86 protein-coding genes, 1 other RNA gene, 1 pseudogene and 1 riboswitch (1 of these 89 only partly in view) are annotated in these 106,508 nt (G+C 67.2%); of the genes and pseudogenes, 37 read left to right on the forward strand and 51 right to left on the reverse strand.

Translation table 11 applies throughout. The annotated features are described in order from the left end of the window. The 3 genes from ABD115_RS13950 to ABD115_RS13960 all read left to right on the forward strand — a co-directional run. Window positions 1-953, forward strand: the 3' portion of a protein-coding gene (locus tag ABD115_RS13950; protein WP_343961886.1) for a hypothetical protein. Its footprint begins 109 nt before the window's first position; the window shows 953 of its 1,062 coding nt (coding positions 110-1,062); its start codon lies off the left edge, out of view; its stop codon occupies window positions 951-953. Window positions 954-1,351: 398 nt separating this feature from the next. Continuing rightward, complete coding sequence (locus tag ABD115_RS13955) at window positions 1,352-1,597, forward strand: hypothetical protein (RefSeq protein ID WP_343961888.1); 246 nt, start codon at window positions 1,352-1,354, stop codon at window positions 1,595-1,597. Between the two features lie 6 nt (window positions 1,598-1,603). Then, entirely contained in the window at window positions 1,604-1,759 is a 156-nt protein-coding gene (locus tag ABD115_RS13960) for a hypothetical protein (RefSeq protein WP_343961890.1), read from the forward strand. 64 nt (window positions 1,760-1,823) lie between these two features. Here ABD115_RS13960 and ABD115_RS13965 read toward each other — a convergent pair whose 3' ends face one another. The 3 genes from ABD115_RS13965 to ABD115_RS13975 form a co-directional block, all read right to left on the reverse strand. After that, window positions 1,824-2,204: a hypothetical protein gene (locus ABD115_RS13965; protein ID WP_343961892.1), complete on the reverse strand. Its 381-nt coding sequence runs from the start codon at window positions 2,202-2,204 to the stop codon at window positions 1,824-1,826. A gap of 36 nt (window positions 2,205-2,240) precedes the next feature. Then, the gene (locus ABD115_RS13970; protein ID WP_343961894.1) at window positions 2,241-2,780 is read right to left on the reverse strand and encodes a hypothetical protein; all 540 of its coding nucleotides are present in this window, start codon (window positions 2,778-2,780) and stop codon (window positions 2,241-2,243) included. Between the two features lie 255 nt (window positions 2,781-3,035). Then, window positions 3,036-4,592, reverse strand: coding sequence for a recombinase family protein (locus ABD115_RS13975; RefSeq protein ID WP_343961896.1), 1,557 nt, complete (start codon window positions 4,590-4,592; stop codon window positions 3,036-3,038). A 50-nt stretch (window positions 4,593-4,642) separates the two neighbouring features. Here ABD115_RS13975 and ABD115_RS13980 point away from each other — a divergent pair. Continuing rightward, a pseudogene (locus ABD115_RS13980) lies at window positions 4,643-4,942 on the forward strand (AMP-binding enzyme); the annotation flags it as partial. 80 nt (window positions 4,943-5,022) lie between these two features. Here ABD115_RS13980 and ABD115_RS13985 read toward each other — a convergent pair. Further along, window positions 5,023-5,499: a RidA family protein gene (locus ABD115_RS13985; protein ID WP_343961898.1), complete on the reverse strand. Its 477-nt coding sequence runs from the start codon at window positions 5,497-5,499 to the stop codon at window positions 5,023-5,025. 1 nt (window position 5,500) lies between these two features. After that, window positions 5,501-5,668, reverse strand: coding sequence for a Sp36 family protein (gene sp36 / locus ABD115_RS13990; protein WP_343961900.1), 168 nt, complete (start codon window positions 5,666-5,668; stop codon window positions 5,501-5,503). Between the two features lie 128 nt (window positions 5,669-5,796). Here sp36 and ABD115_RS13995 point away from each other — a divergent pair, with 128 nt between their 5' ends. Both ABD115_RS13995 and ABD115_RS14000 read left to right on the forward strand, forming a co-directional pair. Next, window positions 5,797-8,388, forward strand: a complete 2,592-nt coding sequence (locus ABD115_RS13995) for a transglycosylase domain-containing protein (RefSeq protein ID WP_343961902.1) — start codon at window positions 5,797-5,799, stop codon at window positions 8,386-8,388. 2 nt (window positions 8,389-8,390) lie between these two features. Continuing rightward, entirely contained in the window at window positions 8,391-9,410 is a 1,020-nt protein-coding gene (locus ABD115_RS14000) for a metallophosphoesterase (RefSeq protein WP_343961904.1), read from the forward strand. A 178-nt stretch (window positions 9,411-9,588) separates the two neighbouring features. Here ABD115_RS14000 and ABD115_RS14005 read toward each other — a convergent pair whose 3' ends face one another. From ABD115_RS14005 to ABD115_RS14045, 9 genes are all read right to left on the reverse strand, one after another. After that, the gene (locus tag ABD115_RS14005) at window positions 9,589-10,809 is read right to left on the reverse strand and encodes an LL-diaminopimelate aminotransferase (protein ID WP_343961906.1); all 1,221 of its coding nucleotides are present in this window, start codon (window positions 10,807-10,809) and stop codon (window positions 9,589-9,591) included. A 26-nt stretch (window positions 10,810-10,835) separates the two neighbouring features. Then, window positions 10,836-11,903, reverse strand: coding sequence for an aspartate-semialdehyde dehydrogenase (locus ABD115_RS14010; protein WP_343961908.1), 1,068 nt, complete (start codon window positions 11,901-11,903; stop codon window positions 10,836-10,838). Window positions 11,904-12,019: 116 nt separating this feature from the next. Beyond that, window positions 12,020-13,297, reverse strand: a complete 1,278-nt coding sequence (locus ABD115_RS14015; protein WP_343961911.1) for an aspartate kinase — start codon at window positions 13,295-13,297, stop codon at window positions 12,020-12,022. Between the two features lie 116 nt (window positions 13,298-13,413). Beyond that, on the reverse strand, window positions 13,414-14,022 hold the full coding sequence (gene recR / locus ABD115_RS14020; RefSeq protein ID WP_343961914.1) for a recombination mediator RecR: 609 nt from the start codon (window positions 14,020-14,022) through the stop codon (window positions 13,414-13,416). A gap of 3 nt (window positions 14,023-14,025) precedes the next feature. Further along, window positions 14,026-17,217: a DNA polymerase III subunit gamma and tau gene (locus ABD115_RS14025; protein WP_425560056.1), complete on the reverse strand. Its 3,192-nt coding sequence runs from the start codon at window positions 17,215-17,217 to the stop codon at window positions 14,026-14,028. 62 nt (window positions 17,218-17,279) lie between these two features. Then, entirely contained in the window at window positions 17,280-18,107 is an 828-nt protein-coding gene (locus ABD115_RS14030) for a nitrilase-related carbon-nitrogen hydrolase (RefSeq protein ID WP_343961918.1), read from the reverse strand. Window positions 18,108-18,218: 111 nt separating this feature from the next. After that, the gene (locus ABD115_RS14035) at window positions 18,219-19,412 is read right to left on the reverse strand and encodes an acetate/propionate family kinase (RefSeq protein ID WP_343961920.1); all 1,194 of its coding nucleotides are present in this window, start codon (window positions 19,410-19,412) and stop codon (window positions 18,219-18,221) included. Continuing rightward, complete coding sequence (pta, locus tag ABD115_RS14040) at window positions 19,409-21,523, reverse strand: phosphate acetyltransferase (RefSeq protein ID WP_343961922.1); 2,115 nt, start codon at window positions 21,521-21,523, stop codon at window positions 19,409-19,411. The genes ABD115_RS14035 and pta overlap by 4 nt, the downstream gene beginning before the upstream one ends. 272 nt (window positions 21,524-21,795) lie before the next feature. Continuing rightward, window positions 21,796-22,722: a hypothetical protein gene (locus ABD115_RS14045; RefSeq protein ID WP_343961924.1), complete on the reverse strand. Its 927-nt coding sequence runs from the start codon at window positions 22,720-22,722 to the stop codon at window positions 21,796-21,798. Between the two features lie 138 nt (window positions 22,723-22,860). Here ABD115_RS14045 and ABD115_RS14050 point away from each other — a divergent pair, with 138 nt between their 5' ends. Beyond that, window positions 22,861-23,499, forward strand: coding sequence for a MarR family winged helix-turn-helix transcriptional regulator (locus tag ABD115_RS14050; RefSeq protein WP_343961926.1), 639 nt, complete (start codon window positions 22,861-22,863; stop codon window positions 23,497-23,499). Window positions 23,500-23,916: 417 nt separating this feature from the next. Here ABD115_RS14050 and ffs read toward each other — a convergent pair. From ffs to ABD115_RS14065, 3 genes are all read right to left on the reverse strand, one after another. After that, an RNA gene (gene ffs / locus ABD115_RS14055) (signal recognition particle sRNA small type) lies at window positions 23,917-24,013 on the reverse strand. Between the two features lie 202 nt (window positions 24,014-24,215). Further along, entirely contained in the window at window positions 24,216-26,396 is a 2,181-nt protein-coding gene (locus ABD115_RS14060; protein ID WP_343961928.1) for an ABC transporter ATP-binding protein, read from the reverse strand. Further along, on the reverse strand, window positions 26,396-28,132 hold the full coding sequence (locus tag ABD115_RS14065; RefSeq protein WP_343961930.1) for an ABC transporter ATP-binding protein: 1,737 nt from the start codon (window positions 28,130-28,132) through the stop codon (window positions 26,396-26,398). The genes ABD115_RS14060 and ABD115_RS14065 overlap by 1 nt, the downstream gene beginning before the upstream one ends. A gap of 562 nt (window positions 28,133-28,694) precedes the next feature. Here ABD115_RS14065 and ABD115_RS14070 point away from each other — a divergent pair. The 4 genes from ABD115_RS14070 (at window position 28,695) to ABD115_RS14085 (ending at window position 33,492) form a co-directional block, all read left to right on the forward strand. Next, window positions 28,695-30,452 carry a sodium:solute symporter family protein gene (locus tag ABD115_RS14070; protein WP_343961932.1) on the forward strand — a complete coding sequence of 586 codons (1,758 nt, stop codon included), beginning with the start codon at window positions 28,695-28,697 and terminating at the stop codon, window positions 30,450-30,452. A gap of 9 nt (window positions 30,453-30,461) precedes the next feature. Further along, entirely contained in the window at window positions 30,462-30,599 is a 138-nt protein-coding gene (locus tag ABD115_RS14075) for a putative transporter small subunit (RefSeq protein ID WP_343961934.1), read from the forward strand. Between the two features lie 86 nt (window positions 30,600-30,685). Beyond that, window positions 30,686-32,215 carry an amidohydrolase gene (locus tag ABD115_RS14080; RefSeq protein WP_343961936.1) on the forward strand — a complete coding sequence of 510 codons (1,530 nt, stop codon included), beginning with the start codon at window positions 30,686-30,688 and terminating at the stop codon, window positions 32,213-32,215. 167 nt (window positions 32,216-32,382) lie between these two features. Further along, window positions 32,383-33,492, forward strand: a complete 1,110-nt coding sequence (locus ABD115_RS14085) for a baeRF11 domain-containing protein (protein ID WP_343961938.1) — start codon at window positions 32,383-32,385, stop codon at window positions 33,490-33,492. A 99-nt stretch (window positions 33,493-33,591) separates the two neighbouring features. On the opposite strand, the gene ABD115_RS14090 is transcribed toward ABD115_RS14085, so the two are convergent. Continuing rightward, a complete protein-coding gene (locus tag ABD115_RS14090) occupies window positions 33,592-34,767 on the reverse strand; it encodes a serine hydrolase domain-containing protein (protein ID WP_343961940.1) in 1,176 nt (391 codons plus the stop codon). A 186-nt stretch (window positions 34,768-34,953) separates the two neighbouring features. Here ABD115_RS14090 and ABD115_RS14095 point away from each other — a divergent pair, with 186 nt between their 5' ends. Together ABD115_RS14095 and ABD115_RS14100 are read left to right on the forward strand one after the other, a co-directional pair. Further along, window positions 34,954-35,931 carry an alpha/beta hydrolase gene (locus tag ABD115_RS14095; RefSeq protein ID WP_343961942.1) on the forward strand — a complete coding sequence of 326 codons (978 nt, stop codon included), beginning with the start codon at window positions 34,954-34,956 and terminating at the stop codon, window positions 35,929-35,931. Between the two features lies 1 nt (window position 35,932). Beyond that, a complete protein-coding gene (locus tag ABD115_RS14100; protein WP_343961945.1) occupies window positions 35,933-36,970 on the forward strand; it encodes a helix-turn-helix domain-containing protein in 1,038 nt (345 codons plus the stop codon). Between the two features lie 110 nt (window positions 36,971-37,080). Here the strand turns inward: ABD115_RS14100 and rplL are convergent, their stop codons facing one another. The 3 genes from rplL to ABD115_RS14115 all read right to left on the reverse strand — a co-directional run bounded on the left by rplL (window position 37,081) and on the right by ABD115_RS14115 (window position 39,089). After that, entirely contained in the window at window positions 37,081-37,461 is a 381-nt protein-coding gene (gene rplL / locus ABD115_RS14105) for a 50S ribosomal protein L7/L12 (RefSeq protein ID WP_119281629.1), read from the reverse strand. A gap of 72 nt (window positions 37,462-37,533) precedes the next feature. Then, entirely contained in the window at window positions 37,534-38,043 is a 510-nt protein-coding gene (gene rplJ / locus ABD115_RS14110) for a 50S ribosomal protein L10 (protein ID WP_343961948.1), read from the reverse strand. Between the two features lie 323 nt (window positions 38,044-38,366). Then, complete coding sequence (locus ABD115_RS14115) at window positions 38,367-39,089, reverse strand: response regulator transcription factor (RefSeq protein ID WP_343961950.1); 723 nt, start codon at window positions 39,087-39,089, stop codon at window positions 38,367-38,369. 244 nt (window positions 39,090-39,333) lie between these two features. Between ABD115_RS14115 and ABD115_RS14120 the strand changes: the two genes are divergently transcribed. Beyond that, complete coding sequence (locus ABD115_RS14120) at window positions 39,334-39,855, forward strand: YqaJ viral recombinase family protein (protein WP_343962079.1); 522 nt, start codon at window positions 39,334-39,336, stop codon at window positions 39,853-39,855. Window positions 39,856-39,909: 54 nt separating this feature from the next. Here the strand turns inward: ABD115_RS14120 and ABD115_RS14125 are convergent, their stop codons facing one another. The 10 genes from ABD115_RS14125 to ABD115_RS14170 all read right to left on the reverse strand — a co-directional run bounded on the left by ABD115_RS14125 (window position 39,910) and on the right by ABD115_RS14170 (window position 53,117). Continuing rightward, the gene (locus ABD115_RS14125) at window positions 39,910-40,584 is read right to left on the reverse strand and encodes a PH domain-containing protein (RefSeq protein WP_343961952.1); all 675 of its coding nucleotides are present in this window, start codon (window positions 40,582-40,584) and stop codon (window positions 39,910-39,912) included. Between the two features lie 35 nt (window positions 40,585-40,619). Beyond that, window positions 40,620-42,209, reverse strand: coding sequence for a flotillin family protein (locus ABD115_RS14130; protein ID WP_343961954.1), 1,590 nt, complete (start codon window positions 42,207-42,209; stop codon window positions 40,620-40,622). 60 nt (window positions 42,210-42,269) lie between these two features. Continuing rightward, the gene (locus ABD115_RS14135; protein ID WP_343961956.1) at window positions 42,270-42,923 is read right to left on the reverse strand and encodes a hypothetical protein; all 654 of its coding nucleotides are present in this window, start codon (window positions 42,921-42,923) and stop codon (window positions 42,270-42,272) included. Between the two features lie 203 nt (window positions 42,924-43,126). Beyond that, the gene (locus tag ABD115_RS14140; protein ID WP_343961959.1) at window positions 43,127-43,543 is read right to left on the reverse strand and encodes a DUF779 domain-containing protein; all 417 of its coding nucleotides are present in this window, start codon (window positions 43,541-43,543) and stop codon (window positions 43,127-43,129) included. 85 nt (window positions 43,544-43,628) lie between these two features. Then, entirely contained in the window at window positions 43,629-44,648 is a 1,020-nt protein-coding gene (adhP, locus tag ABD115_RS14145) for an alcohol dehydrogenase AdhP (RefSeq protein WP_382389033.1), read from the reverse strand. Between the two features lie 61 nt (window positions 44,649-44,709). Then, window positions 44,710-46,233: an aldehyde dehydrogenase gene (gene adh, locus ABD115_RS14150; RefSeq protein ID WP_343961963.1), complete on the reverse strand. Its 1,524-nt coding sequence runs from the start codon at window positions 46,231-46,233 to the stop codon at window positions 44,710-44,712. A gap of 129 nt (window positions 46,234-46,362) precedes the next feature. Next, window positions 46,363-47,655 carry a transcriptional regulator gene (locus ABD115_RS14155; protein WP_343961965.1) on the reverse strand — a complete coding sequence of 431 codons (1,293 nt, stop codon included), beginning with the start codon at window positions 47,653-47,655 and terminating at the stop codon, window positions 46,363-46,365. A 129-nt stretch (window positions 47,656-47,784) separates the two neighbouring features. Beyond that, a complete protein-coding gene (locus ABD115_RS14160; protein WP_343961968.1) occupies window positions 47,785-50,466 on the reverse strand; it encodes an ATP-binding cassette domain-containing protein in 2,682 nt (893 codons plus the stop codon). Beyond that, window positions 50,463-51,458: an ABC transporter permease gene (locus tag ABD115_RS14165; protein ID WP_343961970.1), complete on the reverse strand. Its 996-nt coding sequence runs from the start codon at window positions 51,456-51,458 to the stop codon at window positions 50,463-50,465. Before ABD115_RS14165 ends, ABD115_RS14160 begins: the two co-directional genes overlap by 4 nt. Window positions 51,459-51,533: 75 nt before the next feature. Beyond that, on the reverse strand, window positions 51,534-53,117 hold the full coding sequence (locus tag ABD115_RS14170; RefSeq protein ID WP_343961971.1) for an ABC transporter substrate-binding protein: 1,584 nt from the start codon (window positions 53,115-53,117) through the stop codon (window positions 51,534-51,536). A 202-nt stretch (window positions 53,118-53,319) separates the two neighbouring features. On the opposite strand from ABD115_RS14170, the gene ABD115_RS14175 reads away from it, so the two are divergent. After that, window positions 53,320-53,688 (forward strand): DUF2568 domain-containing protein, encoded by a 369-nt coding sequence (locus ABD115_RS14175; RefSeq protein ID WP_343961973.1) that lies wholly within the window; start codon window positions 53,320-53,322, stop codon window positions 53,686-53,688. A gap of 227 nt (window positions 53,689-53,915) precedes the next feature. Further along, on the forward strand, window positions 53,916-54,983 hold the full coding sequence (locus ABD115_RS14180) for an LLM class flavin-dependent oxidoreductase (protein ID WP_343961975.1): 1,068 nt from the start codon (window positions 53,916-53,918) through the stop codon (window positions 54,981-54,983). Between the two features lie 354 nt (window positions 54,984-55,337). Here ABD115_RS14180 and ABD115_RS14185 read toward each other — a convergent pair whose 3' ends face one another. The 4 genes from ABD115_RS14185 to ABD115_RS14200 all read right to left on the reverse strand — a co-directional run bounded on the left by ABD115_RS14185 (window position 55,338) and on the right by ABD115_RS14200 (window position 60,439). Further along, the gene (locus tag ABD115_RS14185; RefSeq protein WP_343961977.1) at window positions 55,338-56,129 is read right to left on the reverse strand and encodes an enoyl-CoA hydratase/isomerase family protein; all 792 of its coding nucleotides are present in this window, start codon (window positions 56,127-56,129) and stop codon (window positions 55,338-55,340) included. Between the two features lie 319 nt (window positions 56,130-56,448). After that, window positions 56,449-58,515, reverse strand: a complete 2,067-nt coding sequence (locus ABD115_RS14190) for an iron ABC transporter permease (protein WP_343961979.1) — start codon at window positions 58,513-58,515, stop codon at window positions 56,449-56,451. Beyond that, entirely contained in the window at window positions 58,512-59,600 is a 1,089-nt protein-coding gene (locus tag ABD115_RS14195) for an iron-siderophore ABC transporter substrate-binding protein (RefSeq protein WP_343961981.1), read from the reverse strand. The genes ABD115_RS14190 and ABD115_RS14195 overlap by 4 nt, the downstream gene beginning before the upstream one ends. Continuing rightward, entirely contained in the window at window positions 59,597-60,439 is an 843-nt protein-coding gene (locus ABD115_RS14200; RefSeq protein ID WP_343961983.1) for an ABC transporter ATP-binding protein, read from the reverse strand. The genes ABD115_RS14195 and ABD115_RS14200 overlap by 4 nt, the downstream gene beginning before the upstream one ends. A 110-nt stretch (window positions 60,440-60,549) precedes the next feature. On the opposite strand from ABD115_RS14200, the gene ABD115_RS14205 reads away from it, so the two are divergent. Continuing rightward, a complete protein-coding gene (locus tag ABD115_RS14205; RefSeq protein ID WP_343961986.1) occupies window positions 60,550-61,521 on the forward strand; it encodes a siderophore-interacting protein in 972 nt (323 codons plus the stop codon). Between the two features lie 244 nt (window positions 61,522-61,765). On the opposite strand, the gene ABD115_RS14210 is transcribed toward ABD115_RS14205, so the two are convergent. From ABD115_RS14210 to ABD115_RS14240, 7 genes are all read right to left on the reverse strand, one after another. Continuing rightward, window positions 61,766-62,239 carry a hypothetical protein gene (locus ABD115_RS14210; protein ID WP_343961988.1) on the reverse strand — a complete coding sequence of 158 codons (474 nt, stop codon included), beginning with the start codon at window positions 62,237-62,239 and terminating at the stop codon, window positions 61,766-61,768. A gap of 9 nt (window positions 62,240-62,248) precedes the next feature. Beyond that, window positions 62,249-63,013, reverse strand: coding sequence for a response regulator (locus ABD115_RS14215; protein WP_343961990.1), 765 nt, complete (start codon window positions 63,011-63,013; stop codon window positions 62,249-62,251). Beyond that, a complete protein-coding gene (locus ABD115_RS14220; RefSeq protein WP_343961992.1) occupies window positions 63,010-63,978 on the reverse strand; it encodes a sensor histidine kinase in 969 nt (322 codons plus the stop codon). Before ABD115_RS14220 ends, ABD115_RS14215 begins: the two co-directional genes overlap by 4 nt. Window positions 63,979-64,098: 120 nt before the next feature. Next, window positions 64,099-64,998, reverse strand: a complete 900-nt coding sequence (locus ABD115_RS14225) for a class C sortase (RefSeq protein WP_343961994.1) — start codon at window positions 64,996-64,998, stop codon at window positions 64,099-64,101. Then, window positions 64,995-65,939: a class C sortase gene (locus ABD115_RS14230; protein ID WP_343961996.1), complete on the reverse strand. Its 945-nt coding sequence runs from the start codon at window positions 65,937-65,939 to the stop codon at window positions 64,995-64,997. Before ABD115_RS14230 ends, ABD115_RS14225 begins: the two co-directional genes overlap by 4 nt. Window positions 65,940-65,990: 51 nt before the next feature. Beyond that, on the reverse strand, window positions 65,991-67,562 hold the full coding sequence (locus ABD115_RS14235; RefSeq protein WP_343961998.1) for a SpaH/EbpB family LPXTG-anchored major pilin: 1,572 nt from the start codon (window positions 67,560-67,562) through the stop codon (window positions 65,991-65,993). Window positions 67,563-67,650: 88 nt separating this feature from the next. Next, window positions 67,651-71,058, reverse strand: a complete 3,408-nt coding sequence (locus tag ABD115_RS14240) for a DUF7927 domain-containing protein (RefSeq protein WP_343962002.1) — start codon at window positions 71,056-71,058, stop codon at window positions 67,651-67,653. Between the two features lie 566 nt (window positions 71,059-71,624). Between ABD115_RS14240 and ABD115_RS14245 the strand changes: the two genes are divergently transcribed. Further along, on the forward strand, window positions 71,625-73,154 hold the full coding sequence (locus ABD115_RS14245; protein ID WP_343962004.1) for a MalT transcriptional regulator family protein: 1,530 nt from the start codon (window positions 71,625-71,627) through the stop codon (window positions 73,152-73,154). A gap of 49 nt (window positions 73,155-73,203) precedes the next feature. Next, entirely contained in the window at window positions 73,204-74,196 is a 993-nt protein-coding gene (locus tag ABD115_RS14250; RefSeq protein WP_343962006.1) for a helix-turn-helix transcriptional regulator, read from the forward strand. Here ABD115_RS14250 and ABD115_RS14255 read toward each other — a convergent pair. Together ABD115_RS14255 and glyA are read right to left on the reverse strand one after the other, a co-directional pair. Then, window positions 74,193-75,074, reverse strand: coding sequence for a bifunctional methylenetetrahydrofolate dehydrogenase/methenyltetrahydrofolate cyclohydrolase (locus ABD115_RS14255; RefSeq protein ID WP_343962008.1), 882 nt, complete (start codon window positions 75,072-75,074; stop codon window positions 74,193-74,195). The genes ABD115_RS14250 and ABD115_RS14255 overlap by 4 nt on opposite strands. Before the next feature lie 108 nt (window positions 75,075-75,182). Further along, a complete protein-coding gene (gene glyA, locus ABD115_RS14260) occupies window positions 75,183-76,466 on the reverse strand; it encodes a serine hydroxymethyltransferase (protein ID WP_343962009.1) in 1,284 nt (427 codons plus the stop codon). A gap of 30 nt (window positions 76,467-76,496) precedes the next feature. Then, window positions 76,497-76,576, reverse strand: a riboswitch (ZMP/ZTP riboswitch). Between the two features lie 107 nt (window positions 76,577-76,683). Here glyA and purU point away from each other — a divergent pair. After that, window positions 76,684-77,568: a formyltetrahydrofolate deformylase gene (gene purU, locus ABD115_RS14265; protein ID WP_343962010.1), complete on the forward strand. Its 885-nt coding sequence runs from the start codon at window positions 76,684-76,686 to the stop codon at window positions 77,566-77,568. 223 nt (window positions 77,569-77,791) lie between these two features. Continuing rightward, on the forward strand, window positions 77,792-78,460 hold the full coding sequence (locus ABD115_RS14270) for a hypothetical protein (protein ID WP_343962012.1): 669 nt from the start codon (window positions 77,792-77,794) through the stop codon (window positions 78,458-78,460). 10 nt (window positions 78,461-78,470) lie between these two features. Here the strand turns inward: ABD115_RS14270 and ABD115_RS14275 are convergent, their stop codons facing one another. Beyond that, the gene (locus tag ABD115_RS14275; RefSeq protein WP_343962014.1) at window positions 78,471-79,151 is read right to left on the reverse strand and encodes a TetR/AcrR family transcriptional regulator; all 681 of its coding nucleotides are present in this window, start codon (window positions 79,149-79,151) and stop codon (window positions 78,471-78,473) included. A 210-nt stretch (window positions 79,152-79,361) separates the two neighbouring features. Between ABD115_RS14275 and ABD115_RS14280 the strand changes: the two genes are divergently transcribed. Beyond that, window positions 79,362-80,993 (forward strand): amidohydrolase, encoded by a 1,632-nt coding sequence (locus ABD115_RS14280; RefSeq protein ID WP_343962016.1) that lies wholly within the window; start codon window positions 79,362-79,364, stop codon window positions 80,991-80,993. Window positions 80,994-81,085: 92 nt separating this feature from the next. Continuing rightward, window positions 81,086-82,480, forward strand: coding sequence for an APC family permease (locus ABD115_RS14285; protein WP_343962081.1), 1,395 nt, complete (start codon window positions 81,086-81,088; stop codon window positions 82,478-82,480). Between the two features lie 316 nt (window positions 82,481-82,796). Here ABD115_RS14285 and ABD115_RS14290 read toward each other — a convergent pair whose 3' ends face one another. Further along, on the reverse strand, window positions 82,797-83,729 hold the full coding sequence (locus tag ABD115_RS14290) for a biotin--[acetyl-CoA-carboxylase] ligase (RefSeq protein ID WP_343962018.1): 933 nt from the start codon (window positions 83,727-83,729) through the stop codon (window positions 82,797-82,799). A 138-nt stretch (window positions 83,730-83,867) separates the two neighbouring features. Here ABD115_RS14290 and ABD115_RS14295 point away from each other — a divergent pair, with 138 nt between their 5' ends. The 3 genes from ABD115_RS14295 (at window position 83,868) to ABD115_RS14305 (ending at window position 86,723) form a co-directional block, all read left to right on the forward strand. Beyond that, window positions 83,868-85,472, forward strand: coding sequence for an acyl-CoA carboxylase subunit beta (locus ABD115_RS14295; RefSeq protein WP_343962020.1), 1,605 nt, complete (start codon window positions 83,868-83,870; stop codon window positions 85,470-85,472). Further along, complete coding sequence (locus ABD115_RS14300) at window positions 85,469-85,843, forward strand: hypothetical protein (protein ID WP_343962022.1); 375 nt, start codon at window positions 85,469-85,471, stop codon at window positions 85,841-85,843. The genes ABD115_RS14295 and ABD115_RS14300 overlap by 4 nt, the downstream gene beginning before the upstream one ends. Window positions 85,844-86,033: 190 nt before the next feature. Next, complete coding sequence (locus tag ABD115_RS14305; protein WP_343962024.1) at window positions 86,034-86,723, forward strand: NUDIX hydrolase; 690 nt, start codon at window positions 86,034-86,036, stop codon at window positions 86,721-86,723. Between the two features lie 9 nt (window positions 86,724-86,732). On the opposite strand, the gene ABD115_RS14310 is transcribed toward ABD115_RS14305, so the two are convergent. Next, window positions 86,733-88,325: a deoxyguanosinetriphosphate triphosphohydrolase family protein gene (locus ABD115_RS14310; protein WP_343962026.1), complete on the reverse strand. Its 1,593-nt coding sequence runs from the start codon at window positions 88,323-88,325 to the stop codon at window positions 86,733-86,735. A gap of 113 nt (window positions 88,326-88,438) precedes the next feature. On the opposite strand from ABD115_RS14310, the gene ABD115_RS14315 reads away from it, so the two are divergent. Together ABD115_RS14315 and ABD115_RS14320 are read left to right on the forward strand one after the other, a co-directional pair. After that, window positions 88,439-89,011, forward strand: coding sequence for a hypothetical protein (locus tag ABD115_RS14315; RefSeq protein WP_343962028.1), 573 nt, complete (start codon window positions 88,439-88,441; stop codon window positions 89,009-89,011). 115 nt (window positions 89,012-89,126) lie between these two features. Further along, entirely contained in the window at window positions 89,127-90,233 is a 1,107-nt protein-coding gene (locus ABD115_RS14320) for a diacylglycerol/lipid kinase family protein (protein WP_343962030.1), read from the forward strand. A 73-nt stretch (window positions 90,234-90,306) separates the two neighbouring features. Here ABD115_RS14320 and ABD115_RS14325 read toward each other — a convergent pair whose 3' ends face one another. Together ABD115_RS14325 and ABD115_RS14330 are read right to left on the reverse strand one after the other, a co-directional pair. Then, window positions 90,307-91,020: a response regulator gene (locus ABD115_RS14325; RefSeq protein WP_343962032.1), complete on the reverse strand. Its 714-nt coding sequence runs from the start codon at window positions 91,018-91,020 to the stop codon at window positions 90,307-90,309. Next, complete coding sequence (locus tag ABD115_RS14330) at window positions 91,020-92,318, reverse strand: sensor histidine kinase (RefSeq protein ID WP_343962034.1); 1,299 nt, start codon at window positions 92,316-92,318, stop codon at window positions 91,020-91,022. The genes ABD115_RS14325 and ABD115_RS14330 overlap by 1 nt, the downstream gene beginning before the upstream one ends. A 107-nt stretch (window positions 92,319-92,425) precedes the next feature. Between ABD115_RS14330 and ABD115_RS14335 the strand changes: the two genes are divergently transcribed. Beyond that, window positions 92,426-93,007 (forward strand): hypothetical protein, encoded by a 582-nt coding sequence (locus ABD115_RS14335; protein WP_343962037.1) that lies wholly within the window; start codon window positions 92,426-92,428, stop codon window positions 93,005-93,007. A gap of 105 nt (window positions 93,008-93,112) precedes the next feature. Then, on the forward strand, window positions 93,113-93,823 hold the full coding sequence (locus ABD115_RS14340; protein ID WP_343962039.1) for a YceI family protein: 711 nt from the start codon (window positions 93,113-93,115) through the stop codon (window positions 93,821-93,823). A gap of 68 nt (window positions 93,824-93,891) precedes the next feature. Here ABD115_RS14340 and ABD115_RS14345 read toward each other — a convergent pair whose 3' ends face one another. Then, on the reverse strand, window positions 93,892-95,088 hold the full coding sequence (locus ABD115_RS14345) for a RimK family alpha-L-glutamate ligase (RefSeq protein ID WP_343962041.1): 1,197 nt from the start codon (window positions 95,086-95,088) through the stop codon (window positions 93,892-93,894). A gap of 26 nt (window positions 95,089-95,114) precedes the next feature. Here ABD115_RS14345 and ABD115_RS14350 point away from each other — a divergent pair, with 26 nt between their 5' ends. Both ABD115_RS14350 and ABD115_RS14355 read left to right on the forward strand, forming a co-directional pair. Beyond that, window positions 95,115-95,591 (forward strand): ATP-dependent zinc protease family protein, encoded by a 477-nt coding sequence (locus ABD115_RS14350; protein ID WP_343962044.1) that lies wholly within the window; start codon window positions 95,115-95,117, stop codon window positions 95,589-95,591. Window positions 95,592-95,758: 167 nt separating this feature from the next. Then, a complete protein-coding gene (locus ABD115_RS14355) occupies window positions 95,759-96,859 on the forward strand; it encodes an N-formylglutamate amidohydrolase (RefSeq protein WP_343962046.1) in 1,101 nt (366 codons plus the stop codon). A gap of 81 nt (window positions 96,860-96,940) precedes the next feature. Here ABD115_RS14355 and ABD115_RS14360 read toward each other — a convergent pair whose 3' ends face one another. Then, window positions 96,941-98,290, reverse strand: a complete 1,350-nt coding sequence (locus ABD115_RS14360; RefSeq protein WP_343962049.1) for an anaerobic C4-dicarboxylate transporter — start codon at window positions 98,288-98,290, stop codon at window positions 96,941-96,943. A gap of 274 nt (window positions 98,291-98,564) precedes the next feature. Here ABD115_RS14360 and ABD115_RS14365 point away from each other — a divergent pair, with 274 nt between their 5' ends. The 5 genes from ABD115_RS14365 to ABD115_RS14385 all read left to right on the forward strand — a co-directional run bounded on the left by ABD115_RS14365 (window position 98,565) and on the right by ABD115_RS14385 (window position 106,420). Further along, the gene (locus tag ABD115_RS14365) at window positions 98,565-100,202 is read left to right on the forward strand and encodes a SulP family inorganic anion transporter (RefSeq protein WP_343962051.1); all 1,638 of its coding nucleotides are present in this window, start codon (window positions 98,565-98,567) and stop codon (window positions 100,200-100,202) included. Window positions 100,203-100,548: 346 nt separating this feature from the next. Continuing rightward, window positions 100,549-101,820: a heparan-alpha-glucosaminide N-acetyltransferase domain-containing protein gene (locus tag ABD115_RS14370; protein ID WP_343962053.1), complete on the forward strand. Its 1,272-nt coding sequence runs from the start codon at window positions 100,549-100,551 to the stop codon at window positions 101,818-101,820. A 278-nt stretch (window positions 101,821-102,098) separates the two neighbouring features. Beyond that, window positions 102,099-103,568, forward strand: coding sequence for a MalY/PatB family protein (locus ABD115_RS14375; RefSeq protein WP_343962056.1), 1,470 nt, complete (start codon window positions 102,099-102,101; stop codon window positions 103,566-103,568). After that, a complete protein-coding gene (locus tag ABD115_RS14380) occupies window positions 103,565-105,007 on the forward strand; it encodes an O-acetylhomoserine aminocarboxypropyltransferase/cysteine synthase family protein (RefSeq protein ID WP_343962058.1) in 1,443 nt (480 codons plus the stop codon). Before ABD115_RS14375 ends, ABD115_RS14380 begins: the two co-directional genes overlap by 4 nt. Window positions 105,008-105,208: 201 nt before the next feature. After that, entirely contained in the window at window positions 105,209-106,420 is a 1,212-nt protein-coding gene (locus tag ABD115_RS14385; RefSeq protein WP_343962060.1) for an MFS transporter, read from the forward strand. Window positions 106,421-106,508 lie beyond the last annotated feature (88 nt).

Here is a 106,508-nt window from a genome sequence, read left to right on the forward strand (position 1 = left end):
GCGTTCAAGCAGTGAATGTGAAAGAGCCAAAATTCAAAAGCAAGGGTGATCTAGGAAATTGTGATGACTTCCTCAAGACAGTCACCCCTCCTACTGATCCGAATCCACCAGTAACTACACCACCAGAACAAGAAGAGAATGAAGATGATGTGGATGAAAGCCTCAAGACCATGAGAGAGACACATAGCCTTCTTGTCTACTTAGAAGGTGAAGGCATGAATAGCTCAACGAAAACTTCTGTCCGTGTCTTTGATGAAGCGGGGAAACTGTTAGGTGAGAAGAACGTTGTGGGGGATACTGTAGCGGCACGTGACTTCGGAATCAATATTGCAACAAAAGACGTTCAGCCGAGAGATTATGTGAAACTTGATCGCCGTGACTGGACTGTAGAGATTGAACGCAATGGTTTGACAAAGAAGGTTGTCCTCGGACCTGAGCATGCCGGTGGCAGAATTGGAGATGCCATGCTTGGAAAGATCAAGTTCATTTCCAACGAATTTCGTGGTGTAGTTTTCCGCCAAGGTGAGATAGTAATCGGAAAAGCAAAGCAATGGCATAAATACTCTGAGTTCGGACTAAAGACCCCTAATTCTGCCGTGCATGACTTCTATCTAGCTATTGACTCTCAGGATCAGCTCATTGGTGATTACACAATGAAGATAACTAACCTAAAGAGTGGTCAGGCATATGACATCTCAGGTACTAAAGATTTCACTTCACGAGGTGAGCGAGTACGAATCTATGATTCATCTGCCAAGCATGATGAGCAAGTTCCTTACCGTGTAGAGATTTCGATGCATGGGAAAACTGTCTTCAAAGAGTTCGCCTCCTCTAGCAAATCGGTTTATCCAAGAATGCTCAACGGCAAATTGCAGTGGTCATATGCTGGAGTTGCAATGGATCGTTATTTCAAGGCTAGATGGGATACTACAGATATTCTTCCAGTGGTCTAAATCGTCTCTTTCTCTTTACTAATCAAAGGCCCCGCACCATTAAGTGCGGGGCCTTTTTGCTGGGTCTATAGCTAACGCTTTGTGTACGGAAGACGCTTTGTCGATGCTTTGGCTAGTGGCTATCTCGCTCAATGAAGCATTGCTTCCTTATGACTCCACACAAAGTGCACTAGTGGAAAAAGGTTGCTGAAATGCTGCTTTTCCCTGCTGTGGCTCGTTGCTAGCATTGGCCTCTCAGAGCGCTGTAGAAAGAAGCCTTTTGAGCTAATTCTCCTAGTGATTGAAAAGCCATATCTATGGCTCAAATAGTTTGCTTAGCCGGTTGACAAGCTTAGTGAGCCTGTCATTGTAGCTACATCACCGCTTACAGCAAACACTCACGATAGGAACTGATCAACATGGCTACTGCAAACACTGCCCCCGCAACCACCGCAGCCGTCGATTCGATTGCAGAGATTGATCGAAGCGAAATCACCCGTACTCTCAATCTGGTAAAGCATGAGGTTGGGGAGCTTTTCGCTGATGCAAAGCGCAAGCGTCCTTTCTTCGCTGCCTCGAAGCCTGAAGCTGCTGCAAAGCTCGCCGCATCGCTCAAGGCTCTTCAGGAATTCGCGGATCACCTCGATTCGATCAAGAAGCGCTAATCTTCGATGCCTACATTTCCTGTAGCCGAAGCTGCCGCTCATGTCGCTCCTGAAAAGCTTAAAGAGTTCAATCAAACGCTTGAGGACGCTAAGAGCGAAGGCCGTGAAATCACTGATGTGATTATTGTCAATGGCATTCCGATTGTCTACGCCTCACGTTAGACTCCCCTGCTGAACTAACAAACCCCCGCAGCAAAATATCTTGTGCGGGGGTTTGTTGTTGGTTTCAGAATGTGAGTGCACGATCATTGCTATAGCCACGCTTTTCGCGCTCGTGAGTCGTAAGCTGGCGATTCACTTTGGGATGAAGCATCTCATCACGTATCTCTATGAGCCATGCTTCGAAGGATTCCCATTCCTCCACCATGTGCTGATGCTCACGTGCCCATTTATTAGCTTCGTCTTCCGATTCGTACTGGTCAGGATACTCATCGTAAGCCGGTGGGGGAGCATCTGGCGATTGTGGCATTGCTAGTAGAGCAATTGATTCCCATGCTGCAAATGCATTCTCTACTTCGGTACTCGCGCCAGTTTGGTACGGCTCCCCAAAATTTGCATCTGTGTAATTTTGGAGTTCACGGCGTAGCCTCTCTTCGGCTTGCCGCATTTCTGACGTTGTACGAAGTCGCCTAATTTCTGCTCTTCATTCGCTCTTCATCGCTTCCTCCTTCTTCGCACCGTCAGCCGCAGCTCGTGCTTCAATCTCCTTGCGGATTTCTTCATATCCCTCAAGAGTGCCGATCTCCTTACCAGCTTCATCTCTATCGGCTAGTTGCTTTGCGAGGTTTGTGTAAGAAATTCCAAGAGCAAGCTTGATCGCATCAATGAGATCAACCTTTTCCTTCTTCTTACGACCAGCGAATTCCTGCTTCTTTGCTTCTTCAAGTCCGACTGAAAGCTCGCTGATCACTAGTGCCTTACGTGCAACTTCAGTTGGAGTCGTTCGCTTCGACTGTGCCTTAAGGAATTCCGTCATGGCAGCAATGCTTTCCACGCCAGAAACTTTCTTAGCCTCGCTAGTCTGGTTGTTCCACAGCTCGATCTGAATGTCTCGCGCTTCCTTTGCGAGCAACTCCCATGTAGCTCCGAATTTCTTAATGCGCTCTTCAACGCTTTCGGTTCCATCCGTAATGGAGTAGTAGCTTTCCGAGGGGCTTTCGGGGTTTACGAGATATACAGCCATGCTGATTCCTTTCATCTATGAGTAGACCTTGAGTCTTCCTCGTATCCTAGTGAGAACGCTTCGCGGTGTCTCGTCTTGCTAACGCTTTGTGTACGGAATGCGTATGGTTCAAAGACGTGAAGCCTTTCGTTTCATTCCCGTGTCTCGCAGAGTATTTCTCTCACCCTTAAGACGCAGTGCTAGACGATCTAAGCGATCTATTCCACGCTCACGTGTATTTGTATGCACTTCGTGAGGGCGCGCTTAGATAGCGTTCTACGTCTCCTCTAGAGTGAAGAGCTTCCAGAGTTGTTCTTTAGTTTCTGGCGGGGTGTTCTCATTCACCATCAGTGAAGCCCACTCTTCATCAGTCAGGCGTTCAACTTCATAGTGTGGCTGCTTCCAAACGATTTCAATCCGCTTCAGGAAAGCCTCATCTGTCCTCGAAGCGTAACCCCTTGTCGCTTTCGCAATGATTACGGTCTCTACCTCTGCTCTGATCGCTATTTGCTGATCTTCAAAGAGAGAGTTTGAGGTCGCTAACGGGAGTGCACTAGTCCAGACGGCTTCCATGTGTGTCTTCGGCTGTGCATTATTAGCGTGGAAGTCCCTACGCTCACGCCGCAACTCGTTTCGCTGGTCTTCAAGCTTTTGGATCTGTGGAAAGACAACTTCGCTTGTGAGTATTTTGCTCGCGTGAGCATCCATGAGTTCACTGATGCGCTCAGAGATTTCTTCAAGCTCTTGCTCTCTAGCCCACGTTTTCGGCTCAAGACTCTGCTCTGTGAAGCCTCTGAAGGTGAGCGCTGAAAGGTACTCGAAGACTTCCCTGCTCACATGGTCTTCCAGTCGCTTTGCATTGATCGCTAAATGATTAGCTGTCTTGCCGCTGTTGCATGAATAGCTACTGCGTTCATGCTGATCAAGCCGCTGCCCGTAGAGTTTCCCTCCACAAACGCCACAGCGTAGAAGATCAGAGAGCAGCCATTTACCTTCTTTCACTCCCCTACGGCTTCGGCGCTCCATCATGGCGAGTCCCGCTGATCGCTCTTCTAGAGTGATGATGGGTTCCCAATTTCCCATCACTAGCTTTCCTGAAGCGTCATAAAGCGGCTCCTCATTGAGGCTTCTGACACCTGCTGTCTTCCACCCGAAGAGCACTCGCTTAACTGGAGCCCAACCCCATGAGGCTTTCCCATCAGTGGTGAGGATTCCTTCTGCTTCCCACTTCTTGATAATGGAAGTAATGGACGCTCCCGAAATAATGTCAGCGACTGCATTGCGAATGGCTTGTGCTTCGTCAGGGCGATGATTGATTGCATCTGCTTCAAAACCAAAGCGCCTTCTGTGCTGGATCGCTGGTTCGCCGCTCATAGCTCGTTGGAGATTCTTACGCTTGATGCGTTCAGAGATACGCTCTGCCTCTGCCGCATCCCACGTTGCTAATGTCAGCGCTACGGCTCGTCCATCAGCAGTGGCGAGATTGTGGTCTCCTGAAACAACTGTCCGAATCTCGACTTTGTGCTCTCTATAGAGGTCAATCAGGTCGAGATATTCTCGAACTCGACGGGTCAAGCGAGAATTCGAGTAGGCGAGGATAAAGCTGAAGCGTCCTTTGCGAGCATCCTCAAGCATGCGGTTGTATTGCTCCCGCGTCTTGTTTGTCTTATCGCTTGCCCCAATGTCATTGTCCGCATAGACAGCAATGACTTCAAAACCTAAACGTTCTGCAAGAGCACGGCAATCTGTCTCCTGCCGCTCGATGCCCAAACCTTCACCTTCACGATCATCACTGATGCGTGCATAGATCACTGCCTTTTGGGATTTCGTCATGCCACCCTCTTCGCCTTTGAGTTGATGCTATTGTGACACATACTTAAACAACCACGCGTCAGGCGGTTGTGGCCTTCGTGATTCTCAAGTCACAGCAGCACCTGCTCACCGAGGAGCAGGCCGAGCAGGAGCTGCGCGCGCACGTCGCGTCGCACATCGGCGCGATCGCGAGGCCGCGCAGCGTCTACGTCGTGAACGAGCTGCCGAAGACGCGCTCGGGCAAGATCATGCGGCGCCTGTTGAAGGATGCGGCCGAAGGCCGCAAGATCGGTGATACGACGACGCTGGCCGACACGATGGTGATGCAGCTCATCTCAGACCGGGTCGTCGCGGAGCGCGGCGCGAAGTAGCGGGAGCGCGACGCCCGCAATTGCGAAAGAGGCGGCGGATCCGCATGGATGCACCGCCTCTTTCTTGTGCCGGGCGAAACCTAGTCGCGCACGCGGAAGATGAACTCCACCTCGACGGGGGCGTCGAGCGGCAACACCGCGACGCCGACCGCGGAACGCGCGTGGATGCCCTGATCGGCGAACACCTTGCCGAGGAACACCGATGCGCCGTTCGCCACCGCTGGCTGGCCCGTGAAGTTCGGGTCAGACGCCACGAACGCCGTGACCTTCACGACCTGCTCGACCTTGTCGAGCGAGCCGACAACGCCGCGCACCGCGGCAAGCGCGTTGAGGGCGCACACCTGCGCGAGCTCCTCCGCCGTCGCCGGGGAAACGAGCCCCTCGCCCTCGCCGACCTTGCCGGTGGCGACGAGCGAGCCGTTCGCGATGGGCAGCTGGCCCGCCGTGTACACGTAGTCGCCATCGCGCACCGCCGGCACGTAGGCTGCAACCGCTGGGACGATCTCGGGAATCTCGAGCCCCAGCTCGTGAATGCGATCCTCAATAACTGATGACATCTCAGGCCTTTCTCTTGAGATACGCGACGTTTCCACCGGCGGGGCCCTCGATGATTTGCACGAGTTCCCAGCCCTGGGACCCCCAGTTGTTCAGGATCTGAGCTTCGTTGTGCAGCAGCAGCGGAGTGACAAAGTACTCCCAACGCGGTGCTTCGGTAGCTTCACTCACGTGAGACTCCTTCTTGAAAATAGCGGGTGAAAACGCCTAGTTTTGGCGCGAGCGGCGCTGATTGCCAGCTTTTATCGCCTACCCTTGAGTCTATGACCCCAAAGGCCTCTAAGTCTTCGCGCGTGCCCATGGCAAAGCCCCGTTCAGCCGGCGGCGTTCTCGGCGGCATCCTCGGAGCGGTGGCAATGAGCGCCATCGCCGGCATTCTTGTCACCGCTGCCGTCACTCCCGTCGTCGCGCTCTCGGGCGCCGCGGCGACCTCTGCGGTAAGCATTTTCGAGAACCTTCCGAGCAACCTGAAGCCGGGCCAGCTCGCAGAGCCGAGCACGATCTGGGCGAAGAACGGCGACGAGAACGTCAAGATCGCCGAATTCTACGACCAGGATCGCGTGCCCGTCGGCTGGGACGACATTTCGCCGTATGTGAAAGACGCGCTCGTCGCGATTGAGGACCCGCGGTTCTACACCCACGGCGGCGTCGACGCGCTCGCGGCCTCGCGCGCGGTGCTGCAGAACGTCGCGGGCGGCGACGGCATCTCTGGCGCCTCGACCATCACGATGCAGTACGTGCGCAACGTGCTCGTGCAGGAGTCGACTGCTATTCCAGACCCGGAGGAGCAGGAGAAGGCCTACAAAGACGCCATGGAACAGTCCATGGACCGCAAGCTCAAAGAGATGAAGCTCGCGATCGGCGTCGAAAAGAAGTTCACCAAAGACGAGATCATGACGGGCTACCTGAACATCGCGCTGTTTGGTCGCACGGTCTATGGCATCGAGTCTGCCGCTCACTACTACTTCGGCACGACCGCGAAAGAGCTCACGCTGCCCCAGGCCGCGAGCCTCATCGCCATCGTGAACCGGCCGACGGCCTATCAGCTCGACATCGCAGAGAACCTCGAGGCGAACGAGAAGCGCCGCAACCTCATTCTCGACAACATGCTTACGCAGGGCAAGATCACGCCGGCGCAGCACGACGAGGCGAAGGCCACCCCGGTCGAGCCGAACATCACCCCCCGCGTGCAGGGGTGCACGGTCGCCGAAGATGCTTACGGGCTCGGCCACTTCTGCGACTACGTGCAGAACCAGATGAAGAAGGACTCGGAGTTCGGCCCCGACGCCATGACCCGCGAGTTCAACATGCGCCGCGGCGGCTACGACATCTACACGACGATCGATCTCGACATGCAGCGCGCGGCGGTCGAGGCGATGCGCGAGAACGTGCCGCAGGTGATGGAGGGCATCGACGTTGGCGGCGCAACCGTCAGCCAAGAGGTAGATACCGGCCGTGTGCTCGCGATGGCGCAAAACCGCCCCTACAGCAACGACCCGGAGCTCGCGCCGCAGGGCTTCACGGCAATCAACTACAGCACCGACAAGAGCGACGGCGGCTCCAACGGGTTCCAGGTCGGCTCGACGTTCAAGGCCGTCACCCTTGCCGAGTGGATTCGCACGGGCCACTCGGTCAACGACCGCGTGAACGTGAACGGCCGAAACGTGCAGCTGCAGAGCTTCAGGGCCCGCTGCATGCCAGAGGGCGTCTACGGCTACGGCAACTGGCAGTTCAACAACGACAACATGGGCGTGCGCGGCAACCAGACCGTGCTGACAACCATGGGACAGTCGCTCAACGGCGGCGTGATCTCGATGCAACAGCAGATGGATCTCTGCGACACCTTCGACATGGCGAAGAAGCTCGGCATTCACCGCGCCTCGCCCGCCGCCGCTGAAGACCAACCGAACTTCGGCACGCTCGATCTCACGATGGTGCCGTCGAACACCTTCGGTGGCACCGACGAAATTGCACCGCTCACCATGGCCACGGCGTTTAGCGCTTTTGCGGGCCAGGGCAAGCTCTGCTCCCCGATCGCGATCGACGCGATCACCGGGCCAAATGGCGAGCCCGTGCCGTTCACGAAGAGCTCGTGCTCCGAGGCCATCTCGCCAGAGGTCGCGGCGGGCGTCGCCTACGCCCTGCAGTACACGATCACGAACGGCATCGCGCGCCACGCGGCCTCGGCCTTCGGCACGCCGCACCTCGCGAAGACCGGCACCACCGACGAGTACAAAGACAACTGGACTGTCGGCGCCTCGAGCAAGGTCTCGACAGCGACCTGGGTGGGTAACGTCGGCCCGAACCCGCAGTGTCTCGGGCAGCCGGGCTGTGAGCGCGTCGACACCCGAAACTTCGGCGGCTACCAGGGCCTCACCGCAGCCGACAGCCGCATCTGGCCGGCCGTGATGTACGTCGCCGACCAGAAGTACGGCGGCGAGGGCTTCGGTGACCCCACGCAGACCGCGCTCAAGCAGACCACCGTCGCCGTGCCCGATGTGGCTGGCAAGTCGTTCGACGAGGCCTCGTCGATTCTCACGAACGCAAAGTTCTCCGTGCGCGACGGCGGCGAGGTCGACTCGTCACAGCCGAAGGGCATGATCGCCCGCACCGACCCCGGGGCAGGCGCAGCGGCGGCGCTCGGCGCCGAGATCACGCTCTACCGCTCGCTCGGCAACTCGGGCAAGATTCCCGACGGGCTGACCGACGCGACCGCGCGCGACGCCGAGAACGCGCTGAAGAGCGCAGGCTTCACCTCTGTCAACGCGGTGTGTTCGGGTGACGGCGATGATCTCGACGCTGGCAAACACAAGGTCACCTCGGTCTCACCCGCATCGGGCGAGGAGGCGCGCCTGAACGCGCAGGTCACGCTCACCGTGAACTGCAGCTAGCGATGCAGCGTAAACCCGGCGCACGCGCCGCTGCGGCCCTTGGGTGGGCCGCAGCGGGAGTGCTCGTATGGTCGACCGTTATCGAGCGGCGACTGTTCACGGTGCGCCGTCACGAGATTCCCCTGCTCCCCGCGGGCGCCGCCCCGGTGCGCGTGCTGCAGCTCTCAGACCTGCACCTCGCCCCGTGGCAGACCAACAAGATCAACTGGGTGCGCTCGCTTCGCGCCCTCAACCCCGATCTCGTGGTGCTGACGGGCGACCTCATGGGGCACACCGGCGCCCGCCCTGCGCTGCTGCACACGCTCGAGGCGTTCGCCGACACCCCGACCCTGTTCGTGCACGGGTCGAACGACTACTACGGGCCGAAGTTCAAGAACCCGATGCGCTACCTGCGCGAGCCGAGCCGGCTGAGCACGCGCGCGCAAGACATCGACAACGCCACGCTCACCACCGGGCTCACTGATCTCGGGTTTCTCGACCTCAACAACTCGGCCGCCGCTCTGTCGCTTCGCGGCACCTCGTTCGAGTTCATCGGGCTGAACGACCCGCACATTCGACTGCACAACGCCGACGCGATGCGCGCCGCGATGGGCGAGCAGGGGTTTGCGCTGCCCGACGCGGCCGTTGTCGCCGAGGTCGGAGCGAGCAAGGTCAGCCCGGGTGAAGCGGGCGCGGCTACGGGGGCAGTCACTGACGACCTCGAAACTGGCCGCGGCGTGCGCGTAGGGCTCGTGCACGCGCCCTACCAGGCAGCCCTCGGCGAGCTGCTGTCGTCGGGCTCCGAGCTCATTCTCGCCGGCCACACGCACGGCGGGCAGGTGCGGGTTCCCGGAGTCGGGGCGCTTACCTCAAACAGCGACCTGCCCAACGACCAGGCCCGCGGCCTGAGCGTCTGGTACGACGCGCACCGGGCGGCCTATCTGAATGTGAGCGCAGGGCTCGGCAATTCCATCTACGCGCCCGTGCGGTTTGCCTGCCGCCCCGAGGCGAGCCTGATCACGCTCACCGCGCCTGGCCGGTAGGGGCCGCCCCTGCCGGCCCCGGGCTGCGGTAGCCAGGCGATCTACACACCCCGGGCCCAAACACCGGCCCCGAGACCTATCTACGGCAGATCGCCCCCGGTTCTGCAGGCGCAGCCGCGCCACACGCCCGCCTGCGCGCCCGCCACACGCCCGCCTGCGCGCCCGAGACCGGCACACCCTACACGAGCTCTGGGAGCAACCTAGCGAGCCGTTGTGCGGCCTCATGGGTGGCCTCTGCCGTATTGAATGCACTCAGCCTGAAATGGCCAGCACCGGTCGGCCCGAAGCCAACACCGGGCGTGCCGACGAGCTGCGCCCGCTCAAGCAGCACGTCGAAGAACTCCCACGAGTCCATGCCGCCGGGGCAGCGGAACCACACGTAGGGCGAGTGTTCCCCGCCAACCGCGGCGACGCCAGCACGCTCGAGGGTCTCGCGAATGAGCCGTGCGTTCGCCAGGTAGTAGTCAATGTCGGCCTGCACCTGCGCGCGCCCCTCCGGGCTGTACACTGCCTCGGCCGCGCGCTGCACAATGTACGGGGTGCCGTTGAACTTCGTCGACTGGCGCCTGAGCCACATCGCGTTGAGCGAGACGCCGTCGCGTTGCAGCGCGTGCGGCACCACCGCCCACGAGCAGCGCAACCCAGTGAAGCCGGCGGTCTTCGAGAACGACCCGAGCTCGATCGCGACCTCGTTAGCGCCTGGGATCTCGTAGATCGAGCGCGGCACATCGTCGCCCGTGATGAAGGCGCGGTAGGCAACATCGTAAAGAATCACGGCGCCGGTCTCGCGGGCATAGGAGACCCAGCCCTCGAGGTCTGACCGCGACATCACGGTCCCTGTCGGGTTGTTCGGCGAGCAGAGGTAGATGAGTTCCACAGGCGTTGCCGGGAGCGCCGGCCGGTAGCCGTTCATGTCGTCGCACGGTAGGTAGCTCAGCTTCGTCCATCGCTCCCCGTCGAAGGTGCCGAGCCGGCCGGCCATCGCGTTCGAGTCGACGTAGACCGGGTAGACGGGGTCGGTCACCGCGACGCGGGCGGTATCGGCGAACAGCTCCTGCACGTTCGCCGAATCTTGCTTCGACCCGTCGCCGACGAAGATCTCGTCGGCGGCGACGTCGACACCAATCGCCGCGTACTCCCCCGCCGCGATCGCCTCGCGCAGAAACGCGTAGCCGGCCTCGGGCCCATAGCCCTGAAACGAGCTCGCCACGGCCTGCTCATCGACCGCGCGGTGCAGCGCTTCGATCACTGCTGGTGCGAGCGGGCGGGTGACGTCGCCGATCCCGAGCCGCAGTACCTCGGCTCCCGGGTTCGCAGCCGAAAAGGTGCGCACCCGCTCTGCGACCTCGCTGAAAAGATACGACGGGGGAATCTCCCCGAAGTGCTGGTTGGTGATCATCGGGGAGATCCTGTTCGTTCCGTTGGTTAGTCGGTGAGCTTGGCTGCGACGACCTCGGCGAGCTGCACAGTGTTCAGTGCGGCGCCCTTGCGCAGGTTGTCGTTCGAGACGAAGAACACGAGCCCGCGCCCCTCGGGGGCCGACTGGTCAGCGCGAATGCGGCCGACGTAGCTCGGGTCGTTGCCCGCCGCCTCAAGCGGGGTGGGCACGTCGCTGAGTTCGACGCCGGGGGCCGCGGCGAGCACCTCGCGGGCGCGGTCTGCGCTGATGGGGTTCGCGAACTCGGCGTGGATCGCGAGCGAGTGCCCGGTGAAGACGGGAACGCGCACGCAGGTGCCGGCGACGAGCAGCCCGGGCAGGCCGAGAATCTTGCGGCTCTCGTTGCGCAGCTTCTTCTCTTCGTCGGTTTCGCCCTCGCCGTCTTCGACGATCGACCCGGCGAGCGGGATCACGTCGAACGCGATCGTCTTCTGGTACACCGCGGGCTCGACGAAGTCGATGGCCCGGCCGTCGTGCACGAGCTCTTCGATCTTGCCGGTCTCGACGGCAGCCGTGACCTGGCCGGCGAGCTCGGCGACACCGGCGAGGCCCGACCCCGAGACTGCCTGGAAGGTGGTGACCTTCATGCGTTCGAGACCAGCCTCGGCGTCGAGCGCCTTCATCACGGGCATCGCGGCCATGGTCGTGCAGTTCGGGTTCGCGACAATGCCCTTGCGCGCGGCGACGACCTCGTCGAGCGCCTCGGGGTTGACCTCGCTGACCACGAGTGGAACGTTCGGGTCCATGCGCCAGGCGCTCGAGTTGTCGATGACGATCGCGCCCGCCTCGGCAAACGCCGGCGCGTACTGCTTCGACGGGGTGCCACCGGCCGAGAACAGCGCGATATCGATGCCGCTCTTGTCGCCGGTCGCAACGTCTTCGACGACGATGTCTTCGCCGCGGAACGGCAGCGTGGTGCCGGCCGAGCGGGCGCTCGAGAAAAAGCGAATCGCCTTGATCGGGAAGTCGCGCTCGTCGAGGAGACGGCGCATTACCTTGCCGACCTGGCCGGTGGCGCCGACAACGGCGACTGTGAGTCCCTGCTGTTCAGTCATGTGTTCAATCCTGTTCTTCGTACGCTGTGCGTGTGTGGCGGCCGTGGCCGCGAAATCTGTTGTGGCGGATCCGCGGGCGGTGCCTGCCACAGCTCCCGCCGGGAATTGGGGCCTTGCTAGCGGCCGGTGCCCGCGTATACCGTCGCGGTCTCGTCGGCGTCGAGGCCGAATGCGGTGTGCAGCACGCGAACCGCCTTCTCCATGAGGTCGGCGCGGGTCACGACCGAGATGCGAATCTCTGAGGTTGAGATCATCTCAATATTGATGCCCGCCTCGTAGAGCGCGCGGAACAGCTGCGCGGAGACTCCCGAGCTCGTGCGCATGCCGGCCCCGACGACCGCGATCTTCGCGATCTGGTCGTCGTAGAGCAGCGTCTCGTAGCCGAGCGACTCGCGGGCGGCCTCGAGGGCCTCGGTTACCTTGCGGCCCTCGCCCATCGGCACCGTGAACGAGATGTCGGTGCGGTTCGTGTCTGCAGCGGAGATGTTCTGCACGATGATGTCGATGTTCGCGTCGGTCTTTGCGACGACCTCGAAGATCTGCGCGGCCTTGCCTGGAATATCGGGGACGCCGCCGACCGTAATCTTCGCTTCGCTTGCCTCAGCTGCGACGCCAGTGATGACCGAGTCTTCCACAAGATCTCCCTTCGGGTGCCCTGTCTTGGGCGTGTACACAACAGTTCCTGGTTCGCCGGAGAACGACGATCGCACGTGCAGCTCGACGCCGTGCCTGCGCGCGTACTCGACGGCGCGCAGGTGCAGCACCTTCGCGCCGGAGGCGGCGAGTTCGAGCATCTCTTCCGAGGAGATCGCGTCGATCTTCTTCGCGAGCGGCGCGACGCGGGGGTCGGTCGTGAAGACCCCGTCGACGTCGGTGTAGATCTCGCAGCGGTCTGCGTTGAGCGCGGCAGCGAGCGCGACGGCGGTGGTGTCTGAGCCGCCGCGACCGAGCGTGGTGATGTCGCGGGAGTCGCGGCTGAAGCCCTGGAAGCCGGCGACGATAGCCACCGCGCCCTCGTCGAGCGCCTCGCGCACGCGGCCGGGAGTCACGTCGACGATTTTCGCCGAGCCGTGGTCTGGGGTCGTGATCATGCCTGCCTGGCTGCCGGTGAACGACAGCGCCTCAACTCCCATGCCCTTGATAGTCATCGCGAGCAGCGCCATCGAGATGCGTTCGCCGGCGGTGAGCAGCATGTCGAGCTCGCGCGGTGCCGGGATCGGGGTGCAATCAGCCGCGAGATCCATCAGCTCATCGGTCGTGTCGCCCATCGCGCTCACCACAACAACGACCTCGTTGCCGGTGCGACGGGTCTCGACAATGCGCTTGGCGACGCGCTTAATGCTCTCCGCGTCGGCGACAGACGACCCCCCGAATTTCTGCACGATCAATGCCACGAGGGTCCTCCTTGGTTCTGGGCCAGCTTTCATTCTAGCGGTCGGCGCATGCCCGAGCCCGCTTGACCCCCGAAGCGTGACACGGTGTGACGCGGCGCTTCGTCGCGCGGCGCCTGCTACTCGACGACGCGGCGGCCCTCGAACGCACGCCCAAGGGTGACCTCGTCGGCGAACTCGAGGTCGCCGCCGACCGGCAGGCCGGAGGCGAGGCGCGAGACCGGCACGTCGATGCTCGTGAGCAGCCGCGACAGGTAGGCCGCGGTCGCCTCGCCCTCGAGGTTTGGGTCGGTGGCAATAATAACCTCGCGAACCCGGTCGTCACCCGTCGCCTCCCCGAGCCGGCGCATGAGCGCTGGGATGCTCAGGTCGTCTGGGCCGATGCCATCGATCGGGCTGATCGCGCCACCGAGTACGTGGTACAGCCCACGGAACTGGCGGGTGCGCTCGATTGCGACGACGTCTTTGGGCTCCTCGACCACGCAGATGAGCGTGTGGTCGCGGCGCGGGTCGGAGCAGATGCTGCAGCGCGTCTGCTCGGTAATGTTGCCGCACACCTCGCAGAAGCGCACGCGCTCGCGCACCTCGGTGAGCAGCTCCGCGAGCTTAGACACGTCGAAGCTCTGCGTCTGCAGAATGTGGAACGCGATTCGCTGCGCAGACTTGGGCCCGATACCGGGGAGCCTGCCGAATTCGTCGATCAGGTCTTGCACGATTCCGTCGTACATCGACTACCTCCTGGGCTCTGGGAGCGGGCGCTCCTCAACAAATACGGCACCGAGCACCTCGCGCACGACCGCCTCGCCGTAGCGCGTGAACTTCGGGGCCGTCTTTGCCGCGGGCGCTCCGTCGTCTGTCGCGTCTTCACCCGTGCCTGCGCTAGCCGGAGCTCCTCCGCCCTGACTCGCGGGAGCCGGGGCGCCGCCGCTCTGGCTCGGAGTGGCCGCTGGAGCGACGGCCGGTGCAGCGGCGCTGGTCGCGGGAGCCGGAGCCGTTTCCGGAGCCGTTGCCGTTGCCGTTGCCGTTGCCGGCACAGTCTGCGCTGTCGGCGGGGTCGGCGGGGTCGGTGCTGCTGGCTCCGGTGCTACCTGCGTGCGCGTCGCCGCCGGCACGCCACCGCGCGCATACGGGTCACTATCGGGGTACCCGTACTCGTCGTCGCTGTAGCTCGGCCCGTCACCGTAGGGCGAGTTCTCGCCGTAGCCGTCGTCGGCGGGGCCCGGCTGCGGTGCGCCGGTGCGTGAGAGTGCCGCTGGGGCGGGGGCCGAACGTGCGGGCTCCGCAGCTGGATGGGGTGCTTCGGCCCGGGCGCCCGCGGGCGCATGTGAAGCCGACACAGCGGCGGGCGCGGGCCCTTCAGCCGCGTCCGCAGACGCCGCAGGCGTTGCGGGCGCGTCGGCGCTCCCGTCGTCATGACTCTCCATGCCGGTGCTTGCCCCGCCGGTGTTTGGTGCCTCTGGAATAGCGCCGGCCCACGCCGGGGCGGCGAGCTTCGGCCCGAGCGAGTTCAGCCGAGCGGCGGCGCGCTCCGCGAGGTCATCTACGGGTGGCTGTGCCGGGTGCTCGGGTGGCGGGCCCGCTCGGTGGGGCTCCTCAGAGTCGGCGGAACCGGCATTGGGCTTTGGTTGCGGCTGCTCCTGGGCCTCCCGCGGCGCGGCAACCTGGCGCGGGGCATAGCGCACCCTGATGCCGGTAGCCTCGAGAATGGTCTCTCGCAGCGGGCCTGCACCGGCCGACTTGAACGCTTCGAGGTCGGAGCGATTTGCGACGCCCACCAGCAGCAGGTCGCCCTCGAGGCCGAGCGGCTCGACCGGCCGCACGGCGTTCCACGCATCGCGGTTCGACTCGAGCAGCTCCTCGAGCAGGTCGGGCCACATCTCGCGCAGGTCGTCAAAGCCGGGTAGGGCGTCGACGGCCGACTCTTCCGACGAGTCGGCGGCCCCCGGAGCATCGCTGCCGGGCGACTGCGGGTTCGGGGCCTGCTGTGCCGCAAGTGCCGCAGGTGCCGCAGGTGCCGCAGGCTCGGGTGCTGGTGCCCCGGCCGCCGATGCTGCTGCTGCTGATGCTGCTGATGCTGCTGTCGACGATGCTGTGGCCGACGCCTCTGGCGCCGACGATGCAGCGGGTGTCGGCTCGGCTTGGGCAGCACCGGCCGGCGCGGGCGAAGCCGCCGGCTGCGCCGGAGCCTCGGCCATAGGCTCCGTGCCAATCGAAGCGATCTGCGAAGCGCTCAGCACATCAGAGATCGGCCGGCCGAACCCGGCCGCGCCCTCGTTCGGGTGGGTGGGGCGTGCGGTGGCATCGGGCTGCCCCTGACCGGCTGCGGCGGAGGCCGCCGGGTGGGGCTCACCAACCGGCGCGGCCGGAGCGTCGCCGGTCTGAGCAGCACCAGCCGAAGCAGCGCCCGCCTGGGCGGCACCGGTCTGAGCAGCACCAGCCGAAGCAGCGCCCGCCGAAGCAGCACCACCCGGAGTAGCCGCTGCGCCGGCGCTGTCGCTGCGCAAGAATTCTCGAATCGACGCCGCGGTCTCTGCGGCATTCGCCACCCGCTCGGGCTGGGGCGCGGCGGCTGGCGCCGCGGAGCCGGGTGCGGGCTGGGCCGGGAGGCTCGGCTGCGCTGGCTGCTGGCCCGGCTGGCCCTGCGCGGGCACCGACTGCGCCGCTTGCTGGCCAGGCTGGCCCTGCGGCTGCCGATCAGCCTGGGCTGGGGAGTGACCGCGCCCAGCGGCCTGCGGCTGCGGCAGCGGGCGCTCCGCCAGCGCAGGTGCGCCTGCGGGCTGCGCGGCCCCCGCTACGCTCGTCTCGGCCTCGGCGCCGCCGGAGAGCTCTACGAGCGCCCGCGCAATCATGAGTTCGAGGTGCAGCCGTGGCGGCGTCGCGCCCGTCATCTGGTCGAGGGCGCCACTCACCGTGTCGGCGGTGCGCGAAAGCTCCTTCGCGCCAAATGCGCGCGCCTGCTCGAACATGCGATCGAGCTGATCTTGCGGCACGCCGCGCAGCACCGCCGCGGCGCCCTCGATCGACGTCGCGTTCACAATGATGAGATCGCGCAGCCGCTCGAGTAGGTCTTCGACAAAGCGGCGCGGGTCTTGCCCCGTCTGAATCACCCGATCGGTCGCTGCGAATGCGGCGGCCGGGTCGCCGGCGCCGAGCGCGGCAACGACGTCATCGAGCAGTTCGGTGTGCGTGAAGCCGAGCAGGCCGGCCGCACGATCTGCCGTGACGCTGTCGCCCTCGGAGCCCGCGATCAACTGGTCGAGAATTGAGAGCGTGTCGCGCGCCGACCCGCCGCCCGAGCGCACGACGAGCGGCAGCACGCCCGGCTCAACGTTCACGCCCTCGCTGTCGCACAGCTGCTGCACGTAGTCGATGAGCGCGGCCGGCGGGATGAGCCGGAAGGGGTAGTGGTGGGTGCGCGAGCGAATCGTGCCGATGACCTTCTCTGGCTCCGTCGTAGCGAAGATGAACTTCACGTGCGGCGGGGGCTCTTCGACGATCTTGAGCAGGGCGTTAAAGCCGCCCGCGGTGACCATGTGCGCCTCGTCAATGATGAAGATCTTGAACCGGTCGCGTGCCGGGGCGAATACCGCGCGCTCGCGCAGGTCGCGCGCGTCGTCGACACCGCCGTGGCTCGCGGCGTCGATCTCGACCACGTCGAGCGAGCCGCCGCCGGTGCGGCTGAGCTCGACGCAGCTCGGGCACGTGCCGCACGGGGTGTCGGTCGGCCCCTCGGCGCAGTTCAGGCAGCGCGCGAGAATGCGCGCGCTCGTCGTTTTGCCACAGCCGCGCGGGCCGCTGAACAGGTACGCGTGGCCGACGCGGCCGGTGCGGAGCGCCGTCATGAGCGGATCGGTCACCTGAGACTGCCCAATCATCTCGGAGAATGACTCTGGCCGATACCGCCGATACAGTGCTGCTACCACGACACCCATGTTACCCGCGGGCACCGACATTCACGTGGGCGTCTTCGCAGGCTGTGCAGAACTCAACTGAGGCGGTACCCGAGCGAGAAGCGCCGGTTCGCGAGCGCGGGCAGCACCTCGCGTGCCCGATCCACTGCCGCGGGGTCGACGTCTGCGATCGCGATGCCCTCGGCGCGCGGCCCGAGCCCGGCGACAACCTCGCCAAGCGGATCCACGATGCGACTCAGCCCGGTTGTCGCTGCCCCGCGCGATCCGCCTCCCACCGCGGCACTCGCAACCAGCCAGCTGACGTTCTCGAGCGCGCGAGCGCGCGTGAGCAGCGACCAGTGCTCCTCTTTGCCGGGGCCCGAGGCCCACGCGGCCACCACCACCAGCGTGTTTGCGCCGCGATCGATCAGGCTGCGAAACAGCTCTGGGAAACGAATGTCATAGCAGTTCGCAAGCCCGAGCCGAAGCGTCTCGCCCCCGCGAGTGACGTCGAATACCGGGGGCAGCTCGTCGCCCTGCCGTGTGTGCTCGAACTCGCTCTGCGAGAACGCCTTGTACAGGTGCAGCTTGCGATATCTGGCGAGCTCCGTGCCGTCTGGCGCGATCGCAATGACGGTGTTGTACGGCAGCCCATCTGGCGAGGGCTCGAACCCCGCGGCGACAACCACCGCATCGTGCTCCGCGGCGAGTTCGGCGGTGAGCGCGACAAAACGCGCCCACCACTCTGCGGCAATATCGGTCAGCGCATCGACGGTCACGGCCTGCAGCAACACCATGGTCTGCTCGGGAAACACGATCACCTCAGCGCCGCCTGCGGCGGCCTCAGCGGCCCGCGCACGCATCGCCGCGAGGTTTTCTGCGGGGTCGGTTGAGGGAGTCAGCTGTACCGCTGCGATCTTCACGTTGTCTCCTCGGTCTTCATCGGTGCAACATTCATCTGCACGGGGCCCATCGGTGCCGACCCCACAGGCGCTGTGCCCACCGCCGCCGCACGCAACAGCGGCACCTTCGCACTACCCGGACGCTACCAGCGCGATCGCCTGTTTGGCGATCTCCGCCTCCTCATCGGTCGGCACGACGAGCACCGTGATCTTCGAGTCGTCGGCGCTGATCACGCGCGCCCCGCGCTCGGCCGAGGCGTTCTTCGCCGCGTCGAGCCGCAGCCCGCACCACTCGAACCCCGCGCAGATGAGCGCACGCAAATCGGGCCCGTTCTCGCCGAGCCCCGCCGTGAAGACGACGGTGTCTGCGCCCTCGAGCACCGCGAGGTATGCCCCGAGGTAGTGCCTGGCGCGGTGCACGTAGACCTCAATTGCGAGCTGCGCGGCCTCGTCGCCCGCAGCCGCTGCCGCTCGCACATCGCGGAAGTCGTTTGAACCCGTCATTCCGAGGAAGCCGGCGCGCTTGTTCAGCTCGCGGTCGACCTCCTCGACGCTCACCCCGCGGCGGAGTAGATGGAAGATCGCGCCCGCGTCGATGTTGCCGGATCGCGTGCCCATGACGAGCCCCTCAAGCGGCGTGAGCCCCATTGAGGTATCGACCGAACGGCCGCCGTCGATCGCGCACATTGAAGCGCCGTTGCCGAGGTGCAGCACGATCTGCCTCAGCGATTCGAGCGGCCTGCCAAGGTGCGCAGCTGCCCGCCGCGACACGATCTGGTGCGAGATGCCGTGAAACCCGTAGCGCCTGATGCCGTGCTCGGCGGCGAGCTCGCGGTCGAGCGCGTAGGTATATGCCCGCTGCGGCATTGTCTGGTGGAATGCCGTGTCGAACACCGCAACGTGCGGCAGCTCGGGAAACACCGCGCGGGCCGCGACGATGGCCGCGAAGTGGCCGGGGTTGTGCAGCGGCGCGAGCTCTGCGAGCTCGAGGATGCGGTCGGCGACGGCGTCGTCGACGAGGGTCGGAGCGATAAAGTCGCTGCCGCCGTGCACGACGCGGTGCCCAACGGCGACAATGCCGAGCTCGTCGATCGGGGTGCCAGCTGCCCGGAACTCCTCGACGATCGCGGCGAACCCGGCCGAGTGGTCGGGAATATCCTGCTGCGTCTCTGATTCGCCCGCGCCGCCCCGGTGAATGACCTTGCCAGCGCCAGCCTCGCCGATGCGCTCAACGAGGCCCTGGGCGATTCGCTCACCCGAGGCCTCATCTATCACCTGATACTTGATCGAGGATGAACCGGAGTTCACCACCAGCACCGCGCTCATCGCTCCCCCACCTGCACCGCCGTAATCGCCACGGTGTTCAAAATATCCTGCACCGTCGCGCCCCGCGACAGATCGTTGACCGGCTTGTTCAGCCCCTGCAGCACAGGCCCGACCGCGATAGCGCCTGCCGAGCGCTGCACGGCCTTGTAGGTGTTATTGCCCGTATTCAGGTCGGGGAATATGAACACCGTCGCGTGGCCGGCAACCTGAGAACCAGGCAGCTTCGATGCCCCGGTCTCAGGGTCGATCGCCGCATCGTACTGCAGCGGCCCCTCGACGAGCAGCTCGGGGTGCGCAGCGCGCACGAGCGCCGTCGCCTCGCGCACCTTGTCAACCTCGGCGCCAGAGCCCGACTCCCCCGTCGAGTACGAGAGCATCGCGATTCGCGGATCCACCCCGAACTGCGTGGCAGTCTCGGCCGACGATGCTGCGATATCCGCGAGCTGCGCGGCGTTCGGGTCGGGGTTCACCGCGCAGTCGCCGTAGACGAGCACTCGGTCGGCGAGCGCCATGAAGAACACGCTCGAAACCACCGAAACGCCAGGCTTCGTCTTGATGAACTCGAGGCTCGGGCGAATGGTGTGGGCCGTCGTGTTCGCCGCGCCAGACACCATGCCGTCGGCGAGACCGAGGTGCACGAGCATCGTGCCGAAGTAGCTGACGTCGCGCATGCGGTCTCGGGCATCTTCGAGCGTGACGCCCTTGTGCGCGCGCAGCTTCGCGTACTCCGCAGCGAACTGCTCGAGCAGGGGCGACGTCGCCGGGTCGATCACCGTCGCGCCGTCGATCGCGAGCCCGAGCTCGGCCCCGCGCTTGCGAATCGCGCTCTCGTCGCCGAGCAGCGTGAGCTTCGCGATGCCGCGCGCGAGCAGCGTGCTCGTCGCCCGCAAGATGCGGTCGTCGCTCCCCTCGGGCAACACGATGTGCGCGCCGGCCTGCGCCGCCCGCGCGAACAGCTCATACGCAAACATCGCCGGGGTGCGCACGCTGCCGCGGTGCAGCCGGAGCCGCTCGCGCAGATCCGCCGTGTCGACGTGCTCGTGGAACAGCGCGAGCGCCGTATCGAACTTCACCGGCGACTCCTCGGTGAGCAGCCCGCGGGCGTGCGTGACGCGCTGCGCGGTCTCGAAGGTGCCGTGCGGGGTGCGGATCACGGGGAGCACAGCACCGATACCGTCGAGCAGTCGCTCAACGTCTGGGTGGATCGCAAAGTCGCCGTTCAGCACGACCGCTCCGAGCGTGGGGAAGCCCTCGGCCTCATGGGCCATCGAGACGGCGAGGAGGGTCTCCGCGCGATCCGCCGCGATCACAACGACCGCGCCCTCAATCAGCCGGGGCAACACATTCGGCATCGACATGCCGGCGATCACGATGCTGCTCACCTCGCGCCCGAGCAGCTCGGCGCTACCGCGCACGAGCTCGCCATCGACCGCGCGCATGATCTCGGCGACCGGCGGGGCGACGAGCAGGGGCTGCTCGGGGATCGCCCAGACCGGGGTACCCTCTGGCACAACGGCGGTGACGGCCGCCGTGATCTCTGCGAGCGCCTCGGTGTCGGCGCGGTTGACGAGCGTCGCGAGCAGGCTCGCGTGCTCCTCGTGCAGCTCGGCGACGCTGAGCTCAACAACCGTCGCGAGCTCGTCTGCCGCGCGGGCGCTCGACTGGCCAAGCACCTCCTGCTCGGCCATGTCGCGGCCGCCGACGACGAGTAGCACGGGCGAATCGAGGTTCGCCGCGATGCGCGCGTTCGTCGAGAGCTCGGTCGGTGCCGCGACATCGGTGTAATCGGAGCCGACGACCACGATCGCGTCGCACTGCGCCTGCAGCGAGCGGTAGGCGCTCACGATGCGCGCCATCGCCTCGTCTGCGTCGCGCGCGAGCTCCTCGTAGGTGACTCCGACGCAGTCGTCATAGGAGGGGCCGGGGGTCGCCTTGCCGCGGAGCATCTCGAGCACGCGATCGCGCTCGCCGCTCTCATCGCGGGAGCGGATCACCGGGCGAAACACCCCCACCCGCGGCACGTCGGCCTTCAGCGCGTCGAGCACGCCGAGCGCGACTGCGCTCTTACCCGTGCGACCTTCGGGGGACGTGAGATAGATGCTAGCTGCCACGCTCTCAGTGTATTCCTCACCTCCGTGGAATCGTCACAGCTGTCGCTCGACCTGCCGTTTCATCACCGAGCATCGGGGGAACGCGGTGCGGTGCGGGGCGGGGCGCGGGGCGGGGCGGGGCGCGGTGCGGGGCGCGGTGCGGTGGGGTGCGGTGCGGTGCGGTGGGGGGGCGGTGCGGTGCGGTGCGGTGCGGTGCGAATGCAGCGTGGCGCTTTGGGCTGGCACCCCGTGAGGTGCCGGCCCAAAGCGCTATCGACGGCTTGCTCGAGCGGTTACTCCTGGGGCCGCCCCGCGGCGAAGCCCGCAGCGAAGCCGCGCTCAAACGCAACGCTTCGTTCACCGCGGCCACCGCGATGGCCACCGTGGTCGCCACCGTGGTCGCCACCGTAGTAGCCAGAGTCAAACCCGCGGTTGGAGCCCCGGCCGTGGCCGCAGTCGCGCCACGCGCCGTGCTCCTGGGCAACACCGCGACCGCGGTCATAGGGGTGGGAATGGCCTTGGCCACGGGAGTAGCCGCGACCGCTGCAGTGCTCGCGCTCCTGGGGGTGGTCGTGGCCGTTATGGTAGCCCTGGCGGTGGTCGTGGCCGTGGTGGTGGCTCTGGTGGCGGTCGTGGCCGTGGCCGTGGCCGTGGCCGTGGCCGTTCTGGTAACCCTGGCGGCGGTGGCCGCTCCCGCGACCGCGACCGCTGCGTGGCAGCCGCATGCCCTCGGCCCACCCGAGCTCGCGCGCCATAGCTTCGAGGGAAGCCACTGTGGTTTCAAAGTCATCGGCCGTCACCGCTCCAGATACGCGGTCTCGCACCTCTTGCACGATCCGAGTGAGGTTCGCTTGTGCGAGCTCTCCGGCCTCTGTGAGCTTCCAGCCCATGCTGGCTGCGGTGTTGTCAGCTGCATCTGCACGCGCGATCCACCCGCGATCCGCCAGAGACCAGAGCCGCTTGCCGCCCCGCTCAAGCCGGGCGCTCAGTCGCTCTGGAATCTCGCGCTCGCTCGAGAGGAGGTTGAGAACCCGCAGGTCGCGGCGCGAAGCACCGGCCTCGGCGAACCGAGCCTGCACCTCACGAGCGGTCAGCGCGTCGACCGCACGGAGCCAGTAGCGCAGCGCGCGAACCGGGTCGCGGCCCGCGATGCCGTCGGTGTTGTCGGTGTTGTCGGTGTTGTCGGTGTTGTTCTTGTTGAAGTCTTGAGTGTTACTCATGAGTGAGTCCTTTCCTGCGGGCTGAACCCGCTTCGCATGCCTCGTTCGTGAACTGTGAGGTTTTCCATGTCATCTTGCATGCACATGTATAGTGACATGGAATAATAATCATGTCAAGTTACATGTAAACTTTTCTGCATGGAGTCTTCAGTCAACGCTCAGCAACCGACACCGGGGCACCCGACTCAACTCGAGGCAGACGCCCTCATCGACGCCCTCGGAAGGCTGCGTGGCCGCCGCGGTGGGCGTGGCGGGCGTGGCGGCCACCCGCACCCCGGGGGCGGGTACCCGCGGGGCGAGCGCGGTTGGGCCGGGCACCCCGGCGAGGAACGCACTGGCGGCTCGTGGGGGCCAGATTCCGCTGAGCACGGCGAACACGACGAACCCGGGCGGGGTGGCCGGCAGGCTGGTGGCCGCCGCGGGCGGCATGACCGCGGCGGCGGCCCGGCACTCTTGCGGCTACTCGGCACGCTCGCACACGCCGCCGAACCGCTGTCGATCAGCGAGCTCGCAGACCACATTGGCGTCGACCAGCCGCGAGCATCGCGCCTCGTGCAACAGGCTGTGGAGCACGGGCACGCCGTGCGCGAGGTAGACCCGAACGATGCACGCCGCACCCGAGTTCGCCTCACCGACTCCGGCTTGCAGCTTGTGCATGGCGTGCGCGGGCAGCAGCGCGATGAGGCGAGCGCTGCACTCGCTGCGCTGAGCGGGCCCGAACGCGCCGAGCTGCTGAGGCTGCTCGCGAAGCTTGCCGAGGCCTGGCCGCACCGCTAGGCCTCGAGTTATCGACGCGAGGGGCGGCGCTGGCACCGAGACCGGCTGGCGGGCCACCCGACGCTCCCCACCCAATCGGGGGCCCAGGCGGCGCAGTCTCAGCTCAGTCGGGGCCCAGCCTGGGCCCGCGCGGCGCCAAATCGGGGCCCTCCCCGCGTGATCCCTAGGCTTCCCTCCGAGATCGCCCGCTTACCCACGCAAACAAGAGGGTGGGCTCGGAGGCAAGTGCAGGGGTGGGCGGCCCGTAGACCCGGTAGCGCGGAGATAGGCCCGGGGAGGGGGCAAAGTGCCCCGAAGCGGCGCCAGGCGCAGCCGGGCAGGCGCAGCCGGCCAGGCGCAGCGAGGCGCAGCCGGGCAGGCGCAGCCGGGCAGACGCAGCCAGGCGCAGCCGGCCAGGCGCGGCCCGCCCCGCAAAAAAGAAAGCGCCCCTCACGCACCCGATAGAGCCCAGCTACCCTTGCTCCGTTTCCGGCCTGGGGGAGTTTACCGAGATATCGCCACGTGAGGGGCAGTGAATAGTCTAGCGGATCGCGGGCGCCGCAAAGTACACATTGGGCCACGACACAGGCCACGACACAGGCCACGACTCGGGCCACGACACCAACGACAGTTCCGCCCGCTAACGCGAAACGCATCGGGCCCCGCTCGTTCACGCAGAACGAGCGGGGCCCGATGGCCGCGTCAGTGAGCACTGCGACGCGATCACCGCGGCGGGGTTAGACGCCGGGGCCTCCAGCGGTCGGCGACGCACCCGGCGCCGCGCCGTCGCCCGGCGCCGCATCGGCGCCAGGCCCAGCACCCTCGCCCGGCGCCGCATCGGTGCCAGCAACCGCGGCCGCACCGACAACGGGCACCGCGCCGGTCGCGGCGACGGGCTCCCCGGTGAGCAGCTCCTCGGCGTGCTCCTCGTCGATCTCCCCGGCGAACTGCGACTGGTACAGCGCGTAGTACGCCCCACCGCGTGCGAGCAGCTCCTCGTGCGAGCCCTGTTCAACGATGCGGCCCGACTCCATCATGAGAATGGTGTCGGCGTCGCGAATCGTCGAGAGCCGGTGCGCAATCACGAACGAGGTGCGATCGCTCCGCAGCGCGCGCATCGCCTGCTGCACGAGCACCTCGGTGCGCGTGTCGACAGATGACGTCGCCTCATCGAGGATGAGCAGCGACGGGTTCGCAATGAAGGCGCGCGCGATGGTGAGCAGCTGCCGCTCGCCTGCAGACAGCGACGACGCGTTCTCCGCGAGCACGGTGTCGTAGCCGTCGGGCAGCTGCCGCACGAAGCGGTCGACCATGGTGGCCTCGGCGGCCGCAACAACCTCCTCGTCGGTCGCGTCGAGGCGGCCGTAGCGAATGTTCTCGCGAATCGTGCCGTCGAAGAGCCACGCGTCTTGCAGCACCATGCCGACGTGCGAGCGCAGGGCGGAGCGCGACAGCTCGGTGATATCGACGCCGTCGAGCAGGATCCGACCGCCGTCGAGTTCGTAGAACCGCATAATGAGGTTTACGAGCGTCGTCTTGCCCGCACCCGTGGGCCCAACGATCGCGATCGTGTGGCCGGGGCGTGCCTCGAGTGACAAATCTTCGATGAGCTTCGACTCTGGGTCGTAGCTGAACGACACGTTCTCGAACCGCACGTGGCCCTCGGTGCGCTCGGGCAGCGAGGCGGTCTCAGTCTCCTCGTCCTGCTCATCTGCGTCGAGCAGCTCGAAGGTGCGCTCGGCCGAAGCGACGCCAGACTGCAGCATGTTCGCCATGCTCGCCATCTCACCGACGGGCTGCGCGAACTCGCGCGAGTACTGGATAAACGCGGTGACGTCACCGAGCGTCATGGTGCCGCTAGTAACGCGCAGCGCGCCAGCGACGGCGATGAGCACGTAGATCAGCGACTGCACGAAGTTCATCGACGGCATGATCGCCCCCGACAGCGCCTGCGCCTTGAACGCGGCACCGAAGAGCCCCTCGTTACGGCGGTCGAACTCCTCGGTCATCTCCTTCTCGCGGTTGAAGATGCGCACGAGCTCATGGCCGGTGAACGACTCCTCGATGTGGCCGTTGAGCTCGCCCGTGTTCTTCCACTGCGCGGCGAAGAGCTTCTGCGCGCGCACGCCGACGACGCCGGCAATGATCGCCGACAGCGGCAGCGCGATGAGCGCGATGAGTGCGAGCTGCCACGACACAACGAACATCATCGCCATGATGCCGATGATCATCAGCGCCGACTGCACGAGCTGGGAGAAGGCCTGCTGCAGCGCCTGCTGAATGTTGTCGACATCGTTGGTGACGCGCGACAGCACGTCACCGCGCTGGCGGCCGTCGAAGTACGACAGCGGCAGGCGGTTAATCTTTGCCTCGATGTCAGCGCGCAGCTTGTACACAATGCGCATCACGACGCGGTTGAGAATAAAGCCCTGCAACCACATCAGCAGCGAAGAGACGAGGTAGAGCGCGAGCACGGCAAGAATCAGCCCGGCGAGCAGCCCGAAGTCGATGCCCTGGCCGGGAACGACGTTCGCGCCAACGAGCATGTCAGCGAACTTGTCGTTGCCCTGCTCCCTCAGCCCCTCAACGATTTGATCGAGGGGCACACCAGCGGGGAGGTCTTTGCCGAGCACGCCCGAGAAGATCACGTCGGTTGCGCGCCCGAGCACCTTCGGCGCGATCACGGCGAGCACGACCGAGCCAATCACGAGCAGTACGACGAGGGCAAACTTACCCTTTTCCTGCCCGAGCAGCCCCACGAGGCGCTTCGCCGACGGCCAGAAGTGCTTCGCCTTGCGGGGCGGGGTGCCCTCGCCAAACATGTCGCCGCCGTTGCCCGGCTCGAAGTTCTCCCAGTCCTCCTCGATCTCCTCGACCGGGGCGTTCTTGGCCTTTACTGTTTTGTCTCGCTTTGCCATTACGCGGCCTCCGCTTCTTCGAGCTGCGAACGGACGATTTCTTGGTACACGTCACTCGAGGCGAGAAGCTCGTCGTGGGTGCCGCGGCCGACAATCTCACCGGCCTCGATCACGAGAATCTGGTCTGCTTCGGTGATCGTCGAGACGCGCTGGGCGACGATGATGGTCGTCGCGCCCTGCGTCGCCTCAGGCAGCGCGGCCCGCAGCCGGGCGTCGGTTGCGACGTCGAGCGCCGAGAACGAGTCGTCGAACAGGTAGACCTTGGGCCGCGCGACGAGCAGGCGCGCGATCGAGAGGCGCTGCCGTTGGCCGCCCGAAACGCTCGTGCCGCCCTGCGAGACCGGCTCGTCGAGCCCGAGCTCCTTGGCTTTCACGAAGTCTTCGCCCTGGGCGACGCGCAGCGCCTCCCACAGCTCTTCCTCGGTCGCGCCCGAGCGCCCAAAGCGCAGGTTCGAGGCGATCGTGCCGGCAAACAGGTAGGGGCGCTGCGGCACCAGGCCGATGGCGTCGGCCAGCTGTTCGCGCGTGAGCTGCGACACGGGGGCTCCGTCGATCGTGATGGTGCCCTGCTGTGGGTCGTAGAGCCGAAGCATGAGGTTCAGCAGCACGGTCTTGCCCGCGCCGGTAGACCCGATGATCGCGGTAGTTTTGCCCGGCTCGACGACGAAGCTCGCGTCTTTCACGACGGGGGTCTCTGCGCCGGGAAAGCCGAAGGTGACCCCCGAGAACTCGATTCGGCCACGCTCTGGAGTGGGCACGGTCTCGGTCGCAGGGAACTCGAGCGTCGACTCGGTGTCGAGCAGTTCTTTGATGCGCTCGGCGCAGACCACTGCTCGCGGAATCATCATCGTCATGAACACGCCCATCATGACGGCCATGAGAATCTGCATGAGGTACTGGAGAAACGCGGTGAGCGAGCCGATCTGAATCTGCTCAGCGTCGACGCGGTGCCCACCGAACCAGAGCACGGCACCCGTGGCGAGGTGCAGCACCATCATGATGATCGGGAACATGAGCACGAAGATGTTGCCGACCTTCACCGAGACGTCGGTGATGTCACGGTTGGCAACGTCGTAGCGCTTGGCCTCGAACGGCTCGCGCACGAAGGCTCGAACGACGCGAATGCCCATGATCTGCTCGCGCAGCACTCCGTTGATCGCGTCGACCTTGTCTTGCATCACACGGAACAGTGGCAGCAGTCGCCACACGAGCAGGCTCACGATGACCGCGAGGATAGCGACGGAGACCCACACGAGCCAGGCGAGACCCGCGTCTTCACGCAGCGCCATGATCACGCCGCCGATCGCCATGATCGGGGCAGACACCATGAAGTTCAGCGTCATGAGCACGAGCATCTGAATCTGTTGCACGTCGTTCGTGCCGCGAGTGATGAGCGTCGCCGCACCAAACTTGGTCGCCTCGAGGGTCGAGAGCGTGTCGACCTTTCGGTAGACATCGCGGCGCAGGTCGCGCCCGATGCCCATCGCGGTGCGCGCCCCGGCGTACACGGCGATCACGGCAACAGCGAGCTGGCCGAGCGATGCGATGAGCATGATGCCGCCGGTTCGCCAGATGAAGCCGGTGTCGCCGAGGGCGATGCCCTTGTCGATAATCTGCGCGTTCAGGCTCGGCAACCACAGCGTTGCCATCGTCGAAAGCAACTGCATGATCAAGACGATCACGATAAACACCCAGTACGTTTTTGCGTGTCTAAGTGCCAGGGAAATTAGGGCCACAGGCTTCCTTCCGTCGCGGGTAAGCGAGCAAACTGACGGCTGACAGTTCGGCGCGATCGCGCCGAATCAGACGCATAAACATAGCAGGCAAATCGCTTCAGCGCCAGATTTGCCTATCATATTGCGCGGAAGTTCAGTAAGGCCGCTTGTGCATTACGTGTTCACGCGCTGGTAGCTGAGTGCGCAACTCGTCGCCCTGCGGCCACCGAGCTAGACGTTCACCGGGAACTGCTGTACTACTTGAATGGTCAGGTATTTTCGCATGCGCCGTTCTGAACGTACAGATCTGAGTGCTGCACTACGCCAGACGTTCGTCGTGAACCGAAGCTTCACCAGGCTTTGGGGCACCCGCGGTGGCCACCGTTCGCCCGCCGTGGCGACCCGAAAGGACTAGCCCTATCTCACCCATTCGAGTTATCTATCCGCCGCGCTGCCGCGAGCATTCCACAGACATCCACCAACCGCTGTCGCCGCCCCACACGGGCAGCTTCCCCACTTAGCTTCGTTTCCTTCTCTTCGGTCATTCGGCACCTGCCGACCCGCACTTTGAAAGGAAACACCCATGCAAGAGCAGCTCCAGCAGCTCTCGGGCCCCATCGTCGTCGCCCTCTTCCTCGCCTTCTTCGGGGCGAGCCTCATCATCTCCCTTCGCATCAGCAAGAAGCGTGAAAACGCCGACGGCTACATGACCGGCGGCGGCCGCGTCGGCTTCGGTATCTCGGCCGCGTCGATGACCGCCACGTGGATCTGGGCCGCGTCAATGTACGCTTCCGCCACCTCCGGCTACACCTACGGGCTCTCCGGCCCGATCCACTACGGGCTCTGGGGAGCCCTCATGATTCTGCTCATCTACCCCTTCGGGCGCAGAATTCGCCAGGTGGCGCCGCGCGCACACACCATCGCCGAGGTCATGTTTGCCCGCCATGGCCGCTCGAGCCAGCTCATGCTCGCGGGCTCGAACGTGCTCGGCTCGATCATCAGCCTGACGTCGAACCTCATCGCGGGCGGCGCGCTCATTGCGATGCTCTCGCCGTTCACCTTCGGCCAGGGCGTGCTCGCAATCGGCGCCGGTGTCCTGCTCTACACCCTGTGGTCTGGGTTCCGCGCTTCGGTGCTCACCGACTTCATGCAGGTATTGTTCATGCTTGGCGCAGTCATCATCATCATTCCGGTCGTGTTTTTCGCGGCAGGCGGACCCGACCTCTTCGTCACCGGCGCGAACAACCTCACTCCGCAGCAGTCCAACTTCTTCTCCTCCGACGCGTTCTTCAACCAGGGTGCGCCCTACATTGCGGCGGTGCTCGCCTACGCGATCGGTAACCAGACGATCGCGCAGCGCCTCTTTGCGGTGCGCGAGGATCTCATCAAGAAGACCTTCGTGACGGCCACCTTCGGCTACGGCGCGACGATCATCGGTATCGGTATGCTCGGCGTGATCGCACTCTACGCCGGCATCGAGCCGATGGGCGGCGACGTGAACAATCTCATCCCGCAGATGGCGGCGACGTACCTACCCCCGGCGTTGCTTGCGCTGTTCTTCATCATGATCATCGGGTCGCTGTCGTCGACTGCCGACGCCGACCTCACGGCGCTCTCATCGATCGTCATGGCCGACATCTACGGCCAGAACATCGCCAAGGGCAAGCCCAACCCGCGCACCATGGTGCTCGTTGGGCGCGTGACGATGATCGTTGCGATGACCGCCGGCATGTACTTCGCAGGTTCGCAGCTCAACATTCTCGACCTGCTCGTGTTTGTTGGCGCGCTCTGGGGCGCGCTCGTGTTCCCGGTCATCGCGAGCTTCTACTGGAACCGCGTCACGAATGCGGCGTTCAGCATCTCGGTGGTCGTCGCGCTCGCCGCGTTCATTCCGGTCCGCTTCGCGTGGATCAGCATGGATGGCTGGGTGGGTATCGTCTTCGACGTGCTCTCGACCATCGGCATCGGCGTCGTGCTCGGCCTCATGGCATTCGGGTTCTTCGGCAAGCGCGTCGCGCTCTGGGTCGGTAGCATCGCGATCGTCGCGGCGGCCCCGTTCGCGATCGGCTTCCTGCACACGTACCCCGTGCTCTCGGGGTCGCTCGTCGCGTACTCGGTCAGCACGATCCTCTGCACGCTCATCACGCTGCGCTCGAAACAGCGCTTCGACTTCGACCTCATCAGGGTGCGCACCGGCGACTTCGACCCTGTCGAAGACATCGTCGCGCGGGCCAAGACCGGCGAGATCTCTGTGCACTCCGGCGACACCGATGGGGTCGATGGCTCAGACGCCACGAGCCACCAGGCAGCAGCAGACGCGGCCCCGACCGCGCGAAAGTAAGGACACCACATGAACTGGGAAGCAATTCTTCTGACCGCCTACGTGCTCGTGTGGCCGGTCATTGTCGTTGGCGCACTCTTCGTGATCGTGCGCGCCTTCGTGAAGGACTGGCGCGAGGCGAAGCGGGAAGGGCGTCAGATCATCTAGCGCGCACGACCAGCACCGTGCCCGGCGGCGAGGTCGCCCACCGCGGGTAGCTGTAGGCGCGATGCGATTTCAGATACGGTGACGTCATGATCCAACTCATCGCGGGAGCAAGGCTGCCCGGCGGTCACGCGGCCGCTGATAGCGGTACAGGTGCGGGTGGCAGCGAACTCGTCGATGTGTGGATCGGCGCGAACGGCACCATCCGGGCCGTCACTCCGGCCGGCTCGCTCGCCGAGTTCGACGGAGTGCGCAAATCGGCGGCGACGACGCTCGGCGCCGAGGGGCGCGTGCTCACCTCCGGGCTGTGGGACGAACACGTGCACCTCGGTCAGTGGGCGCAGCAGTCAAGCAGGCCCGACTTTGTCGCAGCGAACTCGCCAGGCGAGGCGCTCACGCGGGTTGCCAAACTCCTCGCTCCCGACGTGCACGGCAACGCGCCGAGCGAGATCATTGGGATGCGGCTGCGCGGCGGCGACTGGGGTGGGCTGACGCGGGAACAACTCGACAGCGTGAGCTCCACCGTGCCAATCGTGCTTGTCGGGCTCGACCTGCACGGAGCCTGGCTCAACAGTGCGGCGCTCGCGCGCCACGGGTTTCTGCCAGACCACGATGCGCACGTCATCGAAGACGAGTGCTTCGCGCTCCTCGCCGATCTTGACCGTGTCACCGATGAGACCCTCGACGCTGCGATCGACCAGGCAGCCGCGCGGGCGGCAGCTCTCGGAGTGGTCGGAGTCGTCGACTTCGAGATTCGGTGGAGCTACGAAGACTGGCTTCGCCGCGAGCGCTCAGGTTTTAGCACACTGAGGGTCGAGAGCGCCGTCTACCCCGAGCATCTCGACCGCGCGATCGCGCTGGGCCTTCGATCGGGCTCGCCCATCGGAGACGGCGGTCGCATCTCGGTGGGCCCGCTGAAAGTCATCACAGACGGATCGCTCGGCACCCGCACTGCACTCTGCTGCGATCCGTACCCCGACGGCGGCCACGGTAGACAGCTCGTGCCCCCGGCCGAACTGACCGAGCTCCTGTCACGGGCGAGACACGCGGGGTTCACGGCTGCCGTGCACGCGATCGGTGACCGCGCAAATTCGCAGGCGCTCGACGCGTTCGAAGCGACGGGAATCGCCGGCAGAATCGAGCACGCGCAGCTCCTCCAGCGACGTGACCTGGCCCGGTTCGCGGCGCTTGGGGTGGCCGCGAGTGTGCAGCCCGCGCACCTCCTCGACGACGTTCCGAGCATGCGCGCAGTCTGGGCGGATCGGGCGGAGCGAGCCTTCCCGCTGGCTTCGCTTGACCGATCCGGCGCGAAGATCGTGCTCGGCTCTGACGCGCCTGTTGCACCGCTGGATCCGTGGCTCGCGATCTCCGCAGCCGTCGGCCGCCTACCCGCGGGCAGCGACGTGTGGGTCCCCTCCGAACGGTTGAGTGTCGCACGGGCGCTCCAGTCCTCGATGCGGGGCCCGCTGCGCCCCGCTGCGGGTGACCCCGCCGATCTCATGCTGCTCGACAGCGACCCTCTCGCGCCCCGCAAGGGCTCTGGCCCCGATGCGCCGCCGTTCGAACGCCCGAGCGTCGCGGCCACCCTCGTCGGCGGCACGCTCACCCACCTCGCGTAGTCGCCCTGCCTCGCGCGCGGGCGTACGTTGCATAGGCAAATCATTCCCTTTTTGAGCTGAATCGGGCAAGGTAGGGACAAGGGCCCCACGGGTTTCACTCTGCTGGGGTACCGCAGTAGTGGGGCGCGAACCCGCAGTCCCACATCAACGTCGAAGGGGGATCGCCCATGCACACCGATATTCCGCTCCGTTCAGAGATCGAGCAGCTCGCCGAAACCGAGCGCCCGAATCTCATTACCATCGTGCTGCGCACGTCGCCGGTCACCACCGAGGCAGAGGCGAACCGCATCGCCTTCGGCAATCTCGTGAGCGAAGCTGTCGCCGAGCACACCGCGCACGATGGCGACGCCGCGGAAATCGCTGCAACAGAGGCGGGGCTGCGCGCGCTTCTCGACGACACGCAGCTGTGGCGCTACCTGTCTCACAGCCTCGTCGTGTTCGCGAGCCCAGAGCGAACCATCACCTACCGGCTGCCCAACGAGCTCGAATCCGAGTATTTCTCTGGCAACCACTTCCGCGTCGTGCCGTTGCTTCGCACGATCACGTTTGCGCACGACGCGACCGTGCTCGCGCTCAGCCAGAATGATGTTCGACTCATCGCGATCGGCCCTGATCACCGCGGCAGCGAGCTGCCGGTGCCCGAGCTGCCGAGCGATCTGCTCGACACCTTTAATGTCGAGGACCCTGGGGTCGATTCACACCGACGCAGGCTGCACGGGCCCGAGGGGCACGACGCCAGGCTACTCGGCTTCGCGCGCGCGGTGGATCGGGCAACCGCGCCCGTGCTCCGCGGCACCCGCGGCCCACTAATTCTCGCCGCGGCCCAGCCGCTCGATAGCCTGTTCCGCTCGGTGACGCGCAACGCGAAGCTGCTCGACGATGGCATCAACGGCAACCCAGATAATCGCAGCACGACCGAACTCGATGCCGCGGCCCGCGAGATCCTCGACCGCTACTACGCGGCCGAGCTCGCTGAGCGACAGGAGCAGTTCGGCAGTCTGCAGGCGGCCGGCCGCGCCGTGACCGACCTCAGCGATATTGCACGCGCTGCCGTCGCCGGTGCGATCTCGACCCTCTATGTCGACATGGATGCGCACCCCGAGGGCACGCTCGATGAACAGGTGGGTGGCCTCGTAGCCGAGAGCACCGCCGGTTACAGTCTCGTGGATCAGCTCGCCTCGAAGGTGCTCGCGAGCGGCGGGCGCGTACTCGCGCTGCGCGCGGACGAGGTTCCTGGCGGCAACGGGATCGGCGCCGAGGTGCGCTTCAGCGTCTAGCAATAGGCTCTCGAAACGATTGCAGCCTGGGCCGCGAACTCACCGTTCGTGCCCAGGCTGCAATGGTTTGCCAGTGGAAACTGCGGTCGCAGTATCAGGCTAGGCCTTGGCGTAGATCGCACGCTCAAACGCTTGGAACATCGCCCAGGCACCATCGCTTTCAACGAACGGCAATGTGTTCGAATAGATTGAAGCGCACAGGCCAGATTCGCGGTCGATGAAGAAGTGAGTGTTGCACAGCCCCGACCATGCGCCCGAACCTGCGCGGCGGCCAATCGGGGAGTCGTGCTTGTTCACTAGCAGCCCAAAGCCCCACGTGTTCCCCGGCCCGATTCGAAGCGTGTCGCTTGCGCCGGGGTCCGTAGTCGGCAGCTCGGCGGGGAACTCGAGGTCGCCGATCTGCGGCTGGAATGCCTCGTTCACTGTCGATTCTGCGAGTATCCGAACGCCATCGAGTTCACCGCCACGAAGCAATGCCCGCTCGAACCGCGTGTAGTCGTTGGGGGTCGAGAACAACCCGTGCCCGCCTGCGAGCCAGTCGGGGTCTGGGCCGACGATATCGCCAACGCTCATCCATTTCCCGTTCTCGTCGCGCACGTGTGTGGTCACACTGTTGGCCTCGGCTGCTGCGCTTTTCTCGAAGCCCGTGTTCGCCATTCCAAGGGGCTTGGTAATTCGGCTGCGTACGATTTCGTCGAGAGGCTGCCCCGCTGCGGCCTCCATGACTCGTCCGAGCCAGTCCGTGTTGATGCCGTATTCAAGTACTTCACCTGGGTGATGCACGAGCGGGGCATGGAGCGCCTCTTGTTTTCCGGTAACCACGTTCGGCGTGCCAGTGAGCTGCTCGTAGCGGGCAATTTTCTCGTTCCAGAACCAGTACGAGAAGCCTGCGGTGTGGGTCACCAAATGATGCACGGTCGCCTCGGTATTCGGTTCGACAAGCACGGGCTCGTCGCCATCGAATCCGGTGAGCACGCGCTGGTTCGCAAACTCTGGCAGGTAGGAGCTCACTGGCGCAGCAAAGTCGAGGAGACCCTCATCGCGCATCGACAGCGCAGCTGCCGTCACAATCATCTTTGTCATAGACATGAGGCGGAACGTCGTATCGGGGGTGATTGGCCCCTCGTCGCCGCCAACGGTACGCACACCGAAACCGCCTTCGTACAGTACGCCGTCTGCGTCTGCGACGATGGCCGCGACGTGGGGCACCGCACCGGTAGCAACGGCGTTGGAGAGCAGCGCGTCAATTGCGTTGCGGTCAAGCTGATGTGTCATGGAAACTCCTCGTTGAGCCTCGAGCTCCGCCCAGCGCGGAACTGTTACTGTCCAAGCCTGCCAAGCAGTACGTCTTGCGGCAGCCGTCACCGCGACGCAGATGAGTCGCGCCACTCCGCCGTCTGGCGGAAGACCAGCGACCGCCCCGAGTACACTGAGAGGCCGCACTTCAAGGAGGAAGCCGCAATGACAGCTGCCCGGTTTGGCCCTGCCAGGCCCGAGTTTGACCCTGAGCTGCGTGCGAGTCTCGCCGTGGTTGGCGGAATGTTCCCGCCCACCATCACCCCCGAATTGATCGGGTTCATGCGCGCATCGTATGCTTCCCCGCCGATCGAGGCCACATTGGAACAGCGCGGGATCACCCGCACAGATCACACAGTCCCAGGCTACGGCGGTGATGACATCGCGGTGAGCGTGCTGACGGCTGACACGGGAGCACAGCTGCCCAGGGTGGGGGTGCTGTTCGCCCACTCTGGCGGCCTCATGTTTGGCGATCGTTTCAGTGGCATCGATTTGGTGCTGGATTGGGTCACCGACTTTGGCGCCGCGCTCGTCACTGTCGAGTATCGGCTCGCGCCTGAGTACCCAGACCCGGTTCCGCGCGAGGACGTGTTTGCGGCACTGTGCTGGGTACATGACCACGCTGCCGAACTCGGCATTCGGAGCGACGGAATCATGTTGGCCGGAGCGAGCGCCGGCGGTAATCTCATTGCCGGAGCCGCGCTGGCGGTACGGGATCGGGGCGGGCCGCCACTGATTGGACAGGTACTTGACTACCCCATGCTCGACGATCGCGGCGGCGGGTACTCGCTCGACCAGTTCGACGGTGTCGGCGTGTGGGATCGGGTCAGCAACGATACCGGCTGGCACGCGCTCCTCGGAGATGCACGGGGCGGGCCCGACGTCTCCCCATACGCGGCCCCGGCACGAGCAGAAGATCTCAGCGGGCTGCCGCCGACGTTTCTCACCGTGGGCTCGGCCGAGATCTTTCGGAATGAGACGGCCGACTTTGCGGAGCGAATGTGGCGAGCGGGCGGCAACGCCGAGCTGCATATTTGGCCTGGCGCGTTTCACGGGGCAGACATTTTTGCACCGCACACACGAGTCGGCCGGGCGATGATCCAGACCCGAAACGCGTGGGTCGAACATCTATTGGTGGGCTGAAATGCAAGAACTCCTCGGAAGTATCTCCCGTCTCGATCCCGGAGCAACGTTGGGGCTTCGAGTTATCGCGTGCTTTGACGAGCTGATTCTTGGCAACGTGAACACTCGCGCGTTGCTCGCTGCAGCAGCTGCCCTCGCGGGCTGCCCCGCGGGGGTCGTGCGCATCGGCAGTTCAGAGCCAACACTGGTGTCACCGCGCGGTGAGATGCTAGCGTGCACGCCGGCTGCGACGCCCAAACCCGATCGCAACACTGGGTACACCGTATGGCTCCAGCGCGCCGGAGCAGCCGGACCGAACGACGGGTTGATTCTCGAACGGCTATCGATCGCGCTCTGCGCCAAGAACAGTGCCGGCGACGAGCATCGCCGGCGAGGCCTCTCGGTCGTGCTTGACTCCGCCGCTTCGCAGCCACTTCGCGCGGCTGCCGCTGACGATCTCGGCCTGCGCAGCGGTGAAAAATATCGGGTAGTACTCGCGCCACTCTTCGCCGTCTGGGAGCGTCACCCCGCAGGCCCTGAAGACGTCATCGGGTCGCCGTTTGGACCGCTCCACGCAGCCCTCATCGCAGAACAGTTTGACCCTTTCCAAGCAAGTCCGTGCGGCATCGGATCTGCGCACCCGCCGGGAGCGCTGACTAAGTCGCTGCGGAGCGCACTCACTGCGCTTCGGCTGAGCGAATCGGGGGCAGCGCCCGTGTGCGCCGACGACTACGGTGGCTTGCTCGATGCACTCCTCGTTGACGAAGACGATGTGCCACACGACGATGTTGTGGCAGTCGCAAGAATTGCGGAACGCACCTGGGGCCTCGAGACGGTCTCCGCGCTCATCACGCACCAGACCGTGCGGGAGACTGCGCGAGCTCTCGGAGTGCATCACAGCACCCTGCAACATCGGCTCGCAACGGTACTCGAAGAACTCGGATTCCCCGCAACCGAGGGACTGGGGCGGGCGCGATTGGCCGCGGCCTATCTCACTCATCGCGTACGCACATCACGGGTGCTGGAGGCGCCTCCGCCCGCACAACAGGTGCAACGCTAGCTGAGCTTCCAAGAGCAGGCCTGCACCCGTCTCCGTCGAGGCGCTGACACATAACAAAAGTGGGCCGCCCCTTACGGGACGACCCACCTTCAGTTCGCTAGAGCGAGAACTTACGCAAGCTTTACGCCAGCGCCAGCTTCCTCGAGCTTAGCCTTTGCCTCTTCAGCTGCGTCCTTCTTTGCAGCCTCGAGAACGGTCTTCGGTGCTTCTTCAACGAGAGCCTTAGCCTCGCCGAGGCCCAGGCCGGTGAGCTCGCGCACAACCTTGATGACCTGGATCTTCTTGTCGCCAGCCGACTCGAGGACGACGTCGAACTCGTCCTTCTCCTCGACAGCCTCAGCTGCGCCAGCAGCCGGAGCAGCAGCAACTGCAACGGGAGCAGCAGCCGAAACGTCGAACTCTTCCTCGAACGCCTTAACGAACTCCGAGAGCTCGATGAGGGTCAGGCCCTTGAACTGCTCAAGCAGCTCTTCAGTCGAAAGCTTAGCCATGATGATTCTCCTTGATGTTTGCCCTGCACATCGCGCAGGAACAGATTGTTTGCGGTCGGCGGGTGCCGATCCTTAAGCGTTCTGCTTCTCCTGCAGCGCACCGAAGCCGCGAGCGGCCTTGGCGGGCAGAGCGTTGAACAGCTGTGCAGCACCGATCAGCGAAGCCTTCATTGCGCCGGCGGCCTTAGCCAACAGCACCTCGCGGCTCTCGAGATCGGCAAGCTTGCCTACCTCAGCGGCGGTCAAGGGCTTGCCATCGAAGTAGCCAGCCTTGATCACCAAAAGAGGGTTTGCCTTGGCGAAGTCACGCAGCGCCTTCGCGACGGCGACAGTGTCACCGTGCACGAACGCGAGTGCCGACGGGCCGGAAAGCTCGTCGTCAAACGCGGTGATTCCAGCCTTGTTGGCCGCAATCTTGGTCAGCGTGTTCTTCGCCACAGCGTACGTCGCGTGCTCGCGGATGCTCTTGCGGAGTTCCTGCAACTGAGCAACCGTGAGCCCGCGGTACTCAGTCAGCAGAACGGCGCCCGACTCTTCAAACTGCTTCTGAAGATCGGCGACCGTAGCGTCCTTCGTAGCCATGGCGCTCCCTTGGTTGTCGTAGCCGTGAGACGAATGCCTCACGGTGGCCGTGCCGCACGGAGCAACTCTTTCGAAACGAAAAAAGCTCCGGCGCGCACGCACGGAGCTTCAGGTTCATGGAACGGGGTTCGCATGTCAAGGAGTTCAGTACCTGCGCTGGTCATCGACATCCCATTGCTGGTCTGGCGATCGTTCCGGAGTTCTTGCGAACTCTACCGGCGGTCTTGGGCCAAAGAAGACAATACCACACCCCGGGGCGATCAGAAAACCGGCCGACCCAAAACGGGCCGGCCGGCGGTGAGATCAGTGAGCGTGCGGCGAAACTACTCGGCGGGCTTGAGCATGTAGCCCGCGCCGCGCACCGTGTGAATCATCGCGGGCCTCCCCGCGTCGATCTTGCGGCGCAGGTACGAAATGTACAGCTCGACGACCGTCGGCTTGCCATCAAAGTCATAGCTCCACACCCTGTCGAGAATCTGAGCCTTCGACAGCACGCGACCGGAGTTGCGCATGAGATAGCGCAGCAGCTCGAACTCGGTGTTGGTGAGCTGAATACCCTCACCCGAGCGCGACACCTCGTAGCTGTCTTCGTTCAGTTCAAGGTCACCCACCCGCAAAATCGGGTTCGGCTGCGAGGCGAGGCGCAACTGCGACCGGCGCACGAGCCCGCGGAGCCGCGCGAGCAGCTCCTCGAGACTGAACGGCTTCACCACGTAGTCGTCGCCACCGGCGGTGAGGCCAGCAACTCTCTCTTCTACAGAGTCGAGTGCGGTGAGAAAAAGCACGGGAAACAGTTCGCCCTGCGCGCGTACCTTCGAAAGCAGCTGCATGCCGTCGAAATCGGGGAGCATGATGTCAAACACCGCAACATCGGGCTGGAAGTCTGCGATCGCTTCGAGGGCCTCGGCCCCCGTCGCAGCGGAACGAACTTCCCATCCTTCATAACGAAGGGCCATGGCAATGAGTTGCGTTATCGACTCCTCGTCGTCCACGACGAGTGCGCGCACCATTGTTCCATCTTGTCTCGTGAGCGTCTCGGCAACCATGCATACATAGTGCCTGCCTCGTCTGGGCATGGGCTGGACACAAACTCTGCGAAACACGTGTACACTATTATCTTTGCGCTCGTTGCTGCGATGAGTTTCGATCGAAATCTCACTACGAAACCCCGGCGCAGCCTCCCGCCAACCAGCGGCCTCATGGGACAATAGCTCGGTGCCTATTCCCGTCGTGTTTTCCGGTGCGCTGCAGTCGCGCATCGTTACCGACGGCACCGACCACGCCGCGTGGATGAGGGCCAGGGCGCGCGGCATCACCGCGACCGATGTCGCGAAGCTCTCGACGCCGCGGTCGATCGAGACCGCCGCTCGCGAGAAGATGTACGGCAGCCGTTTCATGGGCAACGCCTACACCGAGCACGGCAAGGCCCGCGAGCCTGAGATCGCGTCGTGGGTGGAACGCGAGCACGGGATTCGCCCGAGCGCGGCGCTCTTTCACGCCGAAACCGACCTGCGTCACCTCGCCACCCCAGACGGCGTTGTCGAGCGTGCCGATGGCCGTCTCGAGCTCGCCGAGATCAAAACGACGAACAAGGAGTGGCGGGTCATTCCCCGCAACTACCTGCGCCAGATCTGGTGGCAGCAGTACGTGCTCGGCGCAGAGCGCACGCTCATGGTGTGGGAGCGCCACGAAAACTTCGTGCCCGTTGGCGAGCCAGAATTTCGCTGGGTCGAGCGCAACGAGTCAGAGATCGAGCGGCTCGTGAACCTCGCGGGCGAGCTCATCGACGTGCTCATCGCTCGCACCACGTAGCAGCCGCCGGCCGGCGGCAGGGCTACCGGCTGGCGGGGCTACCGGCTGGCAGTGCTACCGGCCCGCTCCGCCGCCGAAGCCGCCGCCGAAGCCGCTCGAGACACCCGTGCCAAGCCCACTGCCGAACCCGGTCGCGCGAACCTGTTCGTCGTAGCTGCGCGCCGCCAGCTCCTGCAACGCCGCCTGCAGCCCGTTGAGGCCGGGGGCGTCTGGAATGCGCGTCGCCTCGGCCCCGACAAACAGATCGATATCGCCCGACCCCCACATGCGCTGCACAGGGTTCTGCTTCGAACGCACCTCGCGCACCCGAGCGAGCGACACCTCGCTGCGGTGCCGCACGAAGAAGCCGTGGTGCACGATGACGCGGCGCGTGGTCACGACCGCGCGCCGGGCAAGCCAGCCGAGAATGGGGCCGATCGCCGCGAACACGAAGAGCAGCGCGGCCACCGCGAGCGCTGCCCAGTTCATCCACGCCTCGGGCAGGGATCCAATGAAGTAGCCGCCCGCGCCCGCGATGACAAACAGCATCGCCACCGGGAGTGTGAGGTGCCTGCCGTGCCGCCGAACCCGCACCACGATTTCTTCGGGGGCGAGCGGCGCAGCAGCCTGCGCGCTCAGCGATGCCGCACCGCCCCCCGGCCACACACGAGCCCCCGCCGCCGTGGCTACTCCATCGGCGGCGGGGGCTGGCAAGACCGTGGTCTCCTGAGTGTTTCGGGTGCGCCGCATACCCCTATTCTGCCCTGTCGGGCATGAACCCCGCGCTATTCGCCGTCGTTGACGAGCGTCTGGCGGGGCTCGGCCTGCTGCGCCTGGCCCGGCTCGGCTGCCGCGGCCTGAGCGTGCTGGGTGGTTTCGGCGGCCACCTCGTCTGCGCGATCAGCCCCCGCCTCGGGCTGCGATTCGGCCGAGGTCTCGGATCCGCCGCCGTGCGCAAGCTGCGCCGCCGGGTTCGCCGCGCGACCGGCCGCGGCTCCCGCGGCACTGCCCGTGACAACCCCGTTGAGCATGCCGACGAGATCGACGCCAACGGTCTCGCGCGCCATCTCAAGTAGGCCCTTGAGGTTGCCCATCGCATCGCCCGCGACGCGCGACGTCCCGTCGGCGGACACGACGGTCATGCTGTCGATACCGGCAATCGCCTGCGCGTACTCGCTCGCGATCTCGGGGAGGCGGTGGATGAGCTCCTGCGCGAGCACGGCCTGCGACTGGGTCTCGAGCGCCCGCGCGCGGGCCTCGACGGCGATGGCCTCTGCAGTACCCTTCGCCTGGATCGCCTCGGCCTCGGCACGGCCCTCGGCCGCGACCGCTTCCGATGCCGCGATACGAGCGGCACGGGCGGCGAGGCCCTCCCGCTCGACCGCCTGCGCGCGACCGTCGGCCGCCGACACCGCCGCCGCGGCCTCCGCCTTCGCGAGCGCCTCGACGCGGTATGCTTCAGCCTCGGCGACGGCGCGAACGTCTGCGTTGAGCTTCTCGGTGCGCAGCGCAACCTCCTTCTGCGCGGTGATCTGCTGCTGCTCGACGATCGCCTGCTGCTGGATCGCCTGCTCGAGCGGGTCTGCCGCCTGCGCCTGCGCGTTCGCCTTGTCGGTCTCGGCCTGAATCTCGGCCTGGCGCAGCTTCAGCTCGCGGTTGCGGTCGAGCAGCACCTTCTCGGCGCCGATCTTCGCCTCTTCAGACGCCTGGTAGGCGTTCGTCTCGGCGATGTCTGCGGCCTGGCGCACCTTCGCTGCCTCGGGGCGACCGATGTTCGCGATGTAGTCGGCGCCGTCGCGAATCTCTTGAATCTGCAGCGTATCGACGACGAGGCCCTGCTTCGTGAGCGCCTCCTCGGCGGCTTCGAGCACGCTCTGGGCGACGACCGCGCGGTCGCGAATGATCTGCAGCACTGTCAGGCCACCGATAATCGAACGCAGCGAGCCCGAGAGCACCTCTTGCGTCGACTCGTCGATCTCGTCGGAGTTCGAGAGGAAGCGCTGGGCGGCTGCGCGAATCATTTCTTGCGTGCCGCCAACCTTCACGACGGCGACGGCCTGCGCCTGCATGGTGATGCCGTCGGTCGTCTGCGCCTCGGTCGTGATCGAGAGCCTGCGCGAGCGCAGCGAGATAGTGAACGACTTCTGCACGAATGGCAGCACGAAGACGCCGCCGCCGGTCACGACCTTCTGGCCCGACATGTCACGCACGGTGCCGCCGTCGGCCGACTTCACTTCCTTGCCCTTGCCGCCGGTGACGATGATCGCCTCGTCGGGCTTCGCGATGCGGTAGCGCTTGATGATGACCAGCGCGATGAGCACGAGCGCGACAACCGCGCCGAACACACCGACGATGGCTGGGGTGATGAAGAACATGTTCCCTCCCGGGGAAATTCAGTTTTCATGGAAGCCGGCGCTCGCGCCGGCACGAACAGGCTAGGCGGGCTGCGCGCCGGGATCGACGGGCGTTGGATCGGCCGGGGCGGGATCGGCCGGGGCGGGATCGGCCGGCGCGGGATCGGCCGGCGCGGGATCGGTCTGCACGGGGTCGGTCTGCACCGGCTCAACGCGCACCGAGGTCGCAGTGATCGTCTGGGCGATGCGCACCTGGGCGCCGCGCGGAATCGCGGTATCGGCGGTCGCCGAGAGCGACACGCGCTCGCCGTGCCGCACGAGCGCAACCTCGCCGAGGCCGCCAGCTGGGATCGCGAGCACAACGCCGGCGATCGAGCCGACGAGTTCGTCGCCGCTCACCGCGGTCGAGGATTCTGCGCTGCGGATCACTTTGCTCAGCCACCAGGCGGCAGCACCGCCCAGCACCCCGGCAACGGCCCCGAGGAGCCCGGCGAGCGGTGTCGGCAGACCGGCGCCGACGAGCGCGAAGGCTGTGAACCCGAAGATCGCAGTGAACGCGGCGATCGTGGTGAGGCTCAGGGGCCCGTCGCCGAAATCGAAGGCGTCGAAGATGCCGTCAAGCACGAGCGAGAGCAGCAGCAGCACCCCGCCGACCACGCCAATGATCAAAAAGATGCCGCCGGCGATGAGCGACCCATCGAGCAGGCCGTTCAGCCAGTCCATGATCGCTCCCATAGCGCACCTCATTCAGTCATCAGCAGGGTCACTCCCAGCGTAGCAACTAGCGACCCGCTGCTGTGAAAACACTGCGGGTCGGGCATTGCTGGTGTTTGGCGTGCGCACAGTGCGCAGGAGCTCTCATCGATGACGCTGGTGCCGGTAACGGTGCAGGCGGGCGGGTAGCGGTACGGGCGGGCGTGCCGGCGCGGCGGCGTCGGTTACAGCAGCCGAGACCTGATGAGAAATCGCTGCCCCTCGGGCGCCTCGAGCGAGAACCCCGACCCCCTCCCCGGCACGGCGTCGATCGTCAGGTGCGTGTGCGCCCACACCTCGAACTGTTCGCGCGACATCCAGAACGCAATCTCGCGCGGCTCGGCCGACCCGCCCAGCCCCGGGAGCTCGAGCGTGCCGAGCTTTAGGTCTTGGCCCCCGGTCTTGAACTCGCCGGCCTGGTAGCACATGGGCGCGCTGCCGTCGCAGCAGCCGCCAGACTGGTGAAACATGAGCGGGCCGTGCATCGCCCAGAGTCGCTCGATGAGCTCAATGGCCGCCGGGGTAAACGCGAGCCTGCTCTCGCTTTCACCCGCGACCTCGGGCCGCGCGATGATGGCGCCCGGTGTCTTGCTGTCAGTCATGGTGATTCCCTCTCCGTTGTCTGGGGGTCGGGGGCGGCATGGCCGCTAGCGACGGGCCCGGGGAGCACTCCCCGGGCCCGTCGGGTCAGGCGTTCGCGAGCCTGAGCACCACGCGGCCGTCGATCTTTCCGGCGCGCATCTCGTCGAGCACCGCGTTCACGTCGTCGAGCGGTCGCTCGGCGACGGTCGGGTGAATCAGCCCGCGCGCGTAGAAGTCGAGCGCCTCGATCATGTCTTGTCGGGTACCAACAATCGACCCGCGAATCGTGAGGCCCTTCAGCACGATGTCGAAGATCGGTGCGGGGAAGTCCCCTGGCGGCAGCCCGTTGAACACGATCGTGCCGCCGCGCCTGGTCATGCCGATCGCCTGGCCGAAGGCCGAGGGGTGCACCGCGGTCACAAGCACGCCGTGCGACCCGCCCGTTTCGCGCTGGATCGCCTCGACCGGGTCTTCGTTCAGCGCGTTGACGGTCACCTCGGCTCCGTGCTTCTTCGCGAGCGCGAGCTTGTCGTCGGCGATATCGACCGCGGCGACGCGCATGCCCATCGCCACCGCGTACTGCACGGCGATGTGCCCGAGCCCGCCGATGCCCGAGATGACGACCCACTGCCCTGGCAGCACGCCCGTCATCTTCAGCCCCTTGTACACGGTCACCCCGGCGCACAACACCGGCGCGACCTCGACCGGGTCAGACCCGGCCGGTACGACCGCGGCATAGGTCGCGTCGACGAGCATGTACTCCGCGAACGAGCCGTCGACCGAGTAGCCGCCGTTCTGCTGCTGCTCGCACAGCGTCTCCCAGCCCGTGCGGCAGTACTCGCACTCGCCGCACGCCGACCACAGCCACGCGTTGCCGACGAGGTCGCCGACCGCGACATTCGTGACGCCCTCGCCGACAGCCTCGACGTAGCCGACGCCCTCGTGCCCGGGAATGAACGGCGGGCTCGGCTTCACCGGCCAGTCGCCCTCGACGGCGTGCAGGTCGGTGTGGCAGACGCCGGTTGTGAGCACGCGCACGAGCGCCTGGCCTGGGCCCGGGCTCGGAACGCTCTGCTCGCCAACCTCGAGTGGCTTGCCGAAGGCGGGCACTGATGCCGCGCGCATGGAGTTCGTTGTCATTTCTCGTGTTCCTTTCAGTGTGCTGCGACGGTGCAGCGGTATCGGTTTAGAAGAAGCCCTGGGCGTTCTGGCTGTAGCTCCACAGCAGGTTCTTCGTCTGCTGGTAGTGGTCGAGCATCATCAGGTGGTTCTCGCGCCCAATGCCGCTCGACTTGTAGCCGCCAAAGGCCGCGTGCGCCGGGTAGGCATGGTAGTTGTTCACCCAGACGCGGCCCGCCTGAATCGCGCGGCCCGCCCGGTACGCGGTGCTCCCGTCGCGGCTCCAGACGCCGGCGCCGAGGCCATAGAGGGTGTCGTTCGCGATGCGAATCGCGTCGTCGAAGTCGGTGAAGGTCGTCGCAGACACCACGGGCCCGAAGATCTCTTCTTGGAAGATGCGCATCGAGTTGTCGCCCCGGAAGATGGTCGGCTGAATGTAGTAGCCGCCCGCGAGCTCGCCGCCGAGGTCGTCGACGCCGCCGCCGGTGAGCACCTGCGCGCCCTCCTGCCTGCCGATGTCGAGGTACGACTTGATCTTCTCGAACTGATCGTTCGAGGCCTGCGCCCCCATCATCGTGTCGGTGTCAAGCGGGTTGCCGCGCGTGATGAGCTCGGTGCGGGCGACAACCTTATCGAGGAAGTCGTCGGCGAACGACTCCTGGATGAGCGCGCGCGACGGGCAGGTGCAGACCTCGCCCTGGTTCAGGGCGAACATGGTGAAGCCTTCTTGAGCCTTGTCCCAGAAGGCATCGTCCTTTGCCGCGACGTCGTCAAAGAAGATGTTCGGGCTCTTACCGCCGAGCTCGAGCGTCACCGGAATGATGTTCTCCGACGCGTACTGCATGATGAGTCGGCCGGTCGTCGTCTCGCCGGTGAACGCGATCTTGCGAATGCGCGGGTTCGAGGCGAGCGGCTTGCCCGCCTCCGCGCCGAAGCCGTTGACGATGTTCACGACGCCGGCGGGCAGCAGGTCACCGATGAGCTCGAACAGCACCATGATCGAGGCCGGGGTCTGTTCGGCCGGCTTCAGCACGACCGCGTTGCCTGCGGCGAGCGCCGGCGCGAGCTTCCACACGGCCATGAGAATCGGAAAGTTCCACGGGATAATCTGCCCGACGACGCCGAGCGGCTCGTGGAAGTGGTAGGCAACAGTGTCTTCGTCGATCTGTGAGAGGTTGCCCTCCTGCGCACGGATGGCCCCGGCGAAGTAGCGGAAGTGGTCGATCGCGAGCGGAATGTCGGCGTTGAGCGTCTCGCGCACCGCCTTGCCGTTGTCCCAGGTCTCTGCGACCGCGATCATCTCGAGGTTCGCCTCCATGCGGTCGGCGATCTTGTTGAGAATCAGGGCGCGCTCGGCAGGGCTCGTCTTGCCCCACGCTGGCGCGGCCTGGTGGGCGGCGTCGAGGGCCGCTTCAATGTCTTCCGCGGTGCCGCGGGCGACCTCGCAGAACGCCTGCCCGGTGACCGGGGTGATGTTCTCGAAATACTGGCCTTTGACGGGCGGAACCCACTCGCCGCCGATGTAGTGCTCGTACCGGCTCTTGAAGCTCACGAGCGAATCGGGCTGCCCTGGGAATGCGTAGACAGTCATGGTGCTACCTCTCTCTGACGTCGTTGTCGAAGTAACGAAGCGGGTGGTGCCCGGTCTTCGTGCTGTCAGAGTAGGCTCGCGAAGGTTGCATCTAGGTTGCGCGGCGGCCAGGGCCCGCGCAACGTCGCGTTAGCCCTCCGCGGCGAGCGTCTCGAGCCGCGCGACGACGCGGGTGCGCTTGGGCGAGAGCGGCGGCAGCGCCTGCAGCAGCGCCTCCCACACCTGCACATCGTCGACCGCCCAGTTCTGCGCGTACTCGAAGAGCAGCGGCGCGGCAGCCGTCTGCAGCATCGCCTCGCGCAGGGTCGAGTCGACCTCGTGGCGCAGTTGCTCGATGACGGGTGCGTCGGAGGGCGGGAGCACGGGGCCCTCATAGGCGGCGAGCGCGAGCCTGTGCGCTCCCCGCTCGAGCGCTTCGAGCGTCTCGTGCGCGTCGAGCCTAAGCGGGCCGCTCAACCTGTAGGGGCGAGAGAGCAGTTCGAGCCCGACGGCGTGCTGCGCGAGCCACTTGCGCAGCCGCACGACCTCGGGCCTGAGGCTCTGCTCGGCCCCCGGCTCGCCGTAGACCTGCTCCGCGAGCGCGGCAGCTGACAGCCCCCCGGTCGCCTCCGCGAGCGCGACGAGAATCTCGGCGTGCCGCCTGCTCACGCTCGAGAAGCCGCCCCCGTGTTCGAGCAGCGCCGGGTCTCGCCCGAGCAGCATGAGCCGCGGCGTCGCCTGCTTCAGCGGCTGCCTGCGCGACCCGCGAGCGGTGCTCGTGATGCTGCGCTGGCCGGTCATCTCGTGGCCGCGCTCGAGGGCGGCGCGCATCGCAACGAGTTTCAGCTCGGCCTCGACCGCGGCCCGCGTCGCCTCGACGAGCGGCAGAATGTGGGGCGAGGCCGCCGCGTCGTTGCCCGTGACGTCGATCACACCGATGATGGCGCCGCTCTCGGGCTCGTGCACGGGAACGGCGGTGCAGCTCCACTGGTGCACGGCGCGGTTGTAGTGCTCGGCGCCGAGCACCTGAATCGAATCGCCGAGCAGCAGCGCAGACCCCGGCGCCGAGGTGCCGACGGCGTTTTCAGACCAGTCAGCGCCCGCGGCAAACCCCATCTCCTCGGCCTCAGAGCGCAGCCGACTGTCGCCGTCGACCCACAGCAACCTGCCCGCGGCATCGCCGATCGCAACGACAAACCCCGCCTGCATCGCCTCGTCGAGCAGCAACCGGTTGACGACGGGGAGCACGCGCGCGATGGGGTGCAGGCGCTGCAGCTCTTCGAGCTCGTCGGCCGACAGCGGCCGCTCGCCCGGGGTGACGTTCGGGTCGACCTCGCGCTGCTTGGAGCGCACCCAGGAGTCGAGCACGACCGAGCGCAGATCGCTCTGAACGGCGAATGACTGGCGCGATTCTAGGTCGTTCGACAGCGACGGATCCGCCACGAATCTCTCGTGCGCACGCTCGAGCAGTAACCGACGCTTCCAGACCGATTCGCCGCGTTCAAGGGCATGCCGACTGTTGCGCACCCGGCACCTCCTTTGGCTCAGGTGATCTGAGGGTACCGCACCAGGCTACGCAGCTCCACTGGCCGCGTTCCCAGGGAGCCGAACGACCGCGTCGAGCAGCTCGCGGGTGTAGGCGGCGCTCGGGTGGGTGAGCACGCGCGGGCCCTGTTCGACGACGCGGCCGCCGCGCAGCACGACGACGTCGTCGCAGAGTTCGTTGACGACGGCGAGATCGTGCGAGATCACGATGAGCACCACCGCACGTTCGGCGCGGAGCCGCTTGAACAGCCCGAGAATCTCAGCCTGCACGGAGACGTCGAGCGCGCTCGTCGCCTCGTCTGCGATGAGGAGCTTCGGTGAGACGGCGAGCGCCCGCGCGATGGCGACGCGCTGACGCTGCCCGCCCGAGAGCTCGTGCGGGTAGGCGCTCGCATGCGCGGGGTCGAGGCCGACCTCGGTGAGCAGCTCCGCTACGCGGGCGTCGACGGCGGCACGGTCGCGCCCGGTCGACCCGCCAAGCCGGTCGTGCGCTCGGAGCACCTCCGCGAGCGCGGCGCCGACGCGACGGCGCGGGTTGAGCGACGACATCGGATCCTGCGGGACGAGCTGAATCGCCGCGCGCTGTGCGGCCGTGCGGCGGCGCGGTGCGGATCCGCGACCCGGTCGCACCGATCCGCGCCCCGTCGCAAGCGGGCTCGCCCCGAACTCGATCTGACCGGCCGCTGCCGGGAGCTCCCCGGCAATGGCGCGCGCGATTGTCGTCTTGCCCGACCCAGATTCTCCGACGAGGCCGAGCGCCCCCGTCACCGCGAACGAGACCCCGGTCACCGCGTCCTTACTGCCGTAGCTGCCGCCGTAGCCGCCGTCGTAGCGAACGGCGAGGTCGCGCACGGTGAGCACCGGCACCGCGGAGGGGCTCGGGCCTGCTTCCAGATCAGTGGTGTTCTTTGCCGGAGCCAAGGCCCGGTCTGGCCCCGCCGGGTTCGCGGGCGCCCGCGGCACCGCCGCCAACAGCTGCCGGGTGTAGGCGTGAGCGGGCCGCGCGAGCACCGCCGCGGTCTTCCCGGTCTCGACGATCTCTCCGCCCCGCATCACCGCGATGCGCTCGCACATCGATGCGACGACCGCGAGGTCGTGGCTGACGAGCAGCAGGGTGAGGCCGCGCTCGCGCCTGAGCGTGTCGAGCAACGTGAGCACCTCGCGCTGCACGGTCACATCGAGCGCCGTCGTCGGTTCGTCTGCAAGCAGCACGGCTGGGTCGCCGGCGAGCGCCATCGCGATGACGATGCGCTGCCGCTGCCCGCCCGAGAGCTGGTGCGGGTAGGAGCGGGCGATGCGTTCGGCCCCTCCGCGCTCGGAGTCGTCGAGACGCACAGCCTCGAGGAGTTCGCGCACGCGGGCTGTGGGGTCTGCCGCCCCTGCGGCCGCGCAGGCCTCCCGCAGCTGAGTGCCGACGCGGGTGAGCGGGTCGAGCGCCGAGAGCGGGTCTTGGAAGACCATGCCGAACGTGCCGCCGATCGCGATCGCGCCCGCCGTCTGCTCGGTGCCTGGCGGCAGCAGCCCCGCGATCGCGCGCAGGGTGAGGCTCTTGCCCGAACCCGACTCGCCGACGATGCCGAGCGCCTCCCCCGGCGCGACCTCGAAGGTCACGCCACCGGCCTGGCTCCCGACGGCGGCTCCGGCTCCGGCCCCGGCCCCGGCCCCGGCTCCGGCACCGGCCCCGCCAACCAATCCTCGATATGGCACTTGTTGTCGCTTCCCGGCCCGGGAGGCGACAACTGCTGCCATATCGGCGTTCAGCCCGCCGATCCGCAGGTCGCGGACGCTGAGCGCACCCGCGGCAATGCCGGGGGTCGCGGGCCGGGGGCCACGGGCGGCACGGGCGGCACGGGCGACACGGGCACCGCGCGCCCGGCGCCCGCCCCGGTCCCCCGTCACCCGTAGCGCATCGCCCACACCATCACCGAGCAGCGACAGCGCGATGCCGGTGATGACGACGGCGAGGCCCGGCAGCGCCGACAGCCACCAGTGCGAGGTCACGAACGCCTGCCCGTCGGCGATCATCGTGCCCCAGTCTGGCGTCGGCGGCTGGATGCCGAGCCCGAGGAAGCCGAGGGTCACGATCGCGACCATGATGAGCACGATCTCGGTGGCGAGAAGTACGACCGCCTGCGGCAGCACGTTCGGCAGCAGGTGCCTCACGAGGATGCGGGCGTGCGAGAGCCCGCCGCCGCGGGCGGCCCGCACCCAGCCCTGCTCCCGCATCGACGCGGTGAGCGCGCGGATCACGCGGGCGTAGCCGACCCAACCGACGAGCGCGAACGCGGCGATGATGCCGGGGGCGCCAGCGCCGACCGCGAACACGATCGCGATGACGAGCACGTAGAACGGGAAGGCTATGACGGTGTCGGTGATGCGCGAGATCACCCAGTCGGTGCGGCGGCCGAAGTAGCCCGAGATGAGGCCGAGGGCGACGCCGACGACGAACGGGGTGACGGCCGCGGTGACCGCGATGCCGAGGTCGGTGCGGGCGGCGAACAGCACCCGCGAGAACACGTCGCGGCCGAGCTGGTCGGTGCCGAATGGGTGGGCGATGGAGGGCGGGAGGAGGCCTGCGGAGAGATCCTGAACCGTCGGCGAGTGCGGGGCCAGCGCCGGGGCGAAGACCGCGACGAGCGCGATCGCGAGCGTGAGCGTCGCGCCGGCGACGAAGCTCGGCGACCTGAGCGCGCGCGCCCAGCCGGTCATTGCGCGCCCCGCAGCCGTGGATCGATGAGCGCCGACAGCACCTGCGCCGCGAGCGTGACGAGCACGACGAGAACGGCGCAGTACAGCGCGATCGCCTGCACGACCGGGAAGTCGCGGCTCGAGATCGACTGGAACAGCAGCGTGCCGAGGCCGTTGATTCCGAAGACCTTCTCGACGACGAGGGTGCCGCCGATGAGGTAGGCGAGGTTCACGCTCAGCAGGTTGAGGGTGGGAAGCGCGGCGCCGCGGAGCACGTGGCGCCAGCGGATGCGGCGCTCGGAGATGCGCGCGGCCCGCAGCGTCGTCACGAACTCCGCCTCGGTGACCTCGAGCAGCTGTGCGCGGAGCGATCGGATGAGCGGCGGCGCCATTCCGAGGGCGACCGCGAGGGCGGGCAGCGCGAGGGAGCGCAGCGGTTCGAGCGGGGCGGATCCCGGCGCCCCAACGCCACCGACAGGGAACCAGCCGAGGCCGACGGCGAAGACGATGATGAGGAGCAGCCCGATCCAGAACAGCGGCATGCCGAGCGTGATCGTCGGCACGATGCGCACGAGCTGGTCGACGAACCCGTTCGGGCGACTGGCCGCGGCGAGCGCGAGCGGCACTGCGATCGCGAGCACGATGAGGAGTGCGAGCGCGACGATGCCGAGGCTCACGGGCGCGCGCGACAGCACGAGCTCGGCGGTCGGTACGCCGGTGACGAGCGAGTCGCCCGTGTCGCCGCGGGTGATCACGCCGCGAAGAAAGTCGAGGTACTGCTGCCAGAGCGGCGCGTTCAAGCCGAGCTCGGCGCGAAGCGCTTGGAGCGCCTCGGGGGTGGCGCGGTCGCCGAGAATCATCACGGCGGGGTCGCCGGGCACGAGCCGCAGCAGGAAGAACACGGCGGTGACGACGCCGAGCATCACGGGGAGCACCGTGCCCGCGACTCGGAGCGCTGCGCGGATCGCCGTGCGCAGGGCGGCGCTTGCGGCGGATCCGGGGGCCTTTGACACGGGGCTTACTTTACCGGCCCGGGCCGCCATCGCTGTGGCGGCCCGGGCCGGTAAATGAGTGTGTTGTCGCGCCGGCTACTTGGCGTCGAGCCAGGCGTCTTGGAACCGGACGCTGCCGTTGGGCAGCGATTCGAGCCCGTGCACCTTCGCGGTCGTGCCGTGGAGGTTCGGCGAGTAGTAGACGGGGATGTAGGGGACGTCGCCGGCGAGGATCTGCTGGATCTCGAGGTAGATCTTCTCGCGCTCGGGCCCGTCTGGGGTGGTGCGACCCTCGTGCATGAGCTTCGTCACCTCGGGGTTCGTGTAGTGCGTCCAGTACGAGTTGCTGAACCCCTCGGGGTCGGCCTGGAAGGTGACGAGCCCGTTCGGGTCTGGCGCGTCTGACTGGCCCGAGTTGATCATGAAGTCGTAATCGAAGGCCTTGAAGCGTTCGCGGAACGAGGCAAGGTCGATCGATTCGATCTCGACCGTGATGCCGATCTCGGCGAGCGACTCCTGCACGATCTGCGCGATCTGGGCGCGGGCCGAGTTGCCGCTCGGAATGAGCATCGTCGCGGTGAAACCGTCGGGGTAGCCCGACTTCGCGAGCTCCTGCTTCGCGGCGGCGACGTCGTGGGCGAGCACGGGCTTCTCGTCGTGCGCGTCGGCAGCCGAGTACTCGATGGCCGGCGGGATGAGCGCGGAGGCGGCGCGGGCCGTGCCGAACGTGGTGGCCTTGGCGATTCCCGGCAGGTCGAGCGTCTGCGCGATCGCGCGGCGCACGTTCTTGTCCGCGAACTCAGGCTTTTGCGTGTTGAAGAAGATCTGTTCAATCGCCCACGAGTCGCTATTGAGGAGGGTCGTCGCCGATCCACCATCGACCGACTCGGCGTTCGCGGCCGGTACCTGCTCGATCGCGTCGATCTGACCGGCGTTCAGGCGCTGCAGCAGCTGGTTGTCGTCGGCGACGAAGACGTAGTCGAGGCCGTCGAGGAGCGGCTTGCCGTCTTGCCAGTAGTGCTCGTTCTTCACGTAGTTCAGGTCGCCGGCCGGGTCCCATGCGCTCACCGCGAAGGGGCCGGTGCCGATGGGAGCCTTGAGGTAGTCCTCCTCGGTCTTGCCGCCGAAATCGGTCGGCATGACGCCCGAGGCGAAGCTCGTGAGCTCGGAGAGGAACGGCGTGTAGGGCTCGTCGAGGGTGATGACGACGGTGCGGGCCGCGTCGTCGGTCGCGATGTTCGCGATCGGCGCGGTGAGCGTGAGCGGCCCGGCCTTTGCGAGGTTGCGCTCGAGCGAGAACTTCACGTCGGCCGCTTTGACGTCGCTGCCGTCCGAGTACTTGAGGCCATCGCGCAGGGTGAACGTGTAGGTGAGGCCGTCGGCCGAGATCTCGTGGCTATCGGCGAGCCAGTCGATGATCTTGCCGTGCTCATCGAACGAGACGAGGGTTTCGAAGATCTTGTCGATCGCGAACGCGTTGTTCGCGGTGATCTGCGTGTGCAGGTCGAGGTCGCTCGCGCTCGCGAGCCTGCCGTAGGTGAGGGTGCCGCCAGCGGTGGGGGTCTCGCCGCCGCCGCTGTCGTTGCCTGCGTTGCCGCCTGCCGCCGGGGCGCAGCCCGCGAGCGCGAGCGTTGCTGCGATGGCGAGCGCGACGATGGTGCGCTTGGGTGTCGGGGTCATGCGTTCCTCTCGGCAGTCGGCTGGGCCCGCGCTGAGTTGCCGCGCCCTCGCCCGACTGGTCTATGTGATCAGGCTACGACCACCGCACCGCATGAACCACATTGTGGAGTGCCGGGTGAACCACATTGTGGAGTGCCGGGTGAACCACAGGGCGTGCCGCAGGCGAGCTGGGGCACGCGTTTGGCCGGGTAGACTTGATCGAGTGACCAGTGCAACTCCCACCCCGAACAAGGCCCGCTCCCAGATGACCCAGCAGGCAGTGCGTGGGCTCTTCCACCTCACCGCGATCGTGACGATCACGGTGTGGGGCTTCACCGGCTGGGACATGCCGTTCCCCGGCATCCTCGTGGGCCTCGGGCTGCTCGCACTCAGCGTGCTCATCTGGGCGCTGTTCCTGTCGCCGAAGCCCGTGCTCGCGACCGACAAGTTTGGCCGCGCACTCATCGAGCTGCTGCTGCTCGCGGCCGGCGTCGCGTCGATGCTCGGCCTCGGCGTGAACTGGATGATTGCGGTCGCCTTCGGCGTCGTCGGCGCGACCCTCGGCTTCATCACCTCGATCCGCAGCAAGTAAGGCCCCGATTCGCGGCTCGGCTCCTTGCTCGGCCCGGTGCCCGGCCCGGCCCGGCCCGACCCGGCCCGGCCCACGATCTGCAAACTGCAGTAGCTATGCCAGATGCCCTCGGATCCTGCATATCTATCGCCGATCCCAGGGTGAACGCCGACGCTGCGACCCGCGGCGGTGCGCCCCATGAGACATAGCCGCGGAATAGCAGGGGCCGATCCTTCGTTGAGTGAGGCATGGAAACGACGCAGCCCTCTGGCCCGGCACCCAGCAAGCGAGTAGCCCTCGGCCTCGACACCTTCGGCGACATCACCCACCAGCCCGACGGCAGCCTCACGCACCCCGCGCAGGTGCTGCGCGACGTCGTCGAACAGGCGAAGCTCGCCGACTCCCTCGGCGTCGACGCGATCACGCTCGGGGAGCACCACCGCGACGACTTCGCGATCTCTTCGCCCGAGATCGTGCTTGCGGCGATCGCTGGCGCGACAGAGCGCATCCTGCTCGGCACGGGCGTCACGATCCTCTCGAGCGACGACCCGGTGCGCGTCTACGAGCGTTTCGCCACGCTCGACGGCGTGAGCGGCGGTCGGGCCGAGGTGATTCTCGGCCGCGGATCGTTCACCGAATCGTTCCCACTGTTCGGCTACGACCTCGCCGACTACGACTCGCTCTTCGCCGAGAAGCTCGACCTGTTCGCGAAGCTGCGCGAGGAGGGCCCGGTCACGTGGGCGGGTAAGCACCGCACCCCGCTCGTGAACCAGGAGATCTACCCGAAGACCGAGCACCCGGGCGGCGTGCCCGCGTGGATCGGTGTCGGCGGGAGCCCGCAGTCGGTCGTGCGCACCGTGCAGGTCGGCATTCCGATGATGCTCGCGATTATCGGCGGCGACCCCGCGCGCTTCCTGCCCTTCGCAGACCTCTACCGCAGCGCCCAGCAGGAGCTCGGCGTCGACCCGATGCCGCTCGGCGTGCACTCCCCCGGCCACGTTGCCGCGACCGACGAGCAGGCGCGCGAAGAGCTGTGGGAGCACTTCGCCGCGAACCGCAACCGCATCGGGCGCGAGCGCGGCTGGCCCGAGGCCTCACGCGCCGAGTTCGATAGCGAGGTCGCCTCGGGCTCCCTCTACGTCGGCTCGCCCGATACCGTCGCCCGGAAGATCGCGTCGACGGTCGGCACGCTTGGCGCAGACCGCTTCGACCTGAAGTACGCCAACGGCACGATGCCGCACGCCCAGCTCATGTCGAGCATCGAGCTCTACGGCCGCGAGGTCATTCCGCGGGTGCGCGAGCTGCTCGGGGAGTAGGGCTCGGGCCCGCCGTGCGTCGGGGTGCGTATCGGCGCGGCGTGGGCGTAGGGCCCGGCGCGGCCCGGGCGTAGGGCCCGGCGCGGGCGTAGGGCCGGGCGCGGCGTGCGTAGGGCCCGGCGCGGCCCGGGCGTAGGGCCCGGCGCGGCGTGGGCGTAGGGCCCGGCGCGGCCCGGGCGTAGGGCCCGGCGCGGGCGTAGGGCCGGGCCCCCGCTCCCGGTCCCGGGCCCGGTCCCGCGGCCAACCCTCGCGTTACCTCCGAGCCCTCTACATATTCCGCGGGCTAAGAGGGTGGCGTCGGTGGCAAGTGCAGGGTTGACGGCTGCGGGCAGCCAACTGGCGGGTCACCAGCCGCTACTTTCGGCTGGCGAGGAATCGGTCGACGAGCTTCAGCGTCGTGCCGTCTGAGAGCGCGCCCTCGGAAAGCTCGGGCTCGCTCACGAGAATGTCGCCGACGTTCACTGCCGCAGCGGCCTGGGCGATCCGCTTGGTGATGCGAAGCGATCGGAAGTCTTTCTGCCTGAGTTCGCTCACCTGCGCATAAGCGGTCTCCAAGACATCCTCGCGAGGCGCGACAGTATTGACGAGGCCGTGGCGCAGCGCATCGCTCGCCGTCATGTCGCGGGCGAACATCACGAACTCCTTCGCCGCACTCGCCCCCATCACGCCAACCAGCCGCGGTATCGCTCCGTACGTGAGGAACATACCGATGTTTGTCTCTGGCAAATTCAGCACCGCGTCGGCAGCCATGATGCGAAAGTCGGCGGTCAGCGCGATCGCGACGCCCGCGCCATAGGCAGATCCCTGCAGCACCGCAAATGAGATCTGCTCCAGCCCCTCGAGTTTGTGCATTGCCTCCTGCGCGAGCCGCTGCAGGGCCCGCACCGAGGCGCCAGCGCTCGCGCGGTCGGCGAGCTCGCCACGGGCCTCGCGCAGATCTTGACCGGCGGCGAAGATCGGGCCGGTGCTCGTGATGATGACGAAGCGGATCGCCGCGTTGCCGCTCAACCAATCGGCGAGGGCAATTAGATCTCTGAGCGTCTGCTGGCTGATTGCATTGGCTCGGGTCGGGCGGGCGAGTGTGGCTGTGAGCAGGTCGCCCTCGATTTCAAGTGCGAGGGTCTCATAGTCGGGGAGCTTGGTCATGGTGGGTGCCTTCCTCTCGCGTGGCAGCGTCGCTGCTGCCACGGTCGCCCATCAGGCTATGCAGCAACCCTCAGCACGTCAACAGATATGCCACACATGAAGCCCAGGGGTGCCGCGCCACCGCCGGGCCGGGCCCCGGCGGCCGGCGGCCGGCGGCGAGCCGGAGCGCGAGCCCTACACTTGCCTCCGAGGCGGATACTTGTTTCGCGACACAAGGGGGTGATCTCGGAGGCAACGCAAGGGTTGACCAGCATGCGCGCGGGCGTGGCCCGGAACACGGGCCCGGGCGCCAACGCGCGGGTTAGTGCCCAGGCCCGGGCTACGCGTCGCGGGTGCGCCAGAGCAGCCACACGAAGTACGGCGCCCCGAGCAGGGCGACGACGAGGCCGGCCGGCAGCTGAGCTGGCGCGATCACCGTGCGGCCGACGGCGTCGGCGACGCCGACGAGCACGGCCCCGAGGAGTGCCGCCGTAGGCAGGAACCTGGCAGACCGGGCCCCGACGAGCGCGCGGGCCGCGTGCGGGGCGAGCAGCCCGACGAAGCCGACGACGCCAACTGCTGTGACGCTCACGGCGGCGAGCACCGCCGCGAGCGCGAGCAGCCCGAGCCTTGAACGTTCGAGCCCGACGCCGAGCGCCCGCGGGGTGTCTTCGTCGAGGGCTATGAGGTCGATCTCGCGGCGCGCACCGAGCACGAGCGGCAGCGCGACGGCGAGCACGACGAGCACGGGCAGCAGTTGCGGGAACGTGCGCCCGTAGGTGGTGCCAGACAGCCAGGTGTAGATCGCCGGTGTGTTCCACGGGTCTGAGCGCAGCAGCAGGAAGGTCGTGAGCGCGACCGCGCCAGACGAGACGCCGATGCCGATGAGCACAAGCCGGTCGGCGCTGAGCCCCCCACGCCAGCTGAGCCCGTAGACGAGGGCGAAGACGAGCAGCGAGCCGACCGTCGCCGCGACGGCGATGCCCGCCGTGTTGCCGAAGCCCGCGGTGACCGCGATGACGGCGCCGAGCCCGCCACCGCCGGTGATGCCGAGGAGCCCGGGGTCCGCGAGCGGGTTGCGGCTCACTGACTGGGTGATGCCGCCCGCGAGCGCGAGCGCGGCGCCCGCGAGGATTGCGGCGAAGACGCGCGGCACCCGCTCGCCGAGCGCGAGCGCGATGGGAGGAGGCGCGGCACCCTGGATCCAGAGCGCGATGTCGCCGGTGAGCAGCCACCTGTTGCCTGCGAGCGCGCCGAGCAGCACGACGCCGACGAGGGCGGCGGCGAGCACGGCGAGGGTGACCCAGAACCGGCGAGCGGATCGGGCGGCCTCGCGCACGCGGGCGGCCCGGGCCGATCCACCGCGAAGCCCGCGGGCAAGCGCGACGAGCACGATCGCGCCGAGGATTGTCGTCGCGACGCCCGTCGGCACCGACACCGCGCCCGCCGCGCCGAGGATCGCGCGGAGGATCGCGTCTGCGCCGAGCACGAGGATCGCCCCGATGAGGCCGGCGGCGGGCAGCCTGAGCGCGTGTTTCTCGAATGCAGGCACCCAGCGGGCGGAGAGCCTGGCGAGCACGGGCGCGCAGAGCCCGACGAACCCGATGGGGCCCGCGAGCGCGACGGAGATTGCCGAGAGGGTGACGGCGAGCAGGATGCCGCCGACGCGGGTCCAGCCCAGCGGCACGCCGAGGCTGCGGGCGAGGTCGTCGCCAAGCATGAATACGTCGAGTCGGCTCGCAAGCAGCAGCGCGAGCAGGAGCGCGACCGCGATGAGCGGGAGCGCACGCATCGCCGCGTCGAGGTTCAGCTGCGACAGGCTGCCGCTGCCCCACGCGAACAGCCCCTTCGTCTCCTCCTGGAAGAGAATGAGCAGCGCCGAGGTGAGCGCTTGGAAGGCGAGCGCGAGCGCGGAGCCCGCGAGCACGAGGCGGGTGGTCGACGTGCCGGCGCCGCCCGCGAGGCCGAGCACGATACCAGCCGCGGCAAGCCCGCCGCCGAACGCGAGCAACCCCGACGCCCAGAGCGGCACCGCGATCCCAAACGCCGCTGCCGCGGTCACCGCGAGGTAGGCGCCGGCGGTCACACCAAGGGTGTCTGGAGACGCGAGGGGGTTCCGCGCGAGGGTCTGCAGCAGCACGCCCGCGACGCCGAGCGCGAGCCCAACCGCGACGCCCGCGGCGAGACGTGGCAGGCGCGACCCGAGCAGCACATCGCGGGCGTCGTCGGTGCCGTTTCCGGTGATCACTGCGAGCAGGTCGCCCGCGCCGACGCCCGAGGTGCCCTGCGAGAGGTGCCAGGCGGCGACCGCGGCGAGCAGGGCGGCGAGCACGGCGAGCGCGCCGCCTCCGCCAAACACGAGCGCCCGGCGGCTCGTTGCCACCGGGCGCTGGGCGGTCAGTGTCATTCGCCCGCTGCGGGGCCTGCGAGCACCGACACGTAGGCGTCGATGATCTGCTGCGCCGAGCGCGGGCCGCCGAACGTCCAGATGCCCGTCGGGAAGGAGAGCAGGCGGCCCTCAGTGACCGCTGGCAGCGCCGCCCAGACGGGGTTCGTCTCGAGCGCCTGCGCGAACTCGTCTTCAGACTTTTCCTCGGTGGCGGTGTGCAGCAGGGTCGCCTCGCCGACGGCCTTCATGCCCTCAATGTCGGTCTGGCCGAGGCCGTAGGCGGGGTCGACGTCGCCGGTCCACGCGTTCGTGAGGCCGAGCTCCTCGCCGATCTCGCCGACGAGCGAGCCCTGCCCGAAGGGGCGCAGCGCGACGTTGCCGCCGTCGATCCAGCCGTCGAAGTACACGAAGTCGGTGGTCTCGAGCCCCGCGTCTTTCAGGCTGCCCTTCGCCTCGGCGAGGTGCGCGTCGAACTCGTCGAGCACGACGCCGGCGCGCTCCTCGCGGCCGGTGGCCTCCGCGATAAGCGAGAAGGTGTCGCGCATGTTCGCGATCGGATCCTTCGCGTCTGCGCCCTTCGTCGCGAGCACGGGAACGCCGTACTTTTCGAGCTTGCCGATGATCTCGTCTTCGGCGGTGTACGCCTCGACAATCACGAGATCGGGATCGGTGCCGAACAGCGCATCGAGGTTCGGCTCCTGGCGGGACCCGACGTCGGTCGCGCCCTCGGGCAGCTCAACGGCGGTGTCCCAGGTCGTGAAGCCGTCGGCGTCGGCGACCGCGACGGGGGCGACGCAGAGCGTGATGACGTCTTCGATCTGCTGCCACTCGAGCACGGCGACGCGCTTCGCTGGCGCGTCGAGCGTTACCTCGCGGCCAAAGGCGTCGGTGAGGTCGACGGCGCCGGTGCTCGTTTTCGTGGTGTCGGCCTCGCAGCCGGCGATCTCCGCCGCGGCAGTCTCAGTCGAGTCTGCGCTGGGCGCGGCGGTTGTGCCGCAGCCCGACAGCAGCAGCGCGAGCGCGGCGGCGGGGGCCGCGATCGCTGCGAGGCGGCTCGGGGTGCGGCGGCGTGCGGCGCGGTTGGTCGAGGTGTGGGTGGTCATACGGTGCAGACTTCCGGTTCGTGGCGGCGCGGGCGCTGCCGGTGGCGAGCGCGCGGGAGCACCCGCACGCGTCTCGTGTCCTCGTCGACGAGGGTGTCGATCGGGAGCCCGTAGACCGATGACAGGTGCTCGCCGGTGAGCACCTCCTCGGGAGTACCGGAGGCGAGCACGCGGCCCGCGGCGAGCAGCACGACGTCGTCTGCGACGCCAGCGGCCTGGTCGAGATCGTGGAGCACCACGCCGACGGCGGTGCCGCGCTCGGCGAGGTCGCAGATGAGGTCGAGCGTGTCGATCTGATGCTTGAGGTCGAGGTGGTTGGTCGGCTCGTCGAGCAGCAGCACGCCGGTGTCTTGCGCGAGCGCGGTACCGAGCCAGACACGCTGCAGCTCGCCACCCGAGAGCTGATCGGCCGAGCGGTCGCACATGCTCGTGAGGCCGGTGAGCTCGAGGGCGGTGTCGACGGCCGCGCGATCCACATCGCTGAGCCCCGAGAAGCGGCCGCGGTGCGGGTGCCGGCCGTAGGTGACAATGTCGCGCACCGACAGCCCCGACGGGTGCGGGCGCGACTGCGACAGCATCGCGACCTCGCGCGCGAATTCCTTCGCGCTGAGTGCGCGGGCGGGGCGCGCGGCTGCGCCCGGGGTCTCCAGGCTGACGTCGCCGGATTCGGTGTGGTGGAGCCTCGCGATTGCGCGCAGCAGCGTCGACTTGCCGCTGCCGTTCGGGCCGACGAGCGCGGTCACGCGCCCGGGCCTGAGCGTGAGGTTCGCGCCGTGCACCACAGGGGTACCGCGATAGCCAAGGCTCAGGTCTGCGCCACGAAGAATCGATGCTTTCACAGTTAAGTGAGCCTAGCCTAACAATGATCTGATGAATAGAGTAGAGGGCGATTCTCGTTGCACTCCCAGCAACGCCCCGCCCTCGCAAGCGCCCAAGGAGCCCACCCCGCATGACCGCACGCCAGCCGTACGACGCCTTCCTCGCTCAGGTGCTCCGCATCGAACAGCTCAGCCCCCACTTCACGCGCATCACCTTCGGCGGCGCAGAGCTCGAACACTTCGGCACCGACGGCCTCGACCAGCGCATCAAGCTACTCCTCCCCCGCGCAGACGGCACCTTCCCCGAGCTCGGGCTGTTCGGCGACCCGCGCCCCGAGATGCTCGCCTGGTACCGCACCTGGCGGGAGCTGCCCGACGACGAACGCAACCCGATCCGCACCTACACGATCCGCGCCGTGCGACCCGAGCTCTCTGAGATCGACATCGACTTCGTGCTCCACGGCACCGAGGGGCCAGCCTCGGCCTGGGCGACGGCAGCGAAACCGGGCGACGAACTCATCATCGTCGGGCCAGACTCGCGCGCCACGGAGCCCGCCGGCGGCATCGAATGGAACCCCGGCAACGCGCGCCGCGTGCTGCTCGCGGGCGACGAGACGGCGGCACCCGCGATCTGCGCGATCCTCGAATCGCTGCCGCGCGACTTCACCGGCGAGGCGTTCATCGAGGTGCCAGACGCGGCCGATGCGCTCACGGTCGCGCACCCGAACGGGGTCGCTGTCACCTGGCTCGGGCGGGCCGGCGCCGCGCACGGCGCCCTCCTCGAACCCGCGATCGCCGACTGGGGTCAGCGGCGAGGCGCGGCGCTGACTACCGCGGCGGGCGGCCCTGGCGATGGCACTGGCGATGCGGCCGGCGTCAGCGACGCGAACGGGGGCGACGCGAACGGGGGCGGATCGCAGCAAGACTCAGACGACATACTCTGGGACGTGCCGGAAGACGTCACTGGCGAGGAGTACGCATGGCTCGCTGGCGAGGCCGGCGTCGTCACCCGGCTCCGGCGGCACCTCGTTCGCGACCTCGCGATCGACCGGCGAGCGGTCGCGTTCATGGGGTATTGGAAGATCGGCCGGGCCGAGGGGTAGCCAACGAGCGACGCGGCCCTCAGGCGCGCCAGTTTCGCTGCAATCGTGATATTTTGAGCACTCAGTGGATTGGGCTTTCCTGATCGGCGTTGGACCTCCGGGAATCGGAGGTCTTTCGCTTGTCATGGGAAGATCTTCAATCCCCAGCCCTCGATTTTCCCCGTTGACGAGCGCCGCATTTTGGCCTGAACTACACTCCATGCTCGGTTCGCTCTGCCCCAGCGCCGTTACGAACACGCCCCGGCTAGCGGCCGCGAATGTCGTAGTCACGAAGAAGCCAGGATGTCGGTTCTACCGATTCGAAGACGATGAATAGACCGGGCTGAGCCAGGTCGTGATCTGCATTGAAAAGCACGGACTCTCGCCCTGGGTCGTCATCATTTGCAGGCATCACCCGGTGGCCTCCAGGCTGCTCCTCATAGAAGGCTTCAAGGGCCATTAGCGAGAGATCACTCCGTAACAGGAGCCCACCCCCTTGCTGTGCACCGTTGCCTTGACCGTGAAACCGAGTGACACCCCAAGTGGAGTCCACCAGCTCAGTCCGTGGTGGCAGCTCCAGCGAAAGTAGACGCTCTTCAAACTGCTGCGCGGCGTTATTGTTCGCCTGATAGGCCCACACGTAGACACCAATCAGCGCCAGAATTGGCGCCAGCACGATCGCGGCGAGAATGGAAAGAATCCATCTCGCAGGATGCTCGCGGAAACCACTACGGCTCATACGCTGATCCTACGCATGTCGCGTCGGCTTGGCCCGCCCGACGAGACCGCCCTCGTAGGCCGCGATGACGAGCTGCGCGCGGTCGCGGGCGTGGAGCTTCGAGAGCAGGCTGCCGACGTGGGTCTTCACGGTCTTCACCGAGATGGTGAACTCGCGGGCGATCTCGTCATTCGACAGGCCGCGAGCGACGAGCGCAAGTACCTCGCGTTCCCGGGCCGTGAGCCGCTCGAGCGTGCCCTGCCCGGCGCCCGCGGCGCCCGCCGAGGTGCCTGCGGCGGCACCGGCGGCAGCTACCCCAGGGACCCCAACGGCAGCGCCCAACCCCGCACCCTGCGGGCGCCGCAGATAGTGCTCGATGAGCCCCGCAAGGATCGTGGGGGCGAACAGCGATTCGCCCAGGTGGGTGCGGCGGATCGCGTCGCGGAGCTCGTCGGGGTGTGCGTCTTTGAGCAGAAAGCCGCTCGCCCCCGCTCGCAGCGCGCCATAGACGTACTCGTCAAGCTCGAACATCGACAGCACGAGCACTCTGCTCGCGGCGAGCGCAGGGTCTGCGGTGATCACGCCAGTCGCTTCGATACCGTCGCCGCCCGGCATGCGAATGTCCATGAGGATGACATCTGGGGTGAGCTCCCGAGCCAGCTTTACGACCTCCGCACCAGTTGCCGCGAGGCCGACGACCGCAAGGTCTGGCGTGCCGCCGAGGATGAGCTCAAGGCTGCTGCGCAAAAGCGCCTGATCGTCGGCGATGAGCACCCGAATGGCTGGCGTGGTCACGATGCCGTCTCCGGGATGCGGGCGAGCACCGAAAAGCCCGCGCCATCAGGCCCGGTTTCGAGGTCGCCACCGAGGGTCGCGAGGCGCCCGCGCAGGCCGTCGAGCCCGTGCCCGGCGCCGGGGGCTGCGCGCCAATCGCCCCGCGGCCCGTCGTCGCGCACCCGCACGGTGATCTGCGTACCTTCGCGCGAAACGGTGACGCACGTGCGACTGGGGCCCGCGTGCCTGAGCGTGTTGGCGAGGGCCTCGCGCACCACCGCGCACACGGTGAGCTGCGCGCCGGGCGACACCGCGCCGAGGGCTGTGCCCCACGCGGACGCAGGGTCTGCACTGGACCCGTCGGGTGTTTCGAGTACACCTGGCACACCGGGCGAACCGGGCGCAGCACTCGCGGCGGGTGGATCGCCCACGCCGCCCATCTCAAGCCCCACATCGAGGCCTGCGGCCCTAGCGTCTGCGATGATCCGCGGCAGATCGGTGAGCGTGTCGGCGGGGCGCAGCGGCGCCGTTCCCGGTTCGCGCAGCACGGTGAGCATTCGCCGCAGTTCGGTCGTGGTTTCGCGGCTGACGGTCTCGATGTCCCCGAGCGCGCGCTCCCGCTCGCCGAGCCCTTCGGGGCCAGAGGCCTCGACGCTGCGGGCGGCCGCGGCCCGCACGGTGATGGCCCCGAGCCCGTGGGAGACAAGGTCGTGGAGGTCTGCCGCGATGCGCAGGCGTTCGGCCTGCGCCGCGCGTTCGGTCGCCCAGTCGGCGAGCTTCTGCTCGTAGACGCGGCGCTGCCTGCGAATCCTGGCGATCGTCACCCACAGCCCGCCAACAATCACCGCGAGCGTCACGTAGCCGATCCCCTGCTTCACAGACTCGTTCTCGGATGAGAGGGTCGCGAGCAGGATCGCGGCAAGCAGAAACACGATGCCGACGTCGAGCCACGCACGGGTGCGCCACTTCGGCCGAGCAGTCTCCATGCGCCAAGTCTAGGTTGCCGCGCCCCGCATCGGCATCAGACCTGGGGCGGAGGGCCCGGGCCAAACGGCGCGGCCGGGCTCGTCGCGCTCGGGGCACGCGACGTATGAGCCTCGCCAGGGTCAGCCGGCGGGGAGCGCAGCGGGTGCCGGGGTGCGGCGTCGCACCGGGGCAAACAGCAACCCGGCAACAGCCGCGGATCCGCCGACGAACCACAGCGCCCACCACGGGAAGCCGAGCGCCGCCCCGTCGCCGCCCACCGCGACGCTCCCGGCCGCCTCGGCGTCATCGATGCGCACCGCGTGCACGAGGAATCGGTGGCTGTTGATGCCAATCGGCGTGCAGGTGAAGAGCGTCACCCAGTCTTCGCCCTCGACGATCTTGAAAGAGTCGGTTTGGTTCGGCAGCACGACCTCGGTGGCCTCGACCCGGTAGTAATGGTCTTCGCCGAGCACGCTGACCCAGAACACATCGCCGACCTCGGCCTTAGGCAGATCAGTGAACAAGCGGGCATTTTGCAGGCCCGAGTGCGCGGTCAGCACAGATCTGGTCGACGGCCCGCCGACGGGGAGCGAGGTGCCGTACAGGTGCCCGATGCCCTTCGAAATCACCTCGTCTGAGGTGCCGTGGTAGGCGGGCAGGCCGATGTCGAGCCGCGGGTAGTAGATCGTGCCGATCGCGTGAGTGCCGTTGAGCCTGAGGAGCCGCTCGTACGCCAGGTACAGGTCGCTGCGCAACGCCTCGTCTTCATCGATCGAGATGTACGGGTCGGTGAGCGGCCCCGGGTTGAGCGTCTCATTGTACGCATAGGCCGCCTCGAGCAGCATCGTGCGCTCTTCCGATGCTGCGCCCTCGACCTGCCGCACGTACCCCGATATTTCGGCGTTGTGACCGATGCGCGCAACCCACGACGCAGCCTCGGGGTAGACGAGCAACCCGATGGCCGCCATCGCGACGAGCTGCAGCATCGCGGTGCGAACGTGCCTGCCGGTTGTGCTGCGTGGCGCCGCCACCCGGGTCATTGCGCACCCCCACGCAGGGCCGCCGCCCGGGGGCGGCGGGGCGCATAAAGCAGCCAAGCGATGGCGCCAGAACTGGCGAGAAACGTGAGCGCCCACCATGGGAACCCGGCGGTCTGGCCGTCGCCGCGCAGGTCGCGGCCTGCCTCGCTGGGCGGATCCACGCGCGTCGCCGACACGAGCAACCGATGGCTATTGATGCCGATCGGGGTGCAGGTGAACAGCGTGACGCGATCCTCCCCCGCTGTGACCCCGAGCGAATCCGTCACGAACGGTTCGACGGTCTCAATCCGATCGACCCGGTAGAACATGGATTCGCCGAGTACGCGAAGCTCGAAGTCGTCGCCAATCTGCGCCTGCGGCAGCCTCGTGAAGAGCTTCGCGTTCACCAGCCCGGAGTGCGAGGTCAGCACGGCGTGGGTCGACGGGCCCCCGACGGGCAACGAGGTGCCGAATAGGTGGCCGGCGCCTCGCGTAATCGCGCGCTCCTCGGTGCCGTGATAGAGCGGCAGACCGATGTTCAGGCTCGGGTAGAGCACCTCGCCGATCACCTCCGTTCCGTTCACCCTCAGCACCTCTTCGTAGGCTGCCTGCGCCTGGTCGGTCACCGCCGAGTGCGCTTGCGCGTCGCGGGCATAGGGGTCGAGCAGCAGCGCCTGCGGCAGCGCCTCGTTGTAGCGCTGTGCCGCTTCGAGCGCCGCGGTTGCGCGCTCGGCCCCTTCGCCCGCAACCGCTCGCACGTACCCCGAGCGCTCGGCATCGTGCGCGAGCGTCGCAAACCAGTCGGCGGCAGAAGGGTACACGAGCGCACCGATGCCAATCATGGCGAGGAGCTGCAGGAGGAGCGGGGCGAGGCTCCTCCGCCGCACGGGCGCCAGCCGCTCAGCCGTCGACGGCCGCGCGAGCACGGGGGCGCCCGGCCGGTCACGCGTTACGCGGCCCACCGGGCGCCCCCTCGTCACACAGCATCTCGCTCGTGGTTCACTCCTCGGCCCCTACGCGGCTGCCCGGTGGGCGAGGCTGCGCCTGCGCGCGACCACAAGCACCGTTGCCAGAAGGGCGAGGCCAGCGATTGTCAGCACCAGCGTCCCTGCACCACCTGTGAGGGGCAGCACGAAGCCGTTGCGATCGTACTGGTTCACGATCTCCTCTGTCGTTTGGGTCGCAGAGTCTTCATCGATGATGAACGAGAACGGCTGCGCGAGCAACTGGTGCCCCTCGAGCGCGCGGGTCTCAACGAGCCAGTAGGTCACGTAGCGCGGGTCGCCCGGCCCGAACGACTCGCCGTTCGCGAAGCCCGAGTAGCGCAGGCCCGTGATGTCGACGCGACCATCGGCGTTCGTCGTCCAGGTGCCGGCAACCGGATCGTAGCCGGGAACGTTGACTGCCGGCCGCACGGCTTTGTCTTTTGCTCCCGGAACGTCGTTCTGCGCATCGAGCGCATCCTGCTCAGTCGTGAAGACCATGAACTCCGCGCCCGAGAGACTGGGCAGTGCCCCGACGGGTGTTCCCGCGCTCTTCTTGATCAGCGCGTAGTCGCCGTATTTCATGCTCGTACCGGGGATCTCCCCGGGCTCGCCCTGGCTCTCGGATGTCCAGAACTGAGCACTGTTCTCGATCACTCCGCCCTTGACAACCAGGGTCTTCAGCTCCATGACCGCGCGCTCTGTCGGAGCCTCGGCCAGCCGGTCAAGCCCTGAAGCCGTGTATTCGAGGGTCAGCGCTGTGGTTCCCGCCGACTGGCCCGGCTCGACGGTGACAGTGTAATCCTGCCCCCACACCATGCCAGCGGGGCTGACTACGGTGAAGTCTTGGCCTGTCGCGTCGGTCGACAGGTACTCGTCGCGGAGCACGTCGACCACCCGGAACATCTCGGCGGGCTCGTAGGCGCCGGTCAGGGCGTTGAACGGGCTGGGGTTGTCGATCGAGATTCTCCAGGTTACGGTACTCCCCACGGTGAAATCGCTCTCATTGTCGACGGTCTTCTCGCCTTCGACAGTCTGGTTCTTGGGGTACACGTAGATCGTGTTCAGCCACTGTTCGCCGTTCGTGGGGTCCGTGAGTGGCACCGCTACGAGAAAGTCGCCCGCGCGGATAACGCCTGCTGGCGCCGCCGTCTCTCGAACCAGCCAGAGCCCCGCCCCCAGATCTTCACCATCTTTTTGGCCTGGCGCCGCAGAGCTCTGCCAGTGGATCTGGCCCTGTGCGTCGGTCGTGCCTGAGCGGGTCGCTGCCACCCCAGACACCTTCCCCTGGGCTTCTGCAAGGTCAATGCCGGCGATCTCGGCACGGCCTGCGTCGGTCATCGGATCGTTATTAAGCGGCACTTGGTACGCCTCGAAGGTGACGCCGGGAATGACAGGCAGCCCGGTGTCTTGCGGCAGCCCTGTCGCCGGAGTTCCCGCTTCGTCCGGCTGCTCGTGCTTCGTGATGATCAGGCCCGAGCGGTCTGGCATCTTCACAGTGCTGGCCTGCGCGGCGACACTTCCGCCGAGCGCAAGCGCAACGACCGTCACCAGCGCTCCTGCGCTGGCGAGTAAGCCTCGCCTCGTGTTCGTAGTAGACATTATTTCCCTTTCTCGAAATTCGTGAGTCATCGTTGGGCTGGTCTGCGAGCTGACAGCGTCGTCGGTGACCGCCCGCGCGCTTGCAGTGTCATGCGGGCAACACCTCCGTCGAACCGTGACGCGCAGCGGCGACGCCTTGGGGGCGCCTGCGCCACCACGCGGCGCCGGCAAGCGCGCTCACGAGCACAAGGCAGCCGGCCGCTGCGAGCAACGCGCCCAACGTGCCTCCCGTGAACGGCAGGGCCGCCGTCGCGGCGTTCGTCACGAGCATGCGATCGCCGGCAGGCACAACGCAGGCCGGTAGCCGTTCTACGATCGTGCTGGCGGCTGGGTCGCAGCGCTCGGTAGGCGACGCGGGGTCGTGACCGATGTCGACCTGACCACCGCCCGAGGCAACACCGCCCGACTCGGTCGGCGCGACCGTAAACGGCACCGCCTCGGCGCTGAGCTGCACCCCCCTCACGGGGCGGGTGTCGGTGCCTGAGAGGTTGCTCTGCGCGTCTGGGGCACGCGTCTCCACCAGCCAGTACGCGCCGGCCCCGAGCCGCTGAACGCCCCAGCTCCCACGCTCATCGGCTCCGGCACCCACGGTTGCGCACTGCGGCAGCTGCGCACCAGGATTCTCGTTGTTCCAGTCGCGAATTCGCTGCTGCAGCTCGGCACCAGCGTCACCGAACGCCCATCTTGCTTCATCTCCGGCCAGCTCCGCAGAGATCCACTCGCCCCGCCACGGGTTCGTTGCCGCGAAGGGGTCATAGTCGGTTCTGCACAGCCGCACCGAAGGGTATTCGCTTGGGCCGCCGCTCACAGCATCGCGCACCTCAAACTCATGACCGATGAGGTGTGCGAGCCCGGTTTCATCACCGCCCCAGCCGGGTGTTTCGAGCAGTGAACTCAGCCCTGCCCCCGCGGCGTCCTTCTGAATAGCAAATGTGTTTTCGCTCACGGAGTGCCTCACCCTGCACTCCTGAGGGAAGGCCTCGTCAACGGGGTTCGCCGCATTTGCCGCGGGCGAGGTATCGGGTACATCTTCTCCGGTGACACACGCATTCGGCGCAAACGGTGGCCGATCGGGCCGTGAGCCGTCGACGGCCATGCCAGTCACGTAGTTGACCGTGCTCCAGCCGCTCGACGGGCGCGCCCCGTCTTCGCCCCAGGTGCTGGCATCTGGGACACCCACGGGGCTCTCACCAATCACCACGGTGAACCACATCTCAGCCCGCACCGCGGAGGCGGGCATATCTAACGGTTCGCCTGAGCTCAGCAGCCATCGTTCATCCGCGGGTTCGCCCGCCCCAGCGATATTCGTGAGCTCGGGAGCAGCGAGTTGGCGTGCTGGCTGAGCGTCGACCGCGCTGGCGCTATTCGGCAGACCATCGACGCCGAGGCTGCGCCCGGCCGAGTCAAACAAATAGAGCCCCGTGTTGCGCGCCCCGGGCGGTGCCTGCCACCCGGGCGCCCACCCTGCACTCTTAAAGACGTGCGTCACATCGTCGTGCAACTGAAGCCCAGCTACGACCGTTGCGTCACTGTCTTTGCTTGCGGTGACCCGATAGTGCACGGCCGAGCCATTCTCCAGCTCAGCACCGGGAGCCGGCACCGAGCCCTTCTCCAGCGTCCATGAATTGACCCGGTGAATGGTGCACAGATCAGGTTCACATTCGCTTGGGGCCACGTTCGCTTGGCCACGCACCAGCTTGTTTTGGATGAGCGCCCGCTCGACACCCGGCGCCGACCCGGCGCCATCGTCTGACGCGGGCAGCACGCGAACGCTGAACCGCAGCACCCCACGCTCACCGGGCGGCACTGTGCCCCGCACCGTCAGACGTTGGTTCACCGCGTCCCAGTGCTGAGCAGGGTCGAAGCTGAGACCCCCCGAGGCCGTGACAGCCGGCGTGCTGCTCGGGTTGCCCGCCGCGTCAACAAAAGCTGCGTCGTCAAGTACATCGGCGAGAAAGTCTCGGTACTCAATCTCAGCAGGCACAGGGCCGCGAGAATTGTCAAACTCGAGCGAGTACTCGATAGTGTTGCCCGGTCTGACATCACTTCCACTGGCCGGGGCCGCAGTCTTCGTAGCCTGCACAACGGAGTGCGTGACCGTGCACAACACCTCGGAACCTGTGGTCATAGCGGGCATCACAAACGAACCTGCTGCGCCTAGCCCGCTCGCTACGGCGTTTCCGTCGAGCACGCACTGCCAGGCGCTCCCGTAGCGCCCGAGGTCGGTGTTGCCAGCCGCTGCACTCGAGAACGAGACCTCCTTGCCAGAGGTCACTGGCGCGGGCCCGACGGTGACCTGCTGCACCCCCGGGGTGTTGCCGGTCGTTCGCTCGCTCCCGACCTGCACGCCACCCGCTGTGAGGGTTTGCTGAAACTGGTCGGTCTCGGCTGCGCGCCCGTTGGGAAGCTCGGTCTGGAGCTTAACTGTCGGTGGGAATGCGCACGTTCCGAGATCCAGACTCCCGAACGACGCCCCGCTGAGCCTCAGCGGTTGGGCACGCTCAGACGACAGCGGCAGCGTCAAGAACTGGAGCGAGGTGGTGCCGCCGACAAACAGGGACCCCCGCGAGTCGAACGCGATTCCGACGAGCGGGTTGTTGGTTACTGACCCCGCGGGGAGCCTGGCCGACGCAGGGTAGGCGGTCGTTCCCGTGCCGCGGCGCAGCAGATCGGCGTCTACTCGGAACATGTCAACGGTCGTGTAATTCTGCTGACCACGCACGAGATAGAGGTTGCCGTCGCGGTCGAAGGCAATGTCGCTGCCCGGGCTCAGCTGGCCGACAGGCGTGGGCCAGTTGCGGAGGCTGATGACGCCGCGCTGCGTCACGGTCGACAGCCCGGGGTCGTACGACCAAATGGCAAACTGGTCGCGAATGGTGTCACTCGGGCGGAACCCGCCAAACCAATAGATGCCTGCCGCGTCAACTGCACCGGCAATGATCTCGTAGTAGTTCGCCCGAAAAGATCGGCCCAGGTTACGCCATGATGCGCTCGACGCGTCAAATCTGTAGAGGTCTCCCTGCCCGCCGGTCACGCCGGGCACCGTTTCGCGATACCTCACCAGATACCCCGTTGCTCCGTCGTTTCCGATGCCGAGCGCATTAAACCCCGTGCCGCTGGCCGCTGCACCGACGTTCCGAACCATTGCACTCGTACGATCTGCGTTGAGCACGACCTCCTGTAGCTGGCCGCTTCGACCTGACGAGTACAGTACGTCGGGCCCGCAGCTGAGTGCTGCCTTCGCACTCGGGTGGAGCACCGCGGGAGGCTCCGCGGGGTCGCCCCCCTCTTGCGCATCGGTCGTTTCGGGAACCTCCGGGTCGTCGGGCGCCGCGGGCTCCTCGGGCGCCGCGGGTTCCTCGGGTGCCGCGGGCGGCGCCGGCACGGCCGTCAACGCCGCTGCAGCGCCTGGTTCTGCGAGCGACCCGCTAATTCCCATTCCAACGCACACGATCACGGCCATCGCAGCGATGGCGCGGTTCCGACGTTCTCTCACCGTTCCTCCAAGCCCGGTCGCAATTCCAACCAGCGGCACCTGGCAGCCGGCCGACGTGGCACCCAGCCGCAGCGCCGAGTGTTCAGCGCGAGGCGATCGCCAAGCGCACCCGAATCACACAACTGTCGTCCAGTTTGATTTCCGTCGTAAATACTACGATCGCGCGCCAGCCGCGCGCCATGTGAAGAGGCACCCTTCCACCAGATCTTCACCCAGCACATGAGGGCAATGGGCGTGCCGCCAGGGGTGATCACCGCTCGGCACTTGCAAACATGCGAGTAGAATTTGCACCCTAAATGTTAAAAATATTGTCGTTGGCCGGAAGCGAGATTCGCGGCGCGAATAGCTCACCGCGAGCAGCGCCCTCCGGCCTCTCTCCCACCCACCGATTCAGAAAGCACTCATGTCTCATGAACCACGCATCTGACGGGGCGCGCGACCGAATACTGCCAACGGTGTCGCTCCCAACAGCGCGACCGAGCTTTTTCGCTGCGGAGACAGCGGCACTACTTGGGCACGAGCCTTTGACGCTCGTGTGCGCTCCAACCGGCTTCGACAAAAGCTCTGTGGTTCGCGCCTGGCTCTCGACTCAAGCCGAGCAACACCACACCGGCTGGTTGCGCACGCCTACAGCTCGACCACCACGCTCATTTTGGAGCGCCTTCGCCGCGGCGCTCGACACGCGATCCCAGCCACGCGGCCCCGATGACGCTACCGCCTTCGAACACGCGCTCACCAAGGCTCGGGAGCTCGCCCGCCCGACCACACTCGTCATCGACGACTTTCATCGAACGACGAGTGCGACAACCGACGTCGACATGATCGAGCTCCTCGGGTCATCACCCCTGCTCCACGTCATCATCGTTGCGCGACGCGTCACTCTCCTCGACTCCCCTCTCCTCTCCGGCCGCTTGGAAATTCGGCACATCGGCCCCGATCAGCTTCGATACACCGCAGCAGAGATCGACGAGCTGCTACGGCTGCACGGGTTCTCGAACAGCCCCGAACTCGCGGCCGCGCTGGCTCGCACGCGAGGGTGGCCCCTTGCCGTGCGCGCAGCGCTCGGGCTCACCCACCTCGACAGGGTGCGAAGCGCACCCTCACCGAAGCCCAGCCTCGCGTCTACCCGCGCACCTGCGGCCATTCGCAACCTGCGGCAGTTCGCGCTTGACTCCCTGCAACTGCTCGACTCACGCTCTCAACAGCTACTGCTCGCGGTAGCCCAACTCGATTCGATGGGGTTGCGCCAGGCAAGCACCCACCTCGGGTGTTCGATTGACGACGCGCGCACGGCAATGCAGCAGCTCGTGGAGCTCGGGCTCGTCACCGAGGTGCGGTCTGCAGCGGCTCATGTGTTTGCCAGCCACCCAGCACTCCAGGCCCCGCTACGCGAGCACGCCCTTGCCACGTTGGCCGCAGACGAGCGTCGGCGACTCTACCGAGCACGGGGTCGGGAGGCAGCGGGCACCCACCCGCTTACGGCGTTCGCGCTGCTACTCGCCGCTGAGGATTATCGCAGCGCAGAACACCTCCTCGCACGGCACTTCACAACCCTGACCGCGGCGCCCGAGCACGCGACTCGGTCGCTCCATTCAATTCCGGAGCCGCAGTTGCTGCTCCACCCAACATTTGTCGCAGCGCTGCTCTACCTCAGCTATTCGCTCGCGGCGGTGCCCGAGTCGCGCCTGAGCTACCTGTTTAACCTGTGGCAGAGAGGCTTGCATAGGCGCCTTCCCGCCGGTGTTCATACACAGCCTGGCCCGATCCACCTCGAACTTCTCGCGCAAGCCATGGTCATGCACCGCGCTGCCGGGCATATCCAGCAAGCTCGCACGATCATGGGTTACGTCGAGAGCCGGCTCACTCCTGAGACGCGCTTCGACGGCTCGCAGCACGGCGATGCGCCGGTGACAACACCGCACCCCGGCACCCCCTACGACTCATACCCAACGATCTACCAGGAGCTCGCAGCGACCGCCGTGACAACGGGCGACTTTCGCCGCGCCCGCCACATCTTGCGACGGCTGCAGAACCTGTCGCGCGAGCCCGCAGCACCGGGCGCCGCCGCCGCTACAGAATGGGAAGCGGGTGAGTAGTGCGAGTCACGACCCGAACTCTCTTCGCATCGCTCTCTCTGAATTAGCCTTGACCGACGCGCTCGATGGGCACGTCAACCGCGCGTCGAACTATCTTTCTGAACTTGCCAACCTCGGAAAGATCGAGGCCCCCTCCGTCGACACAGCCTGGGCTAGCGCCACCCTCGCCACTGCCCTCATCGCCCAAGAGCACGGAGACGTTGTCGCGGTCGATCGGGCAACAAGGAGACTCGCACCCATGCGCGGCCGGTACGAGCCCTGGCCCCTCACGGCGCTAGCGCACAGTGCCGCGATACGCCAGACACGCGGCGCGGCGGCGGCCCTGCACGACCTGAGGAGTTCCCTTTCGCAACGCAACGGCACACGACGACTCTTCCAGCCCTGGCACGACGTGCTCCTGTCGTTCGAGGCCTCGCTCAACACCGCGATCGGAAACCTTGCACGGGCTGAGACGCTCCTCGCACAGGTCGCTTTCGACCGGGCGGCACAGCGCATCGAACGCGCCCGCCTTGCCCTATTTGCAAGTGACGACGTCGAAGCGCTTCTCCTTGCCGAGGGGGTTCACGACTCCGGCTCCACAAAACGACAACGCCTCGATCAGCGACTCCTCGTGGCAGCAGCAGCCTGGGCATGCGGAAGGCCGCGCGCAGCATTCGAGGCGCTGAGCTCGGCCCGAGCGCTCAGCGAACGGTACGGGGTTCGGTCGGCAATCTTCGGGCTGCCGCACGATCTCGTGCTCCGCCTCGCGGAAGCGGCGCGCGAGGCGGAGCACATCGATGTCGTGGCCTGGGTTGAAGCCGTGCCAGACGCCGCCCGCGCCTGGCGATACGAGCCGCTGACCGAGATGGAGTTGCGAACCCTCACCGCAATTCGCCACCACGGCAACGCAAACGCGGTCGCGCAAGAACTCTTCGTCACAGTCGGAACCGTGAAAAAACACCTCGCAGCGGTCTATCGCAAGCTGCGCGTTCGCGACCGTCAGGCCGCCATCATTCGCGCGACTGAGATGGGGCTGCTAGCTCGAACACTGCCGCCTGGTTAGGCAGACCGCCGCTCCGCCATCTCGACGACGTTTTTCAGCAGCAGCGCGCGGGTCATCGGCCCAACCCCGCCGGGGTTCGGCGAGATCCACCCGGCGACCTCAGCGACCCCGGGGTCGACGTCGCCGACAACGCGGCTCTTGCCGGTCTCAGGGTCGACTCTGCGCGAGACACCGACATCGAGCACGATCGCGCCGGGCTTCACGTTCTCCGCACGAACGATGCCCTCGACGCCAGCCGCGGCGACGATAACATCGGCCTGGCGCAGCTCAGCGGCAAGATCCGCCGTGCCCGTGTGGGTGAGCACAACCGTCGCGTTGTATTCGCGGCGTGTGAGCAGCGGGCCGATCGGCCTACCCACCGTGACGCCACGGCCCACAACAACCACGCGCTTGCCCGCCCACGAGATGCCGTTGCGTTCGACGAGCTCGATCACGCCGCGCGGGGTGCACGGCAGTGGCGAGGTAATCTCGGTATTCGCGTTGAGCACGAGGCGACCAAGGTTTGTCGGGTGTAGCCCGTCGGCATCTTTGTCGGGGTCGATGCGCTCGAGAATGCGGTCGGTGTTGATGTGCTTCGGCAGCGGCAGCTGCACGATGTAGCCAGTGCAGGCAGGGTCGGCGTTGAGCTCATCGAGCACCGCCTCGAGCTCCTCCTGGGTCACCGATTCGGGGAGCTCACGCTTGATCGATGCAATGCCAACCTCGGCGCAGTCGCGGTGCTTCCCCGCGACATACCACTGGGAGCCAGGGTCTTCGCCGACGAGCACGGTCGCAAGGCCCGGCACAGTGCCCCGCTCCGAAAGCTTCGCAACCCGCTCCGTGAGTTCTCGTTTGATGGCGGCCGCTGCCGCCGTTCCGTCAAGCTTTTGTGCGCTCATTATTATTCCTCAAAGTCTGTGTGGTCGCCCGTGTTTTGGGGGCCAGAACACCGCCGGGGCGCGGAGGTGATCACCTCACACGCCCCGGGCGGCATCAGCATGTGCTGGTTACCAGGTTTCAAGACCAGGGTAGAGCGGGAACGCCTCGGCAAGCTTGGCGACGCGGGCCCGGAGCTCTTCGACGTTGCCGGTCTCGGTCAGGGTCTGCGCGATGATGTCGGCAACCTCGGCGAACTCGGTGTCACCGAACCCGCGGGTCGCGAGTGCTGGGGTGCCAATGCGCAGGCCGCTCGTGACCATCGGCGGGCGCGGATCGAACGGAACGGCGTTACGGTTCACCGTGATGTCGACGGCGTGCAGCGCGTCTTCTGCCTGCTGACCGTCGAGCTTTGAGTTGCGCAGGTCTGCGAGCACGAGGTGCACGTCAGTGCCGCCCGTGAGCACGTCAACGCCGGCTGCCTTCGCGGTGTCGCTCGTGAGCGCTGCCGCGACGAGCTTCGCGCCCGAGAGCGTGCGAACCTGGCGGTCTTTGAACTCGTCGGTCGCCGCGAGCTTGAAGGCGGTAGCCTTCGCAGCGATCACGTGCATGAGCGGGCCGCCCTGCTGACCTGGGAACACGGCCGAGTTGAGCTTCTTGTGCAGCTCGAGGTCGTTCGTGAGGATGAAGCCCGAGCGGGGGCCGCCGATCGTCTTGTGCACTGTCGACGAGGTTACGTGCGCGTGCGGAACCGGGTTCGGGTGCAGGCCGGCCGCAACGAGGCCGGCGAAGTGGGCCATGTCAACCCAGAGCGTCGCGCCAACCTCGTCGGCGATCGCACGGAAGGCCGCGAAGTCGAGCGTGCGCGGGTACGCCGACCAGCCGGCGATGATGACCTTCGGTTTGTGCTCGAGGGCCTTCTGGCGAACCACGTCCATGTCGACGAGGAAGGTCTCGGGGTCGAGACCGTACGACACAATGTCGTAGAGCTTGCCCGAGAAGTTCAGCTTCATGCCGTGCGTGAGGTGGCCACCGTGCGCGAGCTCGAGGCCGAGAATCTTGTCGCCCGGCTCGGCGATCGCGGCGAGCACCGCGGCGTTCGCCTGCGCGCCCGAGTGCGGCTGCACGTTCGCGTACTTCGCGCCGAACAGGCTCTTCGCGCGGTCGCGCGCGAGCTCCTCGGCAACGTCGACGAACTCGCAGCCACCGTAGTAGCGGCGGCCCGGGTAGCCCTCGGCGTACTTGTTCGTGAGCACAGAGCCCTGAGACTCGAGCACGGCACGCGGAACGAAGTTCTCGCTCGCGATCATTTCAAGCGTTGCCCGCTGGCGGCCGAGCTCCTGCTTGAGCACCTCTGCGATCTCGGGGTCAACGACCTCGAGTGGCTCGTTAAAGAATGCTGACTGGTTGGACACGATGAGTCTCCCTTGTGTGATGTTTCCAGGATGTGTGGCCCAGGCGAGCGGCCGTTCAAAGGTGTCGCTCCCCGATGGTTTCCATCTGCACGCCAGTCACGACGCTGCAATCCTATCAGCGCGCAGGGGGCTGCGCAGGAGCCCACTGGGATCAAGTGGACTGCCGCGGCGGGGCCCTGGCCGGTGTGCGCATACGAACCCGGCTAGAATTGGCCGGATGAACGCGATCGTTGCCGACAAGCCAGGCCAACAGTGGGTACTCACGCTCTCTTGCATCGACGGGCCGGGTATCGTGCACGCGATCAGTGGTGCGATCGTGGCCGCCGGCGGCAACATCGCCGAAAGCCAGCAGTTCGCATCGGCAGACACCGGGCGCTTCTTCATGCGCCTGCAGGTCGAGGCCGTGGCCCAGCCCGAAACATTCGGCGACCGGTTTCGCAGTTCCTTGGCGCCGGTGACCGAGCGCTACAACATGCACTGGCGACTCGACCAGGTCGGGCGCGCGGTTCGCACCCTGCTGCTTGGCTCGACCGCAACACACTGTGTGAACGACCTGCTGTATCGCAAGCGCGCCGGGCAGCTTCCCATTGAGGTTCCGCTCGTGCTCTCGAACCACGAGACTATGCGCGATATCGCTGAGTTTTATGGCGTCGACTTTGAGTACCAGCCGGTGACAGGGCCCGAGTCAAAGGCTGCCTTTGAAGCGCGCGTACTTGCAGCCGTCGCGGAGCACGACATCGAGCTCGTTGTGCTCGCGCGCTACATGCAGATTCTCTCGCCCGAACTGTGCGAGGCGCTCGAGGGGCGCGCGATCAACATCCACCACTCCTTCTTGCCCGGGTTCAAGGGCGCAAACCCCTACAAGCAGGCTCACCAGCGCGGCGTGAAGCTCATCGGCGCCACCGCGCACTTCGTCACCACCGATCTCGACGAGGGGCCGATCATCGAGCAAGACACCACCCGGGTCGACCACTCTTACTCGCCGCGCGAGCTTGTGCAGCTCGGCCAAGACATCGAGTCGCGAGTGCTGCGCCACGCGGTTAGCTGGTTCGCCGAGAACCGGGTGCTGCAAGACGGCGACCGCACGATCATCTTCCGGTAGGGCGACTCCGGGGCCGCCCACACCGGCGCGCTCCTCTGGCTCCCTCAGCTCACGCCACCTCGGCCCGAAAGCGGGTTTTCGGGTGGCGTGAGTTGTTTTCCACAGACTGGGTTCGGCACCTCGATCTACGGCTTATCCACAGAAGTTCGAGATTACTACCGAGCAACAGTTCGGCGACGTATGGTGATAAGTGCATCTATTCCCGCGACCGCTGAGGAGCCCCATGGAAACCGCCGCATCCTTTGTCGCCATCATTGGCGGTGTGCTCACAATCATCGGGTCACTAGCCTGGAGCCATAGGCACCTCAGCAAAGGGTTCAACGACCGGTTCGACTCCGTCGATAAACGCTTCGAATCTGTCGACACACGCCTCGACTCCATCGACAGACGCTTCGACGCCGTCGACAACCGCCTAGAAGCAGTCGACGGGCGACTCAGCAACCAAATATCCACGCTCGACGCGCGACTCAGTGAGCAGATGTCCATGCTCGATACTCGACTCAGTAACCAGATGTCTGCGCTTGACGTGCGACTCAGCGACCAGATGACCACGCTCGAGGCGCGACTCAGCGACCAGATATCCACGCTCGACGTGCGACTCAGCAACCAGATGACCACGCTCGACGCGCGACTCAGCGACCAGATATCCACGCTCGACGCGCGACTCAGCGACCAGATATCCACGCTCGACGTCAGGGTTTATGCCCTAGCGACGGCCTTTGCACGTCACTTTGACCCCCAGGCTGAGCCGCCGAACGGCGCCCCGCCGAACGGCGCCCCGCCGAACGGCGCCCCGCCGAACGGCGCCCCGCCGAACGGCGCTCCGAGGAACGGCGCCCCGAAGAACGATGGCCGGCACCCAGGGCCAGCTCCCGAAGCGCTTTCGGCCTAGCAACGCTCCGCTACCCGCCAGCTACGCCAAACGCCGTGTGACGGGCCCGGAGCCCGGCGAGCATTGCCGAGAGGCCGAGTTCGAATGCTACATCGGTGAGCCGCCGCTCGCCCGCCGCGGCGTGACCCGCGTCGTAGACCGCACGAAACGTCGGAGCGTGCGGGTCGTCGCCCGGATCGAGCATGTTGTCGGGGGCGCTGTGATCGAGCGCGGCCCCGAGAATCAGGCACTCGACGCCCACGACGGTGCTCAGCACCTCGGGCTCGGGCCAGCCCGCGGCAATCAGACCAGAGAAGACAGCCTCGTACATCTCGCTCGTGCGTGTGCCTGTCGCGATCGGCAGCACTCCGAGGAGTGCGATCGTTGGCGGGTGGTCGGCGAAGGCGTTTCGGTACGACCTTGCCCACCGTTCCATCGCCTCGTCCCACGGCAATTCGCCAAACCCCGAGACATCAATCCGGTCGCTCACCAGTTCACGGATGCCCGAGATCAGGTCATCTTGACCCGCGATGTGGTTATACAGAGCCGATGGGCGCACGCCCAGTTCGCGCGCAATCTCGCGCAGGCTTGCGCCAGACTCGCCTCGCTCGTCGAGTAAACGTAGCGCCGTCTCGAGAATCAGGCCACGGCTGAGCACCGCCGTCGTTGGGCGCCCCGATCGCCGGGGCTGGGGCTTGTCGCTCACCGCCATGGTGCACCACTTTCTCTTGCCGCGAGCGCCGAGGCACGTCGCTGCCTTCGAGCGTATCGGAGGCGCCGTGGTTCTCGAGCTTCGCACAGCGAGCGCACTGGGATTGCGCACGGGGCTCGCGCTCGAGGCGCTCATGTGCATAGAATAACGAACACTGTTCATTAATGGGCGATGAAGCGACCTGGCATTGACGCCAGAGATGGGGCGAACATGACACTCACTGTGTTCACGGGCGGCACGATCATCCTCGAGGCCGAGCGAGAGGGCCACACCCATCTCAGCGAGGCCATCGCGTTCTCTGGCGACCGAGTCATCGCAATCGGCGACAACGCCGCAAGGCTTGCGCACCAGGACGGCGCCGAAATCATCGACCTCGCGGGAGGCGCGCTCGCGCCCGCGATAGGCGAGGGACACGCGCACCCGGTGCTCGGCGGGCTCGAGGCGGTCGGGCCGAACGTTCGCGACGCGGCCGATCTCGACGGAATTCTCGCCGCCGTCGCCGATTGGAAGCAGCGGCACCCGGAGGCCGAGTGGCTCGTCGGAGCGAGCTACGACGCCACCTTCGCTCCCGGCGGCGTGTTCCGGGCCGAGTGGCTCGACGCAGTGACCGGCGACACTCCGACGATTCTCCGCGCCTGGGACTACCACACGGCCTGGGTGAACTCGGCGGCGCTTGCCGCCGGCGGGATCACGGCAGCAACCGCTGATCCGCCCCTCGGCCGCTATGTTCGCGACGCCGACGGCACCCCGACGGGCACCCTGCAGGAAGCCGCGGCCAACGACTTCATCGCCAACGTCGTTCCGCCGTTTGCCCTCGACGATCGCGTTGCGGCCGTTGAGGCTGCGACGCGCGAGTACGCGGCACAGGGCACCACCTGGGTGCAGGACGCCTGGGTCGAGCCCACCGACGTCGAGACGTACGTCGAGGCAGCCCGCGCCGACCGACTCCACGCGCGGGTGAACCTCGCTTTCCGCGCCAACCCCGCGACCTGGCGCGACCAGCTCGGTGGATTCGTAGCGCTTCGCGAGGAGATTCGCACGCTCGGCCACGACCGGCTGAGCGCCGAAACCATCAAGTTCTTCGTTGACGGGGTGATTGAGAGCCACACCGCCGTGCTGGCAGAGCCGTACGCCGATCGCCCGGGCGAGCGCGGCCTGCCGAACTGGGATGAGGCTGAGCTCATCGCGGCCGCACGCGACTTCGATCTCGCGGGGTTCCAGCTGCACATTCACGCGATCGGAGACGACGCGAACCGCATCGCGCTCGACACGATCGCGGCAGTGAACGACAACCCTGCGAACGCTGGCACCCCAGCCCGCGAGCGTGCCCACGTCATCGCGCACGTTGCGATGCTCGCGCCAGATCAGATCAACCGGTTCGCCGAGCTCGGCGTCATTGCGAACTTCGAACCGTACTGGGCACAGTGCGACGCGGTGATGCGCGACCTCACGATCCCGCACATTGGCCACGACCGCGAGGGCTGGCAGTACCTCATCGGCTCGGTGCTCCGCTCTGGCGCGACGGTCTCGTTCGGCAGCGACTGGCCAGTCACCACGAAAGACTGGCGCCCGGCGTTCTCGACCGCCATTACCCGCCACAGCCACCTCGAACCGGGCGCCGAGGCGTGGCTGCCCGACGAGCGCGTGAGTGCCGGAGCCGCCCTCTCGGCGTACACCGCGGGCATCGCGAAGCAGGCCCTCGCCCCCGAGCGTGGGGCGCTCCGCGTCGGCATGATCGCCGACGCAGTGTGGCTTGCCGCCGATCCGCTCACCGCAGACCCGAACACCGTGCCCGACATCGCGGTGCTCGGCACCTGGCTCGCGGGCGAGCGCACCCACTAACCCCCTTAGGCTCCACAGCTCCCCACCCACTGATTCAAAGGAGAATCGTGTCCAACTCCCCCACAACCCAGGCTGCGACATCGCAGCCACACATGCGGCGAGCGCTCGGGCTCACCGGCCTCACGTTCTTTGGCGTGACGTACATGACCGTGATCACGGTGTTTACGACCTACGGCATCGTGAACCAGGTGACGGGCGGTAAGCTGCCGGCGGCCTACATCGTCGCGGTCGTCACAATGCTGTTCACGGCGGCGAGCTACGCGGCGATGGTGCGCAAGTACCCGGTCGCGGGATCGGCTTACACTTACGCGCAGCAGTCGTTCGGCGGCGGCGTCGGGTTCCTCACCGGCTGGGTCATGCTGCTCGATTATCTGTTCATTCCGATGATCAACTTCATGCTCATCGGCATCTACCTCAACACGCAGTTCCCGGCGATTCCGGTGTGGGCGTTCACGCTCGCGGCGCTGCTGCTCGTGCTGCTCTTTAACGTGCTCGGCATCACCCTGGTGAACAAGCTCAACATCGCGATCATCGCGCTGTCGGTTGTGCTCGTCGTCGTGTTCATGGCGCTCGCGTTTAAGCAGTACCTCGGCGGTGATCAGGCCGTCGGCATCATCGAGCCCTTCACCTTCGGCGAGGGCGGCATCGGCGCCATCGCTTCGGGCGCCGCGGTGCTCGCGCTCTCGTTCCTCGGCTTCGACGCGGTCTCGACGCTCTCTGAAGAGGCGAAGAACCCGCGTCGCGACATTCCGCGCGCGATCATGCTGTCGACGCTTGTCGGCGGCTTCTTCTTCATCCTCGTCGCGTGGGCGGGTGCTCTCGCGTTCAACCCCGACTGGGCCTCAATGGATCAGGCGCAGATCGATGCTGCCGGCACGACCGTCATGGACTCGTTCGGCGCGAGCTGGTTCACGTCGTTCTTCGTGGCCGTGTACGTCGCGGGCGCCTTTGGTTCGGGCATGACCGGCCAGGTGTCGGTCTCGCGCATTCTCTATGCGATGGGCCGCGACGGCATGCTCCCGAAGCCGCTTTCACGGCTGCACCGGCGGTTCGGCACGCCGATCGTCGCCGCGGTCGTCGTCTCCATCTTTGCACTGTCCGCGCTGTTCATTCCGTTCGACATTGCGGCCTTCATGATTAGCTTCGGCGCGCTCGCTGCGTTCGCAATGGTGAACCTGTCCGTGATCCGCACCTACCTGTTCCCCAAGGGCGGGCGTAACCGGCCCGCGACCGCGTGGGAGATCGTTCGCTTCGGCGTCATTCCGCTCATCGGGTTCGGGCTAACGATCTGGCTGTGGACGTCGCTGCAGCCCGTCACCTGGCTCGTGGGCCTGGGGTGGCTCGTGCTCGGCGTCGGCGTCATCGTCGTGGTGACGCGCGGCTTCAGGAAGCCCGTGCCAAAGATGGACTTCTCCGAGGGTGACCCGACCACGCAGCAGATCGATGCCCTAGGCGACGAGTTTCCTCTGGAGGGCGAGAGGCGGTAGGCCGCTGCTGGCGGGGACCTGGACCTGGCCGGGCCCGCTGCCAGGTTCGGCAGGGCTCGCTGCCGGACTTAACCCGGCTCGCTGCCAGACTCGGCCGGGCTCGCCCTGCCGTAGCTAGCAAATCTGCCGAAGATAGCACCGTTCTTGCGAAACTGGTGCTGTCTTCGGCAGATTGCATTTGTAGTGCAGGCGCCAGGCCGGAAGGGCACCGGACCGGAAGGGCACCGGACCGGAAGGGCACCAGGCCGGAATGGCACCGGGCCGCAGCCGCCAGGCCGGGCAGCAAGCCCGGGCCGCAGGCCGTGTCGCCGCGACGCTATCGCAGGTGCTGCACATCCCCAGCGCTGACGGTGAGCACTCCCCCGGTCGGCAGGTCGACGATGAGCGCCCCGTCGGCCGCGAGCGCGCGGGCTCGACCGTCGACAATCTCGTCGCCGGGGAGGTGCACGCGCACCTCCGTCCCGAGCGTGAGCGAGTGCCTGGCGGCGCGGATGCGGATCGCGTCGGGCTCGCGCACGGCAAGCTCGGTGAGCCGGTGGATCTCGGCAGCCACGGCGGCCACGACGCGGTCGGCGAACTCGGCACCCAGCGGGTCGTCAAACGATTCGGCTCCCCCGACGTCGGCGCCTGCCGCGAGCAGCGAGGTCGCGCGGTCGGTCGGCAGCTCCCATTCGGGGATCAAGAGGTTCATACCCATGCCGATGATGGCACTGCCGTCGGGCAGCAGTTCGCAGAGAATGCCGCAGAGCTTCTTGCCGGTGCGGCCGGCAAGCGCGTCTTCTTCGTCGCGCACGTGAATATCGTTCGGCCACTTCATGCCGACGCGCAGGGGCTCGGTCTCGTCGCGCGCCGCTGCCGCCGAGAACAGCGGCTGGAACGCGGCGTTCACCGCGGAGCCAGCGATAAAGGGGAGCCAGCCAGGGCCGAGCTCGCCCCAGGTTGGTCCCGGGGCGCCAGCGCTCGCGGATCCGCCAGCGCTCGCGGATCCGCCAGCATCGCCGGCCGCGCCCCCGTACCCGCGCACGAGCACCGACACGGCGAGCGCCTGGCCCGGCGGCGTCGCCCAGCCGCGCGTGAGCCTGCCCCTGCCAGCCGTTTGGTTGTCGGTGAGCAGCACGGTGCCGTGCGGCAGCGGCGAGCCTGCGCGACTCGCCGCTGCGGCAAGCTCGCGCAGCTCGGCGTTGGTCGACGGCGACTCGTCTCGCCACTCGACGCGGGGCTGCTGGGCGCGGGTGAGCCGGAGTTCCATAGCATCGAGCTTAGGCCCCCGGAATGCGCGCCCGCTCGCAGCGCAGAGCCCCGCATCTGAGGGTTTCAACCAAGGATCGGCGATTCAGTTGGAGGAGTTCTTGAACTTTGCGGCATATACCCGCGCTAGGCTAAACGGGTGACCTCAGAGAACGACACCGCTCCCGAGAACCTCGCGACTACAGCCGGCCGCATTGCAGACCACCGCCGCAAGTACCAAGAGGCCGTCGGTGACCGCGACGCAGCAGCAGCAGCCAAGCAGCACCCGCGCGGCAAGATGACCGCGCGCGAGCGCATCGCGTCGCTCCTCGACCCCGGCTCCTTCGTCGAGTTCGACAAGTACGTGAAGCACCGTGCAACCGCGTTCGGCATGGACGCGAACAAGCCCTTCGGCGACGCAGTCGTCACCGGCGCCGGCACGATTCACGGCCGCCAGGTCGTCGTCTACTCGCAAGACTTCACGACCTTCGGCGGCTCGCTCGGTGAGGCCGCCGGCGAGAAGATCGTCAAGGCGATGGACTTCGCGATGAAGACCGGTGCCCCGATCATCGGCATGCTCGACTCGGGCGGCGCCCGCATTCAGGAGGGCGTCTTCTCGCTCTCGCAGTATGCCCGCATTTTCAAGCGCAACACGCTCTCCTCGGGCGTCATTCCGCAGATCTCGATCATCATGGGCCCGTCGGCAGGCGGCGCGGTGTACTCGCCCGCGCTCACCGACTTCGTCATCATGGTCGACAAGACGAGCAACATGTTTGTGACCGGCCCCGACGTCATCAAGACCGTGACGGGCGAAGAGGTCGGCTTCGAGGAGCTCGGCGGCGCGCTCACCCACAACAAGACGAGTGGCGTCTCGCACTACCTCGCGAGCGACGAGCTCGACGCGCTCGACTACGCGCGCACGCTCATCAGCTTCCTGCCAGACAACAACCTCGCAGAGGCCCCGATCTACGACAGCGACACCGCGTTCGAGATCACCGAGGCAGACCGCCGGCTGAACACGATCATTCCCGACAGCCAGAACCAGCCCTACGACATGAAGGTCGTCATCGAGGCGATCCTTGACGGCGGCGACTTCCTCGAGGTGCAGCCGCTGTTCGCCCCGAACATCTTGATCGGCTTCGGCCGTGTCGAGGGCCGCACGGTCGGGATCGTTGCGAACCAGCCGAACCAGATGGCCGGCACGCTGAACATCGACGCGAGCGAGAAGGCCGCCCGCTTCGTGCGGTTCTGCGATGCGTTCTCGATCCCGATTCTCACGCTCGTCGACGTGCCCGGCTACCTGCCAGGCACCGAGCAGGAGTACCAGGGCGTCATTCGCCGCGGCGCGAAGCTGCTCTTCGCCTACGCCGAGGCGACCGTGCCGCTCGTCACGATCATCACGCGCAAGGCCTACGGCGGCGCGTACATCGTGATGGGTTCGAAGGAGATGGGCGCCGACTTCAACATCGCCTGGCCCACCGCCGAGATCGCCGTCATGGGCGGCGCGGGCGCCGTGAACATCCTGTATCGCAAAGAGCTCGCGGCGGCCGAGGCCGCTGGCGAAGACGTCGAGGCGCTGCGCGCGGAACTCACCGCGAAGTACACGGCCGATGTCACGAGCCCCTTCCTCGCCGCCGAGCGCGGCGAGATCGACAACGTGCTCGAGCCTGCTGGCACCCGCCTCGCGGTGATCAAGGCGCTCCGCGGCCTTCGCGGCAAGCGCGACGAGCTGCCCGCGAAGAAGCACGGTAACATCCCACTATGAGTGAGACCAACGCCAGGCTCGCAGAGGACACGGTGGCCGAAGCCGCGGTCGCCGAGGCCGCGGTCGCCGAGGCCGCTCTCAACTCCGAGCTCGACGCGCTCGACGGCGACCTGCCGCCCGATGCCGCAGCGCGTGACGCGGCGAAGCGCGAAGACGCCGGTGAGGCAGACGAGGCAATTAACGGCGACGACATCACGTTCGTCACCCGCGGTGTGAGCGACGACGAGCGCGCGGCGGTCATCGCAGTGCTCACCGCAGCGCGCGCCGAGGAGACCCGGAAGGTCAAGCGGGTCGCCCGGCGCGACCGCGAACCCTGGGCTCGGTCGCAGCGCGTGCCAGACGGCTTCGCTGATCTGTTGATCGAGGGCTAACCGCGCCGCAGTGCGCCGGCACCGCGGCGCGTGCGGGTGCGGGCTGGCATTCACGAGCGCACACGTTATTCACCGGGGCACACGTTACGTAGCGTGAATAACGTGTGCGCCGGTGAATAACGTGTGCCCCGGTGACGGCCCACAACCACGCGACCACGCAACACCACAGAAGCTCGCATAGGCTAAGGGCATGGCACGGACGAAGGCCGAAGCACGGCAGCAGCTCAAAGACGCGGTGGATCGTGGGTTTGGCATCGATTTCAACCCGCCCTTCCCGCAGACCGAGGGTGAGATTCGCCGCTCGGCGGTGCTGATCCTCTTCGGCGCGCTCGACCGGGTGCCAGCCGACCCCGCGGCCGGCGAGCCCGTTCCCGCGGAGCTCGATCTGCTGCTCACCCGTCGGGCGAGCGGCATGCGGCACCACGCGGGCCAGATCGCCTTTCCCGGCGGCGGCGTCGAGCCGGGCGACGCCGACGTCGCCGCGACCGCGCTGCGCGAGGCCTTCGAAGAGACCGGGCTCGACCCCGCGGGCGTCGAGGTGCTCGGCACGCTCCCTGAGATTCACGTGCCGGTGAGCAGGAATCTCGTCACCCCGGTTGTCGGTTGGTGGCGAGACCCGAGCGAGGTCGCGGCGGATCACACGGAGTCCGTCGAGGTATTCCGTGTTCCTGTCGCGGAGCTGCTTGACCCTGCGGCCCGCGGCCACTCGGTGCTTCGGCGCGCGGGGGCGACGCACCGCGGTGCCGCATTCAAACTTCAGGAGCGCTTCGGGGGCCACACCGTGTGGGGTTTCACCGGGATGCTGCTCGCGAGCGTGTTCGACGGTGTCGGGTGGTCGGTGCCGTGGGAGCCGGGTGCCGACTACGAGGTCACGGGCTGAGCGCGTTCGCTACCCCGCGCGCGTGAGCAGGTCGAACGCGGCGACGGCCTGCTGGTCGGTGAACGACGACACATAGTCGAGAATCGCGCGAGCGCGGCCGCGGCGGTGAATCCCTGAGCCAGAGATGTCTCCCTGCAGCAGTTCTGGCCGCTCCTTCGAGAGCTCGAACAGGCTCTCGGTCGCCTCGTCGACCCACTCGAGCAGGCGCCTGGGCGCCCTGCCAGCGTCGTCCCTGTCAGACAGCCACGCGTCGAAGCCGAGCACGAGCTCTTCCACGACGCGCGCCTGCCCCCGCTGCGAGTGCGCGAGATCGGGGGTTTCGAGCACGAAGCTCGAGTGCACGAACTTCAACACCGCTACCTCGTGCCACGCGCGCTGGTTCAACCTGACGTGGCCGCCGCGCATGTGCGGGTTCGCCTCGACGACGATTGATGACCGCAGCCGCTCGATCCACCGCCTGGTGAACCCCGACACCGCCCGCTCGCTCGCGATGCCACCGTCGTAGGGCGTCTGCAGCAGCCCCTCGACGAGTTCATCGTTCACTCGCTGCACGGCTTCGCGGAAGGCGTCGCGATCGGCGATCCACCCGTCTTTGCGGCTCATGCTGCGCCAGCGCAGCTCGAGCGAGCGACCCGGCCTGCGCCAATCGACCTGAATCGCGCCGAGCGGCTCCGCGGCAAGCGCCGCATCTTCTGCGAGCCAGGTTTGCAACTCGGCGGCGACCGCGGCGTGCTGCAGCACGCCGGCGCGCGTGAAGTCGTCGAGGTCGTGTACCGCGTACGCGATGTCGTCAGCGACGTCCATGACCGCGCACTCGACCGTTTGCACGCCCTCCGCGATTGCAGGGAACGCGGCGAGCGCCGACTCGAGCTCGCCGGCCTCGAGCACGTAGCTCGAGAACTTCTCGGCGCCCTTGACCGGGTCGTTTCCGACGCCGCGCGGGCGCTCGGTGACGGGTAGCTCGTCGACGGTGACGCCGATCCACCTGCCACGCGTCCACGGGTACTTCAGCACCGAGGCCCGCACCGCCGCGGTGAGGTTGAGCCCCGCGAAGTCGCGGCCGAGTGTGTCAAGCGATGTGAGAATGCGAAAGGTCTGTGCGTTGCCCTCAAAGCCCTCGGCGAGGCCGAGGCGCTCCCGCGCAACGCGGTCGAGCACGCGCTCGCCGAGGTGGCCGAACGGCGGGTGGCCGAGATCGTGCGCGTGGGCGGCGGCCTGGGCGACTATCGTGTCGCAACCGCCGAGCCTCGCGATCGTTGCCCCCGTCTCGTCGTCGTGCGCGGCCTCGCCGCGCACGAATGCTGCGTGCTGGGCAGCCGCTCCAGCCAGGTTCGAGGCGACCACACGCGCGACAGCGCTCACCTTGAGCGAGTGCGTGAGGCGGTTGTGCATCACCGGCCCGACCCCAGACTGCGGCACGACCTGAGTGACGTCAGAGAGCCGCGCAAAGTACGACGAGAAGCGGATGCGCTCGAGATCGATGCGAAACTGCTCGAGCTCGTCGGTTGCCAGGTCGGTGCTGCTCGCCGCGTGCTGGGACGATTCTTGCTCGGCGTGGCGTCGCGTCGCGCGGGTCATGTGCTGCCGGGGCATATCGGTCATGCTCCTCATTCAACCAGATGTCGCACGCGTCTCGGCGGGGCGGGGCGCGGGCACTCACCTGGCGCATCGCGGCGCATCACGCCGATGTCAGGGGTCTCACCTACACTGATGCCATGAGCAGCAGTGGTGGGAGTGGCAATCAGACTCGCGGCGAGCGGGTCCCGGCGATCGAGCGCGCGACGGGTCGGTCATGGGACGACTGGGTGGCGGTATTTCACGCGCACGGCGCGGGCTCGCTGAGTCACGCGGAGATCGCAAAGCTCGCCCTCGCGACCATGCCGCCCGGCATCGAGAACGCCGAGTGGTGGGCTCAGGGCGTGGCGATTGCGTTCGAACAGCACGTCGGTCTCCGGGTGCCCGGGCAGTCGTCTACCGGGTCGTTCAGGGTGAGCGCGAGCCGCACGCTGCCGCTCGACCGTGATGCGGCGCTCGAGGCCTGGGTGAATGTTCACGGCGCCACGGCCTCGCACCTTGGCCACGCCGCCACCGACCGGCGCAGTTCGCGCACCGAGAAACGTTCGTTCTGGCGGTTTAACCTCGCGGGCGCAGGCAAGGTCGAGGTCTCTGCCACACCGGCCAAAGACCCGGCGAAGGCAAGCCTCACTATCAGCCAGGAGGGGCTGCCCGACGGCGAGCGCATCGAGGAGTGGCGGTCATACTGGAAAAGGCAGCTCGCGGGCCTCTAGCGGCCCCGCGAATGAACTCTCGGTGATTTTCAGCCGAGCGTCAGCCAGGCACTGTATTCATTGAAATACCAACGCTCCGCGACAGCGCGGGGCTAGCCAGCGCAAGGGGGTAGCCGTGCAGCACGTCATCGGCCTCGTATGGAATCCGTCGAAAGTGGAGGAGGCCGAGCTGCGCGCAGCGGTCGATGCCGCCGTTGATTCAGCCCACGCAGCCGCCCGAGAGGAGGCCGGCGCTGAGGCCGACGCTGAGGCCGGCGCTGAGGCCGGTGCTGAGGCCGGCGCTGAGGCCAACGGCGGGGCGGCCACCGGGGCGGCCGATGCGGCTGACGGAGCCGGCCCGGGCGCGGGCGGCTCACCGCTGCCCGTCGAGGTGCACTGGTTCGAGACCACGGAGGCCGACCCCGGCGCCGAAGCCACGGCCGCCGCGCTCGCCGCCGGCTGCACAGTCGTGGTCGCCGCCGGGGGCGACGGCACGGTGCGGGCGGTCGCCGCGGCCCTCGGAGGCAGCGACGGTGCGCCACCGGCGGCCGAGCTCGGCATCGTGCCCCTCGGAACCGGAAATCTACTCGCGCGAAATCTCGACGTGCCGCTTGGCGACCCGAAGGCAGCGTTCGAGCGGGCGCTCACCGCAACCGCCCGACCACTAGATCTCGGCGAGGCGCGGCTCTCGTTTGCCGACGGCAGCGAGCAGGTCGAGGGCTTCGTCGTGATGGTGGGGTTCGGCATCGACGCCCAGATGATCGTGGAGACCGACGACGAGCTGAAGGCGAAGGCCGGCTGGCTCGCGTACGTCGAATCGCTCGGCCGCGCCGCTGGCGAAACCGAGGTTGTTGAGTTTGCGCTCACGCTCGACGATGGGGCCGCAGAGGCCGAGCAGGCGCACACGCTGCTCATCGCCAACTGCGGCACAATTCAGGGCGGTATGACGCTGCTCCCCGATGCCGTGCCCGACGACGGCGAGCTCGATCTGCTCGTGCTCCGCGCCGACGGGGTGGGCGCATGGCTCGACACCATGCGCAACATGGTCTGGGACAACGGGCTCAAGCGGCTGCTCACCGGCGCCGATCGCGCCGAGAGCTCGGCCAGCACCGGGCACCTGCGTGCCAAGCGCGTGCACGTAGAGCTGCCGTCGCCCCACGCCTTCGAGGTCGACGGCGACGACTTCGAGGAGGTCACGGGCTTCGAGGTTCGCATCGTGCCCGCGGCGCTGCTCGTCAGGTAGCGCCGCGGCTGAGCGGCCGGCCGGAGCCGCCGGCCCGAGCCGCCGGCAGGTCCGAGCCGCGGGCCCGACCGGCTCAGCCGAGCGCCGTCGCGCCCAGCGCCGCGAGCTGCACCCGCGAGCCCGCCCCGCTCTTCGCGTAGAGCGAGCCGACATGCGTCTTTGCCGTGGTGAGACCGATGTGCAGCCTGTCGGCGATTTGCTGGTTCGAGAGCCCAGCGACGAGCAGTTCGAGCACCTGGCGCTCGCGTGGTGTGAGGTCGCTCAGCCCCGCAACCGGCGCGCCACCATCCGCCGTGTCGCCGGCTTGCCCCACTCCATAGGCGCCCCCGCTTGTCGCCCGCCCGGCGCCTGCCTCCCGCTGGGCGGCCGCGAACCCCGCGATAACCGACCCGGTCACGGCCGGGTCGAGCACGTGTCGATCCGCCGCGACATGCCGCACGGCATCGATGAGCTCGCCGCCGCTCGTGCTCTTGAGCAGGTAGCCGTGGGCGCCGGCCGCGAGCGCGCTCGCGATGAGATCGCCCGAATCGTACGTTGTGAGCACGAGCACCCTGGTCGCGGTCTCGGCCGTGATGCGCTCGGTCGCCCAGACGCCGTCGGTGCCGGGCATGCGCAGGTCAACGAGCGCGACATCGGGTTGGGTGCGGTGGCAGCCGGCGAGCGCGTCGAAGCCGTTCTCTGCCTCGGCGACGACCTCGATGCCGTCGCCCGCCTGCAAGATGGCTGCGACGCCGCTGCGCACGGCCTCGTGGTCGTCGGCGATCAATACGCGAATGGGCTCGTCCATCATTCATGCTCCCGTTCGGTGGTGGGCAAAGGAAGCGTGACGGTGGCGAGCCAGCCGTCGGGCGTTGCGCGCGATTCGAGCGCGCCCCCGATGCTCGCGAGGAGCACGCGCGTGCCCTCGATGCCGAGCCCGCCGCCGAGCCGCTCGGTGGCCGGCGGGGGCGCTGGGGCGTTTGCGATGCGGATCCGCAACCGCTGTCGCTCCCCCGCCGCACCCCCGCCGCGCTCCGGCCACGACTCCTGACCGGGCGCCACCTCGGCGAGCAACTCGGCGTCGCCCGCGCCGTGTTTCGCGACGTTCGCGATGAGCTCGTGCAGCGCGCGCAGCACGATCCGTGCGCGCTGCGCGTGCTGCGCAGACAGCGCGCGCCTGATTACGGCCTCTGCGCCGCTCCCCCAGCGAATCGCTCTGCCCGCTGGCAACAGCTGCCCGAGCGCATGCAGCTCGCTCTCGAGGTCGACGGGCGCGCTGTCGCCGGCCTGTTCGACAACGGTGAGCACGGAGATAAGCCCTCGCAGTTCGCGGTGAGCCCGATCGGTGCCCGCCTTGGCGCGGTCGAGGCTCTGCAGCACGGGGCCGAACGGCCCGCCTGGCGCCGCTGCTTCGCCGGCACCGATGCCCGACCCAGCGGGCGCGCCCGCGGCGAGCTTGCCTGCCTGCAGCTTCGCTGCCTCGACGTGCAGCCCGGCGACAGCGATCTGATTCGCCACCAGGTCGTGCAGATCGTGGGCGATCTTCGTGCGCAGCTCGCGCGTCTCGTCGGCGTGCTGCGCCGAGAGTTCGGCCGCGGTGTGGGCGCGTTCCGCCCGCACGTTCCACCCCCAGAGCGCAGAAACTGCAATGATGAGCCCCCACTGCACGAGCATCACTGCGAGGCCCGGGTGCGCGCGAGCGGTCATGACGAGCACGGTGGCAAGCGCGACGGCCCCGGCTGCGGCGACCCGCAGCAGCCCCCGAATCGCCAGGGCGCTGCTGTATTTCACCGCGGCGTAGATGAGATCGGTGAACACGAACACAACCGCGAGGCTCGCCCCCATGAGAGTGTCGACAAGCGCTACTGCGGCACCGAGCGAGAGCGCGACGAGCGGGCGGCTCGAGCGCAGCGGCAGCAGCGCCACAGCCGCGGCGAGCGTCACCAGAAACGCCCAGCGATCCACCTCGAAGAGCGCGGCACCGCGCCACAGCCCAGTCAACCCGAATGCCCACAGGGCGATACCAACGGCGAGCCAGAACGCGGCGATGGCTGCGTCGCGGCGCGCGGGGTGCGCGCGAATTCCCCTCAGCCTGGCTGCCTCCATGGTTCTATCTTCGCTCACCGCCAGCGGGGCGGGCCTCATTCGTTCGGAGGAGTAAGCCGGGCCGAGCGCATGAGCCGCGCCCGTTCGGCCGCGGCGAGACTTGTGGCATGAACATCATTGTGGTCGCGATCGTTGCCTGTGAGATCGGTTTCTGGGCGGTGCTGGGCGCGGGGCTTGGGGCGCGCTATCTGCTGCGCATGCGACGCCTGTCGAGCGTGTTGCTCTTGTGTGTGCCTCTGCTCGACCTGCTGCTGCTCACGCTCATCACGTGGGATCTCGTGGTAAACGGCACGACAGCCGATTTCGCGCACGGGCTCGGCGCCGTGTATCTCGGGTTCACGGTCGCCTTCGGCCACCAGATCATCGGTCGCGCCGATGGCTGGTTCGCCCACCGTTTCGCCGGCGGCCCGCCGCCCTTCAAGGCACCGAAATCGGGGAGCGCGCAAGTGCGCTACGAGTGGCAGCAGTGGGGCAAGATGCTGCTCTGCGCGGTGATCGCGAGTGTCGTGCTCGGCGGCATCATTCTGCTTGTTGGCGACACCTCGCGCACGGCCGAGCTCACCGGCTGGATAGGCCGGGTCTGGCTCGTCACCGGCATCTGGCTCATCGGTTGGCCCGTGTGGGTGACGGTCTCGGGAGGCGGAAAGGAGCCCGAGCCCGGCGAGGTGTCGAACCAGGGCAGCCACTAACTTTTTCCAGGCGTCTCCCACCCGATTCAAAGAGTTCTCGTGGCTGGGGCTGAGACAGTGAGTCTCCTGCCCCACGGAACAATCCCTCCACGGAAGAGCCTCACCATGAAAAAATCACACAAGATCTTGCTAGGCGTCGGCGCGGGTGTACTCGTGCTCGGGGGAGTTGCGGCGGTCGCCGGCCCCGCGATCTACCGCGACCTCATCGCGGCCCCTGCCGCCGAGGCCCCAACCCTCGGCGGCGGCGATGTGCCGGCCGAGAGCCAGGCCGTGGCGTCGCTCGCCCCAGAGCAGGTGGCCGGCGAGTGGTCGATCTCCGAGGGCTCCGAGGCCGGGTACCGAGTCGACGAGGTGCTCAACGGCACCGATGTGACCGTCACCGGTCGCACCCCCGGGGTCACCGGCAGCTTCACCGTCGGCGCTGACGGGCTCTCGCTCGACGCGGCGAGCGTCGTCGTCGATGTCGCGTCGATCACCACCGACAGCGGGTCGCGCGACGCTTACTTCCGTGACCAGGCGCTGCGCACCAGCGAGTTCCCTGAGGCGACGTTCACGCTGACCGAGCCCGCGACGGTGGCGCAGCTGCCGCGCGCCGGCGAGACAGTCGAGGCCACCGCGACCGGCGAGCTCACGCTCGCCGGCCAGACTCGCCCCGTCACCGTGCGGGTCGAGCTGCGCAGCGACGGCACGACGGCCGAGCTGGCGGGGTCAATTCCGATAACCTTCGCAGATTACGGGGTGACCGCACCAGACCTCGGCTTCGTGTCGGTCGAACCAGAGGGGTTCGTCGAGTTTCAGCTCGTCGCGACGCGCTAGCCTGCGAACAGCGCTCGTAGCCCCAAGCGCGCAGAGCTTTCCGTGTTCAGCGCGATGCTCGGTGCCGTCTACCCGTCGACGAGATCCTGCGCCTCGGGCGGGAGCTTGCGCACACGCGCGCGGCGGCGCGGTCGCTCGGGAATCATCGAGCGCATCTCTTCGAGCTTGCCGAAGCACAGCAGCCGATCCTCTGGCTCGAGCACCACGTGCTTGCGCGGGTTCGGAATCACCTGCACGCCCCGGTGCAGCGTGAGCACGGTGATGTCGCGCTCCCACAGCCCCAGGTCTCCGAGCTGCTTGCCGACGTGCTCGGCGCCGGCGTGCATCGAGAGCTCGGCGACGCCGTAGCCTGTCGACACCGAAAGGCGCTGGCGCACGTCAATCTCGGGGAAGTTCACCTGGTTCGCGATGTAGTCGATGATCGCGCCGGCAACGTCGAGGTCGGTCGCCGTCTCGATGCCCTGGAGCCCAGGCGACGAGTTCACCTCCATGACGAGCGGGCCGTCGTCGCCCTCGAGCATGTCGACGCCCGCGACGCGCAGCCCCATGATCTGGGCGGCGCGCACCGCGGTCTGCTCGTAGGCGGGGTCGAGCTGCACCGGCTCGACGGTGCCGCCGCGGTGCACGTTCGAGCGGAACTCATCTCCCGATGCCACGCGGCGCATCGCGGCGACGACCCGATCGCCGACGACGAGCGCGCGAATGTCGCGGCCCCGGCTCTCTGCGATGAACTTCTGGATGAGCACGTTCTGCTGCGTCGAGTGCAGGGTCTCGATGATCGCCTCGGCGACCTTCACCTGCGGCGCGAGAATCACGCCAATGCCCTGCGTGCCCTCGAGCAGCTTGATCACGACCGGCGCGCCGCCGACCGACTCGATCGCCGGGCGCACATCTGCCCGGTTGCGCACGAAGGCCGTCGGCGGCATGTCGATCGAGTGACGCGAGAGAATCTGGATCGCGCGGAGCTTGTCGCGCGCGTTTGAAATACCGTTCGCGGTGTTCGGGGTGTAGACATCCATCTGCTCGAACTGGCGCACGACGGCGGTGCCGAAATAGGTGATCGAGTTGCCGATGCGGGGCAGAATAGCGTCGTAGTCGCTGAGCTGCTTGCCCCGATAGCGGAGGTCTGGTTCGTCGGTCGCGAGATCGATCGCAAAGCGAAGGGTGTTCAGCACCTTCACGTTATGACCGCGCTGTTCAGCGGCCGCGCGAAGGCGCTGCGTCGAGTACGCCTGCGGGGCGCGCGAAAGAATCGCCAGTTTCAAGCTAATTTCCTGCCAAGATAGATGCCGTGGACGAATACTATTCAAGCACCCTCACGGGCTGGCGTGAATGGGTGAGCCTGCCCGGAATCGGTGTGCCGTGGATCAAGGCCAAAATCGACACCGGGGCGCAAACCTCGGCCTTGCACGCGGGCAACATTACTCCCTTTATGCGCGACGATGCCGAGTGGGTGCGCTTCACCGTGCAACCGTGGCAGGAGGGCGCTCTCGACGAGGTCGAGGTCGAGCTCCCCATCCATGACCGGCGAACGGTTCGCAGCTCGTCGGGGCACACCCAAGACAGGCTCGTTGTGGTGATGGATCTTGGCCTGGTAGGCCGGGAAGTCTCTGTCGAGGTCACCCTCACCGACCGCGAAGAAATGGTGTTTCGAATGCTGATTGGGCGCGAGGCACTGAAGCAGGGGTACGTCGTAGATTCGGGTGCCTCCTACCTGGGTGGCAGGCCGCCCGCGAAGATTCGCAAGCGCAACCGAGGTCTCGCCTAACCCCGCGAAGCGCTCGCGCGGCTCGCGCGGCTCGCGCGACGACCCCGCTGACCCGTCGCACGCGTCTCACCCGGCGCACATAGCTTCCTCTAGCGCGACTCATACGCGGGTGAGAAGTAAATCAGAAACCCCTGGTCACGCTGCCTCTCCCTGGGTAGTCTTGGCATATGAGCCCGAACACTCTCGACTTCATTCCGGCCGGCACAGTCTTCACGCCAGAGCAGATCACCCACTACGCAGACCCAGACACGCGATCGCTCGATGAGGCGATCGCCGAAGCCGACGTGCTGGTGGCGACCCCACACTCCGGCGCTGCTATCCCCGAGGAGCTGGCTGAGTTCCTCTCGCCGGAGCTCACTCGCCGCCTGCAGTACGACTTCAGCGACGTAGCGACCGCGGCGATTGTGCGGCGCTGGGCAGAGATCGACCCCCGCATCGTCGCGGTGATCAACCCGCACCCCCGGCTCATCCGAGACCCCAATCGCAAGAAGCCGGCAGACGTACGCGCCGATCTCGCGGCCGCCATCGAGCGCGTGCGCGCCGCTGGCGCGTGGCAAAAGGTCGACCTCTCGGGCGTAGACGCGATCCGCCCCGTGACCTTCTCGTTCTTCCCGATTCTCGAGATCCCCGACACCGACGAGGGGCTGCAGCGGCTCGTCGACGCGTTTGCAGTCACCGCAGAGCAGGGCCTCGGCGTCTACGAGCAAACCCGCGAGGCCCTCACCGACAGGTTCGTCGCGCAGGGCCTCGAGCGTGGCGGTTCGTTCACGCGCCTGTCGTTCCACGACACGATGAACACGACAACCACCCGAGAGGGCGCAGTGAACGTTGCGCGAGCCGAGCCCGACCGCCTGCCGGCAGTCGTGGCACTCTCGAACCGCGGCGATCACGACGGCGAAGAACGCGACCCGGCAGACCGGCCGACCATGGACCCAGCCGCGCTGCGCGCGCTCGCCGCGGGGCACCGCGCGGGGTTCGAGGTTTCCGACCCCCGCGCGGTGCTGCTCAATCAGCCCTACCTGGGGAGCGAGGAGATTCGCGCGGCAGGCGAACGCTTCGGCGAAATGCGCGCAGAAGCTGCTGCGGCTGGCCTGAAGCTCGGTGCAGTGCAGGCCGAGTTCTTGCGTGAGTTCTTGCTCGGGCCGGCCGCCGCCGCCGAGCTGCAGCAGCCGGGCACCGACTGGGTGGAGGAAGACGCCGCCCACATCGATGCAATCGCGCAGGCGTGCAAGCGCTCGTGGGATGCCTTCCGCGCCACCCAGCGGTGACGGGAGGCTGCCCCGCCTGCCGGGCAGGCACGGCCCGATTCGCGCGGGCCTGCGCGCGGCGGGCGCCGCGGGCGCGGCAGGTTACCCGCCCCAGAGCACCCCGAACAGCGAGCCGACCGCGATGGTCGCGACCGCGAGGATCAGCGTGGGCAAGAAGAAGGAGTGGTCAACGAGCTTCGTGCCGAGCTTTGTTGAACCCGATTCGTCGAAGTTTGCCGCGGCGATCTGCGACCCGTTGGTGGGAAGCAGGTAGATGCCGGCGAATGCGCCGGCCCACATGCCGCTCATGAGGCCGAGGGGAATGCCCGCTGCGAGGCCAATCGGCACGATCGAGTTCGTCGCGGTCGACTGGCTGGTCGTCAGCACACATACGAGGAATACGCCGAGCGCAAAGATCCACGGCGCGGTGTCAACGAGCCCACCAATACCTTCGGCAACGAGCTTCGAGTGCTCACCGAGGAACGTGTTGGTGAGCCAGGCCAGGCCGAAGAGCGCGATGGCCGAGACCATACCGGCGCGGAACACGGTCATCGTCGGGATCTCTGCGACCTTCGGCTTCGCAACCAGCATGATGAGCGTGCCGGCGACGAACATAATGATCTCGATGATCGGGGTCATGCCGATCGGCTGCGGGTCGTCGCCAGCGCCGAGCGGGCGCAGACCGGAGAAGAGACCGAAGATGACGATCGCGAGGACACCGAGCAGGAAGATGATGGCGGCCCAGCGGCCCTCCTTGGTGACGGTCACTTCTGCCTTCACCTCGGTCGCCGTGGCGCCCGGCGCGACGAGCTTGCCCGAGGCGATCTTTGCCTGGATTTCTGGGTCGTCGGCGATGTCCTTGCCGAGGCGGCGCACGAACAGGCTCGCGAGGAAGATGCCGACGATCGCGGCGGGGAGCGTGACCTTGATGATGTCCATCAGCTCGAAGTTCCAGGGAGCCGTGTCGGTGAGGGCGATCATCGCGGCCATCGCCGCTGATACGGGGCTACAGGCGAGCGCGACGCCGGTCGCAACGACTGAGAGCGAGAGCGGTCGAGAGGGGCGGATCCCGTTGCGATACGACAGGTCATAGATCACCGGGAGCAGCGGGTACAGAATATTCGACGTGCCAGCGCCGACCGAGAAGAGGAACGCGGTCAGGGGAGCGATGAGGGTGATCTGTTTCGGGTTCTTCGAGATCACCTTGGCTGCGATCGAGACCATCCAATCGATTCCGCCAGCTGCCTGCATCATCGACGACGCGAGCACAACGGAGAGCACGATGAGCAGCGCGTCTACCGGCGGGGCGCCGGGAGCGAGCCCGAACACGAAAACAAGAATTGCGACGCCAGTGCCGCCCCAGAGCCCGAGCCCGACTCCGCTCGACCGGGTGCCCATGACGATACACCCGAGCACAACAAGCAATTGCGTAACAAACAGGAAGATATCCACGGGTTCCCCTTCGACCTCGGCTTTGGACACAGACTATCTGCGTTTCAAGAGTTGTCACAGTGTTTTCTGTGCGCAGGCTATCACTCATGGTGCTTGCGCCGATCGACCCCTTTCGCGCCGCAGCCCGCAGCCGGGTGCCGCGGCCAGGCACCAGGCATCGCCAACGCGCGGCGTCGGTCACCGCACGCCGACCGTAGCGCGAAGTAGAAATGCCTGATCACTGGCGACTCAGTGTCGTGTGAGGCATGATAGATGAACAAGTGAAAGGCGGCTCGTGTCTGCAATTCTCTCCGGCCTGCGACTCCTCCTCCCGACCCGCGATGACTACCGTGGCCTGCGCGGCGGCTGGCGGGGCGACGTTGTTGCTGGCCTCACCGTCGGCATTGTCGCGCTGCCGCTCGCCCTCGCGTTCGGCGTGAGCTCGGGCGTCGGCGCAGAGGCCGGCCTCGTCACCGCGATCGTCGCGGGCCTCGTCGCGGCGATCTTCGGCGGCTCGAACGTGCAGGTCTCGGGCCCCACGGGAGCGATGGTGGTGGTACTCGCGCCGATCGTCGTGCTGCACGGCGTCGGCGCAGTCGCGGTCGTGAGCCTCATGGCGGGCCTCATGGTCGTCGCGGCCGGCGTCTTCAGGCTCGGGCGCGCGGTCAGCTACATCCCGTGGCCCGTCATCGAGGGGTTCACCGCGGGCATCGGCATCATCATCTTCCTGCAGCAGGTGCCCGCCGCGCTCGGGGTCTCGGCCACCGGCCACTCCTCGAACGCCGTCGTCGCAGCCTGGCAGACCATCACCGAGGCGAGCTGGCCCGCCGCGCTGCTCCCGCTCGCCGCAGTCGCGGCCGTCGCGGCGATCATGCTGCTGCTCGACCGTTTTATGCCGGCGATCCCGTCGTCGTTCGCCGCGATTCTCATCGTGTCCGTGGTCGCCGCGCTCATCGGGTCACCGCTGCCAACGATCGGTGAGCTGCCGAGCTCACTCCCGGCGCCGGCGCTGCCGAGCTTCGACGGCGCCATGCTTGCCGCGCTTGCCGGCCCAGCCGCAGCCGTCGCCGCGCTCGCCGCGATCGAGTCGCTGCTGTCTGCTCGCGTCGCAGCGAGCATCGCAGACACCGGGCCGGTGAACGCTGACCGCGAGCTCTTCGGCCAGGGCCTCGCCTCCATCGCATCGGGCCTGTTCGGCGGCATGCCCGCCACAGGTGCGATCGCCCGCACCGCCGTGAACGTGCGCTCGGGAGCCCGCACCCGAGTCGCTGCGATCGTGCACGCGCTCGCGCTGCTGCTCGTGGTGCTCGTCGCGGCGCCCATCGTCGGCGCGATCCCGCTTGCCGCCCTCGCGGGGGTGCTCATGATGACCGCCGCCAAGATGGTCTCATGGCAGACCGCGCGTCGGGTGTTCGGCTCGGGCAAGTCAAGCGCCGCGACGTTCGCGGTCACGCTGCTCGTGACGGTGAGCGTCGACCTCGTCGTCGCCGTAGGGATAGGCGTCGCCGTCGCCGCGTTCTTCGCCTTGCGCACCCTCGGCAACATGAGCGTCGCGACCCGCGAGCCCCTTCCCGGCGAGGCAGAGGCGGGTGACGAACGCATCGCGCTGTTTCGCGTCGAGGGGTCGCTGTTTTTCGGCGCGGCGGATCGGCTCGTCGAGGCTATCTCGGACGAGGAGGGCGTGGAGGTCGCGATCCTCCGCCTCTCCGACCTGCAAATCATCGATGCGACGGGCGCCAACGCGCTCGCTGGGCTCGTCACGAGCCTCGAACGGCGCGGGGTGACCGTGCTCATCAAGGGTGTGCAGGCGCACCACCGCAAGCTGCTCGACAGGCTCGGGGTGATCAGATCGCTGCGCGATCCGCACCACCTCTTCGACGAGCTCGAGCCCGCGCTCGAGCACGCACGCGACCACATCAGGCGCGCCGCTTAACCCGCGTCGGCCGCGCCGGGGGCCCGGCCGCCGGGCCGCCCGGCCGCCGGGCTCCCGGCCAGCCAGCCAGCTCCGTTCCTTGCCTCGCCCCCTCAACCCCACACTTACCTCCGAGGCCACCCCCTTGCAGCCCGAAACAAGGGCCCGCCTCGGAGTCAACGCAAGGGTTCAGGGGGCGCGGCGGGCGCGGCGGGCGCAGCGGGCACAGCAGGCGCGGCGGGCGCAGCGGGCGCGGCAGGCTCGCCCGGCGCGGCGGGCGCAGCGGCACCCGAGCGGTACCCTGGTGCCACGCGCGTGGCCCCTACGGATGATGCGCTGGGCCGCCCACTCCCGCAGACTGGAGATCATGGAACGAACACTGCGATCCACAACCAGACCACACGCGAGCGCGGCACCGGCACGCGCGAGCGCCCGCTACATCGGCATCGACCTCGCCCGCCTGCTCGCGGTCATCGGCATGATGGCGAACCACCTCGTCGCAATCGTCGGGGCGAATCCAGCGGCCTCCGAGCTCGATCAGCGCGCCAGCGAGATCGCGACGACCATGACGGGCGGCATCGCGGCGGCGCTCTTCGCGGTGCTCGGCGGAGTGAGCGCCGTATTCGCGAGCCGGCGCGCCATCGCGGCCGGGCGGCAGGGCGCCGCGATCGCGTCGATCATGGTGCGCGGCGTGATACTCATCGTGCTCGGGCTCGCGCTCGGGGCGCTCCTCAGCCCGATCATCGTGGTGCTCGCCTACTACGGCGTCGCCATGATTCTCGTCGCCGTGTTCGTCGCGGCCCGCTCGTGGGTGATCGCGCTCACGGCCGCCGCGCTGTGGGTCGCCGGCGGCCCGCTCAACGCCCTCGCCAGGCAGGCGCTCGGAGTCGTCGAGGAGGCCGGTTCACCCTCGTTCGAGTCGATCGCGGCCGAGCCACTCGAGACCATCCGCGGGCTGCTGCTCACGGGCACCTACCCGGCCGTCACCTGGGTCGCATACCTGCTCGTCGGCATGCTCATCGCCCGCGCGCTGCTCTCAGCACAGGCGGCCGGGAGGCTCGGCCGCACCGCCCTTGCGCTCGGAGGCGCCGGTGTTGCCCTCGCGACGTTCGCGACGCTCGTATCGAACTGGGTGCTGGCGAACCTCGATCGCTTCGGCGTCACCGCACCGCCAGGCCTCGACATGACGACCTTCTCCGAGTACCTCGGCATGCAGCAGTTCGGGGCTCCGAGCTCTCCCGAGCTGTGGGCGCAGCTCATCGCCTCGCCGCACTCGGGCTCCCCCATCGAGATGCTGCGCACCGTGGGCATTTCCCTCGCCGTGATCGGCCTGCTCGTGACGCTGTTTGATAGCCGCGGCAGCGCTCCGGGGCGCGTCACCGACGTGTTCAGGGCTGCGGGCGCCGCACCGCTCACGATCTACACGCTGCACCTCATCGCGACGAGCATCGCCTATGCGCCGCTGTACGCCGGCAGCGATTTCGGCGGGGCGCTGCCGTGGTGGGTCGCGGGGCTCGGCGCGCTCGGCATTCAGCTCGCTGGCGTGCTCGTGATCGGCCTGGTGCTCTCGCTCACGGGCAGGCGCGGCCCGCTCGAGGCACTCACCTCGAGGATCGCGCGCCTGGTCACGCGCAGTTAGGGGCTGCGGCGGGGTCGGGGGGCACGGCGGTGCCCAGGAGGCCCCTGGCCCCGGCCCCGGCCCCGGCCCCCAGCCCCGGCCCCCGGCCCCCGGTCCCCGGCCCCCGGTCCCCGCCCCCAGCCCCATATATATGGCAGTTGTTGTCGCCTGGGGCGCTCGGAGACGACAACAACTGCCATATCTGTGGCGCCGCCGCGGTACGTGAGCCAAGAGCAGTCGTGTGACGCTGCGTTACCGGGCAGATCGCGCGCAGACAACGCCCGGAGCAGGATAGGGGCATGGCTGACTGTACGCACCCCCAGCGCACCGCACCGAGCGGCAACACCGACCCGGGCAAGCTCACCGACCCGAGCGGCGTGCCCTTTGCCGAGCTCGACCCCGCGCTGCTGCGAGCGCAGCGCACGAGCCTGAAGTGGACCCGCTTCCCCGCTGACACGCTGCCGCTGTTCGTCGCCGAGATGGACTTCGCCGTCGCCCCCGAGATTCGCGCCGCGCTCATCGAGCGCGTCGAGCAGTCAGACCTCGGTTACCTCGACGGACCGGGCCCGCTCGCCCCCGCGTTTGCGAGCTTCGCACGCGACGTCTGGGGTTGGGAGGTGCGGGAGGATCGGATCCACCTCGCGACCGATGTCGCCACCGCGGTCGTCGAGGCGCTGCGCGTGCTCGCCCCGCACGGCACCAGGGTCGCCGTGCCGACGCCCGTCTACCCCGGGTTCTTCGAGATGCTCGAGGAGCTGCCGTTCGAGGTCGTTGAGGTGGAGCTCGCGCACGGCGGCGGAGCGGGAGCCGAGGGCGACGTCGAGGGCGCAGTCGAGGGCGAAGCCGAGGGCGCCGACCGCGCCGGGTCAGACAGGGGCACAGACGCCGGCCTCCTCTCGGGCACCGGCACCGGCACCGGCACCGGCACAGGCACAGGCACCGGCACAGGCACCGCGCCAAGGCTCGACCTCGCGGCAATCGAGCGCGAGTTCGCGCGCGGCGTCGATGCGTTTTTGCTGTGCAACCCGCACAACCCACACGGGCTCGTCCACACCGAGGCCGAGCTCGCGGGGCTCGCGCGCCTCGCCGCCCGCTACGGCGTCGCGGTCGTCTCCGACGAGATCCACGCCCCGCTCACGCACTCGGGTGAGACGTTCGTGCCGTTCGCCCCACTCGCGGCCGCGGCCGGCGCGCTCGCGGTGACCGCGATCTCGGCGAGCAAGGGTTGGAACATCGCGGGCACCAAGTGCGCACTCATCGTCGCGGCCGACGACCGCGCGAATGAGGAACTCGCGAAGCTGCCGCCCGAGACAGTCACGCGGGCGAGCATCCTCGGCCTGCACGCCTCGGTCGCCGCGTTCACCGACGGTCGCGAGTGGCTCGCGCGCGCCATCGCGCAGATCGAGGCGAACACGCGCCTGCTCGCAGGGCTCGTGGCCGAGCGGTTGCCCGGAGTCACGCTCACGGTGCCGCGGGCCGGGTATCTCGCGTGGCTCGACTTTCGCGCGGCGGGGCTCGGGGGCGACCCGCACTCGCGGATCCTCACGGATGCGCGCGTCGCACTCAACGACGGCGCGTTCTTCGGCACAGGAGGGGCCGGCCACGTGCGGCTCAACCTCGCGTGCGCGCCGCAGACCATCATTGACGCGGTGGGGCGGATCGCCGAGGTTCTGCCGGCCGCCGCCCTACCGGCCGCTGCCGCCCTGCCGGCGGCCGCAGCTTCCCCGGCCGCCGCAGTAGCAGCAACACCCGAGGAGGCACGCGCATGACCGAGCAACCCGCCACGCAGCACCACGCCGCGCAGCACCCCATCACCGACTGGGCGGGCTTCGGCTTCGATACCCGCCAGGTGCACGCCGGCGAGTACCCCGACCTGAACACGGGGCTGCGCGTGCCGCCGATCGCACTGTCTGCCGGCTACGTGTTCGACGACTTCGACGACCAGGTCGATCGGTTCGCCGGCCGCAGCATCGACCCGATCTACTCACGCCAGGGCAACCCGACGAACGGCGTCGCCGAGGCCCGACTCGCCTCGCTCGAGGGCGGCGTCGCCACGGTCGCGGTGTCAAGCGGCCAGGCAGCGATCTCCTCCGCGCTGTTCGCGCTCGCCAAGGGCGGCGACCACATCGTGTCGACTGCATCGATCTACGGCGGCACGCGCATTCTGTTCGGGCGCAGCTTCGCGCGCTTCGGCATCGACGTCGACTACGTCTGGGATGCGGAAGACGATGCCGAGTGGCAGCGCGCGATTCGCCCGAACACGAAGGCGATCTACACCGAGACGATCCCGAACCCGCGCAATGACGTCACCGACCTCAGGCGCATCGCAGCAGTCGCGCGGCGCTTCAATCTGCCGCTCGTCGTCGACAACACTGTCGGTACCCCGGCCCTCATTCGGCCCATCGAGCACGGCGCGAACATTGTCGTGCACTCGACGACAAAGTTTCTCACCGGGCACGGGGCCGCCGTCGGCGGAGCGATCGTCGACGGCGGCACCTTCGATTGGGAGGCCGCTGAGCGGGCGGGGCGCTCCTTCCCGCTCATCACCGATGTGAAGCCTGGCCTCGGCTCAATGGTGGATCGCTTCGGCGCAGGCGCCTACGCCCGTGCCACGCGCGAGGCGGTCGTGAACGACATCGGGCCCTCGCTCTCGCCGTTCAACGGCTTTCTGCTGCACCAGGGCATGGAAACGCTGTCGCTGCGCATGGAGCGCCACGTTGCCTCATCGCTCGCGATCGTGGCCTGGCTTGAGCAGCAGCCCGAGGTCTTGTCTGTCGACTACGCCGGGCTGCCATCGTCGCCACTGTACGAGCTCGCGGCGCGCGATTACGGCGTGGTGAGTGCGCGCGTGGCTGGTGCTGGCGGCGCGGCTGGTGCTGGCGGCGCGGCTGGCGGCGAGGCTGGCGCGGGAGGCGAGTTCGCCGGAGCGCGAACGGGATCGGTATTCGGCGTGACCGTGCGCGGCGGCATCGACGGCGCCCGCGCCTTCGTAAACGGGCTGCGGGTGTTCTCGCGCATGACCGGCATCGGCGACACCCGCTCGATGGTGATCCACCCGCTTTCCTCTACCCACGCGACGTTCGCCCCCGAGATCAACGACCGGCTCGGCATCACGCCGGGGCTGCTGCGTCTTTCCATCGGGCTCGAGTCGGCGGCCGACCTCATCACCGATCTACGCACGGGCCTCGACGCGGCCGCACGAGTGTAGTGCTGACGCGGCCCCCGAGCGGTGTTGCGCTCGGATCCGCCACCGTGCACAGATCCGCCACCGCCGTCGGATCCGCCACCGCCGTCGGATCCACCACCGCGCGCGGTTCGCTCGCGCCCCGCGCCCTCCCCGAGCACAAACGGTCGGGAACCGGGTTCGCGCGGTCGGGCTGGCGGCGTCGCGTGATGGGAGCGTAGTTCCATGACCACAACAGCCCCCATTCCCGTCGTCGCCGCGACGACGCCGCCCGGCACCCGCATGCCCTACGGCGCGCTGATCGCACTCATGATGATGAGCTTTTTGCTTGTCACGAGCGAGTTTCTTCCGAACGGTGTGCTCACCGAGATGGCCGAGGGCCTCGGCATCACGACCGGGCAGGCCGGCCAGACCGTCAGCATGACCGCGCTCGCTGGGCTCATCGTCGCCACCACCGTGTCGAGCCTGTTCCCGCGCATCGACCGCCGGGCGCTGCTCATCTGGATGGCACTGCTCGGGGCGCTGTCGAACCTGATCGTTGCGGTCGCGCCGACGTTCTGGCTCATCCTCATCGCCCGCTTCATGCTCGGCGCGGCCCTCAGCACGTTCTGGGCGATGTCGATCAGTGCGGCATCGACGCTCGTCGGCCCGGCCAGGCTTGGGCGGGCGCTGATGTTCACCTCGGGTGGCGTCTCGCTCGCGACCGTCGCCGGCGTGCCCGTTGGCGTGCTGCTCTCAAACGCCTTCGACTGGCGCGTGGTGTTCGCTCTCATCGGAGTCGGCATGCTGTTGCTCGCCGTCGCCCTGCGCTTCTCGCTGCCGCGCATTCCTGCGACCCAGTCGGGTGGGTTCGCTGCGCTCGGCCGCGCGCTGCGTTCGACGGGGGTGGGGCTGGGGCTCGGCGGGCACGTGCTCGTCGTACTGGGGCATTTCGCCGCCTACACCTACATTCGCCTTGCGCTTGCGCGGGTCACCGACGCGACCGGCACCGCCATCAGCGCCTCCACCATCGTCACGCTACTCGTGCTGTTTGGGGTCGGCGGGCTTATCGGCAACTTCGTCATCGGTCTCATTGTTGACCGCACCTTCCGGGTGTTCGCCGTGGTGTCTCCGCTCATCATCGGCGCAGCCGTGCTGACCGTGCTCGCGGCGCCCGGAGCCCTGTGGGCAGTCGCAATCGCGGTCACCGTGTGGGGCTTCTTCTTCGCGTCATGGCTGCTGGTCGTGAATACGTGGGCGGGCAACCGGCTCCCTGACGAGCTCGAGGCCGGCGGGAGCCTCGTGGTCGTCGGTTTTCAGGCCGCGATCTTTCTCGCGGCCGCTGGTGGCGGGCTGCTCAGCGACGCCGCCGGAATCACCGCCGTCTACGCCGCTGCCCTCGTCGTGTTGGTCATCGGGTCGCTACTGTTCGGCCTCTCGCACCGGGCGCGGGCCTAGGCGCCGGGCGGGCCCGGGCCCGGGCGTGGCCCCGGCCCCGGGCACGGCGCGGGCGCGGCCCCGGCCCCGGGCCCGGGCGGGCAAGTCG

The organism is Leucobacter albus, from assembly GCF_039528015.1.
In the GTDB taxonomy this organism is placed as follows: domain Bacteria; phylum Actinomycetota; class Actinomycetes; order Actinomycetales; family Microbacteriaceae; genus Leucobacter; species Leucobacter albus.

Bases quoted from the DNA above. Each gene is read 5' to 3' on its own strand.
- ABD115_RS14070 (WP_343961932.1), top strand. From the start codon at position 28,695: ATGCAAGAGCAGCTCCAGCAGCTCTCGGGCCCCATCGTCGTCGCCCTC.
- ABD115_RS14080 (WP_343961936.1), top strand. From the start codon at position 30,686: ATGATCCAACTCATCGCGGGAGCAAGGCTGCCCGGCGGTCACGCGGCC.
- ABD115_RS13985 (WP_343961898.1), bottom strand. From the start codon at position 5,499: ATGTCATCAGTTATTGAGGATCGCATTCACGAGCTGGGGCTCGAGATT.
- ABD115_RS14085 (WP_343961938.1), top strand. From the start codon at position 32,383: ATGCACACCGATATTCCGCTCCGTTCAGAGATCGAGCAGCTCGCCGAA.
- ABD115_RS14290 (WP_343962018.1), bottom strand. From the start codon at position 83,729: ATGGAACTCCGGCTCACCCGCGCCCAGCAGCCCCGCGTCGAGTGGCGA.
- ABD115_RS14130 (WP_343961954.1), bottom strand. From the start codon at position 42,209: ATGTTCTTCATCACCCCAGCCATCGTCGGTGTGTTCGGCGCGGTTGTC.
- ABD115_RS13995 (WP_343961902.1), top strand. From the start codon at position 5,797: ATGGCAAAGCCCCGTTCAGCCGGCGGCGTTCTCGGCGGCATCCTCGGA.
- ABD115_RS14280 (WP_343962016.1), top strand. From the start codon at position 79,362: ATGACACTCACTGTGTTCACGGGCGGCACGATCATCCTCGAGGCCGAG.
- ABD115_RS14205 (WP_343961986.1), top strand. From the start codon at position 60,550: ATGACCGCACGCCAGCCGTACGACGCCTTCCTCGCTCAGGTGCTCCGC.
- ABD115_RS14190 (WP_343961979.1), bottom strand. From the start codon at position 58,515: ATGACACTGACCGCCCAGCGCCCGGTGGCAACGAGCCGCCGGGCGCTC.
- ABD115_RS14000 (WP_343961904.1), top strand. From the start codon at position 8,391: ATGCAGCGTAAACCCGGCGCACGCGCCGCTGCGGCCCTTGGGTGGGCC.
- ABD115_RS14075 (WP_343961934.1), top strand. From the start codon at position 30,462: ATGAACTGGGAAGCAATTCTTCTGACCGCCTACGTGCTCGTGTGGCCG.
- ABD115_RS14210 (WP_343961988.1), bottom strand. From the start codon at position 62,239: ATGAGCCGTAGTGGTTTCCGCGAGCATCCTGCGAGATGGATTCTTTCC.
- ABD115_RS14060 (WP_343961928.1), bottom strand. From the start codon at position 26,396: ATGGCAAAGCGAGACAAAACAGTAAAGGCCAAGAACGCCCCGGTCGAG.
- rplL (WP_119281629.1), bottom strand. From the start codon at position 37,461: ATGGCTAAGCTTTCGACTGAAGAGCTGCTTGAGCAGTTCAAGGGCCTG.
- ABD115_RS13955 (WP_343961888.1), top strand. From the start codon at position 1,352: ATGGCTACTGCAAACACTGCCCCCGCAACCACCGCAGCCGTCGATTCG.
- ABD115_RS14090 (WP_343961940.1), bottom strand. From the start codon at position 34,767: ATGACACATCAGCTTGACCGCAACGCAATTGACGCGCTGCTCTCCAAC.
- ABD115_RS14120 (WP_343962079.1), top strand. From the start codon at position 39,334: ATGAGGGCCAGGGCGCGCGGCATCACCGCGACCGATGTCGCGAAGCTC.
- ABD115_RS14270 (WP_343962012.1), top strand. From the start codon at position 77,792: ATGGAAACCGCCGCATCCTTTGTCGCCATCATTGGCGGTGTGCTCACA.
- adhP (WP_382389033.1), bottom strand. From the start codon at position 44,648: ATGCGCGCGGCATCAGTGCCCGCCTTCGGCAAGCCACTCGAGGTTGGC.
- ABD115_RS14340 (WP_343962039.1), top strand. From the start codon at position 93,113: ATGAAAAAATCACACAAGATCTTGCTAGGCGTCGGCGCGGGTGTACTC.
- ABD115_RS14170 (WP_343961971.1), bottom strand. From the start codon at position 53,117: ATGACCCCGACACCCAAGCGCACCATCGTCGCGCTCGCCATCGCAGCA.
- ABD115_RS14335 (WP_343962037.1), top strand. From the start codon at position 92,426: ATGAACATCATTGTGGTCGCGATCGTTGCCTGTGAGATCGGTTTCTGG.
- ABD115_RS14115 (WP_343961950.1), bottom strand. From the start codon at position 39,089: ATGGTTGCCGAGACGCTCACGAGACAAGATGGAACAATGGTGCGCGCA.
- recR (WP_343961914.1), bottom strand. From the start codon at position 14,022: ATGTACGACGGAATCGTGCAAGACCTGATCGACGAATTCGGCAGGCTC.
- ABD115_RS14100 (WP_343961945.1), top strand. From the start codon at position 35,933: ATGCAAGAACTCCTCGGAAGTATCTCCCGTCTCGATCCCGGAGCAACG.
- ABD115_RS14160 (WP_343961968.1), bottom strand. From the start codon at position 50,466: ATGACCGGCTGGGCGCGCGCGCTCAGGTCGCCGAGCTTCGTCGCCGGC.
- ABD115_RS14220 (WP_343961992.1), bottom strand. From the start codon at position 63,978: ATGGAGACTGCTCGGCCGAAGTGGCGCACCCGTGCGTGGCTCGACGTC.
- ABD115_RS14125 (WP_343961952.1), bottom strand. From the start codon at position 40,584: ATGCGGCGCACCCGAAACACTCAGGAGACCACGGTCTTGCCAGCCCCC.
- ABD115_RS14285 (WP_343962081.1), top strand. From the start codon at position 81,086: ATGCGGCGAGCGCTCGGGCTCACCGGCCTCACGTTCTTTGGCGTGACG.
- ABD115_RS14010 (WP_343961908.1), bottom strand. From the start codon at position 11,903: ATGACTGAACAGCAGGGACTCACAGTCGCCGTTGTCGGCGCCACCGGC.
- ABD115_RS13965 (WP_343961892.1), bottom strand. From the start codon at position 2,204: ATGCGGCAAGCCGAAGAGAGGCTACGCCGTGAACTCCAAAATTACACA.
- ABD115_RS14255 (WP_343962008.1), bottom strand. From the start codon at position 75,074: ATGAGCGCACAAAAGCTTGACGGAACGGCGGCAGCGGCCGCCATCAAA.
- ABD115_RS14180 (WP_343961975.1), top strand. From the start codon at position 53,916: ATGGAAACGACGCAGCCCTCTGGCCCGGCACCCAGCAAGCGAGTAGCC.
- ABD115_RS14035 (WP_343961920.1), bottom strand. From the start codon at position 19,412: ATGAGCGCGGTGCTGGTGGTGAACTCCGGTTCATCCTCGATCAAGTAT.
- ABD115_RS14385 (WP_343962060.1), top strand. From the start codon at position 105,209: ATGACCACAACAGCCCCCATTCCCGTCGTCGCCGCGACGACGCCGCCC.
- ABD115_RS13970 (WP_343961894.1), bottom strand. From the start codon at position 2,780: ATGGCTGTATATCTCGTAAACCCCGAAAGCCCCTCGGAAAGCTACTAC.
- ABD115_RS14330 (WP_343962034.1), bottom strand. From the start codon at position 92,318: ATGGAGGCAGCCAGGCTGAGGGGAATTCGCGCGCACCCCGCGCGCCGC.
- ABD115_RS14235 (WP_343961998.1), bottom strand. From the start codon at position 67,562: ATGTCTACTACGAACACGAGGCGAGGCTTACTCGCCAGCGCAGGAGCG.
- ABD115_RS14140 (WP_343961959.1), bottom strand. From the start codon at position 43,543: ATGACTGACAGCAAGACACCGGGCGCCATCATCGCGCGGCCCGAGGTC.
- ABD115_RS13960 (WP_343961890.1), top strand. From the start codon at position 1,604: ATGCCTACATTTCCTGTAGCCGAAGCTGCCGCTCATGTCGCTCCTGAA.
- ABD115_RS14005 (WP_343961906.1), bottom strand. From the start codon at position 10,809: ATGATCACCAACCAGCACTTCGGGGAGATTCCCCCGTCGTATCTTTTC.
- ABD115_RS14315 (WP_343962028.1), top strand. From the start codon at position 88,439: ATGAGCAGCAGTGGTGGGAGTGGCAATCAGACTCGCGGCGAGCGGGTC.
- ABD115_RS14355 (WP_343962046.1), top strand. From the start codon at position 95,759: ATGAGCCCGAACACTCTCGACTTCATTCCGGCCGGCACAGTCTTCACG.
- ABD115_RS14300 (WP_343962022.1), top strand. From the start codon at position 85,469: ATGAGTGAGACCAACGCCAGGCTCGCAGAGGACACGGTGGCCGAAGCC.
- ABD115_RS14195 (WP_343961981.1), bottom strand. From the start codon at position 59,600: ATGACCACCCACACCTCGACCAACCGCGCCGCACGCCGCCGCACCCCG.
- rplJ (WP_343961948.1), bottom strand. From the start codon at position 38,043: ATGGCTACGAAGGACGCTACGGTCGCCGATCTTCAGAAGCAGTTTGAA.
- ABD115_RS14135 (WP_343961956.1), bottom strand. From the start codon at position 42,923: ATGGGAGCGATCATGGACTGGCTGAACGGCCTGCTCGATGGGTCGCTC.
- ABD115_RS14095 (WP_343961942.1), top strand. From the start codon at position 34,954: ATGACAGCTGCCCGGTTTGGCCCTGCCAGGCCCGAGTTTGACCCTGAG.
- ABD115_RS14185 (WP_343961977.1), bottom strand. From the start codon at position 56,129: ATGACCAAGCTCCCCGACTATGAGACCCTCGCACTTGAAATCGAGGGC.
- ABD115_RS14380 (WP_343962058.1), top strand. From the start codon at position 103,565: ATGACCGAGCAACCCGCCACGCAGCACCACGCCGCGCAGCACCCCATC.
- ABD115_RS14310 (WP_343962026.1), bottom strand. From the start codon at position 88,325: ATGACCGATATGCCCCGGCAGCACATGACCCGCGCGACGCGACGCCAC.
- ABD115_RS14370 (WP_343962053.1), top strand. From the start codon at position 100,549: ATGGAACGAACACTGCGATCCACAACCAGACCACACGCGAGCGCGGCA.
- ABD115_RS14275 (WP_343962014.1), bottom strand. From the start codon at position 79,151: ATGGCGGTGAGCGACAAGCCCCAGCCCCGGCGATCGGGGCGCCCAACG.
- ABD115_RS14050 (WP_343961926.1), top strand. From the start codon at position 22,861: ATGGAGTCTTCAGTCAACGCTCAGCAACCGACACCGGGGCACCCGACT.
- adh (WP_343961963.1), bottom strand. From the start codon at position 46,233: ATGACTGTCTACGCATTCCCAGGGCAGCCCGATTCGCTCGTGAGCTTC.
- ABD115_RS13975 (WP_343961896.1), bottom strand. From the start codon at position 4,592: ATGACGAAATCCCAAAAGGCAGTGATCTATGCACGCATCAGTGATGAT.
- ABD115_RS14045 (WP_343961924.1), bottom strand. From the start codon at position 22,722: ATGAGTAACACTCAAGACTTCAACAAGAACAACACCGACAACACCGAC.
- purU (WP_343962010.1), top strand. From the start codon at position 76,684: ATGAACGCGATCGTTGCCGACAAGCCAGGCCAACAGTGGGTACTCACG.
- ABD115_RS14325 (WP_343962032.1), bottom strand. From the start codon at position 91,020: ATGGACGAGCCCATTCGCGTATTGATCGCCGACGACCACGAGGCCGTG.
- ABD115_RS14305 (WP_343962024.1), top strand. From the start codon at position 86,034: ATGGCACGGACGAAGGCCGAAGCACGGCAGCAGCTCAAAGACGCGGTG.
- ABD115_RS14225 (WP_343961994.1), bottom strand. From the start codon at position 64,998: ATGACCCGGGTGGCGGCGCCACGCAGCACAACCGGCAGGCACGTTCGC.
- ABD115_RS14375 (WP_343962056.1), top strand. From the start codon at position 102,099: ATGGCTGACTGTACGCACCCCCAGCGCACCGCACCGAGCGGCAACACC.